Here is a 115,343-nt window from a genome sequence, read left to right as displayed (position 1 = left end):
ATTAGCATAAAAATAATACTAATCGTTAACAGCACTAAAACGTTCGTTAATAAAAAATAGAAAATTCTTTTTCCCATCGATGATGCTCCCTTTTTTTTATGAGATTAATGTTTTTGACACTTGTCACAATGCTATTATAAATTGTTTTTTTAAAGGTAACAACAAATAGTAAGTAAAACTTTTGTGTTATAGGAAAGCCACCAGCTATCGTGCGGAGTGTGAATCGCCCTCCGTTATGATAAAGCTACTAGTCCCTATGTAAGTTTTTACATAAGTATTAAATGCTTTCAGAGAACGACGACTTTTGTCATAAAGATCGTTTATTTGACAAACGTATTTGAATAGGGTATTTTAGTTACATAAAGTAACCTAGTTATAAAGTGAACCTTTAATATAGGCGAGTGTTTTCATCTTCTATCTGTTCCTTGTTTAATAGGAAGTATTTAGTAGACGTTCCGTATGTACGCTTACCATAAAAAATAGGGATACAATAACTACGTTGCTTTGTAATAAATTGCAGCAAGAATGGAAAGTTTAGAACTAGATAAGGATCATATTTCTCTATTTTGATAAAACTTCTATCCAATCTAGCAAGAAAAATAAAGGAGACAATATTATGGAAAAAGTAAAATTAGCAGTCATTTATTACAGTTCTACAGGAATTAATTATCAACTAGCAAACTGGGCAAAAGAAGCAGCAAGTGAAGCAGGTGCAGAAGTAAGACTTGTAAAGGTTCCAGAGCTTGCACCAAAAGAGGCAATTGCAGCTAATCCGGCATGGCAATCTCATGTTGAGGAAACAAAAAATATACCTGAAGCTACTTCAGACGACATTGAATGGGCAGACGCCATTATTTTCTCTACACCAACGCGGTTTGGTAATGTCGCTTCACAGATGAAGCAATTTGTAGATATGCAAGGTGGCCTTTGGGCAGCTGGTAAAACAGCTAATAAAGTCGTAAGTGCAATGGCTTCTGCTTCTAACCCGCATGGTGGGCACGAAGCGACCGTTTTATCTTTATATACATCGATGATGCACTGGGGAGCAATCATTGTACCACCCGGATATACAAATGAAGTTGCTTTTACATCAGGCGGAAATCCGTATGGTGTTAGCGTAACACAAGGACAAGACGGAAAAATGGTAGAAGATGTTGAAGAAGCTGTGAAGCATCAAGCAAGACGTACAATCGATGTAGCTAAAAAAATGAAAGCATAAGGTAAAAAAAGCCGCTGTTTAAACAGATGCTATACTCCTGTTTTTACGACTGATCCATTCTTTATTGGGTCAGTCGTTTTTTTACACTATAGGAAAGTATATGATACATTTTATAAAGTTGAATCTAGTCAGTATTATATATGCGTTTATAGCACTTATTCCCATTCAACTTATTGGAAACGTCTATCGAATAAATCGGCTTACAGGTTGGAAGATAGCGACAATAAATACAATTACTGCTGTCGTAATCATCATTGAATTTATAGTTGGTACAATTTTGATACTCACCAGCTTTTTCATCGTTATCGGTATAAATCACCTTCTTCCAAATCAGATAAACTTATTAAATTCTTTCCTTCATCATCAGTCATGAAATCCGTATCTTTTACTGGATACTTTGCAGTTTCATTAATCCCAGACTGTATGTCCGACTTTTGTTCATTTTTTTGCTTTATAATCTGTGTTTTCACGTTAAGGTCATAATCCAATTTCATCGCCTCGCCAGAATTCAATTCCATTGGTTTTGATTCACATATTTTTTCGCTTTGCTCAAAACGCAAAAACTACTACTAATTTTCCCCTTTTATTCTTAACGATAGAACAATAAATATAACACCTAAAATTCCCGATAAAATAGATATTATAATAGGTGTATTTCCAATTTCTTTTAAAGCAGTTCCAAATATACCATATTCCGAATCCCAACCAACACCCTCTGTAGTTAAGGTTTCTGAATAAATAGAAGCCGAAATTAGCATTGAACCATAAATAATAGCACTAACTAAAATTAAAATTCCACCTATATATGTTTTTTTCATCATATACCCTCCTTGTATAGTATGTTTAGGCATAACTTTCGCCTTCTCAATCTTGAGTCATTCATAAAAATTGTTCTGCTAATGCACCCGTTACTTTTCGCTACAGGCGTACGCTTTCCGCGGGCATGGCTTGAGCCCTCCACGCTCACAAAAACCGTTCGCCGTGGGGTCTCAAGACTCATGCTTTCCCCGCTGGAGTCGCCGCCTTCCGTTCCAAGTAACTTGGTTTGGAGTTCATGAATGTGTAAAGAACTTAAATAATATGTCAAATACCTTAGACGTTCCTTGATGTTCCTAGATAATGGTTTTAGGATCATTTGAGGCAATTCTTTTTCCTCCTGCGGGCATAATAACCGCATTACTAAGACTGTTTCCCAGTGTGCGTTTTGACCTTCATATTTATTTATCAAATGTTGTTATTTTTTTAATTCCTTTATTACATCGATAGGATGTATGGAATATTCCTCTTTACCTACACCTTGTTCATTTGTATAAGGCATACATAGTTTAGCAAACTTTTCTTCATCTTCTACTAAAGCAACATAAGTTGTATATCCTTCAAAATCTGATGGAAAAAGATCTGCTTCTCCAATTTTATTATTTAAAGCTTCATCAATTGCGTTTTTTAACTCGAGTAAACCTTCTTTATTCCCAATAATAAATGACTCCATGTGCCAAGAATCTTGAGCATATATATTACAAATACCCAAATGATCTGTACCAGAAGAAGACATTAAAATTCACCCCATATATTTTTATATCATAATATCAAAGATTGATAAAAAAGTAATTAAAATTTTTAAAACACTTGTTATTTTAAAAGAAAATGGTTCTCACCCAAAAAGGTCAAAAAACGCCCAAACAGATGAAAAAATCCGTTATATTTGAAATAGAACAATGATGTTGGAGGTTTTGGATTATGTTTAAGCACGGTAAGAAGGACGTACAAAAAACACTATTTGATCAGGATCAATCCTTTCCAGGCTATGTAATGGACATGTTACAAAAAAGCTGGGCAGATGACTTCTATCGTTTTATCTTCTCGCAAATTAATGAAGAGCGCTTTTCTGTTCTTTATAGCGACAAAGCGAGTCGCCCGAATAAGCCTGTAAACGTATTGGTAGGACTACTTATTCTTAAAATGGAACATGCTCTTTCTGATGAAGAACTGATTGGTTCGCTGTATTTTGATTACCGCTACCAGTATGCATTGGGGTTGGATGCAAACGATAACGATGACCGTCTTTGTGTTAATACATTATCTAATTTCAGAGCACGCCTCGTGGAATACGAGCTTCAAACAGGTGAAAGTCTTTTCCAACAAGAAATGGAAGATTTAGCTGAGAATATGGCCGTGTATCTCGGTTTAAACAAGTCCAAAGCACGAATGGACTCCAGTCTGATAAATAGTTCTTGTAAAAACATGACACGTATAGAACTCATTTATACTGTCATTCGCAATATGGTAAGAGAGATAACAAATAAAACGGATTGGGAAATCCCCGAATCCTATTTGGCATACCTTGAAAAGGGGCACCAAAATAAAACGATCTATCAAACGAAAACAACAGAAGAAAAATCCAAGCTAGAACATCTCATTCAACAAGCACATGATTTATATATGTTGGTGAAAGATTGTGCTAGTGTGGAAAATTTCCGTAGTTTTGAACATCTTACACGTCTGTTGAAAGAACAGGCGGTTGCCACAAAAGATGGTAACGTTAAGCCTGTAGAAGGTGGCAAACTCATTTCCCAGATTCTTCAAAACCCATCCGACCCAGATGCAACTTTTCGACATAAAGCTGGCGAATCCCATATTGGACATAGTTTGAATCTAAATCAAAAACAAAATGATCACTTGGTTTAATGGCTTGAATACGTTCATTCAATGTTTGGTTAACCTGTTGAAGCTGTTTCATTGTCTCCTTATCAAATTTCTGGTTCAAGCGTGACAGCGTAGGCTGGGAAGCTAATTGGTCTTTTTTAAGTATAGTGGTAAACATCGGTTCATGCTTTAATTCGTCGGCATGATCATCCGTATGATAACCCGTAATGTGTTGGTAAATCTTTTGAATAACGACCTCATCATTGGAATGCTTCCGGTGGTGAACCGAATCATTTGCCTGAAAGGTTGCTTGAATAGACTGACTTAGCCCAATCTTTTCATCAAATTCCTTATACAATAATAATCCTGCGTCTGAAGTTAGATTTCCACCATCAAAATTAACCTTGATCATTTTGTTGAAGTTAAGTGACTTTTCCGTTACACTTTTCATTATGGAGTCCTCCTTGATTAGTGTTTGTTTGGTCACTTATACAATATCAAAGGTTGGGCTCCTTTTCACTTATTTAGTGAATTACAACTTACTAATTATATATTGAATTGACGGTGTTTCTTAAGGGTTTTGGATTCAACTATGAATAATCTAGGATATGTTTTTGTAATCAATTATAATTGGATTTATGGTGTTTCATTTTCTTTGAAAGGGGAGGTATATGATACATTTTATAAAGTTGAATCTAGTCAGTATTATATATGCGTTTATAGCACTTATTCCCATTCAACTTATTGGTAACGTCTATCGAATAAATCGGCTTACAGGTTGCAAGATAGCGACAATAAATACAATTACTGCTGTCGTAATCATCATTGAATTTATAGTTGGTACAATTTTGATACTCATTCTAACAAAGAAATGGTTGAAGAATCGAAAAGCAAATTTTTGGACAATGATCCTTTGGGTTCCGTATTTTATATTATTCACTTATATCACTGCTTCTCTATTTCCAATAGTAAATGAAGGCGACTCTCCTAACCCGGTATCAGGTTTTTTTGCTATTGGACTATTAATGTTGTTTCCCTTCTATATATATAGTATCAATTTCATAAGTTTAGCTCTTAAAAACGATTGAAATTTACAATTCGCTGTTGATAAGTGACAAATCCACATAAAATAGGTAAAATGACAACAGAACATAATGGGGGGAACGTGGTAGCATATGACAGCGATACAACAAAGATGCTCGGCTCTTTCAAACAGCCCAGTATTTATGAATATCATCATTAGCTTAATTATTATAAATGCTATATTAATAGGGCTAGAAACGTATCCGCAGATTGCGAATACATACGGGCATTGGCTTATGGTCATTGATGCAATCTTGCTGTGGATATTTACCGTGGAAATTGTTATACGTTTAATTGGAAGCACTTCTATCAAAGCTTTTTTTAAAGATCCTTGGAGTGTTTTTGATTTTGTCATTGTACTAAGTGGGCATCTACTAGTAGGCTCCTATGTAACAGTACTAAGGATTTTGCGGGTTCTTCGCGTGTTACGTGCGATTTCCATTATTCCTTCATTGCGCAAAATGGTTAACGCCTTGTTATTAACCATTCCATCAATGGGAACAATTTTACTGTTATTAGGATTATTTTTCTATGTGTATGGCGTAATCGGAACATTACTCTACCATTCTATCGCGCCAGAATATTTTGGCACCTTGCATCAATCACTGTTAACTTTGTTTCAAGTTATTACTTTAGAATCTTGGGCAAGTGGGGTGATGCGACCTATTTTAGCAGAAGACCCATCTTCTTGGTGGTATTTTGTGACGTTCATTTTAATTGGTGCTTTCGTTATTGTAAACTTATTTGTCGGTGTTGTGGTAAACAATGTGGAAGAAGCAAATAGGGAAGAATCACCTTCCCCAACGGATATAAAGCTCGCAGAATTACAAAAAGAGCTGGCAGAAATTAAACAACTATTACGTAAGCAAAAGGATTAAACTAAACATAGGCTTGGGAAGAAGTGGGGGCAATTGTTCCACTTCTTTGATTTAAAAAATAACAATTTCAAAAACCTGTATGTGGTTGTTTTTATAAAAATTTAAATACTATATGTAGTGCATTAAATGATCTCTTAATCTTTTTGGGAGAGAACCATCTTATGGTTGTAGCTCAGTAAATACTTAATTCTAATTATTTAAAAAATTAAGGGGGTTACCATGTTTACTAAGACGGAAAACTTTATTGGTATGACTGTTGCCGTTATTATGTTGCTTGTCATTCTTTCGTTTATTGTTTTTTTTATTTTTATTTCTTTTGGTATTATATATTTGCTTTCATATTTACCTTTTATTGAGTTTCATTATTTTTCTAGTTTTTGGCATAATGTATGGTACTTCTTTGGCTTTTTACTTCTAAATACATTGGTTTTAGCTTTTAGTGAAATTGTTGTTTTCATAGATAGAAAAAATAAAAAAATAAATTCTTTAGAGGATATAAGTCCTTCAAATTTTATAGAATGGATAAAATTTATTATTATATTTGTTATTTATATGAACGTGTTTACCCTCGTTTCTGATAGATTAGACGCTACTATATTAGGTTCTACATTAGTTGCTTTTTCTTTTGTTTTTTTCTTTTTTGTTGTAGGTAAAATTATTGATATAATTGCTGATGATGAAAAAGAAAAAATAGTTCCAAGCTAAAGGAAAAGATATAATTGTCAATAAACAAATATGAGCTAATCTTTTTAAAGCAATTACAAAATGCCTAGCTATTCTTTTTTGCACCGTCAACAACGTAGCGAGTGGAACGAAACAACACGAAATCATGGGTTTGCAGACGCCTTATGACAAGCTCAAGTCCTTTTATTAGTCGGCTTCCCTATTTAGCACGAACTGCTGATGACTTAGCTTAGGGCGATTCGTGAAGTCTCCTAGTTGCTGGGCGATGGAGTCGGACGTGGCTATTCGGTTAAATCGGTACCCACATAGCAACCATGTTTATACTTTTTTATCTTATGGAAAGAGCGATCCAAGCATGTTGCTGGATCGCTCTTTCCGTGTCGTTAGTTATTTGCTTCGTCCATTAATTCGCTAATTATTTCAAAGGAACGCAAGCGATCCTCTAAATGATAGATTTGTGAACTAATAATCATTTCATCCGCTGCTGTTTTTTCCAAGAAATGCTCTAATCCTTGCTTCACGGTTTCTTTGCTACCAATAATGGTTGTTGTTGGATCAAGCGTTTGCTTAATAGCTTGCAATTCGAATGCAGAGAAATGTGCTTCTACGTTTTCTATTGGTGCTTTAAGTTTCGTCGGTTGCCCACGACGTAAATGCAAGAACTGTTGTTGCAACGAGGTAGCAATATAATTTGCTTTTTCATCTGTATCTGCCGCAATAACGTTTACACCTACCATGGCATGAGGCTTTTGAAGTTGTTCCGATGCTTGGAATTGCTCCCTGTATAGTCGTAAAGCTGGTATGGTATATGCAGGAGCAAAGTGACTAGCAAACGAGAAAGGCAACCCCTTTTGTGCAGCTAATCTGGCGCTAAAGTCACTGGAGCCTAATAGCCAAATAGGAATATTCAAACCTTGACCAGGCACAGCTTTCACTTTAGATATTGGTTCTTTAGCAAAATAGTCCTGTAATTCATTTACTTGCATCGGAAAATCTTCCACCCGCATGTTTAACGTTCTGCGCAAAGCATATGACGTTGCTTGGTCTGTTCCAGGGGCGCGCCCTAGACCTAGATCGATTCTACCTGGGTAAAGCGACTCTAACGTGCCAAACTGTTCAGCAATGACGAGTGTCGCATGATTCGGCAACATAACCCCGCCTGCACCCACCCGAATATGGTTCGTTTTTTCGGCAATATGTCCGATTAGGACAGAGGTTGCTGAACTCGCGATACCAGGCATATTATGATGCTCCGCTAACCAATAGCGGTTAAATCCGAGCGCTTCTACGTGCCTTGCTAATTCCACACTATGTTGAAAAGATTCCCTTGGATTACTACCTTCATTTACCGGAGCTAAATCTAACACCGATAGTGGAATGCGGTGAAAGGTTTTTTGTTTAGACAATGATACCATTCCCTTCATTCTTCTTAATAAGCAATGATAAGTTTTTTTCTGCTTACCGTCCAATGATCAGCTTATAGCACGACGATTATTGATGCTGCTTACTACTTGCTAGCAGAATTAAAGAATAGCTTTCGTAAAAAATTTTTTATATGATAGAAATCTATCATGGTATGGTGGAAAAATCGCTTAACCTCATGCATTCATCATGCATGGTAAATTTATAAAGATTGATATGACAGCGTTTTCAATAAGTAAAATTAAATCAATTTGCATGAAAATAATTTATCAGAATTTTGAGTTAAACGTTCGTTTGTGATATAGTAATACTACACTTTTTTCGCCTTAGGAAAAAGGCATATCGCCTACCGTATAAGAAACCACTGTGGTTCGTCGCATTGGGAGAACCACCACCTGCAATGAAAAGCACTTGCAGGTGTGTTATTTATACAAAAATGATAGCTTTCATTTTAAGCGAGTCTTTTAAAAAGTAGGCAACGATTGCAGGGTGATTTTTCAAAATCATCAAAAAATAAACAGACATAACAGATGTCAAGGAAGGGGATAGTTGGATGACAAAAAAGGATTTCCCGAAAGCGCAAGGATTGTATCATCCTGACTTTGAACATGAAGCCTGTGGCATTGGAATGATTGCCAATATTAACGGAAAGAAAACACATAATATTGTGCAAAATGCCATCAATCTATTGTGTAATATGGAACACAGAGGCGGTCAATCTGCCGATACGAGTACTGGTGATGGGGCGGGAATTTTAACACAAATACCAGATCGCTTCTTTCAAAAACAATGTGCCAAAGAAGGGATAGAACTCCCTGCTCAAGGGGAGTACGGTGTAGGAATGCTCTTTCTTCCTCAGGATCATGAAATTCGTTTGCAAACAAAAGCCATGTTTGAACAGATTATACGTGAAGAAGGTCAGCATTTTCTTGGTTGGAGACCTGTACCGACGAATGAATCATTTATAGGTGAATTGGCAATGCAGAAAAAGCCGACCATACGGCAAATCTTCATTCAAAAAGCAACAGATATACAAGATCAACAAGCTTTTGAACGCAAATTATATGTGATTCGTAAACGAATGGAACAAGCCGTAACGATTTATGCTGAGCTTGACGATGTGTATATTTGTAGTCTCTCAACAACGACCATTGTTTATAAGGGGATGCTTATCCCTGAACAGTTAGATGCATTTTATATTGATTTAAACCACCCAGATTTTAAATCAGCACTTGCTTTAGTACATTCCAGATTTAGCACGAATACTTTCCCAAGCTGGAAAAGATCCCACCCAAATCGATACACGATTCATAATGGCGAATTTAATACATTACGCGGCAATGTCAATTGGATGCGAGCACGAGAAAAATTATGTTCTTCTCCTTATTTTTCCGAAGTAGATATGCAAAAGATACTTCCCGTTATTGATTACGATGGCAGTGATTCATCAATATTCGATAATACATTTGAATTTTTGCATTTATCAGGAAGGTCTTTAGCACATACTGCCATGATGATGATACCTGAATCATGGGCAAATGATACGACGATGCGTGCGGAACGGCGCGATTTTTATGATTACCACAGTTCATTCATGGAGCCTTGGGATGGGCCAGCAGCGCTTGTCTTTTCCGATGGTAGACAAATAGGAGCTTGTTTAGATCGTAATGGTTTGCGCCCTGCTCGGTATTATGTTACGAAAGACGGCATGATTGTGCTTGGGTCTGAGGTAGGCGCATTAGATATTTTTGCCGATGATATTCTTTATAAACGGCGACTCGAGCCAGGTCGCATGTTATTAGTGGATTTGGAGAAAGGGATTATTGTTCCAGATGATGATATTAAGTTACAAGCTGCTACGGAACAGCCTTATAAAGCATGGTTACAAAATAAAGTAGCACTTGAAGATATCCCAGATGTTCCAGAACAATCAGGAAGAGAAGAAGCGGATTTGTTCATGCAACAGCAAGCTTTTGGTTACACAAGAGAGGATTTACAAAAAATAATAAAACCTTTGGTGAAGGACGGGAAAGACCCGATTGGCTCGATGGGATATGATTCGCCACTAGCCGTATTATCGAAAAAACCTCAATTATTATACAACTATTTTAAACAACTTTTTGCCCAAGTGACCAATCCACCAATCGACGCTATTCGAGAGAAATTAATTACTATGACAGAAACGAGTATTGGAGCTGAAGGGAATCTAGTGCGACCAACAGCAGATAGCTGTCGGCAAATACGATTACAAACCCCTATTCTAACGTGTAAGGAATTAGATAAAATACGTTATCAACAGTTAGAAGGGCTAAAGGCGACCACATTGTCTATTCATTTTCGTGTACATGCAACAGAAAATAAGCTAGAAACAGCACTACAGCAGCTGTTTGCAGTAGCTGACCAAGCAGTAGAAAACGGGGCGGTACTGATAATTTTGTCAGATCGTGGCATTAACCAGCATAAGGCAGCCATTCCTGCTCTATTAGCTGTGTCAGGATTGCATCATCATTTTATTCGCAAAGGGATGCGAACAAAGATTAGCTTATTAGTTGAAACAGGGGAAGCACGAGAAGTGCATCATTTTGCTACATTGCTTGGCTATGGTGCTGAAGCGATTACCCCTTATTTGGCCCACCAAACGATAGAAGCAATGGTTACAGCGGAGGAAATTACTGCATTTTCAGCGGAGAAGGCAATTCAAACATATAACCAATCCGTGACAAATGGAATTATTAAAGTGCTATCGAAAATGGGAATTTCAACGATTCAAAGTTATCGTGGGGCGCAAATTTTTGAAGCAATTGGCATAAATAAATCCGTTATTGACAACTATTTTACACACACAGCGTCCAGATTGGGTGGAATTGGGTTGGATATAATTGAACAAGAAACGTGTATGCGACATGAGCGAGCATTTAATCCGACGCGTGGGGGAAATAGCACTCTGGAATCAGGGGATGAATATCAATACCGCAAAGATGGGGAGGACCATCAATATAATCCTCAAACGATTCATACTTTGCAGCATGCTTGTCGTACTGGAAATTATGAATTGTTTCAGGAGTATTCAAAGCTATTGACCGACGAAAGAAAGAATTTGCAGTCGTTACGTGGGTTGTTAACCTTTAAAAAACGCAAGTCAATCCCAGTAGAAGAAGTAGAATCTGTTGCCTCCATATGTGCGAGATTTAAGACAGGCGCTATGTCATTTGGTTCGATTAGTAAAGAAGCGCATGAAACGTTAGCAATTGCTATGAACCGGATAGGAGGGCGGAGTAATAGTGGAGAAGGTGGCGAATCCCCTGATCGCTTTACCCGTGATGCCAACGGTGACTTACGACGCAGTGCAATTAAACAAGTTGCTTCAGGAAGGTTTGGTGTTAACAGCCATTATCTTGTCCATGCAGATGAAATTCAAATTAAGGTTGCACAAGGGGCAAAGCCTGGAGAAGGAGGACAACTGCCAGCAAATAAGGTATATCCATGGGTGGCTGAAGTTCGCGGATCTACTCCAGGGGTTGAACTTATTTCCCCGCCTCCACATCACGACATTTATTCCATTGAAGATTTGGCGGAACTTATTTACAATTTAAAAAATGCAAACCCAAACGCCCGTATTAGCGTGAAACTTGTTTCCGCGGTGGGGGTTGGAACAATTGCTGCTGGTGTTGCTAAAGGGCGTGCTGACCTTGTATTAATTAGTGGTTATGATGGTGGTACAGGTGCTGCTCCAAGAACGAGTATGAAGCACACTGGACTACCATGGGAAATTGGTCTAGCAGAGACGCATCAAACATTATTATTAAACGGACTAAGAGACCGAATTGTTGTCGAAACAGATGGAAAGATGATGACAGGACGAGACGTTGTCATCGCTAGTCTGTTAGGAGCAGAAGAATTTGGGTTTTCCACAGCACCCTTAGTGGCGCTTGGTTGTGTGATGATGCGGGTTTGTCACTTAGATACTTGTCCAGTCGGTATAGCAACCCAAAATCCAGAGTTACGGAAGAAATTTACGGGAGATCCTGACCACGTCGTCAATTTCATGACGTTTATTGCCCAGGAAACACGTGAAATGATGGCATCTTTAGGCTTTCGAACCATTAATGAAATGATCGGTAGAACGGATGTTTTAGAAGTCAACGAAAGTATTGCGCATTGGAAGGCAAAAGGGATTGATTTATCAGCGCTTCTTTATCAGCCAGATGTACCAGACTCCGTAGGGCGCTATGCAACAATGGACCAACAGCATGGCATTGAAAAAACATTGGATTTCCAGGAGTTAATTCCAAATTGTCGCGAGGCTTTGGAACACAAGCAGCCCGTCGAATTCACAACAGCTATTCGGAATATAAACCGAGTGACGGGTACTTTATTAGGAAGCGAAGTGACGCGGCGTTACGGAGAAGAAGGTTTACCCGAGGATACCATTAAACTGAATTTTTGTGGATCTGCTGGACAAAGCTTTGGTGCTTTTATTCCACCAGGTATGACTTTGCGGTTAATTGGAGATGCCAATGATTTTGTTGGAAAAGGGTTATCTGGCGGTAAACTAGTTGTGCATCCTGACCCAATTGTTACCTTTGCTCCCGAAAAGAACACGATTATTGGAAACGTAGCGTTTTACGGCGCATCTCGTGGAGAAGCTTTTATTCGTGGTATTGCTGGTGAACGGTTTGCTGTTAGAAATAGCGGTGCTACTTTAGTTGTTGAAGGTGTCGGTGATCATGGTTGTGAATATATGACTGGTGGAACCGTAGTCGTTCTTGGTAAGACAGGACGAAATTTTGCAGCTGGTATGTCTGGTGGAACGGCTTATGTACTAGATGAAGAAGGAACATTTCGTTCTCATATAAATGGTGAGTTAGTTGCCATACAATCGTTAACGGACGAGCGAGAGATTGGTCAGCTCGCGCAATTAATAAAACAGCATGTCACAGCAACGAATAGTAGTCATGCGGAGCGTATTTTAAACTATTGGGATAAATATGTACATCAATTTGTGAAAGTTGTTCCCATTGCTTATGTGCAAATGCAAGAAAAAATTCAAGCTTTAAAAGATCAAGGATATAGCAAATTGGATGCAGAAATGGCTGCGTTTCAAGCAAGTAAGCAAGGAGAGAAAGTGAAAAAACCAATAGGTGTGCTGCATTAAATTTTTTATCCGAAATATAAACCCCAGTTAAAAAATTGGCGTATTGCGTTGTACAAGTCAAGCGGGAGATAATACGTATAAAAACCAGTGGGGATAACTGGAATAACTCTCTCTACTGTTTATAGATCTATATGTCTAATTGCATGTGACATATTATTGAAGATCCTTACGAATGCATGAACGCCAAACCAATTAGATACTCCAGTGGGAAAGGCTTAAGTATCCACTCCACCTGCATTGGAAAGTAACAGGTGCCACTAGCACAGACCATTTTTAGGACGGAAAAGTAATGTCTAAACATACTATAGAAGGAGGGTTTTGATGGGGAAACAGACTGGATTTATGGAATATGCAAGACAAACGAGACATGGGCGAGATGCAAAAGAACGGACGAAAGACTGGTTCGATTACACTATTCCTTTAAGTGAAACAGAAGTGCAAAAGCAAGGTGCGCGCTGTATGGACTGTGGCGTGCCAACATGCCATGTAGGTATGGAAATAGAGGGCGTTACTTCCGGTTGCCCTGTATATCATTTCATTCCCGAATGGAACGAATTGGTTTATGAAGGACGATGGCAGGAAGCGTTAGCGCGTGAACATGAGCAAAATAATTTTCCTGAATTCACTGGTATTGCTTGCCCCGCCCCTTGTGAAGGAGCTTGTGTGCTAGGAATTAATGAGCCACCTGTGGCAATTCGAACAATAGAGCGTTCCATTATTGAAAAAGGTTTTGCAGAAGGATGGGTAGTGCCAAATATACCAACGAAGCGAACAGGGAAAAAAGTTGCTGTTGTAGGTTCAGGCCCAGCAGGTTTAGCTGCTGCTGCACAGTTAAATAAAGCAGGGCATCTCGTGACGGTGTTTGAACGTGATGATCGAATTGGCGGCCTGCTCACATATGGAATTCCAGAAATGAAGCTCTCGTATGATATTGTCATGCGACGTGTAAATATTTTAAAACAAGAGGGGATCACCTTTGTTACCAATACGGAGATAGGTAAAGACTTGACATATGAGGAATTAAACAGTGCATTCGATGCCATCATCCTTTGTGGGGGCGCCACAGTGCACAGGAATATTCAAGTAGAGGGAAGTAAGCTGAAAGGTATTTATCGGGCGATGGACTTTCTTCATGCGAACACAAAAAGTTTATTAGATTCCAATTTACAGGATGAAAATTACATCTCTGCACGTGACAAAGATGTCATCGTTATTGGGGGTGGTGATACAGGAACCGATTGCTTGGCAACAGCAGTGCGTCATCATTGTAAAAGTCTTACACAATTTGATATTTATGATAAAAAAGGACTTACACGTGATAGTGCCACAAATCCATGGCCACAATATCCTAAAATACATCGTGTAGAATATGGACATAAAGAAGCCGCTAATATGTTTGGTGATGATCCGAGAGCCTATGCGGTTATGACGAAAAGGTTTGTCGGCGATGACAAAGGTCATGTGAAAGAGATTCATACGGTTGGTGTGAAACTTCGCTATGATGCAGAAGGAAATAAAATTCGTGAAGAAATCCCAGGAACAGAAAAAGTTTGGCCGGCAGATTTAGTTCTTATCGCCATTGGTTTTAAAGGTCCAGAGCAAAGCTTACTTGAGCAAATAGGTGTACAAACAACAGAAAAAACCACTGTAGCCGCAGCGCATGATGATTATCGGACGAATATAGAAGGTGTGTTTGCCGCAGGAGATATGCGCCGCGGGCAGAGTCTCATTGTTTGGGCCATTAACGAAGGACGTGGTGTAGCAAGAGAATGTGATCGTTACTTAATGGGAGAAACGATGTTGCCTTAATAAAATGTAGAGGAGTTCTTCCGTTTGGTTATCTATAAAGGGGAATCTCCTTCTTCATTAAATGTGCTATTTACCCTCGTTTTCAGGAAAAGATGTTATAAACGCTAAAAGTACAAACGTAGAGATTTGCAACAAATTCTATCATGAAGTAAGATAATATGGTGAATCATTATTATGATGAAAGACGGAAGATCGGATACTCTGGAAATGAGATTATCTAGAAATGAGGGTAAATGCATGAGTAAATCATCCATTTATGGATTAACATATGAACAGCTGAAGGATTGGCTAATGGAACATGGGCAGCAACGATTTCGTGTCGATCAGGTGTGGAACTGGCTGTATAAGAAACGTATTCATCAATTTTCGGACATGAAAAATGTGAACAAACAGACGATCGCGCTGTTGGAAGAGCATTTTGTACTAGGAACGTTAGAAGAAGAAATAAAGCAGGAATCAAAAGACGGCACGATTAAATTTTTGTTTCGTTTAGCAGATGGTAACTTAATTGAAACGGTGTTAATGCGGTTTAATTATGGTTTATCTGTTTGTGTAACTACGCAGGTAGGCTGTAATATTGGCTGTAGCTTCTGTGCAAGTGGGTTATTAAGCAAAAGCCGCGACTTAACAAGTGGAGAAATCGTCGAACAGATTATGATGGTGCAAAAGCATTTAGATACGCGGGGAAAAGATGAAAGAGTAAGCCATATTGTTGTTATGGGTATCGGTGAACCGTTGGATAATTTTACGCATTTGATGGATTTCATATATGTTGTCAATGATGATAAAGGTTTAAACATTGGAGCTAGACATATTACCGTATCGACAAGCGGGCTCGCTCATAAAATTTATCAATTTGCCGATACAGGTGTGCAAGTAAATTTAGCGATTTCCCTTCATGCACCAAACAATGAATTGCGCCGCAGTATTATGAAGATTAATAAGGCGTTTCCTATTGAAAAGCTGATGAAGTCTGTTGATTACTATTTGGAAAAGACGAATCGTCGTATTACGTATGAATATATTATGCTGAAAGATGTTAATGATCATAAGGAAGAAGCGATACAGTTGGCTAATTTATTGAAGAATCACCGTAAATTAGCCTATGTGAATTTGATTCCATACAATCCAGTAGACGAGCACAGTCATTATCAACGTAGTGATTCGGAAACCATTCAAGCGTTTTTTGAAACATTAAAGGATCAAGGTATTCATTGTGGCGTACGTTGGGAAAATGGAGCGGATATTGATGCGGCTTGTGGTCAATTAAGAAGTAAACAAATCAAAAAAGAAACAGCAAAATAAACAAAGGAGCTAAGCAAAAAGCTTAGCTCCTTTGTTTTGGTCTAGAAGGTGGGTTCCGTGCCTGCCCACCTTCTTAAATATTTACGTTAACATGTTTTCTATTTCTTTCAGAAGTTCATAGGCTCCTTCTGATGTGTTGGAGCAAACTACAACAGAAGCTTTTGTGGTGGGATAATGAACAGCACGGAAATTTACTCCTGGGTCATATCCCATCTGAATATACTTAACTATTTCATTTTGATCATCTAATTCCATATAGCCACAGTAACCATAGTATATATTTTGTTCCGCACTAACGACCTCACGTGGTTTTAAAAATAATTGCGTCATCTCTTTCGACAAAAGTTGATAGTCTGTCAAAGCTTGCCAACATAAAACCATATCTTCTGCTGTTACATAAGCTCCCCCATCTGGGCCGCCTTTTGCTGGTAAGGAATAAATATTTGTTTTCCAAGTTCCTACTGGCTCCTCTATGTAGCCAAGAGCCGTGTTTTCCGGTAAGCGGTTTAATTCAAAGTATCCAGATTTTTTCATACCAGCTTTATGAAAAATCTGTTCCTCAATATAAGTAGAAAAACTACATGTAGCAATCTGTTCAACAATGAGACCGAGTAATATATAACCAGAATTGTTATATTGAAATGAACTATTAACAGTTGCTTGCATTGGTTCATGCTGAAACAAAGGTAAAAAATCTTTAGGTGAACGAATGCGGTACATCGGTCGAGAATGCCAAAGTGCTTCATAATCATCCATAGTATCTTCATCAAAATAGTCAGGAACTCCTGATGTATGCGTTAGCAAATGATGAATCGTCACTTGGTCATTTACATGTGGGAAATCAATATCAAGACAGTCCTTTAATCTAGACGTAAAGGAAATTTCACCAGTCTCCACTAATTTGCAAATGGCAATAGATGTGAATAGTTTACTGCCTGAAGCAATCGAAAACCTAGTGTTTAATTGGTTATTTATTTTTTCTGCATAATTTCGAAAGCCATTGCTTCCTTGTAAGATTTCGTTGCCTTTTCGAGCATAAAAGGACCCTGAAAATTGCAGTTCCTTTTGCACTTTTTCTAAGTGATACCCTTTGTTTTGTTTATTCATTATAAATCCTCCTGAATTCTTTTTCGTTTTTTAAGCTTTGCTATTTAAAAAGAATTCAGTTTAGGATGCTCACACCATAATATAATGCAAAAGACCCGCCTCCCCTATATTGGAACGTTACGTATATTGTAATGGAATATTCACAGGCAAGCAATGCAATTATAAATTTTCAAACTAAATACTTTGCACGTCATCCACACATGGTAGTTACATCTTGTGCAATGATCCCCTGATTTACTACAGAAATCGTTTTCTAACATGTGGTGGTGGAAGTTCGCAGCTATCTTTTTTTCCAAACCAACGATAGCGGTTATTAGCAATGCGGTCGTAAAAGAAGTCGCGAATGGGCTTAGGTAGAACAATAAATGCATATAGGAATTTCCAACCGCCTGATAACTCTTTGCAAATACGTAGTGCAGCTGTTGATTTATTGTAGTACTTATTGTTATCAATCAATATTAAACTGCTTAAATCATTAGGAATGTTATATTTTTGTACCAATTTCTGACCGGCATCACCTTGTAAGGAAGCGAATAAAAATTGTTCTTGTTTATCGCGTTGTAAAATAAATTGCACGCTTTGATCACAGAAATGACAGACACCGTCAAAGAGAATGATTTTTTTGCTCATCGTACCTCGACCTCCTTTGGTTCGGTTGTAAACAATTTGTTTCACACCTTGCTCTATTTAAGGTTACCAAATCTTTAGGCGGAAGCCGTAGTTTCTTATACGATAAACCCAAAATCAAGTTTATTGTATAAAGACTCCGTTTAAAGATTGTTGTTTCATTCTAACATTCACTGACTGTATGCGACTAGTTATGTCTAATATAACATGAAGAAGTAACATTTTTCGTTTTATTTGATTTTTATACGGGAACAGTCTCTCTACAAGCATATTGAAAAGTATACCAAACGAATGGAGGAGGGCATAAGTATGTCAGACCATAAACAAGGTCAAACAAAGCAAGAACAATTAGATGCTTACCGTGTTGATGATAAAGGGAAAAAGATGACCACGAACCAAGGATTAAACGTATCCGAGGATGAGTTCTCATTAAAAGCCGGAGTACGTGGACCGACCATTATGGAAGACTTTCATTTTCGGGAAAAAATGACCCATTTTGATCATGAGCGTATACCTGAACGGGTGGTACATGCAAGAGGATATGCAGCACATGGCGTTTTTGAAGTGTATGAATCAATGGAACAATACACAAAAGCCGATTTCTTAAAAGAAAAAGGGAAACAGACACCCGTATTTGTAAGATTTTCAACCGTTGCTGGATCAAAAGGGTCTGGAGAACTAGCTCGCGATGTAAGAGGATTTGCTACGAAATTTTATACGGAAGAAGGAAATTATGATTTAGTGGGAAATAATATGCCGGTTTTTTTTATTCAAGATGCTATTAAATTCCCTGATTTAATTCATGCTGTTAAACCCGAACCGCATAACGGCATCCCCCAAGCTGCATCCGCCCATGATACCTTCTGGGATTTTGTAGCCAATAATCAAGAAACAGCACATATGGTGATGTGGCAAATGTCAGATCGAGCCATTCCACGTAGTTTTCGCATGATGGAAGGGTTTGGTGTGCACACATTTCGGTTTGTAAATGAGATGGGAGAAGCTACGTTTGTGAAATTTCATTGGAAGCCAAAGCTAGGCGTTCATTCAACGGTTTGGGATGAAGCACAAAAAATAAATGGGAAAAATCCAGATTTTCATCGTCAAGATTTGTATGAGGCGATTGAAAGCGGAGCTTATCCTGAATTTGAGTTAGGTGTGCAACTAATTTCAGAAGAAGACGCCAATGCATTTGATTACGATATATTAGACCCAACTAAAATTTGGCCAGAAGAGGAAGTTCCAGTTAAAATCATTGGCAAAATGACCTTAAATCGAAATGTAGATAATGTTTTTGCAGAGACGGAGCAAGTAGCGTTTCACCCCGGTCATGTAGTACCTGGTATTGATTTTACGAATGATCCTTTATTACAAGGGCGATTATTCTCCTATACCGATACACAATTAATTCGACTCGGAGGACCTAATTTTCATGAGCTACCAATTAATCGCCCCGTTTGCCCGTTCCACAATAATCAACGGGATGGCTACGGTAGGCATACGATTAATGTAGGGCAAGTGAGTTATCATAAAAACGCGTTAGCGGAAAACACGCCATACCCTGTTTCCCCAGAAGAAGGCGGATATGAGCACTACCAAGAAAAAGTGGAAGGTAGAAAGATTCGTGCAAGAAGTGAAAGCTTCAAGGATCATTTTTCTCAAGCTGCTCTGTTTTGGAATAGTATGAGTGAGATAGAAAAACAACATATTATAGACGCTTTCAGCTTTGAATTAGGAAAGGTAGAAAGGAAAGAAGTGCAACAACAAGTAATAAATATGTTTGCCCATGTTAGTTTAGAGATGGTACAAGAAATTGCTGCAAACATTGGTGTTACCGCTCCAAAAGAAGGTGGTTCGCCGGTAAGTAAAGTTTCGCCTGCTCTCAGTCAAGAAAACACAACGAAAACAGCAGTAACAAGAAATGTAGCTGTTCTTTTAGATAATGGCTTTCATACCGACAGTGTAATTTCTGTTATACATGGATTGAAAAAACAAGGAATTCGTCCTTTCGTAGTTGCGAATAAGCGTGGGGCGGTTGTTGGGGAAGATGGCAACACCGTTGAAGCAAATGCTAGCTTTTTAACTGTAGATTCTGTCCTTTTTGATGCGGTTTATGTAGCTGGAAGTAAACAAATGAGTGACCGCTTCTACCAACAAGCGACGCATTTTATTCAAGAAGCATTCCACCACTTTAAGCCAATAGGTGCAGGTAGTGACGGGGTTTCTTTAATAGAAGATTGTCGTATACATCAGGCAAAAGGAGTGATTACGGCGTCTGATGTGGACAACTTTGTGGATACATTTAGCAATGCAGTGGCACAACATCGGTTCTGGGATAGAGAGGTTCAAGTATAAAGTTCATTATAATTTCGCTTGAGTTTCATGAAAATTTGCTGAAATTCACAATGACCATAAGTTGCTACATCTTCAACCAATAAAAAACAGTAGCGTTTTATCATTGCTACTGTTTTTTTAAAAGATAAGAAAGCCACGTCCGGCTCCAGCGCCCAGCAACGAGGCGACTTCCTTTATTGCCCTAAGCTAAGTCATCATCGGTTCGTCACTATGAGGAAGGCCGATTAGAAACGGCTTTCCGCCCGACGTTGGCACCCCCTGTTTTAGTGGTGTAATTCCTTTATATTTTAATAAAGCTTTCCACTCGCTATGTTGCTAAACGGGCGCTCCGAGCTTTTTGCCTTTGGTGATGACGTCATTCATCTATTCAATAACGGGGCGTCATCTACACTTATTATTTCTGCGTGTAGATGAGTTCCTCTACCCGGCTGTTGTGTGTATACACATTCATAGATCCTTTTCTAGCAAAGCCAATGACTGTAATCCCTAAGTCTTCGGCTAGCTGTAAAGCAAGTTTAGTAGGGGCGGACTTAGATATAAGGATACAAATACGCATTTTGGAAATTTTTAATAACACCTCAGAAGAGATGCGCCCACTGAATATAATAACTTTATCCGTTATTTTCAGGTGGTTCATTAAAATATGACCGTACAACTTATCAAGCGCATTATGGCGACCAATGTCTGTACGAACGAGTTCGACACCGTTAACAGAAGCTAAAGCTGCATTATGCACGCCACCTGTCTGGTGAAACTGCATGGAAGCTTGTTGTAATTGTTCCATAAGTTGTAAACATTGCTTACAAGAGATGCGTAGGTTGGACATTATCGTTTTAGCTGTTTTAACATCATTTTTAAAATAAAATTGCCGACTTTTCCCGCAACAAGAGCCAATAACACGTTTGGAATGATCGAATTGATACATATCAGGAAGTTTGTCGATTTCCAAGTAAGCAAATCCTGCTTTTACATCTACATTCATACGTTGGATGGCATGATATTGCAAAATCACTCCTTCTGAAGCAAGAAAGCCGACGATCAGTTCCTCGACGTGTTCTGGAGAGCAAACCATGGTAGCGAATTCTTCACCGTTAATCATAATCGTGATCGGATATTCCTCCGCCACGGATGTTAACTCTTTTGTAGCGGCTCCGTCATGAACACGAATAATCTCCCAATCTGCTAAATTATCAGACATATAATTTCCCCTTTATCCGAAATATGAAGTACGATATGATCTGGCTCATGGAAAAAAGGCTATCTCCAAGTCCGTATGGGGATGGAACTTGTCGTATTACAATCAAGTCTTCAAGCACGATGCTGTATTGTATAAACAAGAGAAAGGGTTTTGTTGTGGAGACTTGGCGACAAACCATATCCTTTCTAATGACTATCTATTTCCAGCTCCTCTACACGCTTTTCTGCATACTTTACATCTTTTTGCGCATAATACGTAACTGCTTTTTCTAAAATGACTGCCGTATTATATTCGGGGATACCTGCATATTGTTCATAGACTCCTTTGGGAATAAGAACATTCCCTTCTGGCCAATGCACTTCTAGATTGCCCGTTTTGACAGGGGCGAATTTAGCGCGGCCAGCATATAAGCCGTACTGGTTATAAACAACTACGTTTTCTCCATCTTGAATATCAAGTGTATCTGCATCGTGTTTATTCACTAAAATATCATCTCGGTGTGCATTGTTAAATGGATCGGTTTCACTATAAATCATCGAGTTGAACTGTTTTCCTCGACGCGTCGTCACGTAAAAATGTCCCTCTGGTTTTCTTAATTCCGGAATATCCATGGCGATAAGGTTTCCCTTGCCATCTGGAGTTGGGCAAACGCCATCTTCACAGAGCCAAGCTCCTCCCCATTGGAAAAGGTCGCCTTTGTCATTTAAATGCTGGATGCCATCATAGTTTGGGGCGGCTTTGGCAATTTCTTCACGAATCGCACGTGCATCTTTAAAATGAATAATGTCTTTTGCTTCAGGTCTTACTCGCTTTGCTACATCCATATAAACCTCCCATTCAGAACGAGCCTCTTCTATACGTGGACCTTTAATTTCTGGGGAGAAATAGACCATTCTTTCTGTAGAGGTAGATGTCCCGCCTCCAGGTTGTTCATAGCGTGTCATCGCTGGCAAAACGATGACTGCTTCCTTTGCATCTACAAGTGTAGACGTATTGAAGATAATATCTTGATGTACTCGAAGTTCAATTTGTTCTAAGCATGATTGAATATAATCAGGATTTGGCATTGTTTCAAGAAAATTTCCTCCCGACATATAGTAGAGCTTTAATTTTCGTTCATGTTCCTTTGGTAAGTGAGCGTGCTCTAGAGATTCGCCGACAATGTCTCCTTGCCAAGTGGGAATATCAAAATTCCATACTTTTTCTACACGTTCCCGTTGCTCATCATTCATGCTTCCTCCTGGTAAAGAGAAGGGGTCTGCTCCCATTTCACCAGAGCCTTGCACACCAGAATGTCCTCTTATAGGCATTAAGCCGCAATGTTCACGTCCAAGAAACCCGCGTAACAAAGCTAAATTGGCAACTTGTGAGATGTTATCGGTCCCAAAACGATGTTGGGTCAGCCCCATAGACCAGACAAACACAGCTGATTTTGAATTTGCTAGAAGCGTTGCTAATTCTATCATTCTTTGTTTAGAGATGCCGGACGATTGCTCTAATTGTTCCCACGTATGAGCTTCTACCTTTCTTTGTAAAGCGTCCAAACCATTGACATGTGCCTGAATAAAAGCGTGGTCCAACGCCGATCCGGGCTTTTCCTTCTCCATTGCAAACCAATGCTTCATCATGCCATGCATAAAGGCAATATCACCACCAATATTTACTTGATAAACATCATCGGCTATTTTCGTTCCAAATAAAGCGGACTCTCCAATAGAAGGGATCCAATATTCGTCCATGGATGGTTCGTGATAAGGGTTGATAACAATGATCTTTGTTCCGTGCTTTTTAGCGGCATACATATATTTGGTAGAAACGGGTTGGTTATTTGCTGCCACAGAACCCCAAAACAGTAAAACATCTGTACCAATCCAATCTTTATAGTTGCATGTTGAGGCGCCAACCCCTACAGAACGAGTCAATGCTGTTTTAGATGGCGAGTGGCATATCCTAGATGCATTATCAATATTATTCGTTCCAAGAAACCGAGCGACTTTTCCGAGTACATAATAGGTTTCATTCGTAATGCCACGTGAGGTGGAGTAAAAGGAAAACTGTTTTGGATGAAGGGCGCGCATTTTTTCAGCAATATAGTCTAGTGCTTCGCTCCAGGAAATACGTTGAAACTTTTGATCATCTGGCTTGCGAATAAGTGGGTAAGGGACACGGCCGAGCTGACGTAGTTCTGTGCTGTTCATTTTTCGCAATTCATCTATATCAGCATGCAAGATAGCTTTGTTTATAGCTGGCATCGTATTTAAACGAAGCACGTTTAAACGTGTCGTGCAAAGATGTGGTCCGGTTAACGTTTGATCTTTGAGGCCTTGTACGCCAAGTGCGCAACCGTCGCATACTCCTTGTGTAAGAATGCGAGTGGCATAAGGAAGTCTGTCTTTATTTTCCCAAGCAACCTTCATTGTGTCGCGAATATGATGCGGTTTTACTTTTCCTAAACCAAATGGAACCTTGCTTACCCAAAGCGATGGGTCAGGCTTTTTGGACAACTTCATTGGGCCAGTATGCTTTGTTTTCCCCATGATTTCCCCCTCCAATAATCTACAGTTGATTTTACTTGGTTTCATCCTATCATGAAAGCGGATACAATTCAATTTAGCTATCTATTTATTCATTGAAGGTCGTAGTATTGCGCATAAAATTTCTCTTTTTCTAAACACTAATCATAGAAACTAAAATGGAGGTAAAGTAGATGGAATGGTCATGGGTTTGGAAAGCTGTGCTGATTATCATTGGGGGAACCTTGCTGCTAAGGCTTGCTGGTAGAAAATCAATATCCCAAATGACATTGGCGCAAACGGTTATTATGATTGGTATAGGTTCTTTATTGATTCAGCCATTAGCTGGCAAAAATATATGGACAACACTTGGTGTAGGTACCGTTCTTGTATTGACATTAATTGTAATAGAGTTCGCACAAATTAAATCAGATTCCTTTGAAGGAATTATAACAGGGAAATCAAAAGTCCTCATTCACAATGGTGTCATTCAATATGACCAACTAAAAAAATTACGTCTAACAACAGATCAGCTAGAAATGAATTTACGACAGAAAAATATATCGCGAATAGATGATGTGGAATGGGCAACGTTAGAAGCAAACGGGCAAATTGGATTTGAACTAAAGCAGGAAGCACAACCAGCGACAAAAGGAGATGTACAACAACTTTATACAGAGATCAAAAACGTCCAACAGCAGTTAGCGCAACGCAGAACGCTGGGGGGTGGGGCTGGTGAAAAGTTTCAATCCCCGTCCAATTTATTTCAAGAAGTAGCTGATAAGCGGCATGATAGTAATGCAACTCCTCCTCATCAATTTGATTAAAAGAGATAGTGGTTAAAATAACACTTCATAGGGAATAGTCTTTATAAGTTTAGTTCAATAATGGACATTGGATTTGGACAAAAATATAAGCCACAAGTAATTTCTTCCATAATAGGGAGGTTATAATGATGCTAATCTTTCATCCCTGAATGGAGGGAAATAGCTTCTCCAGCTCTTAAAATACGTTGTCACCTCGGTTAGGAGTATTTCGCTCAGGGATACCGTTAGTGATGGAAGTTTACTTTATAGAGTGAAAAAACAGCTTTTTTTCAGCAGTATGTTGGCGATACGTTAAGTTTTAATAACTTTAATAACAAACCGTTTTATTTCGTGTTAAAAAAGTATATAATATAATTTGTGTGTTTTTGGGGAAATGAAAATAGGTCATGGAAAAAGTTCTTATATGATGATATATGGCACCAAGACACTCCTTTTCGTAAGCGTATATCTTTGGGCTATTCATCATCAGTGGCAATGATAGAAAAATTCTACTGATAGAAGATGTACTTTCTACTATTCATCTATTAACGCATTATTTCCTTGCAAATTTGTAAAATAAAATTTGGTGTTTTTCTATTTGTTTTTTACGCTGATTATCCAGCCTTTAAGAACATGTGCAAGATTTTATTTAGCAATAATAGATTGCAATATGCTAATTAATATGCTAAGCTTGTAAACACAATATATCGTAATAAACAACCTTTATACATACTATATATTGTGTTTTGTTTTGAGTTAAGGCTGTTATTATTAGAAAATTAAGACGCTTGAATGTACGATAGCACGATGAAGCATTCGCTAGTATTGTAAAGTACATAACGAGTTTTAAATGAACATATAAAAGACAAGCTTGGCATAATTGCCGAGTTTTCTAATGCCTATTTACTGTTCGTAAATAGTGATAGCCATATATTATAACCCTTCAAAGGGTTTAATTATATTGAGGGAGGATTATAAATGATCATCGACATCGCTACTACAAGAGATAGACTTGTAGAAATCATTGATCTTGCGCAACAGGGGCTAGCTGTTGAAACGAAAGCTTATAAGGAGAAGGCGTTTAAAACGATTCAGGAAGATACTCCGATCGACAAAGCTTTAGATATTCTTGTTCAAATCGCATTGGAGAATATTGATGAATCTGCTCCTGATTGGACCTATGTAGCGAGCCGAATTTATTTACAGCAGCTTTACCATCAAGCCCGCCGCAATCGCCATTACGATGATGGTAAATATGGGGATTTTTATGAATTAATTACCATGCTGACGGATGAAAATATTTATGAAAATAATTTGTTAGAAAAGTATTCAAAAGCGGAAATTGATTACTTTGCTGAACAAATCGATCCTGCAAGAGACTTGTACTTCACCTACTTAGGGCTTCATACATTAGCGACACGTTATTTAGCAACAGATCACGATAAAAAGGTGTTTGAGCTACCGCAGGAACGTTGGATGGTTATTGCCATGACGCTTATGCAATATGAAGATAAAGCAAAGCGGACAGAGCATGTGTTAGAAGCTTATTGGGCACTAAGTAACTTATATATGACAGTCGCAACACCGACCCTTGCTAATGCTGGAAAAACGCATGGTCAGCTCTCTAGTTGTTTTATTGATACCGTCGATGATAGCCTTCAATCCATTTATGATAGCAATACCGATATTGCTAAGTTGTCTAAAAATGGTGGTGGAATCGGTGTGTATATGGGGAAAATCCGTAGCCGTGGAAGTTCTATTAAAGGATTTAAAGGGATGTCAAGTGGTGTTGTACCATGGATTAAACAATTGAATAATACAGCGGTAAATGTCGATCAATTAGGAACGAGAAAAGGTGCAATTGCTGTTTATTTAGATGTTTGGCACCGGGATATAGAAGCGTTTCTTGACTTGAAATTAAATAATGGTGATGAACGTATGCGGGCACACGATATTTTCACAGGTGTTACCTTACCTGATTTATTTATGGAACAAGTAGAAAAACGTGGTAATTGGTATCTATTTGACCCCCATGAAGTGCGACAAGTGATGGGGTATTCATTAGAAGATTTCTATGACGAAGAAAAAGGGAATGGAACTTTTCGACAAAAATATATGGAGTGCGTAAACTCCGAACAATTGTCAAAACGTGAAATTCCAGCCATTGATATTATGAAGCGCGTTATGAAATCACAATTAGAATCAGGTACACCATTTATGTTTTATCGTGATGAAGTGAATCGACAAAATAGTAATAGTCACCAAGGATTGATTTATTGCTCCAACCTTTGTACGGAAATTACGCAAAATCAATCGCCTTCTGAATTTGTAGAAGAATTTTTGGAAAACGAAAATACCATTGTAAAGAAATATAAATCTGGGGATTATGTCGTCTGTAATTTAAGTTCGATCAACCTTGGAAAAGCTGTACCAGATGAAATTCTAGATCGGTTAATTAAAATTCAAGTACGCATGTTAGATAACGTTATTGATATTAACACATTGCCGATTATGCAAGCTCAACTAACGAATAAAAAGTACCGTGCTATTGGTTTAGGAACGTTTGGCTGGCATCATCTGCTAGCTCGTAACAATATGAAGTGGGAAACGGAAGAAGCGGTGGACTATGCAGACGAATTGTATGAACGCATTGCTTTTCTTACCATTCAGGCAAGTATGGAATTAAGTAAAGAAAAAGGCAGTTACCCGGCATTTGCAGGTAGTAAATGGAGTTCAGGTGAATACTTTGAGCAAAAAGGCTATGACAAAACAGATTGGCTTGCTTTAAAAGAAGACGTTAAACAGCACGGTATTCGAAACGGTTATTTAATGGCAGTGGCACCGAACTCAACAACAGCAATGATCGCTGGGTCTACAGCTAGTATTGATCCGATTTTTAAAACATTTTATTACGAAGAAAAGAAAGACTTTAAAATTCCAGTTACAGCACCAGACTTAACGCACAAGACATATGATGTATATCGTCGCTCTGCATACATTGTAGATCAACGCTGGTCTGTGAAACAAAACGCTGCTAGACAGAAGCATATTGATCAAAGTCTCTCCTTCAACTTCTATGTACCAAATACGATTCGAGCATCTATTTTGCTTGATTTACATTTGCAAGCATGGCAGGAAGGGTTAAAAACAACGTATTATGTACGCTCTACGTCCAATGAAGTCGAAGAATGTGAATGGTGTCAAAGTTGAGAACGTTGATTGCTTACTTGACCTACAGCGGTAATACTCAAGAAGTTGCAACACTTATCCAAGAAAACTTACAAATCAAAGGAGTGGAGACGGCGGTTCATCGTATTGGGATTGATCCGCCCGTCGACCCGGCTTCGTACGATATTATGTTCTTAGGTACATTTACTTGGGATCGGGGAAGCACACCGGATGAAGTAAAGGACTTTATTCTAGAAGTTGGATATAAGCCGGACAATGTTGCTATATTTGGTACAGGTGATACACAATTTGGGGGCGATGATTTATTTTGTCGCGCTGTTGATAAGTTGGTCAATTTTTATCATAGCCCTTGGCGTGGACTGAAAATAGAACAGTCGCCAAGAGGGAAGCAAGAACAATTTGTAAAGGACTGGGTGGAAGGAGTATTAGACCATGGCAAAAATCATGCTGGAAAAAGCAAAGACGTTAGAACCATTAAATCCAAATAAGTCCACAGGTGTATTTGGAGGGCAATCCAGTGGTATCTTAAATTGGAATGATATTGCTTATCCACACTGGTATAAAATGTATAAACGGTTAGTAGGAAATTATTGGCAAGCGGATGAAGTAAATATGCAAAGTGATATTAAGCAATTCCCTTCATTGACAGCAGAAGAACAGGACGCGTATTTAAAAATTATTGGTTTGTTATCTACGTTAGATGCACCGCAAACACGAACGGCTTTACTCATTTCTTTGTACGCAACAGATCCATCTGTGCAATCCATTATGGCGGTCATTGCACAGCAGGAAGCAGTGCATAATGAAAGCTATTCTTACGTGTTGTCTTCCGTTGTCTCGTTAGATGAGCAGAATAAGTCCTTTCAACTCGGAAGAACGGATGCAGTTTTGTTGAAGCGAAACGAGAATCTAACGAAGCAGTATAACGCTTTTGTGGAAGAGCCGACAATCGAAAATATTTTAAAGACATTAGTATATACAGCTCTTTTAGAAGGTATGTTCTTCTATTCTGGGTTTGCGTTTTTCTATAATTTGGCACGCCATAATAAAATGGTCGGCACGTCAACCATGATTAGTTATATTAATCGCGATGAGCTAGAGCACGGTCGCTTCATATCTGAACTATTTCGTGCTACGCTTGCGGAAAATCCAGCATACAATAATGAAACTTTTATCCAATGGGTATACGATCATTTTCAAGAATCCGTTGAATTGGAAATTGAATGGTCCAATTACGTGCTTGGCAGTGTAGAAGGAATTGACCTTGACGAAATGGCTGGATACATTAAATATCGTGCGAACAAGATGCTTCGTATGATGGGATTACATGATGTATATCCAGATTATACCGAAAATCCGATGAAGTGGATTCGCGCCTACGTAGATAACTTTGATGGCACGAAAACAGATTTCTTTGAACAGAAATCTAGACAATATACGAAAACAAGCGATTTGAATGGTTTTGATGATTTATAAGCTTGGTAACTAAATAGATAGGAATACAAGCACAGGCAGCTATAAGAGGTGGACCTTCCCTTTTTAACTGCCTGTGTTTTTGTTTTTTGTATATAACTGATTAGAAAGTTGCATGAACTCTATCGGCTCACGTTTGCCTTTGGAAAATATTATTATACTATTCCTACCTCTATTTTGACGTTTTCTATAGTATAAAAAACCCTTTACATTCACGTAACGGAAACGTTTATGATAAAAGTAGGAGGGATAAGCAATGTATATTCAAGAAGTTGCCAAGCGGCTAAACACAACTGCAAGAACCATTCGATTTTATGAGGAAAAGGGTCTCCTATCGCCTAGTAAGCAAGCGAATCAATACCGAACGTTTACAGATGAGGAAGTAGTAAGGATTAGCACGATATTAGCATTACGTGAATTTGGCGTTGGTATTAAAGAAATAAAAATACAGTAATAAGCTGCCTACATCAGAGGCAGCTTATTACTTTTAGTTGGCAAAATAATTTTTTAACCCATTCGTAATCCCGTTGGCAACTTGATGTTGAAAACTGTTAGAACGAATGGTAGCAAAATCGTTATAATTAGTAAGAAATCCTAGCTCTAATAATATAGAAGGAGCATGATTATTCCTTAATACATAATAGTTATTTGGCACCATTCCTCTATCACGCAATGTGACAGCAGAAGCAAGACCTTGGTGAACATGCTCTGCTAGTTTTTGATCTTTGGAAGAATAATAGAATGTATTTATGCCGTCTGCACTAGAGTTCGGAAATGCATTATAATGAACACTAATAAATGCATGGGTGGTATAAGCATCACTAATTCGAATACGATCACCTAAAGAAACATACGAGTCACTTGACCGAGTTAATAACACATTTGCACCAGCTGCTCGTAATTGTTCTGCAATTTGCTTGGAAGTTTCAAGTGTTAAAAATTTCTCTCGTACACCGTTTATTCCAATAGAACCAGGATCGTAACCACCGTGTCCAGGGTCTAACATGATATTGTATCCATTTAAAGAGTGACTTGCATTGCTGGTTTGAGCTTGTGGCTGCACTTGAGAAGAACTGCTTCCTTCATTGGGCGTTGCTTGTACTTGTACCTGTACAGGTTTATCGTGTTTAACAGGAATCAAGTAATGTTTAGCAACCCATGCTTCTTTTCCACCAAAGTAAGTCTGTACCCAGCCGTGTTGTTCACCGAATTCGACTAATTGGTCACCAGCTTGTAATTGCCCAACAATTTCCGAGTCTATAGATGGGCTGCTTCGCACATTTAATATAGCTTGTCCAACGTCATACACATCCCCATTAGCTGCATGGCTAGTATTAGGCAGCAAAAATAGAGAAGTTAGCACAATTGCTAAAGATGTTAGTGCATAATAGATGTTTTTCAAATTAAGCACGGCCTCCTTCAATAAGATATAATTTTGCTTTATATAAATTCGTATTGAAACAGTTGCTTTTGGGGGCAGCTGATAGAATACGAGATAAAAGCTATATTTAAAAAATAATACTGAAACGATTGGTGCTATGTTCATTGATAAGGAACAACGTAATAATAAAGGTAACAAATATAGATAGTAGAATAATAGATTAAACAAGCATTAAACATTTAGAAAGATACTTTTTTTACGTTACTTTGTGTATGGTCGGTAAGGATAATTTTCAGGGTTATAAATCAAGTTTTTTAATGTTATAGCAACGCCTCATCCATTGTACCATAGAAGGATGGTAGTAAATACCCATTTTATTGTTTCGGATACACTCTATAATAAGTATTCGGTTATACTTTTTTATCGGCACGGTTATCTTAGGTTTAAAGTAAATTTACGAGCTTTTTAATAGTATAACCAGAATAATAGATTTAAAACGATGGATTAAAAAATGATTCCTTTTTACTAGAAAGAGATAAGCTTTTAGCAGATTTAATAGGGTAGGAGAGGAAAATAGTACATACGGCTTATTTCGTTAGAAAGACTTGGCATATCGATAAGTCTTTATAGCGAAATCTTTTTTTCTGTAGTGTAAAAGAAAACAGCTGCAATTTGTGCAGCTGTTACCATTTGAGAAATTATAAGAGATACGTATAAAAGAGTCTCAGCATATACGTGCATCACCTTTTTACTTAGAGAGCGTCCTTTTCTATCAAAATTCTTATAAGTAAGTGTATACAAAGACTACAGTTGTAATATAAGTGGAGCTGTAAAATAGGATTAATAGAATAATTGAGAGGCTGCTTGAAGGGCTTGCTTATTATTAACCATTTCTCCTGGTTTGCGTGATTGACCGATTACATAGTTTTCTAAAGTCATGCCAAAAAACTGGCAAATATACTGAAATTGTTGAACGAGGGGCAATCCTTTTATATGTGGTTGATCGCCACCAACAAGAATAAGGTATACTTTTTTATCTTTTAATGTTTGGCGAAAATGCGGGTAATTGGGGTCTCGTAAAATTTGCGACCAACGATCAATGAATGTTTTTAGTGGTCCGGACATGCCATACCAATAAATAGGGGTAGCGAAAACGACGGTCTCGTGTTTTAATAGTTGGTCAATTAAAAATAAATGGTCATCCTGTATGTGGGGAAATCCTTCTGTTGCGTGTCGCTTATCTACAATCGGTTCCATGTTGTAGTCGCGCAAATAAATATGTGTTGCTGTGTCTTGAGGGATAGCGTGATGGGTTAAAAATTCTGTATTCCCATTTGTCCTTGTTGAACCATGATAGACTACTATACTCATGTTGTTCTTCCTCCTTGAATGAAAATGCCAATTTAGTAAATAGTACCTTGTAAAATTGTATTCTAAAGATGAGTGTTTAGAAGTAACTTGCTAAGATGATTTTGCATGAATATTTGTATGTCTTACTATAATAAAATAAGAGGAACCTTTTTGTGAGGTTGTTCGTATTAAACAATAGATAAATTGCCACTCTGTTTTGTGTCATGGAAAGAAAGTCGTGCATGGAAATAAGCAAGAAAATCTGGTTTGGCTTAGGTGAATACAATGAATTGTTCATAATAAACCCTAGGCGAGGTTGTGTAACATATAGAAGGCATAGGTGGAGCCATCATGAAAAAGACGGTCATTCTTTTTTTAATAGTACTTTTTATATCTGTATATACTTGTTTCCTAACATATTGGTCTGGGTCTTATGTAGTTCTAGATCCAAATTGGCAGGAACAAACTGTTTTAACCCCAGAATCTGTACAAGACTCACGTGATATTTATGTTATTGATAAATGGATATATGCGTTTAAAATGTATCCAGTTAGAAGTATTACATTTTTGTTGTCTGCATCTGGTGTAATTGGTTTTTGTACGTATTTCGTTCGCAAAATGATACGTAAGCGTAAAAATGGAAATACGTTATTTTAAAGGATATGGAGGGGGGATGTAATTGAAGAAAAAACGTCGTACATCTAAACGCCAAGAGAACGAAGGTGGGTGGTGGCTCTGGATTATTGACTTTCTACTAAGTTTTGTTGATTTATTAATTATTTTACCACTTAAATGGTTAGGTAAATTAATGGCGGGATTATTTAAATCTTGGTGGTATTAAAGTAGTAATTTGTATGAGTATGATAGGGAAATACCGGTTATGTATAAGAAACTTACTAAGCCCTCATGGGAAAATAGCTATATATTATGAAGGAGTACTTGCAGAGATTTTTTTGAAAAAACACACCCGTTTTCGTCATATATATTTGGCGAAAACGGGTGTGTTTATAAGATTAAGCTTACTAGTAAGGATGTATAGCCAACTGTCGTATATAAACATTTAAAAGTTACGTTTTTCCAACTGTGCAAGCCCCCACAACATCACTATGCTAAAATACGATTTTTGTCGCTCGTATAGTTTTGCACTTCCTACGAAGAAGAAATGCTCTTCTGCGGGACTTTCACTCATACGATTTCCCCGCAAAAGTGTACATGTTTTACAATGATCGATAGGGTCAAGTTACTTTCATTCTTTCTTGTCGAACTACTTCTCTGTTACATTCTGATCCATTTCCAAATTTCTCCTGGAGTAGCATTTTTACCGTACATTAATATGCCTACTTTGAATATTTTTCCAGCAAGTTTTACGAAAATCCAAATACTAATGATTAAAATAGCGAGTGAAATGATAATTTCGAGCCAAGGCCATTCTTCTAAGTTGCTTAAGCGAAGTAAGAGAACACCTGGCGCCGTGAAAGGAATGTACGTACCAAGTTGAGCCATAAAGCCACTTGGGTCACTAAGAACAGGTCCGATAAAGATAAACGGCAAAAACGGAAGCATCATCACCATACCTTGGAAATTCCCTGCTGTCGTCATATCGGTCATCGTTGCGCCGACGCCGACAAAAATAGAAGCAAACAATAGATAGCCGGAAATGGCAATCATGAGGTATAAAGCTAATTCTGGAACGAACAAATAATCTAAAAACGCAATGTCCAATCGCCATGATAAAACAGGAAGGACGATGACTAAAGAGACAATAGACTGCACAATGCCTAAAACAAAATAGCCAATAATTTTTCCTTGCATGAGATCATTCGGTGTAAGTGAAGATAGAATAATTTCCGCAATCTTATCTTTTTTCTCTTGTGAAGCGCTTTGAAAAATTGCCATGCCAGTAAATACGATGGATAGCATAATAAAACCAGCAAATGCCCCAGGTACAATGCGCTCTAATGAAGCTATTTCAGATTCTTCAGCTGTTTCCTTGGCATCTTTTGTATCGGTTTCATCATTAGCTGAAACGTCTGCTATCTGAATACCACGGGAGACAACCGCTAATTGATCATTGGACAAGCCAAGTTCCTTTAGTTGCCACGCTTGAATAGGGGAGGATAATATTTGGGCTTGATTCATAAAAGAAGCATCCATTTCCTCCGAAGTGTAAGCAGGGATAGTTCCTTTTGTTAAACTTTCCTCGTCGATAAATAAGTAGGCTGTCTGTTCTGTATTTTTAACTTCCTTATTGGCTTCTTCTTCCGTTACATCCGTTTGCATGACTTGCCACGATAAATTACTTGCTGCAACCGTCTGCTCTATTTCAGAAAAAACTCCTAGCTCATCATGAATAAATACGGACGTCATCTCTGTTTCTTCATCGTCACCGCCAATCAGTTCACCTAAGAACATAAATCCAATAATGAAGAGGGGCGTTAAAAACATTCCAATAATAAAGGTCTTGTTGCGGAGGTTTCGTTTGACCTCCCATTTAGCCACTTTCAATGAATTACGCATATGCTTCACCAACTTCCTGCATGAGTTGTTTACCTGTTGCAATATCGATAAAAATTTCATGTAGTGAAATGCGATCTAACCGTAGCTCTTGCACATCTAATGTATCAGGAAGCTGCTTGAGCCATTGCACTGGATCAATATCTTTATATAAGTAGACAATACTATGCGCATTTTCTTGTTCTACACGTTGTACACGTGGTAACTGTTCAAGTTCTTCTTTTTTATTTGTACCATGAATCGTGCATTTAAAGTTGGCAAACTCTTTTTTTACTTCATCCATATGTCCGTAAATTACTTTTTTCCCCCGATGTATCAAAAATAGGCGATCTGCCATTTCTTCGACAAGATTCATTTGATGAGAGGATAGTAGGATAGCTGTGCCGTTATCGGCAAGCTGACGAATTTCCTGTTTAAATAATTCTTGACTTACAGGATCTAACCCAGAAAATGGTTCATCAAGAATGAGTAATTCGGGCTCGTGAAGAATGGATGCAATAAATTGCACCTTTTGTCCCATCCCTTTCGATAGCTCATCGACATTCACTTTTTCCTTCCCTTCTAAGTCAAACTTCTTTAAATAATCTAAAGCTCGTTGTTTTGCTTGATCTAGCGGGTAGTCTTTTAATTCAGCTAAATAGAGTAGAATATCCATTACCTTGACATTTTTATATAACCCACGCTCCTCTGGTAAGTAACCGATTTTATGTCGTGGTATCGAGTTATCTGTATAATTGGAAAAGGTAATCTTTCCTGCATCAGGATATAAAATACCCATAATGTTACGAATTGTAGTTGATTTCCCAGCACCATTCGGGCCGAGAATTGCCATAATTTCACCTTGGTGTACGTCAAAAGAAATATTGTCAATGACTTGTTTGTCTTTAAAAGCTTTGTTTAAATTTTCAACGGTTAAGATTGTGCTCAAAATAGTTGTCTCCTTCCCTTTTCCTCATTGTTTGTTTTATTCTGTAAAGCTCCTGTTGCAACCATTGCAGATTTTACGATGGAGATAACAGCATCGAATGCCTGTTTTATAAAGAGCGCTTGGGTAATGGTGTGACGGAATTTTTTATGTCAGTTTGTGCTCTAAGGTAAATCCAATTTACAAGCTGTTTCATTCCTAATCATCTAGGCAACGCAATTATAGTTTAACTTATGACGTAAAGTTATAGCCAAGTACAAAAAATAGAAAGTCTTCGTAGGTGTTTTATCTCCTTTCTATAAGCTGTGTAAGAATTTCTTCCAAATCTAGAGATTCCTGTTGTGTCCAAGTAATTTGCTCTTGTTGTAAGAAAGATTCCGTTTGTTCTGGAGCGTTTGAGACAAGATAGCGTGTTGAGCGACCGATCTCCCCTGGAATACCTTCCTCTGGAAGCTGTTCGCTAATCCAATATCGGCGGTGTCTATGAATCAATGATTCTTTTTCAAATTTGTTCATCAGCTTTCCATTCCTTAATACGACTATATAATCAGAAAGTTTCATAATGTCAGCGGATTGATGACTTGTCATGAAGATAGCGCGGTCTCCTTGCTCCATCCATTCTACTAGTAAATTCATTAGCTTCTGCTTTGCCGGAATATCCAAGAAAGAAGTGGGTTCATCGAGAAGTAACAATGGTGTATTTCTTGGTAAAGCAAGTGCTAACTGGAGTTTTTGTTGGTTTCCTTGGGATAGTTTTGCAAATCGTTTATCTAATGGAATTTGCAATAAGTCTACCATCTTCTGAAATAGCGCTTCATTCCAATGCGGATATAGAGAGGAAATAAAGTCTTTTAATTTGGTTCCAGTAAAAGGTTCCCATCCAATGACAGTTTGTGCTTGGTACGTAATATGTTGTTTCCAGCTTTCATCCGAACTGTTTGTTTCTATATCCAATAGTTGAATGCTACCTGTATCGCGTTTCACTAAATTCATAATGAGTTTAAACAGTGTGCTTTTTCCAGCCCCGTTCCCTCCGACCATTGTTGTTATCGTTCCAGGTTCTATCGTTAAGTGAATCGGTCCTAGGTGTAAGGTGTCTACGTTTTTTTCTACATCCATTATTTTGAGAAGCGATGTCATGTTTGGTTTCCTCCTTTTTTATGAATGACTTCTAAGCACATTTTTTTTAGTTGTTCGGCTGTATAATCATATTTAAAGGCAATTTCAACAGCTGCTTCCATTGCTTGGTATACTTCAGCAATTTTCATTTGCTGCTTCATATCATGGTCTATGTCAGCAACAAACGTCCCTTTCCCTTGCGTTGTTTGAATAAAGCCTTGATATTCTAAATTTTGATACGCACGACGAATTGTAATAACGCTCGTTTCTAAGTCCTTTGCCAGCGCGCGAATGGATGGAAGTGGCATTCCTTTTGTAAGGTGTCCGCTAGCAATGAGCGTTTTCATTTGGTTTTCGATTTGATGATAAATTGGTTCTCGAGATGTTTTGGAAAGATAAATAGGTAATTCCACAAAACCAGCTCCTTTCTGCTAGCATTAGGGATACATCGTATAGATCGTGTGAAGACCTCTATTAGAAATAATCCCGCTTATTCATAATTTGTTTCATATATAGCTGATGCGCTTTAACAGCTGTAAAGCCAATAATGAGTGACACCGCGGAACTGAGTACCGGCCAGTTTTCAGCAATAATGATGGATAATTCCACAACACCATAGTCAAAGATGAGGTGAGATACAGATAATATAAATAGGAAAATGAAAAGCAAAATAAAAGTCATAGCTGCTGTGAACAACCAATTTGCTGGATATACTTCATTGATTGGTGTAAGTGTCCCTATATAAAGATTGACAGATAACCAAATGATTGCAAACGCGATGTAAGCAGGAATGGATAATAATTGAGCAATAGGTGATGCAACATAAAAGATAATTAGAAACGCAATTTGTACTGGAAAAGAGAAACAAAAATGAATAATGAAGCGACTTTTAATGAAGATTTCCTGTTTAATTGGGAATGGTAATTGCATCATCAAAAGAGGATGGACATTGGCTTGTTTTGAATGCCAATAATTTGGATTTCCAACATTAATACCTAAAATAAAGAAAAGAATAAAAAATAAGTCATAAATTATAACGCTATTTTCGAGATAATGCTGAAAATAGGATATGGCATAAGGAAAGAAACCAAGTATGATTAAACAACCAAATGCAATCTTCTTCGTAGAAACACTTAATTCCAACTTAGCAATGTGCCAAGCTTGCTTCCATTTTTGCATAGAAACGACCTCCTAGAAACTGACCTGTTATACTGTGTATATTTATATAAACAGTACTACAGGTCATAAGAGGATGTCAAGGGACTGCGTGAAAGGAAGGTGCAAAATATACGTGATTGTGGATGTCGGATAAATAGGTAAGATAGAAACTTTAGCTTGAACGGAAACTGTAGAGAGGGAAGTTTAGGAAATGAAAAAACGAGCAAATATTGTCAATATGCATTAATTATAAATGGAAGTATACATTCATGGAGCGAATAAAACCCATGAAGATAATACTGTTAATAGCAAAGCGGTCAGAACATAGAAGGTGTGCAGGTAATATACAACTACGATTGGCGAAGGTATCAAAAACTTGGTACACATCGTTTGATAGAATGTGACGAAAAAAAGTCAAGTAATAATGTTTCGTATAAACTAAAATATGACTATATTGTGAAATGTTGAACAATAAACCCATAAATAAAAGCATGTATGGTATACTCTAAATGTAGTAAAGAAATACTACAACAAATTGTGAAATGATGAACAAAAAGGGAGATGGTACTCATGATCATGAATTTTATCCGAAGAAGTAGTATAGCCGCAGGTATTTTAGCACTTATTCGTATTTATATTGGTTATGAATGGCTTGTTGCTGGCTATGGTAAAATTACGGGGGGTCAATTTGACGCTTCAGGATATTTGCAAGGGGCAATTGCAAGTGCTGGAGGAGAGCATCCGGCAGTACAAGGCTGGTGGGCAGTATTTTTAGAAAAAGTAGCCTTGCCATATGCAGACATATTTACTTTCCTCGTTATGTGGGGGGAATTGTTAGTAGGTATCGCACTTATATTAGGCATATTCACCAACTTTTCCGCATTGATGGGTATTACAATGAACTTTGCTTTCTTGTTTAGCGGCACAGTTAGTACGAATGCGCAAATGGTATTACTTACGGTATTCTTGTTAGTTGCTGGTTACAATGCTGGCAGATTTGGTTTAGATAGATGGGTTATTCCATATGTAAAAGGCTTTTTTACAAAAAAAGAAAGAGAAAGTCTAAAGGTTGCTTAATGGCACAACAAACTATAGCACCATCTTACAGCTTGACGATAGCTGTAAGATGGTGTTTTTTGCACGATAAAACACGGTTGATAGTAAGAGTTAAACGAATGGCTTAGCCATAAATCAGCAAGTTTTCAAAAGTTATTGTTAAAGGGGTCGCCAAAATCGTAGAAGGAAATATTTTACCGTGCTATTCTATATATAAAGCTTTTCTACATAAAGTACGGAGGGGTAAGTATGCCAAAATTTCATAAACTTGTTCGTGATAAAATTCCAGAAATAATTGAAAGCAAGGGGCAAAAGGCAATTACAACAACACTTCATACGGAAGAATACCTGGTTGAATTAAAGAAAAAAATGCTAGAAGAATGGGATGAATATTTACAGGCTGCCGATGATGCTTCAGCGCTAGAAGAATTAGCGGATCTGTTAGAAGTCATTCACGCATTAGCAAAAATGCATGGAGCTTCGCTGCAAACAGTCGAAACTTTGCGTAAGAAGAAGTGTGAAGAGAGAGGAGGTTTTGATAGGCGCGTGTTTTTACATTGTAGAAAAGATGACATTTAGAATTTTTAGTTTAAGAAAAATCATAACGAACCGATCAGGAATGTGGCGGCAGGCTAAGTTTCTCAAAGCATTTTTTATTTCACAATAGTAAGTGGGGGGAGAGTCCCCCACGCTGGAAATGTTTGCGTGATAGGAACTTCCCGACTTAAAGAATGCATTGTGTGATTCGTCAACTCGTATACATTTAGCCGACAATCTCAGCATAAATTTATTTATCTGTAGGAAACATTTATACAGATGGGAGTTTTAGAATTTTACTAGATTTGCTTTAGTTACATACATAATTAGCTAAAACGGACTGTACGTTATAAATGTTGAGTTGCTTATTGAATGTTTTTTGAATCGGTTCAGAGCTACCAGAAACCCATAGCTTAAGTTCTGCATCTAAATCAAATGTTCCAGCTGTTTCAATGGAGAAGTGCGTAATGTTTTTGTAAGGAATAGAATGGTATTCCATTTTCTTTCCAGTAACGCCTTGCTTATCAAGAAGAATTAGTCGTTTATTGGTAAATAACATCATGTCGCGGATCAGTTTGTATGCGTGCTCCACATTCTCTCCTGTAGATAATAGATCACTTATTTCTTCCTCTGCTTTTTTTGTGTCCATTTCCGATGCATTACCCATCATACCATCAAACAATCCCATTTAATATTCCTCCTTGTGAATAAATTAAAAAATCAGATATTAAAGCGTATGTTTAATCCAATGACAACAAAATATATGCATTATTCAAAAGGTGTGCATTCAAATTGAACATATATCTACATTGTACATGAGTATTTCCTATAATGGAAGGAAACACACGTTTAAAGATTTCCAGAATCGAGCAAGCTGATAAAAAATGGAAAGGGGTAGAAAGATGAATAAAAAGACCATTTTGATTTTGTTTACCATGATATGTATTATCAGTTTATCAGCTTGTAATACAACCGATGAAGACCAAACAAAAGAAAAACAACAGTCCAACGAATCAGTAGAAACAGCTGGCGATATGGAGGAAGATACTTCAAAGCAAATTTTTGTTACATTAAAGGATCGCAAACAACGGGAAGTAGCTACAGCAACATTAACGCAGGAAGAAGATGGCGTACGTATTCAATTATCAGGACAAAATTTCACACCTGGAAAGCACGGTTTTCATATCCATGAGACAGGTGCATGCGAAGGACCTGATTTTAGTTCTGCTGGTGGGCATTTCAATCCCACAAACGTGAGTCATGGAAATGTTGAGGATGGTCCGCATGCAGGTGATTTGCCTAACATTGAAGTGAAGGAAGATGGTACTGTGCAAGCTGACACATTAGCTGAAATGGTTACGCTTGAAAAAGGAAAGCCAAATTCATTACTAAAAGAGGATGGAACAGCCCTTGTCATTCATTCGGATGAAGATGATTACAAGTCACAGCCTGCAGGGAATGCAGGAGAACGCATTGCTTGTGGTGTGATTCAAGAAGGGGAATGAAAAGGACAGGCGAGCGATTATAGCTCGCTTATTTTATGGTCTAGGAAATTATAAAAAGATTTTGCAGCTGTGGATAAACTAACTAAGTTATTTAGCCACGTCCGGCGCAAGCGCCCAGCAACTAGGCGACTTCACTCCATTGCCCTACGATTAGTCACCATCGGTTCGCTCTAAATATAGGAAGGCCGACTAAAGACGGGCTTGCCGGAGGGCGCCGGCAAGGGGCATGGTTCCTAAAACTTTCGTTGCTTCGTTCCAGTCGTCACGTTGCTAACCGTGGACAATACAAGTCTTTATTCTGCATTGTTTACATGCTTGCGTTGGAAATTCGCAATATTTTCATACTCTGCTTTCAAAACTTGAGGTAGACGGGTGAAAAGCGGAAGTAGCTCTTCGTAAACAGCACTTGCAGCTTCATTTGGTTGATGGGTATGTGTAGCGCCAATCATTTCGGAAACAACTGAAAAGTCATCAATCTCACCTGTAGCGTACATGCCTAATACGATTGCGCCGAGGCAAGAACTTTCATAGCTTTCTGGTACGACAACAGGTTTATGGAAGACATCGGCCATTAGTTGACGCCACATGGCTGATCGAGCAAAGCCACCCGTCGCTTGGATTTGTTTTGGCTCTCCTGTCAATGCAGTGACTGCAAGTAAAACGGTACGTAAGTTAAACATAACACCCTCTAGTACGGCGCGTACCATATGTTGCTTTTGATGATGAATGCTTAACCCGAAGAAAGAAGCACGTGCATTAGCATCCCAAAGTGGTGCACGTTCTCCCGTCATAAATGGGTGAAATAAAAGCCCGTCAGAACCTGGTGCTACACCTTCCGCCATTTTCGTTAGTACATCATAGGGGTCCATACCTAATCGTTTGGCTGTTTCTACTTCAGAAGCTGCAAGTTCATCCCGTACCCAACGTAGAATCATTCCGCCATTATTAACAGGTCCGCCAATAACCCAATGCTTTTCTGTTAATGCATAGCAAAAAGTTCTACCCAATGGATCTGTTTTTGGTTTGTCGGTGACTGTACGTATCGCACCGCTTGTTCCAATCGTAACCGCAGTAATGCCAGATTCGATTGCGTTGACACCGAGATTGGAAAGCACACCATCACTTGCTCCGATGAGAAACGGCGTGTTTACGTCTATTCCCATTTCTTTACAAATAACTTCGTCTACACCAGTAAATGTCTTGGTAGTAGGCACGAGGGTGGACAGGTTTTCTGAGGTTATCCCTGCTACTTGTAATGCTTCCTCATCCCAATCTAATGCTTCTAGGTTCAATAAACCGGTTGCCGAAGCAATGGAGTAGTCAATTACATAGGAATGGAATAAACGAGAAAATATATATTCTTTAATCGAGATGAATTTATGCGCTCGTTGGAACAGTGCTGGTTCTTCTGTTCGTAACCATAATAGTTTGGCTAACGGCGACATGGGATGTACCGGCGTTCCTGTTCTTAAATAGATTTCATGCCCATTTTTCTTATCGTTTATCTCTTTAGCATATGGAGCACTTCTTGTGTCCGCCCAAGTAATGCTATTTGTTAATAAATTTCCTACCTCATCTACAGCTATCAAACTATGCATGGCAGAACTAAAAGCGACAAATTTTAAAGCTTTTGGGTGAATCTTACTCGTTTGCATGGCTTCTTTAATTGTTGTTACCACAGCTTGGAAAATCTCGTTAGGGTCTTGTTCGGCTACTAAAGGATTTGGTGTATGTAACGGGTAATGTACGGCACTTTTGCTAATTGCTTTTCCATTCTTTGTAAACAAAACCGCTTTTGTACTTGTAGTTCCAATATCGACGCCTAAATAATAAGCTGATGCAGTCATCCTTATTCCTCCTTGCACTACGTATACCTTTATTTTACCAGATGTTTGGTGGAAATCATGTATTTGTAAGATCTTACTCGTTTATTGTATATGCAAAAAAGGGAAGCTTGGTTTTACGGTTTATGCTTCCCTACGTAAACTAGTCGTTTTTAATCACATCGTGACCGCCAAATTCATTCCGTAGTGCTGCTACCACTTTGCCTGTAAACGTATCATCTTCAAGAGATCGATAACGCATCATTAAGGAAAGCGCAATAACTGGTGCCGCTACTTGGTAATCTAGAGCTGTTTCCACCGTCCATTTTCCTTCACCGGAAGATTGCATAATACCACGTATTTGATCCAATTGAGCATCTTTGGAGAATGCTTGTTGTGTTAGTTCCATTAACCAAGAACGAATGACCGAACCATGGTTAAATACTTTAGCCACTTTTTCGTAGTCATAGTCAAATTCACTTTTATGAAGAATATCAAATCCTTCTGCGATGGCTTGCATCATACCATATTCCATTCCATTGTGAACCATTTTTAAGAAATGACCACTGCCTGCTTCCCCAGTGTATAAGTAGCCGTTTTCTGTGGAAATATCTTTAAATAGTGGTTCAATTTGTTTAAATGCTTCAGCATCTCCACCTATCATCGTACAAGCGCCGTTTCTAGCGCCATCTGTTCCTCCACTCGTACCGCAATCAAAGAAGAAGATATCTTTATCGTCTAACATTTCTTTGCGTTTACATGTATCTTTATAGTTGGAGTTACCGCCATCAATTAAAATATCACCCTTATCAAGTAATGTTGTCATTTTTTGTACGACATTTTCTGTCACTTCTCCAGCTGGAACCATTAACCATATAATACGCGGACTAGGTAATTGTTCTACAAGATGTTCGATGGAGGATGTAGCTTCGTAATTTGCGTGTGTGATGGAAGTTCTTTGTGCTTCGTTCGTGTCAAAGCCAAGTACATTATGTTGATGGTCGAGTAAATTAAGTGTTAAATTATATCCCATTTTTCCTAAGCCAATCATACCAATATTCATTTCCGTCACCTCGAGTTGAATTAATATCATTTTGTTAAATTTTGAACATAATAATTATTGCTTGATGGGAAAGTATAAAAATCACACGATAAAATATGCACGTTCGTCTTTATAGTATAAAAGGCCATCACGGCTTGCATGAGGGAGTCCATATACAAATTTGCAAGCACGTTTTTGCTATGAAGACAACGTTCTCTCATAAGATTTGCCGATAAACCAAGTTTTTTAGCAGTAAATAATTCATCGACTTGCATTCATTATATCAAATTTTTTTTCGTTTACAACAATTATCACGGAAATTTTTTTCGTGTATAATAGTTTAAGAAAACGAAATAGTATAAAAATCTTGCTGTAAAATAATAAAAGGAGAACAAAATATGGATCAAGTCAACCAACACGGTTTAGCGCGTATTCGTAGCAATTATAGCCGGTTAAGTGAGAAAGAGAAGAAAATAGCTGATTATATTTTGCAACATCCGAAAGCAATTATTCATCATACTATTAATCAAATTGCAGATGAATTGGAGGTTGCGGATTCAACGGTGTTTCGTTTTTGTCAGCGCGTGGGTTTTAAAGGGTACCAAGCTTTAAAAATTGCACTTGCTGCTGAAATGGCGACACCCGTCACAGATATTCACGAAAAAATCCGAGCTGGCGATGACGTAGGAACGGTTAGTGAAAAAGTTTTTCGTTCAAATATGAATACACTAGAGGATACGTTAAAAGTAATGGATCAAAAAGCCTTATATGATGCTGTTGCAGCATTAATTGTAGCTGAAAAAGTAGAATTTTTTGGGATAGGTGGGTCAGCCATTGTATCCATCGACGCTTATCATAAATTTCTTCGTAGCGGCATGCAAGTGCACGCAAATTTGGATGCGCATATGCAGCTAATGGCAGCATCACAATTAAGTGCTAAAGATGTGGCTGTTATTATTTCCCACTCTGGTTCTACCAAAGATATTATGGATATACTACATGTTTTAAGGGATAAAAATGTCACGATTATTGCAATAACAAACTTTGCTAAATCCACACTGAGCAAACAAGCAGATATTTTACTTTATACCGTCTCAGATGAGACAGAATTTCGACCTGAAGCATTATCGTCACGAATCGCAGAGCTGACAATAATTGACGCATTATATACAAATGTAATGCTTGCCAAAGGAGAATCCGCTCAACAGGCACTACAAGATATGCGAAAGGCAATTGCTTTAAAACGTTTATAAGGTGACTTGTATTTCCTGATGTGAGTGACTTTAGGAAGGTAGCAGGCAAATTTTTAGCAGGTATGAGCGGGAATTTGACAAGATGGAGCGAAATTCAGGTAGAGGCGAGCGAATTTCGGAGGAGAGTGAGCGACTTTTCGAGTAGAATGAGCGATTTCCGGAAGAAAGCGGGCGAAATACGAGCAAGGGCGAGCAATTTTTCGTGGTCTAGGAAATTATCAAATTTAGCAGCTGTGGAGTTATTTATTAGCCACGTCCTGCTCCAGCTCCCAGCAACTAGGCAACTTCACCCCATTGCCCTAAGATAAGCCATCATCGGCTCGTTTTAAATAGGAAGGCCGACTAAAGACGGGCTTGCCGGAGGGCGCTGGCATACTCCTGCATGATTCTTAAAACTTCAGTTGCTTCTTTCCACTCGCTACGTTGCTAATCGGGCGCCCCGAGCCTTTGTTCCTTACAGATATGATATAAAGGTTAGTAAGGAGGGATGTACATTGATTGATATTAGTAAGTTAATTCAAGGGAAAAATGTAACAGATTTAGATATTCAATTGTTGAGCTATATTGTTGAAAATATGGATCATGTCTTGAAGCAAGGAGTTCGTCACATCGCCAAAGTGAATTATACTTCTCCAGCAACCATTATTCGTTTGTCCAAGAAGCTTGGATATACAGGATTTGTAGATATGTATTACCACCTTTTACCGCTAGTTAAAGAGGTGGATGAAAAGAAGGGAAATGTAGAAGATGATTTTCCAGAGATTACTACAAAGGAATTTATCGATTGCAACGGGGTGGAAACAATCCATCAATTTATCGATAAAGTCATGCAGATGGAACAAACCTATATCTTTTTATACGCAACTGGTTTTTCGGCTATAGCTGCTGAATATTTATACAAAAAGTTATTAGTGCTAGGTAAGAAAACGATATTAGCTAGTGGTATGGATTCAATAGGTGTATTTGAAAATAATTTGGATCATATTGGTGCACTTGTTGTGATTTCTAAATCGGGTGAAACACAGCAAGTCATTGATAAACTAGTTGCTGCTAAAGAGCATAACATATTTACTGTTTCCTTCACCAAAGAAATAGACAACCGCATCGCCAACATATCGGATTTGAACTTTAAAATCATCGATAATAATAAGCTAGATGATCGAAATATGTTGCCTAATATTTTTTTCCCTAGATTATTAATGGCTTTTGAGCTTATTTTAAAGGAATACTTAAAAACAAATGCTAGATAGGTAATACATACTTTGTGAAACGTGTTTCAATCGATGAAACACGTTTTTTCAGCTACAAAAATTATATACAAGAAACCGTTTACGGGATAAACTAATTTATGTCATCGACAATATACGACAAATTTGCTGGGGGTGTTTTAAATTGAAGCAGAAGATGATGGAAGCAATGCAACGTTTTTCCAAAGCAATGTTTATTCCAGTACTTATTTTACCCATTGCAGGTATTCTCATAGCTCTTGGTAATGTATTTACAAACCCACGATTACTTGAAATAATTCCGTTTTTAGATAATCCTGTCACAACTGGGTTTGGTTCCATTTTATCGGGTTCATTAGTTTCGATTTTAAGTAATTTAGGTTTAATTTTTGCTGTTGGTATAACTGTAGGCTTAGCAAAGAAAGAAAAGTCCGTAGCAGGATTTACCGCATTATTAGGATATTTAGTATTTGTGAATGCAATGAATAAATTTATGGAGCTAAGTGGTTTGCTTGTCGAAGCTGATTCCTTGCAAGGAACTGGACAAACATTAGTGTTAGGAGTCCAGATATTGGATATGGGAGTTTTCTTAGGAATCATGCTCGGTATTGTAACCGCATTTATTCATAATAAATTTATTGATACAGAATTTAACGGTGCTTTTCAAATATATGGTGGTTCCCGGTTTGTGTTTATCGTTTTAATTCCGGTTACCGTATTAATGGCAGTGCTTCTCACTTATATTTGGCCTATTTTTCAAAGTGGAATCAACAATCTTGGCACGTTGATTCAACACAGTGGGAATTTTGGTTTGTTTTTATACGGCATGTTGGAAAGGTTACTTATTCCAACTGGTTTACATCACTTAGTATATACGCCATTTCTGTACACCTCACTTGGTGGCGTAGCGGAAGTTGGCGGCCAGGTTTTAGAAGGGGCTCGTAATATTTACTACGCGGAAATTGCTGATCCAGCGGTCGCTCGTTTATCAGAAAGTGTTATCTGGGATGCACGTGGCATTGCGAAAATGTTTGGTTTAATTGGAGCATGTTTAGCGATGTATCATACAGCCAAACCAGAAAATAAAATAAAAGTAAAAGCAATTTTAATTCCAGCTGCATTTACTTCTTTTATTGCCGGAGTTACAGAGCCAATAGAGTTCTCCTTTATGTTTGTGGCACCAATTCTATTTGTTGTCCATGCTGCTTTAAGTGGTTTAAGCATGGTGGCTTTAAACTTATTAGATGTTCGTGCAATTGGACCAAATGGCATGATTGATTTTCTATTGTTTAATGTCCCACTTGGCTTTGAGAAAACAAGTTGGCCGATGTATATCTTCGTCGGAATCCTATTCTTTGTTATCTATTATGTAGTATTTCGTTTCTTAATTACAAAATTTAATTTCAAAACAGTAGGACGTGAAGATACAGGCAAAGAAGCGAAATTGTACTCGAAACAAGATTACAAAGAAAAGAAGCGTAAAGGTAAAGCAAAAGACGATACAAATACGGCGAACGCCGATATGGCAAGCTTGATTGTAGAGGCTCTTGGCGGGGCAGAAAATATTGATACCATAACAAATTGTTATACGAGATTGCGACTCACATTGCGCCAACCAAACTTAGTGGATGAAGAAACATTAAAAACAAAAACAGGAGCAAGTGGTGTCATTGTTAAAGATAAAAACGTTCAGGTGGTGTACGGTTTACAAGTAACGACTGTGCGTAAATCTGTGGATAATTATTTAGGTAGAGAACAAACAGAATAGATAAAAGAGAGGAAGATAACAATGAAAGAATTTTCGATTGTAATAGCAGGTGGCGGAAGCACCTACACGCCAGGAATTGTAATGATGCTTTTGGATAATTTAGATCGCTTTCCTATTCGTACATTAAAACTATATGATAATGATGCAGAGAGACAGGCGGTATTAGGAGAAGCATTGGAAATTACGTTAAAGGAAAAGGCACCAGATATGGAGTATATTTATACTACCGATCCAGAAGAAGCATTTACAGACGTCGATTTTTGTTTTGCGCATATACGAACTGGCAAATATAAAATGCGTGAATTAGATGAGAAAATCCCGTTAAAGCACGGTGTGGTTGGGCAAGAAACGTGTGGACCAGGCGGAATTGCCTATGGGATGAGAAGTATTAAAGACATGATAGAACTTATTGATCTCATGGAGCAGTATTCGCCACACTGCTGGATGTTAAATTACTCTAACCCAGCAGCAATTGTTGCAGAAGCTTGCCGTGTTTTACGTCCAAATTCCCGCGTATTAAATATTTGTGATATGCCAGTAGGAACAGTACGAAGAATGTCACAAATTATTGGTAAAACACCAAAAGACCTTGACGTTCGTTATTTTGGCTTAAATCATTTTGGTTGGTGGACGAGTATCAAAGATAAAGAAGGAAATGAGTATTTACCACAAATTAGAGATTATGTAAAAGAACATGGGTACTTGACCCAAGTCGAAGTTGATACACAGCATATGGACCCAAGCTGGCAGGAGACGCATAAGAAGGCAAAAGATTTACTCGCAGTTGATCCGAGATTTCTACCAAATACGTATTTAAAATATTATTTCTACCCTGACTATGTTGTGAACCATTCTAACCCAGCATATACGAGAGCAAATGAAGTTATGGATGGCAGGGAAAAAGAAGTCTTTTCTACGGCAAGAGAAATTATTGCAAAAGGTACATCCTCAGGAAGTGAATTTTCCATAGGTAGTCATGCTTCATTTATTGTCGATCTTGCACGGGCTATCGCATTTAATACGTATGAAAGAATGGTAATGATTGTAGAAAACAATGGAGCAATTGCCAACTTCGATAACGATGCAATGGTTGAAGTCCCATGTCTCATTGGGTCAGATGGGGTGGAACCCTTAAATCAAGGAGAGATTCCAGAATTTGAACGAGCGTTAATGTATCAACAGGTAACAGTAGAAAAATTAGTTGTCCAAGCATATATAGAAGGTAGTTATCAAAAACTATGGCAAGCACTAACACTTTCTAAAACAGTACCAAGTGCAAAAGTAGCCAAAGAAATTTTAGACGATCTTATCGAAGCTAATCAAGAATTTTGGCCAGAGTTAAAATAAGTTTTCATGAATTTTAGTTAGAGGGTACTGTCATATCATTGAATATATACACCATAAAAACAGAAGCGGAAGTGAGCACCCCTTGCTTGATAGCAGCCATTTTTGAGCTGTCTATGAAGCAAGGGGTGTTTAATGATTGCGTTTTTTAATGTGAAAATTGCTGGAGATGGTGTAAGCCAACCAAAGCCACATCCAGAAGGAATTCATAAGGCATTAGAAAAGATGCAAATCCAACCTAATGTAGCAATGTTTGTCGTAGATAGTGAAGCAGATATTCAAGCTGGTTTAGAAGCGAATGTGTATACAGTCGGAGTTAAATGGTTTCCAGCGTACCAGACGAATACATTCACTAGACAACCAGATACACAATGTCACTCTATTGCTGATTTTATGGCGTATATAAGCGAGATGCAATGATACAAAAGCGATCAGTTCTAGGTGAAAAGTAACTGGATAAAAACTTTCTAAGCGGAATAGATTGCTTTCTTTCTTTACTTCTGTATAATATATTTCGAGTATCGAAGAAAAAGGTCGGACAGCTTAGAAAGGAGAGCGATGTATGCCAGCACAACCTATGGCAGAGACAAAACAGGAAAAAATATGGACACGTGACTTTATCCTTATTTGTCTCGCTAATTTTTGTATATTTTTAGGATTTCAGATGACGCTACCTACGTTACCTTTATTTGTAAAAGAACTTGGTGGTAGTGATCAATTGATCGGTATTATTGTTGGAATATTTACATTTTCAGCATTGGTAATGCGACCCTATGCAGGGCATGCATTGGAGTCAAAAGGTAGACAATTTGTATATATGTTCGGATTACTTATCTTTGTTGTATCTGTTGGTTCGTTTGCGCTCGTTTCCAGTATTGCCCTACTACTATTACTCCGCATCGTACAAGGGGTAGGATGGGGCTTTTCAACGACAGCTACTGGAACCATTGCAACAGATCTAATACCTCCCTCGCGTCGTGGAGAAGGGATGGGCTATTTCGGATTAGCTGGTAATTTAGCATTAGCTTTTGGCCCATCTTTAGGTCTAGCGCTTGTTGGTCAAATGAGCTTTTCTAGCTTTTTTCTCATATGTGCTTCCGCTGGACTTGTTGCATTAGTTCTATCTAGTAAAATTAAATATAAAAAAGTAGAGCAATCCCACCATAAAACAGTAGCTTTGAAGTTTGATATTTTTGAGAAAACGGCTATTCATCCGTCGTTATTACTGTTTTTTGTAACATTTACGTTTGGAGGAATTGCAACCTTCCTTCCTTTACATGCTGCAGAACAGGAAGTTGCTGGGATTGAAGGCTATTTTTTAATGTATGCTGTTTTCCTCATGATTTCCCGTACATTTGCCGGGAAAATTTATGATCAGAAAGGGCATTTATTTGTTTTTCTCCCTGGGACAGTGCTTATTTTTGGTGCTATGCTTTTATTGGCTTGGCTTCCTAATACAACGATGATGCTTATTGCAGCTAGTTTATATGGGCTTGGCTTCGGAATGATTCAACCTGCCTTACAAGCATGGGCGGTTGAAAAAGCTCCCGGAAATCGAAAAGGAATGGCGAATGCCACGTTTTTCTCCTTTTTTGATTTAGGTGTTGGTATGGGAGCCATTATCTTCGGACAAATCGCCTTCTTATTTAACTATGGTGTTATTTATGTTGTAGCTGCAGGATCGGTATTACTATCCATGTTATTGTATTTGTATCTCGTATTCATTGCTGTACGCCGTAAGCAAGACGTGCGTTAGACAAAACTAATCCCCATAAGATTAATAGCCTTAAGCTTTACCTTTCGTGTATGAAACGATTCGTGTGGGTTAAATTCCCACAGATGGAAGATTTTTTTATCTTCCTATCTCAAAAAGGAACCCAGCTGGTTTGAGGCTAGGTTCCTTATTAAATTGGTCTAGGAAATTATAAAATTTAGCAGCTGTGCATAAACTTACTAAGTTATTTAACCACGTCCGGCCCAAGCGCCAGCAACTAGGCGACTTCATTCCATTGCCCTACGCTAAGTCATCATCGGTTCGTGCTAAACAGGAAGGCCGACTACAGACGGGCTTGCCGAAGGGCGCCGGCATACTCCTATTGCAGGAGCATGATTCCTAAAACTTCAGTAGATTCGTTCCACTCGCTACGTTGCTACCCGGGCGCCTCGAGCCTTTGTTCTTCATTTAATGATGTTTTGGTAAAACAATCCGTTTATATAATTGGACTGTAATCACGTAATATAAACCATAGATAACTAAGAAAATACTAATTGGTAGCCATACTTTTGTATATGGCTCTACTAAGATAAAAGAGAACATTTGCATACCGATTAAGACATGAACAAGCCCAATAATGGCTGGGAACAAAAATAGTAGAAATAATTCTCGATAAATGGATCGTTGTAATAATGACTGACGTACACCAATTTTACGTAACATGTGATAGCGCTCGATATCTGCTCCGGCACTTGATAGCAGTTTAAACATAAGCACACTCGCCATCATCATTAAAAAGGCAATTCCGAGGAAAATTCCCATAAAGACGGTGCCGCTGGAAAAACTTTTTAAACTAACGTAATTATTATATTTTCCACCCACATTATCCACAGGTTTACCTACGTAACTTTCTGCTACTTCTTGTTGTCTTTCTTCCAGTTGCTTGAATGAAGACACATGCTTGGAAAAGTCGTCTGTTTTCGTTACTATGACCTGTTTTTCTTTTGCATCTACGTTCTCATAATGACTTTGATCAACGACATAAACCGTTCTCTCGCCAAACATCGTATAGCTTGCATTTAATTCTAGAGAGATAGCGTTCAACCATTTATCTGGAAGTTCTTCCCCTTCTGTGCCATCCATTGTATACAGAGAAGCAGGTAGTTTTTCTTCTACGCGTTTTATTTGAATATCAGATATAGCTTCCATTGATCTATCGAAATGAGGAACTAGAGGTGGTTTCTCTAACAGACTGTCTTTAAGAAAGAACACCCCGTCATTCGTCAATTTATACTCGTACGTATTTTTTTCACTGACGTCCATGGCCTCGATGGTGTCTATATCTTCCTTGGTTGGTTCATAGATTGCTGCATCATTTGCTTGAAAGCTAGAGGCTTGAAGTTCTATATTATGATAGAACGAAAGTCCAGCTGTCATCGCACCTAAACCAAGTGCAATTAACATGGCTACTGTTCCTAACACTTTGGTTAAGTTAAGCATTCGAAATCGTAATTGCCCTAGTGTAAATGAGTTAATGCCTGTTTCATTTAACATGCGGTTTTGTTTTAATTTTTTCACAAAGTATGGCAAAAACGAAATAAAGATGAAGTATGTCCCTGGCACGATCGTGATGGTAGCTAGAATAACTCCGAAATGTTGAAATTTAGCAATATGAATCATGGTGTAGTAGCCAATCACCATTAAAATAATCGAAACTAACACACCAAAAAAAGTTTTCAAACCGCTTGTTTTAATAACGTCTTCTTGTTTGTTCGCTTGTAATAAATCAAGCACCTTTTTCTTGCCAATTTGCCAAGCATTGACAATGGATGTTAATAAAAACAAAATGATATAAAAGATAACAGTTGTAATGATCGAAGAAGTATAAATCGCTTTAAAACCCGTGGCTTCTGCTGAGAAATCAAGCATATCCATAAGTACATCAGCAATAACCGCTGTTAACCCCATGCCGATGATGATACCAATGACTAACGAAACGATTCCGATAAACAGCGTCTCCATAAACATGAGTTGCGTAATTTTACTTTTCTTTGCCCCTAATGTTAGATACATCGCCATTTCCTTTTGTCGCAATGTTTGAATAAACGAGGTGGCATAAAAAATATAAAAAATCGTAATAAACCCAAGAATAAATGTTCCAACATGGAATACAAACATGGTTGCACCAATCATTTTATTTGCTTCCACAAAAGCTTCATTTTGAGCTAATGTTTGAAACATATAAAAAATCGCAATGGAAATCGTTAATCCAAATAATAATACTAAATAGTCTTTAAACATTTTTCGCATACTGGATAGAGATAATTTAACTAACATGAGATCATCTTCTTTCTATTACCATTCATTTGGTTTGTTAATTTCAGAAAGGACATCAAGAATAGCTTGATGGAATTCATTCCGTTTATGAGTACGATGTATTTCTTTATATAGCTGACCATCTTGAATGAACAAGATACGCTGACAATAACTTGCGCTTAAAGGATCATGCGTTACGAGCATAATGGATGTACCGAGATTTTCATTCATATGAACGAATGTTTCCATTAAGCTTTTTGCGTTTTTCGAATCCAATGCGCCCGTAGGCTCATCTGCAAGAATGAGGGCAGGTTCATGTACAAGCGCGCGAGCTGCCGCGACCCTTTGCTTTTGCCCTCCGGATATGGTTACAGGATATTTCGGGAGAATTTCCTCAATCCCGAGATTTTTGGCCACTTTTAGTACGCTTGGTTTAATGTTTTTCACCGCAACTCCTTGTAAAGATAAAGGTAAAGCAATATTTTCATAAACAGTCAGATTTTCTAATAGATTAAAATCCTGAAAAATAAAGCCGAGCTGTTGCGAACGAAAATCGGCTAATTGATTCTGTTTCATATTCGTAATATCTGTTCCGGCAATTTTTACAGAGCCACTAGATGCTTGATCCAAAGTAGAGATTACGTTTAACAGTGTCGTTTTTCCGGCGCCAGAAGCCCCCATAATACCAACAAATTCACCCTGTTTCATGGCAAATGAAATATTCTTTAAGGCGTGATATTGTGTTTCTTTCCTTTTTCCATATACTTTATTTAAATGGTTTACTTGTAAGACAGATTGTGCCATCGTTCTACCTCCAACAATATATTTTCTATCATTAGCTTACCGTTGAATGGAAAATATAGGTATCGAACTTCCTTTCAACCAGCTTACATTTTTGTAAGTAAAGCTTCATAAACAAGAAAGATTATTTTAAAAACAGGGTGAATTTGTTTATACTATAGGAAAGTATAAGGTTTTGTGGATTATAGGATAAGAAAAACGAAGGCTTCCGTTAGGAGACTTGGCAGCAAGCCAAGTTTTTCTAACAATAGAAACATAAGAATTGGCAAAGGAAGGTATCTTTATTTTGAAAACAATTCGTGATATTAATGTGGAAAGCTTATTTCCATCCACCATATATAAACGAGGTTTGAAATATTACAAGCTAGGCCGTGTCAGTGATCCATTATTTGATAGGAATCATCAAGAATGGTCAGCGATCGTAGAAGGCACGGAGAAATATGCCGTTGAAATTCACGCGAAAAATTTTGCCAACGGCTCAATAGGTACGTATTGTAATTGTCCCGCATTTGATACGTATGGTACGTGTAAGCATATCGCTGCGGTATTAATTAAAATTGTTAATCAAAAGCATGATCCTGCAGATCAATTTTCAGCCTATAACTATCGTTTAACGCAAAACTTTATGGCTGCATTAAATAGTCTTCCGCCAACAGAGCAAATGAAAGCACCCGCACCGAGTCAAGTTGAACTCAAAGTGGAGTATATTTGCAAATTAGATAATCAGGACCAATTGCAATTGGAATTGAAAATTGGTGAAAAACGGTGTTATATCATCAAAGATGCTGCTTCTATGTTAGAACATATTATGGAAAAAAGGGAATACCCACTAACGAAGCGTTTTTCTTATGTTCCGGAACTGCATTGTTTTGCCCAAGCAGATATGGATATTCTTGTTCAGTTACATGCTATTTTGCAGAATGAGCGTATTTACCGTACGGATGATCGTTTTTTCTATAAAGATAGCAAACGGTATATCATTATCCCTCCACTAGAGGCGAAAATGTTGCTGGAGAAACTCGTATCACGATCTTTCTTTGTAGAGACGATGAAGGAAACGTACTCCACTGTAACTGTGGAAAAAGAGGTCATGCCGTTTGACTTTTCTTTGTCAGCGCATAATCGAGATGAATTATTATTGAAAATGGACCCACTACATGATGTATTCTTTCTTCCTTACTATGATCTGTTGTTTGCCGATGGCGTATTTTATATCCCTAGTGAATATCAAGCCCCTATCATGAATCAGCTTCAGCGCTTTCAAAATCATCATTGGCGGTTACCTGTTGCCAAAAATCAAGCGGATGAATTTGTGTCTACGGTTATTCCATCGTTGCAAAAGGTAGGTAACGTTTCGATAGCGGAGAATGTTGCTAAAGACATTGTGCAATATCCACTGGAAGCAAAACTTTATTTAGAAGTGAAGGAAGCTTTTATAGCCGGGAAATTGGAATACCATTATGGGTCTGAACAAATAGATCCTTTTGGCAAACGGGAAGCGAATGAAGTTATTATTATTCGTGATGTGGAAAAAGAACAGCAAATTATGCAACTCATTGAATATGCAGATTTTCACTATAACGGTAAAGAACTTTATATTCCTATAAATGATGAAGAAGCGATGTATGATTTCATTTATTATACCATTCCAAAGTTAGATGAGTATGTAGAATTGTTTTTAACATCGGATATTCGTAACTTGATCGTAGAACAGGAGCCTACAGCCTATGCGAATGTAGAAGTAGATCATGCTTCCAACTTATTAGATATTGGGTTTGATATTGAAGGTGTTGAAGAGTCGGAAATTAAGCAGATTCTATCCGCTGTTGTCGAAAAGAAACGGTATTACCGTCTAGATAGTGGAGCATTGGTCTCTTTGGAGAATGATACATTTTTATCTGTGCAACAGTTTTTTGAGGATATGGATATCGATAAAGCTGCTATCAAAGATGGAAATATGCAAGTACCCGTCTATCGTGGCGTACAAATTGATGAGCTTTTACAAACCGATAAAAATTATGATCGCTCATTCCGCAAGCTGTTGCATCATTTAAAATCACCGGAAGAGCAAGTGTATCCACTTCCCGATAAGCTTCAAGCAGAGCTGAGAAATTATCAAGAGGCTGGTTACCAATGGTTTAAGTCGTTAAGTGAATATCATCTAGGGGGAATCTTAGCAGATGATATGGGACTGGGAAAGACGCTACAAAGTATTGCATACATTGCATCAGAGCCAAGCAAACAGCCGCATCTAATTATTGCTCCATCTTCTGTCGTATATAACTGGAAAAATGAATTTGCTAAATTTGCTCCCGACTTGCAGGTGGCTATTTTAACAGGTACACCACAAGAACGGAAACAGAAGTTTGCTGATTCAAAGCAGATGGACGTTTGGATTACGTCTTATGCTACAGCTCGGCAGGATGTAGAGCTGTATAAAGAAATCCGTTTTCAAACACTCATTCTTGATGAAGCACAATATATTAAAAACTACGCAACAAAAACATCCAAGGCAATTCGCAGCCTGCAAGCAGGACGTCGTTTTGCTTTAAGTGGTACACCAATTGAAAATTCTATTGATGAATTATGGGCTATATTTCAAGTGATTCTACCGGGCTTAATGCCAAATCATAAAACGTTTAAACAGCTCCCTTATGAGAAAATCGCGCTAATGACAAGACCGTTTATTTTACGACGGTTGAAGGGGGATGTTCTGCATGAACTCCCGGAAAAAATTGAAACAGTACATAGCTCGGAATTGACAAAGCAGCAAAAGGATTTATATATTGGCTACCATCGTCAGTTGCAACAAGAAGCGGTGCAATCCATGAGTGAAAATGGCTTTCAAAAAAGTCGGATGAAAATTTTAGCTGGTCTTACGCGCTTACGACAGATTTGCTGTCATCCATCGTTGTTTATTGAAAATTATGAAGGAGACTCAGGCAAGCTAGAGCAGTTAATGGAAACGGTCCGGAATGCAAAGGAAAGCGGCAAACGGATGTTGATCTTCTCTCAGTTTACATCCATGCATGAGATTATTAAGGATGAGTTAGAGAAAGAGCAAATTGGCTATTTTTATTTACATGGACAAACACCGTCACAGGAAAGAGTAGAAATGAGTGAACGGTTTAATAATGGGGAAAACGATGTGTTTTTAATTTCCTTAAAAGCTGGCGGTACTGGTTTGAATTTAACCGGTGCAGATACGGTTATTTTGTATGATTTATGGTGGAATCCGGCAGTAGAGGATCAGGCTACTGGTCGGGCGCATCGTTTTGGGCAAAAAAATGTCGTGCAGGTGATTCGTTTAATTACGGAAGGAACCATTGAAGAGAAAATATATGAGTTACAGCAGAAAAAACGCGAATTAATTGATCAAGTCATTCAGCCAGGTGATGCCATGTTCTCTAGCTTAAATGAAGATGATGTTCGTGATCTTTTAAATATATAATCTGGTAGAGAAGATAATCTCTCTAGAAAGAAAGGTTAGAAAAACTTGGCTTGTTTGCAGAGCCAAGTTTTTCTTAAATGAATAAGAAAGCATAAAACTTGATGCTTGGGATCCGTCCGGCTCCAGCGCCCAGCAACTAGGCGACTTGACTCCATTGCCCTAAGCTAAGTCATCATCGGTTCGTACGAAATAGAAAGGCCGACTAAAGACGGGTTTGCCGGAGGGCGCCGGCATACTCCTGTTGCAGGAGTATGCTCCCTAAAGTTTTCGTTGATTCGTTCCACTCGCTACGTTGCTAAATGGGCGCCCCGAGCGTTTGTTTTAGGATAGATCATCATGTCAAAAATGGCACATCACATATGAGCATTTTTACTATCGGTGGATGTCGTTTGTTTAAACTTTCCCATTATCACGCACCCAAAAGGAAGCGCTAGACGCATCAATTTTTGGGTGCATTCCTTATTCGTTTATATGTTCAAATTGAAAAGTTTTCTTGGTCTCCCTCTTACATACGGTTTTTCCTCTCCAGCTACTTTGATCACTTTGCCTGATAAAAGTTTATTAATTGTACGCTCAGCACTTCGTTTCGTAACTTGATAATGCGAAGCGAAATCATTGGAAGAGAACGGTTCGTTATTGCGTAATGTTATGAATTGGATGAAATTATAAGAAATTTCATTGTTTAATCGCGCTTTATGAATCAGTGCTTGATATAGTTTTGATGTATCAAATGTTTTCGTCTCACCTATAGGGCCAATCATCACTTTGTTTTCATTTACTAAAAAACATTTACTCTCCTGTGTATCCAAACAAGCTTTTAAAGCTGCTTTTGCATTCTCCTTTGCGGTGTTTGCTGTCAGCCCGATACCAAACGCAATAGCGACAGGGAGTTGTGACCGTCGTTCAATGACATGGAGTAAAGGAAAGTCACGGTAATGCTGTCTTATGTACGCTAGCAAAGCATTTGTTCCGAATAACATCATATGATTATGTTTATTTGTAATGACACATGCATGATTTTCTTGGGCAAATTCATGAATAATTTTTTTTAATTGTTCGTTACTGTCAAAGGATTGTACTTTGGCTTCTTTTGACTTTAACTGGATATACCCTATGACAACTTGGGTCGTATTCGCTTGATAATCTTGAAGTTTTACTACTTGTTTTACTTCCTCCATAGCCATTTCCATATTTAATGTAGGTGTGTGCATCTTTTGAACAGGGATATTTTTTTGTTTTAACGTATCTTTTACTTCTTCAAATGATGTCACGACATAATCTATTTTTCCCTCTTCCCATAGCTTCTCGTGATAATCAATAATGGGTTGCAAATGATGTAACATGGATTCCTTCGTTTGTAATAAATAGATATCATTGTCTTGCAAATGTAATTCTGAAAACACTTTATAGACGGGTTTATCATTGCAAACATCTATAGAAATGCGCTTCCAAACTTGTTTGTTATTCTTTTTCAACAAACATAATGTTGTTAAGAGCATGTATTCATCTAGAGGAAGATGGATACAAGGAGGTTCCTTCTTTTCAACTTTACTTTTTACATACAAATAGGAAACTTGTTCCGTGAAAAAGAAAATATCACAAACATACGCCTTTTCAACTAAGTGGATCATTTCTTTCAAACTGACATAAGGAAAGAACATAAAATCAAGTTCTTTATCGACAGGTACTACTTTTTTAACTCGGTCTAGCATTGCTCTTGGGCTAAATACCGCTATTTTCATCTTCATTCTTATCGCTCCTGTTTCCGTTATAATCATCCTAATCATAGGTGTGGAACTAATTTACGCTAGTGTATTAAAGTGAATGGGTGAGGAGTTCTTATGAGCTAGTCAAAGATGGATGTGTGTTGTAAAAATAATAGGTAATAGTCATATGGTATTGAATTTTCTAATAATTGTCAAGAAAATTCCATAAATAAAATGGAATATTTTTGGAATTACCATATTTCGTGTAGGGGATTAGCTGATATATCTATGTTTAGCGTAAAAGCTAAGCAAAGCAAAGGCTATTGCCATGGATGCTTGGTGGAGATCAGTTTTTCTTACAAGGTAGAAAAGTATAAAAATGTAATGGTTTATAGTATAAGAAAAACGACAGCGTTTTTTCGCCATAAGACTTGGCTACAAGCAAAGTTTTTCTAATTGTCTAGGAAATTATAAAAGTCACGTCCGACTCCAGCGTTCAGCAACTAGGCGACTTCACTCCATTGCCCTAAGCTAAGTCATCATCGGTTCGTTCTAAATAGGAAGGACTAAAGACGGGCTTGCCGGAGGGAACCGGCATACTCCTGTTGCAGGAGCATGGTTCCTAAACCTTTCGTTGATTCGTTTCACTCGCTACGTTGCTAACCGGGCGCCCCGAGACTTTGTTGTCCATAACTATGGTGCAAGAATTGGAGCACTATAGTATGCTTGATATAGTGCAAGCCAAGTTTTCGAATAAAAAGGTATTCTAAGGGAGAGAGATAGGTGTGAATCGTTTTTTAGAAAAGACGAAAGTAAAGTTGCCGATCATACAAGCAGGAATGGCTGGCGGAATTACCATCCCTGAGCTTGTTGCAACCGTGGCTAACGAAGGTGGACTGGGGACGATAGGGGCAGGCTATATGACTCCAGTGGCATTGCAAAGGGCGATTCAGCAAGTTAAACAATTAACGAAGCAACCGTTTGCTGTCAATTTATTTGCAACGAATTTACAAGCTACATCAAATGACTTAGAGCCAATGCAATCAGCTTTAGATGTGTTTCGAAAACGTTTAGGAATAGAATCTGGAAGCAGTCAAGTTCAAGTAGATGATTACTTAGAGGAACATATGGAGGTTTTGCTTGAAGAAAAAATTCCCATGATAAGTACTGCTTTTGGTATGCTTTCAGACGAGCATATTATGAAATTGAAAACGAATCCAGTTACGTTATTGGGAATGGCAACGAATGTGGAAGAAGCAAAACAGTTAGAAGAAGCTGGATACGATATTATTGTTGCCCAAGGAAGTGAAGCTGGTGGACATCGAGGCACATTTCAAATTACCGACTATCCAGAGGGGTGTAATATTGGCTTAGTTGCTTTGCTAAGCTCTATAAAACAACACGTAAAACTCCCGGTTGTTGCTACTGGTGGAATTGTTAGTAAAGAACAAGTAGAGGGACTATTTAAAATGGGAGCGGAAGCAGTGCAGATTGGCACCCGTTTTCTTCTAGCGAAAGAAGCTGGGACAGCGCCTTCCTATAAAGCAGCTCTTCTTGCTGCTAGTGGAGAGGACACGGTGATTACTACCTTTTTCTCTGGTAGACCAGCAAGAGGAGTTGCCAACACATTTACTAGAGAGTTAAAGAAAAAACAAATGAAAGCATTGCCGTTTCCGATTCAAAATGCGTGTACAAAGGATATACGAAAAGCGGCTAAAGAACAAAATAATGCCGCTTATCAGTCATTATGGGCTGGGCAAGGCGTTGGACAATTGAACCAAGAAGAAACCGTAAAAGATATTTTAGTTTCTTTGCTCTAAAGTAAAACACACTACGGTTCATTGTATAAGAGAAACTCCGGCTTTTGTCCTAAAAGTTTGGAAAATCCGTGTTGTTTATTCAAACGAACTAGTGAAATAGAACAGAATAGATTGTCTTGCTCCCGCATTTTTAAATGTCGGGAGTTTTTATCGTTCCCATCTATTTCTTATAACGAAACTTAAAAGTTAATTTTACTTTTATTAGTTCTATTGCTAATAGTTTGACAATAAATTGTATAAAAAGTTAAAATATATTTTATACAAAAGTTTATAAGGGGGAGTATGTGTGAAACGTACAAAGTGGATTTTGTTAACGGTTACCTTATTTATCTTTGCATTATTACTAACTGCATGTGGAGGGGAAAGTGACAAAAATGATGCAAATGAAGGGGATAACGGAGGTGGAGAAAAACCAGAATTTTTAAGCTTGCTTACTGGAGGAACAAGTGGCACATATTATCCTTTAGGTGGAGAAATGGCAACAATGATAAAGGATGAGACGGGAATTCAAACAGATCCTCAATCATCCAATGCTTCTGCGGATAATGTAGCTGCTTTAAGAGACGGCGATGCTCAACTAGCATTTGTTCAGACAGATGTAATTTCGAATGCTATTGAAGGGATTAATTCATTTGAAGGCGAGCCTGTTGATAACGTACAAGCAATCGGCTCTCTTTATCCAGAAACCATTCAAATTGTAACGACCAAGGATTCAGGGATTAATTCTGTCGAGGACTTAGCCGGAAAAGCAGTATCTGTTGGTGCACCTGGATCCGGAACATTTGTCAATGCGGAGCAGATTTTAGAAGTTCATGGTATGTCAATGGATGATATTGAAGAACAAAATCTTGATTTTGGAGAGTCTACAGGTGGCATTCAAGATGGAAATATTGATGCAGCTTTTATAACAGCAGGAACGCCGACTGGGGCTGTTGAAGGGTTAAAAGCTCAAGTAGATGTGAACATTGTTCCAGTAGCTCAAGATAAAATAGATGCCTTAGTAGAAAAATATCCATACTATGCAAGTGACACGGTCAAAGCAGGAACATATGGCTTAGAAGAAGATGTTCAGACGGTAGCCGTTTTAGCAATGCTTGCTGTAACAGATAGTCTTTCTGAAGATGTGGTTTACGATGTTACAAAAGCCATTTATGAAAATACAGACAAAATCGCTCATGACAAGGGTGAGTTTATAACTAAAGAATCAGCGCTTGATGGTATTGGAATTGATTTACATCCAGGAGCTAAAAAATACTTTGATGAAGCAGGAATATCTGCTTCTGAATAGGCTTGTGTGAGATAGCACCGGCAGTAAAATGCGTTTGCCGAATTTTGCTGCCGGTTCTTCTGGTTTCTAGATGATAGAAAAGGAACAAGACAGCACTTTTTCGCTGTGAATGCGTTGAGAATAGTCAATTGATTTTTCTATTGCTATAGGAAAATGTAACAATAAAGCCTCGTAGCAATTTAAATAAAAAATAGGTGAATATCATATGAGTGCTTTAAACCGAAAACAATGGTGTTTTATAACCATTATAATTCTTAGTTTGTCCTGCTTAATTGCCTTTTTTGCCCCTTTTAAAACGGCACTTATTTTTTATAAAGAAAATACAGAGCAAATAGCCATGTTTCTTCCTTTGGATGAGGGAGATACCTTTCAACATATTTTTACGCATTCTATTCATTTAACGGATGTCGTAGAAAAATATGAAGTTACACATAAGAACACCATACAGCAAACGGAAATAATCTATGAAGAATTCGCTATTGGTATGCCAGCTAATGCGCAGGAAGGGGAAGCATTTACGTATGAAGATGGCAAATATCATATAAAAAACATAAATCAAACGTTTGATCAAATTAAACTTCGGAATGGAAAGGTTGTGTCTGAAAATAGACTCGTTTGGGGAAACAACGCACAATATCAAGTTTATTTAAATGATTATGTGCAACCAGGAGCCTGGTTTACAGTGAAAATGGATAAAGTCACGCTATGGCAATACTTGAAAGGAGTGAGAGTACATGAGTGATAAAAAAGATCAGCTAACGAAACAAGAACAAGAAGCATTACTGAAAAAATACGATACAGAGGCGAATACGCGTAAGCTTGCAGGTGTAGCTGCAGGAATTGTTTTTTTTGGCTTGCTGGCGTTTTCCATTTTTCAATTATACACAGGGGCATTTGGGCAAAAAACAGCCTACATTCAACGAACTGTTCACTTAGGGTTTGCACTCTCCTTAATATTTCTATTATTTCCAGCTAGAAGAACAGGAATCAAGTCTCGGGTTGCTTGGTATGATTATATTTTGGTCGTATTATCTATTATTGTTTGTGGATACTGGCCTGTATATTATGAAACACTTGTACAGCAAATTGGCGGTATTACAGAAGTACAAATGATTGTTGGGGGAGCTGCGATTTTACTCGTAATGGAAGCAACAAGAAGGGCAGTAGGGCTACCCATTACTGTTATAGCTAGTCTGTTTTTAATTTATGCGCTATTTGGTAGGCAAATGCCTGGTATGTTGGCGCATCAGGGGTTAAGTTTGGAACAGCTTATCGACACTATGTTTTTTACAACAGAAGGGATTTTAGGTACACCATTGCAAGTTTCCTCTACTTATATTTTCCTCTTTTTATTGTTTGGTGCTTTTTTAGTCCAAACAGGGGTTGGTAATTATTTTAACGATTTAGCTATCTCGCTTGCCGGAAAACGGACTGGAGGGCCAGCGAAGGTAGCCATTTTTTCCAGTGCCTTAAATGGAACGATATCGGGAAGTTCTGTAGCAAATACGGTTACGACGGGTTCATATACTATACCAATGATGAAAAGATTAGGGTATAAACCAAATTTTGCTGGTGCTGTTGAAGCTGCTTCGTCCACAGGTGGACAAATTATGCCTCCAATTATGGGGGCCGCAGCGTTTTTAATGATTGAATTTGCTGGGGTAGGCTATTGGCAAATTGCCCAAGCAGCGTTAATTCCTGCTATTTTATATTTTTCGGGAATTTGGATTATGACTCATTTAGAAGCAAAACGAATGGGTTTGTACGGGTTACCAAAAGATCAAATCCCACCTAAGAAAGAAGTGCTTAAAAAAATTCACTTACTTCTACCGATCATAGCAATTGTTTGGCTACTATTTGAAGGAGTTAGCATTGAGCGAACAGCGCTCTATGGCATTGGGATTACGATTGCTGTTAGTTTATTTATGAAGGAAACGCGTATAACACCACGTAAATTCATTACCGCTCTAACGTCAGGTGCTCGTACCGCTTTAGGTGTAGCTGCAGCTACAGCGTGCGCCGGGATTATTGTAGGTGTTGTGACAAAGACAGGCCTAGGATTAAAGTTAGGAAATAGTTTGGTAGATATTGCTGGTGCAATAGCTACATCGGCGGATATGCAATTATTGTTAACGTTATTTTTCACCATGATTACGTCGATCATTCTAGGGATGGGTTCGCCTACGACAGCGAATTATATTATTACATCCACAATAGCTCTACCAGCTATTTTAGCCTTAAATGATCATTTAGATGTAGCTATTCCACTACTTGCGGGGCATATGTTTGTGTTTTATTTCGGTATTGTAGCTGATATTACCCCACCAGTTGCGCTCGCTGCTTTTGCAGCTACGGGTATCTCAGGTGGTGAACCAATTCGCACGGGGATAAATGCTGCTAAACTGGCTATTGCTGCTTTTATTATTCCCTATATGTTTGTATTACAGCCAGAACTCTTAATGATTGATACATCGATTGGTGAGGTCGGTTGGATATTATTTACAGCCATTACGGGTATGATCGCAATTGGCGCCGGTTTGATTGGTTTTTGGTATGTAAAGCTTCACTGGTCTGTACGTATTTTAACAATAGCAATCGGGCTGTTATTAATTTATCCAGAAGGAAATACGGATGTATATGGATTGGCTGCCTTTATCGTTATGTTAGCTATCCAGTTGTATATGAATCGTTCCAAAGGATTGGGAGAGAAGATGGAAAAAACGGCAAGTGGGTAAGGAAAGTTGTTCTTAATGACATTCCACAAATAGTGGAGAGAGACAATAAGAAACGAGACCATATGATGTAGGAGTACGAAGAATCAAATTCGTATTTCGCATACTTGTTCCCAGTTTTTAGCCAATTTTCGAGATTTTCTTTTTGAAGATTCATAATTAATTCCTGTATTTCCTAAAATACGTGATTGTTCTCTTCTTGGCAGTTCAGATTACACTGGAGTTTGCCATATGGGATTTGGCTACAACACTAATAGCTTTAAATCTCTCTGTGAGAAAAGACAATATTATACTTTGAGCATTTGAAATGGGATAAGTAAATTAATCGAAATCTGGAATTAGAGAGTAAAAGAAGGCTATATTTACATATGGCATTTCTCCATCTTTAAGCATATTGTCTCAATGTTCTATTGGGGTAAGCATGTGCGGCAATTTTTCACAAATTTATAAGTAAAAATTTTTAAATTATTGCCTTTTTTAAGAAAAATTTTATTATACAATAAAATCAAAAAACGACAGAAGGGGATAAAATGATAGATAAAGGGTTAATTGAAAGTAAACTGAAAGAAATCTTCGAAAATCAAGGGACATATATAAATGAAGAAGATTATAATGATGAAATTCTATTAGATTCACTACAACTAATTAATATTGTAATAGAGATGGAGGAAATGTTTTTAATACGTATAACAGATGATTTTTTAGGTTTTAATAATATGAAGACTTTTACGGATTTTTATTACTGTGTCGTTAATTATTTAGAAGGTAAAGAATAATAAGGTTTGAGATATTGTTTAAAGGGGGTGATAACATGAAAAAGAAACTTGTAAAACCAGTAAAGAAAAATGAGAAGAACTTGGTTCTATATGGTGAAGGAAATCAAAGTCGTGGTAATAAGTAACTAAAATTTTAACTCACAGTACTTACATTATACTAAATGGCGGGTACTGTGAGTTGAATAAATACTTAAAATAAGTAAGGATTGATGAAAATTAAAATAGCTTTAATAGATAGTGGTATTAGTAAATCTTTATCGAAAAAAAACAAAGGAAGAATTGTGGACGCATATCGTATGCCGTCTATTAAATCTAGCAAAGATAATATCGGACATGGTACATCAATAGCGCATATATTACTTACGAATTCACCTCAATCAACAATAATATATTCAATGAAGCTATTCGATGAGGGGGGACATCCTACTGAAAATGATTTAATAGAGGCATTGCTTTTTATAGATAATCATTTAGATGTAGATATTGTTCATATCAGTAATGGTATTAACATGGTTGTCCATTTAAAAAAATTAGAACGTATTTGCAATAAATTATACTTAAAAGGTATATTTATAGTTTCTGCTTTTGATAATCAAGGTGTTGTATCCTATCCTGCTGCACTCCCTAACGTGATAGGAGTGTACTGGGACACATATAGATCGAATGTGAATGACTTTATTTATGTAGAAAACTCACCTATAAATATCCTAGGCTATGCAGGTAATCACTTCCTGCCATGGATAAATGATGAGAAAAAAGTTGTGTCAGGCTCAAGTTTTACTGCACCATATATAACAAGTTTTATAGCAAAGTACTTAAATGTTGAAACTTCAAAACACACTAGTGTTTGGGATTATTTAAAAGAAGAGGCAACTGAAATAATCAGTTATACGGATAAATCTGTTGAAACTAATGAATTAATCTCACAAAAGATTAAGAACATAAAAAAAGCAATCTTATTCCCTATAAGCAAGGAAATGCATTCATTATTAGCGAATATTGATTTATTGAATTTTGAAATAAGAGATGTTTTTGATCACCCATTAAGTAGAAATGTTGGTCGAGATGTGGATGATTTCATTTATGGGTTTAGTGTATTAGAGAAGCAAGTTAAATCTATTTCTAAAATTAATTGGGACGATGATTTTGATACTATAATACTCGGTCACACAAATACGCTTAATAAAATGTTAAATCATAGTTACATAGATTTTTTTATAAATGAAGCCAAAAAGCACAAAAAGAATCTATATTCATTTGATAATATTATTCAAAGAGAAGATGTGGATATAAACTGTATAGATAATTTTGTATTTTCACCTTATCCTTGTAAATCTGATGTTAACATGAACACATTTGGGAGTTTGTATAAAATGCCAAATCCCGTTTTGGCAATAGTTGGAACTTCACCACACCAGGGTAAATTTAATCTACAATTATCATTAAGAAGAGAACTGCTTAACAAAGGGTATAAAGTAGGGCAACTAGGGACTGAACCTAGTTCCCACTTATTTGGAATGGAAGTCGCTTTTCCGAATGGGTACGATTCTTATATAAACTTATCTCTAAATGAACAGATTTTTCACGTAAATAAAATTCTTTCAAACTTAAGGGAAAAGGAAATAATACTGATAGGAACGCAGTCCCAAACTGTTCCATACAGTTTTGGGAATTTAGGTTTTTATCCGATCGCTCCAATTCCAGTTCTTTTAGCTTCTGAACCAGATGCAGCTGTTCTATGTGTTAATCCGGAGGATGAATTTGAATACATTGCTAGGACAATTGGGTATTTGGAAAATTATATGCAAACTACTGTCATTGCTTTAAGTGTATATCCTCTTCGTTACAATATGGAATGGAATATAAGCCCTAATAATTATGAACAATTAGATATGGATACTTTAAATGAAATTAAGAAAAATATGCACCAATATTTTGATCTACCTATCTATATTAATGGGAAAGATAATAATAATTTAGTCGAAAGTTGTATTGATTTTTTTTCATTACAATAGGGATAGGATTTATACTTTTTATTTAATAGGTTAGATCGCTTTTAAACCATAAGGCAGGGAGTTTTATAAATAATGTCTAATATTTCATTAATAAACGCTGGAAAAAGAATTGGTAAAACACAAATAATTCATGGTTTGAATATGGAGATATCTATTAGCCCTTCTAAAATGTATGGCTTTATTGGCCCAAATGGATCTGGTAAAACGACTACCATGAAGTTGATAAGTGGCTTATACTTCCCAAATCAAGGGAGATTAGAATGTGAAAATACTTCTCTAGAATACGACAAATGGGCGAAAGCTAATGTAGCTTATATACCTGCGGGAGAGAGAGGATTATTTTATAAGAACTCTGTATACGATAACTCTATGTATTATGGGATTATTAAAGGTGCTTCTCCGACAGAGATCAAAAAAAATGTATCTTTGTTTTCAAAAAGGCTAAAAATAACAAATCTATTAAATAAAAGAGTGGAACAATTATCAACTGGACAAAAGAAAAAGGCTCAGTTACTTTGTGCTATTTCAACAGGAAAAAGACTTTTGTTGTTAGATGAACCATCATTAGGGTTAGATATGGATTCTTCTATTGAGCTACAAGCCATATTAACTGAAGTGTTTGAAACGTTGAATACATCCATTTTTATATCTTCTCATGATGTAAATTTTTTAAGTGGAATTGTTAATAATTATTATTTTATTTTTGATGGAACAATAAAAAGCTCCTTCTCTACTACTTATAATACGAAACAATTGGAAGAAGAATACTACAGGTTGAAGGAGGAGTCATTATATGAAGGAGGTTTATAATGCATTAAAAGTAGAAGCGCTCTTAGGGATAAAATCAGCATTTAGATATAAAGTGGGGATAATTAGTGACTTTCTAATTTTTTTCTCCATATATGTAATAGCTGTGTTTTTTGGTTCAGGGGGAGGATTTGTTTCATCTTATGATGCTACCGGCGTTGACGGGAGGGTGTTAGTGCTAATTGGGGTAATATTTTGGCAGTTAAGTATAAGTGCCTTAGGGTTTAGTTCTTCATTGGTCAGTAACTCTTATGCCATAGGAACATTAGAACTAAGACTCCAAAGTAAAATTTCGCCTATAATCTTAATGTTTGTGAATGTGATAATAAACTTATTAACTGGTGTAGCTATCCTGGGGATTGTATTAGTGGTTTCTTATTTTTATTTAGATTTGTCGTTCAATGACATATTGAATATAATGTCTTCATTTATAGTAGTATTACCAAGTATGTTAGGAATGTTTGGCATTGGATTAATGTTTGGAGGACTTACGCTAAAGGAAAAAAGCATTGGTCAATTTCTCATGATTATTCAAGGTGTCTTACTATTTGCTTCGAATTCTGTCATTCCTTTAGATAATAAGATCATTAACTTATTACCATTCCCAATTGGAACTGATATTTCACGCTTGATATATTTAGATGAACCAATTTCTTTGGGTTATATTAGCGGGTATTTATTAGTTAATATAGGGTGGTTAATTGTAGGAGTTATCATTTTTAATGTCATGTTAAGGAATGAAAGAATTAATGGAACTTTTGACACGTATTAGTATCATTTTTAAGAAGGTGTGAATTAAATTTTGAGAACTGAGGAGAAAAGAAACATAAAGGCTAATTGTTTAGGAAGCTGTATTATTGATCATTTAAATAAAGCAGGGCATCAAATCTCAGAAGCGGACTTATATTGCAATGAAAGCATGTTGACAACATATTTTTGCAATACTACTGATAGTTTAGCTACGCCAATAGAAGAGCTACTCGTAGAGGATATTAAAAAAATGGGAATGAAATTAAAAAGAGTTAAAGAAATGGATATTAATAAACTAGATACTTTAATAAAAGATGAGCACATGATAATACTGAATATAAGTAGTAGACATCTAACCTATTCAGATACGTATAAAAAAACTCCTACAACTCTAACCAACCATTTTATAAATATATACACTGGTATTAAGGGAGAATATTATATATGCGATGCGTATATCCCTACCATTCCTATATCTAGTTATGAAGGGGATTTTCTTTTAACTGAAACAATACTGAACGAATGCGAAATTTACACTTTACAATGTGATCATTTAATTTTACATGAAAATGACTATAAGCTACATAGTATAGCTTGCTCTTTGAAAAATTATAAAAATGATAAAAATGAAGAAAATCCGTTTCAACAACTAAAGACAAAGTTAAATTCAGGGGATTTAACTTACAAATGCGTGGTCTAACTCCACCGTCTTTAGACGGTATCCGCTTTTAGCCTTATCTTTTTTGTCCATACTAAGTGAAGAGGTGAAAGTATGGAAGGATATAGAAAAAATAGTCATACTGTGTATGATATCAAGTATCATGTCATATGGGTGACAAAGTATAGATATAAGGTTTTGGGCGGGCATATAGCGGTGAGAGTGCGTGATTTGATAAGACAAGGTTGTGAAGCCAGAGGAATTACCATATTGCAAGGAAGTGTTGGGAAAGACCACATTCATTTATTATTATCTTGTCCTCCAAGTATTGCTCCAAGTAAAATATTGCAGTATCTAAAAGGAAGATCATCGAGATTATTGCAGGATGAGTTTCCAGAACTTAAAAAGAAATATTGGGGGCAGCACTTGTGGGCAAGAGGATATTTTTGTGCCACCGTAGGAACGGTAACGGAAGAAATAATAAGAAATTATATAGCAAATCAATTCAATGAAGGTAAGGACGAAATATTCAGGATAGAAGAATGAGTTTAGTCTAGCTTTGAGGATGCTTTAGCTAAGGCCTTTGAGCAGGACTTTAGCCTGGGAAACGACTTTAGTCGTCGACATTTATGTCTAAATCCACCTGCTTTAGCAGGTGGTCGTTTAAGCAGTAAAATTATATTTGAAATGGCTGTAGGGCTGTTAACAGGAGGGGTATTGGCTACAAGAATTTTATTTGTTGAGAATGCAAGAAGCGTGGTTTATTTAAATGAAGAATTCAATCAAGAATATGAGGGTCTTAAAGATAATTATTTTACGCTAAGATTACACTTACTAAATTATTCGTGTACCAAAAGTGAAAGAGACTTAGATATTATTATACAAAAAATAAATACGGTAGAAACAATGGAAGTTAATCTTTTGTAAGCGTAAAATAAAATACACATAACAATCACAGGGCATCTATGTGATAATCTTCTTAGAAAATAAATTAGGAGGTTATGCGATGACCCTAAAAGACAAGCGAATAGCATGGAAAGCGCGTTATGATGCCTGGAAAGAAAGCGGACAAAGGAGTTGGTCAGGTTCCTTGCCTCAACTTGGCGTGCATGATGAACCATTAAATTTTGACACAAAATAAGGAGATGTTAAAGAAGATTTATGGCTAAGTACGGCATACGAGAGGGATTCCGCTTATATTGCTATCCATATGTATCGTGGAATGCCGTATGAAAAGTATTTTCAAGATATGGATTCTGTTTTACAGGTGTACGAGGCAAGACCACATTGGGGAAAAATGCACAATATGAATATGGATCAATTACAGAGACTATATCCTAAACTGGAGGCGTTTTCACGGCTACGCAAGCAACTAGATCCGACAGGGCTGTTTTTAAATGCCTACTTTGAAACGTTGTTCGCAATAAGTAATAAAGGTAATGTGGAGAGGCTGCAAAACAGTGTGACTTTCACATCATAGAATTTTGTTTTAGAATAATAGATAGAATATTTATCTAGCGCAATTAAAATTGGCCAGCAAAACAAATGAGAAATAAGGGTGGAACATAATTTCCAAGGGGTTTAAGCAATGAGACAAATAAAATTAATATGGATTGGGTGTATCTCTGGTGTCGTTCTAGGTGTTTTTTTAAAGCTAACGGAGCAGATGACATCCAAACGTGTGTACACTTTATTGCTCAACGTCGATTATATCCCAATACTAAAAGACTTGCCGTTAAATGAATTTGGTGAATTTATGCTGCATATGATTGTTTCGGTAATTCTAGTACCAGTGATCTATGTAGCCTTAACACAGATTGGGCACCAACAAAACCTGTTCACCTATATGTTGCTTAGTAGTTTCATAGGTGCTGTGATTTATGTAACGACAAGCTTTTCTGAACGTACACCAGACTTACTTGACGGAACCTCGTTTTTGCTTTGGGTTATCGGGCACGTAGTATTTGGATGGGTGACAGGCTTCCTAATAACAAAGATAGTAAAGGACTAGATGATGATGAACAACAGGAGATTGTCAAAAGCAGTTAAACGAACGGTGTTTGTAGGAGTCGGCTTATTCCTTTTATTTATCGGTATATCATTGTTCTTTCAACGTTTTATGTTAACACAACCTGATTCACAGGTAGGTCCGATAATTAGTGAACAAGTTTTAGATTACCGCCCTTTAGTAGTAAAGTATGCTAAAAAGTATGAAGTGGAAGAGCATGTTGATACGCTTCTCGCTATGATGATGCAAGAGTCTAGCGGGCAAGGGGATGATCCAATGCAATCATCAGAAAGTTATTGCGGAGAACGTGGATGTATTCAAGATCCGGAAGTATCTATTAAGCAAGGAGTCTATTATTTTTCACAAACATTGAAAGCAGCAGGTGGCGATGTATTAACGGCTATCCAATCGTACAATTTTGGAAAAGGATTCGTCGATTATATTCGCGAGCAAGGGGATGACTTTTCGCAAGAAGCAGCCATTCAATTTTCGCAAAAAATGTATGCAGCAGATCCTGACAAAGAGAAATACCGCTGTTTACGTGACGGGGCGCAAGAACTTGATGCTTGCTATGGCGATATTTATTATGTTAAATCTGTGATGGCATATAAAGATAAAATAAAGCAAGAGTAAATTTTTCTATGGTATGATGAAATGAAGGAGGAGATTCAAATGAATAAAGCAATTCATACAGAAAAGGCACCCGCTGCGTTAGGTCCATACTCACAGGCTATTGTAGCAGGTGATTTCCTTTATGTATCTGGGCAAATTGGTATAAATCCAGAAACAGGGGAGATGGCAGAAGGGATTCATGAGCAGACAAAACAAGTTTTAGAAAATATTCAAGCTATTTTACAAGAGGCGGGAACAGATTTAGCTAAAGCAGTTAAATTTTGCATTTATTTACAATCAATGCAAAATTTTGCTACCGTCAATGAAATATATGGAGACTATTTACAAGAGCCATATCCGGCAAGATCAACAATGGAAGTGGGCAAATTACCAAAAGACGCGCTCGTTGAAATGGATGTTATTATCCATCTAAAAGCGTAAAAGTGAACGCTGAAAACATACATATAACAATTTGACTTCTTTTTAACTATGGGAAAGAGTAACTATTAGGACGGAGAGTGTTAGCAAGACGATGGACCTTGCCATGAAGTTTTGGCGATAAGCCAAGTTTTTATGGAGTTTAGCTTTGCAGAATAAAGAAGAGCTAGCTGTTATTCATATACAGCTAGCTCTTCTTTAATGGCCGTTCTTATTTTCTCTAAGCACTCTTCTGGTGTGTTTCCGAAAATGCGTCGATTGTTAACGAGTGCATATGGTTTTACTCTGCATAATCCGCAAAAAGATAGACAATCATTCATGAGTACAGCTACTTCAGGAAATTCTTTTTCTAAGATTTCCTCTATATGGATAGAAGTGATTGCATTTCCGTCACAGACTTCGACTACGACAATACCCATTGCTATCACTTTCTTTCTTATTTTAATTTCCTCATAAGGAGGTGCTTTGTTAGTTGTAGCATAGATTCACGAAGAAATCAATGATGTGATTTCGTTTCTGATTTTACAAAACTCATGGATACCCAATTACGGTTTCGCCAACGTCTTAACATAAATAGTCCTCGCATCCATTCATCAGCAATAAAGGAAATCCAAATACCAATAAGACCCAAATTTAAATAAATAGCGAAGAACCATGCAAAAGTAACACCAATGCCCCACATCACAGCAACGCCAATATAAACTGGAAACTTTACATCGCCAGCTGCTCGTAAAGAGCTGATCATGATTAAATTAAATGCTCTTCCAGGTTCCAGTACAACTGTCATTAGCAATAATCCTGCCCCTGTTTCCAATATCGTCGTATCATCTGTAAAAATCCCTAGTAACGGACTGGAGTAAAAATATACAACCGTAGCCATTGATAAGGAAATAACAATGGATATTTTTAGGCTTTTCATGACACGCTTATATGCTGCTTCTATGTCTCCTGCGCCAACTAAATGTCCAACTAAAATTTGTGTGCCTTGACCAATAGCGATGGAAAATAAGAAAATAAACATCATAATATTTTGCGCATAAACCTTCGTCGTTATTGCAATTGTGCCAAGCTGGGCTACAAAATAAGTAATTACCATTTGGCTGGCGTTATAAGAGATTTGTTCACCTGCAGATGGAATGCCAATTTGTAATAATCGTTTTACATAGCTTTTCGGAAAACGGAAAAAGTATGCTACTTGAATTTCCCCTTGGTTTCTTTTTAAAAATAAGTAAAATAGAACAATAACACCTAAAAAACGGCTAATCGCAGTAGAGTAGGCAACCCCTTCTACTCCTAAAACAGGAAATCCGAATGGTCCAAAAATGACAAAATAATTTCCAACGACATTCAATATATTCATGCCGATGGTGACATTCATCGTATCTTTCGTATATCCGTAGCTACGTAAAATAGCACCTAGCGTCATAATTAATGCTTGTATAAAGATAAGCCCGCCCACAATTTGCATGTATCCGGATGCCTCGCTCATGATTTCTTGAGGGAGATCCATGAAGTGAAGAATATATTGTGCACCGAAAAATAACACGACGCTTAAAAATAGAGAGAATAACAGGTTTAGATTAATAGATAAAACAGAAATCTCTCCAGCTTGTTGGTTATTACTAGCCCCTAGATTTTGCGCAATTAGAATGGCTGCTCCTTGGGCTACAAAGCCAAACATGACAATGACTACCGACAGCACTTGGTTAGAGACACCAACAGCTGCAACGGCCTTGTCGGAATACTGACTTAACATTAATGTATCTGCATTTCCCATTAACATATGTAGAAAAATTTCAATAAATATCGGCCATGTTAACCCAAACAATGTGAGCCTTTTCACTTTTTCTGAAGCCATGGGATCCCAACTTTCTAATCAATCATAGAGTTAGTTTATCTCCTTTTAGGAGGAAATGGAAGCAAGAAGAAGCCTTGTTTGCGTGATTGTCAAAAACTCCTGCTTAAAAAGAATGGTAAGACTTTTAAATGGAAAAAATTCATTTTCAAATAGTAGAAAATTTTAGCTTAATCGTCCAATCTTTATGGCGAAAAACGATGTCTTTTACGATAAGCCCTAAGATTTTATCCTTTTTTATAGAGTAAAAAACCGAGAACTCATTGTTCTCGGTTACCCTCTTTTCGCAAATAAGGAGTGAGCTTGTGGATGTTTAGAAGCGTATTCGTGTTTATACCAAAAATAGAGCATGATACCTCCGCTAACTAATAGCAGTATGCTCGTGAACAGAAATACTGCAGAAAACCCGAAAAATCCAGCAATTACGCCGCCTAACGCTGGACCGATAATATTGCCTAAAAAGCGTAGGCTCGTATTGTAGCCGAGCACTTCTCCTTGCATGGATAGCGGGGCAGTTTGTCTAATATAGGCGATACGTACAGGGATAATTCCACCTATGGCAATACCAAGTAAAAAGCGTAAAATTACGAGTTGCCATATATTGGTTACCCAAGCTCCAGGTAGATAAACAATTCCGGCCATAAATAATAATGCGATGAGCACTTTAATATAACCAATTTTGTCCCCTAGTCTGCCAAGCCTTCTTGACATGAGTAGATTACCAAGTCCAGCCGCAGAGAATGCTACTCCAGAGAAAAAAGCAATACTTGCTGGCCCGTGAATTTCTTGAACAAACAAGGAAAGGATTGGTTGTACGCTAAAGTGAGCGATTTGAATTAAAGCTGAGATTAGCATGACAATGAGTAAGACTGGGCGAGAAACGATATGCTGAAGGACTTGCTTTCTTGTATATGATTTTTCGTCTCTTTCCCCATCAGCGAAATTTGCTTTTATTTCTTTCACGCCAAAGAACACAATGACGGCCGAAAAGAAAATAGTGATGGATACCCATTTAAATGTATTAGCATAGCCAAATGCATCAGCAAGTGATCCTCCTAAAAGGGGACCCATTAATGTTCCTGTAATGCTACCAGTTTGTAGTGTTCCAAGTACTTTTCCAGCGATGTGCTTTGGCGTCTGCGTGGAAATAAATGCTTGGGACATAGGAATAAAACCTGTAGCGACGCCCATCAATAGGCGGAGTAAGAATAGTTGCCATACAGAAGTAGCGAAACCCATTAAAAATATAGATAGCCCCATTCCTGTTGCAGAGAAGATAAGCAACTTTTTCCGTCCGTATTTATCACCAATCCTTCCCCAAATTGGCGAAAAGATAAACGCGGTGACAAAGGTGATCGCAAAGGTCCAGCCTGACCAATTCTGGACATAAGCGTCAGAGAAGTTTCCCATGGAGTCAATGTACAAAGAAATAAATGGGATTACCATTGTCATACTTCCAGCCACAAAAAAATTAGCAAACCACATGATTGCTAAGTTCCGTTTTATTATAGGATGATTGTCAATGATGGCAATACCCTTCTTTCCGTTAAATATTTCGTCACCCTAAATATTATCGCAAATACAGAGAAATGAAAAGGAATCTGCTCACTATAGAATGGTGATATGTTCCATTGTAGATGTTGAAGGTATATAGGTCTGTGGTAGTAAATGTAGTAAAAAGATATTCATTCTTTTGCAAAACAGGTATAATAATATTTAGTTCATAGAAGACATAAACTATAGCAAGAACAAATAAAGGGAGAAATGAAATGATGACCAAAAAAATAAGTAAACTTCTCATCATTACACTAATCGCAGTGTTCATGCTTGGGACGAACCTATCTGTTTCTGCTGACAGTGGAGCAAGTGATACGAGTAGTATTAATGAAAAATTAGGTCCACCTATCGTCGTATATGGAGCGCAACTCTCTGACAACCAGCGAGCAGAAGTGAAGAATTTATTAAATGTTAAAGACCAAGATCAAGTGGATGAATATGATGTGTCTGGACAAGACGCAGTAAAATATATTAATGGCAGTCCGAATTCAAATATGTATTCTAGTGCAAAAATTACGCGTCAGGAAGCTGGAAACGGTCTAACCATTAATATTGTCACTCCTGATAATATTACAGAAGTAACCAAAGAAATGTATGCAAATGCATTGTTAACTGCAGGCGTCGAGAATGCGACAGTGGACGTTGCTTCTCCTGTAAAGGTGAGTGGGCACTCTGCTTTGACAGGAATTTACAAAGCGTATGACGTTGAAGGAGAACAGCTTGATAAAGAACGTATGGAGTTAGCGAATGATGAGCTTGACGTAGCCACACAGTTAGCGAATAAGGAAGGCATGAATCAGGAAAAAGTTAGTCAATTACTTACAGATATTAAAAAAACAATTGCTGAACAAAACCCGGCAACGAAAGAAGAAGTGGAGCAAATTGTTCAAGAGCAAATGGATAAATTGGAAATAACGTTAAGTGATAAAGACCGTCAATTATTAATTGATTTAATTGATAAGATGCGTGACCTAAACATTAATTTTGACCAAGTAAAAAACCAATTAGACGATATTACATCTGCCATTAAAGATAAAGCAGATGAACTTGGGTTAGATGAAGGTTTTTGGGAAAAGGTCGGGAACTTCTTCCGTGAACTTTTCGAAGCAATTAGTAACTTCTTTAAAGGGTTATTTAGTTAGTAGGAATATATTAGATTGGCAAGCATACCTTTATGCATAAGGGTATGCTTTTTTGTGCTATAAGAAAGTATAAGATTTTTTTGGTTTATAGTATAAGAAAAATAAAGGCATTTGCGAAGAATATGCGCTAAGCCAAGTATTTCTAATACGATAAAATTTTAAGCTTATAGTATATGGGAAACGACATGGTTTTCACCCATATGGACTGGTGAGGAACTGGTTTTTTCTCATTCATTAAAGTATAGCCCGGACCCTGATATTTGCCTATCTGCGTGTGTTTTGCTTGTGGTTTTAAGTACAAAAAAATGACATATTGTTTATGGCATTCATAGATTTTGACTATCTTCACGCTGTAAAAGTTATATTACATAGGTGTGCTTCTATGACTATCGTAATACAATATAGTAGATTGATAGTACTTTTATATCAAATTCATTACAACTGTAATAAAACAACCCTATTTCGGTAATCCTTGTAATGGACTTTTAAACGTACTGTAACTGCACGGCTATAGCCCATGTGTTAGGATAGGCTATGTCAGATATTTAAGGAGGGAAAACGAATGAAAAAGATTGTGGCTTCATTCGCTACTGGTATGATTATTGCTGGCACTGCTGCTACTACAGTATCAGCAGAAGAGTACGACGTGAAACAAGGAGATAACCTTTGGAATATTGCAAATGAATACAACACAACTGTAGAACAGTTAGTTGATGTAAATGAATTAAAAACGACTACCATTCAACCAAAACAAACACTTATTATAAATAAACAAGCAAAAATGAAATATAAAATTCAACAAGGAGATACACTAAGCGGGATCGGTCATAAGTACGGTGTATCTGTAGAAGATATTAAGGAATGGAATAATCTTGATTCCGATTTAATTGTCGTTGGTCAGAATTTAACGTTAGAAGGCGTAACAGTTTCCAATGACAAGCCAGCAAAAGAAGAACCTCAAGCACAACCAAAACAAACACAAAAAGAACAGCAACCAGTTACAAAAACGAAAGCACCTGCAAAAGAGGAGCAAGCAACACCAGCTTCTTCTAAACCAGCAACGAGCCAAAAGGCGCCTGAGCAAACAAAGCAGGAAAGGCCTCAAGGTCAATCATTTTCTGTAACAGCAACTGCTTATACAGCAAGTTGTGATGGATGCTCTGGTGTAACAGCAACAGGTGTTAATTTAAATAATAATCCGAATGCAAAAGTCATTGCGGTTGATCCTAATGTCATTCCATTAGGCTCCAAAGTGTATGTAGAAGGCTATGGCTATGCAACTGCTGCTGATACTGGTGGTGCTATTAAAGGAAATAAAATTGACGTACATGTCCCAAATAAAGGCGATGCTATGAATTGGGGCGTCAGAACAGTTAATGTAACAGTTGTAGAATAATAGATTTCTAACACATAAATATTCCAATGCTAAATCGAGTGAGATGTTCATCTTGCTCGATTTTTTTGTGGTCTAAGGAATTACAAAATTTTTCAGCTGGATAAACTTACTAAGTTATTTAACCATGTCCGGCTCTAGCGCCCAGCAACTAGGCCACTTCACTCCATTGTCCTAAGCTAAGTCATCATCGGTTCGTTCCTCACCGTGATTTCTTTTTCTCAGTTAATTCGCTCCACTCGCTACGTTGCTAACTGGGCGCCCCGAGCCTTTGTTCATATCTGCGTAAAAATCGGCTATAAGTGATAAGTTGAATTTTTTGAAACACTTCATCAACAAATAACGCAAACTCCTATTTTACCTGTTGTTTTCCAATTAAACATAAAGAATGCTGTGTATACTGTTTAACTTATTACTGTATGGGTTTAAGATTATTTAATAAAGAGGTTGTAAAAGAAAAGTTGTAATTGTTAGATATTCATAAATAATGGTAATATTAAATAGTCTTACTAGACCTTTATTAGTTATTTGTATATGATAAAGTAACTTTGACATATTATGTCGAGTGTACGGATGTAAAGTAACCTCCGTTTTAAGTTATAATAATGCAAAAGGAAAAGGAGTGAAAATTAAAGTTTTAAGAAATCCATTTTCCAAAAAAATGTATCCTTATTGGATAAAATCACAATGATTTCATTAGAATGGGATGAAAAATGATGAAGTTTTTAAAGATGTTATTAGTAGTTATCTCCTTATCAGTTATTATATTGAGTATCAACACAATTTTTTTTAATCAAGGTCAGTCTATATCATACTTTATATATCCATTAATGGGGTTGCTATTGATAATAATTGTTATAATTATAGCAAAAAAATAAAGGATGACTCCCGTCCAACGGGTGATTTAAACAACTTTTATAATTGTAAATTATCGGTCAGCGTCTAAAGGCGCTGGCTTTATTTAGCGTTGATATATTTCCACCGTTATAGTCTTCGTACTTAGCTTAATTTCAATGCTTTTTATTTTTGTTCTACAGCAGTGTTTGTGACTGTGGTAGTTTTATTTTTGATTTAAAGAGACAATGCATGATGCAGATTTTTAACGGTAAACGATCGTTGTGACAATTGTCATGTTGCATTAATGACAACGCATACTACTTATTTTTCTATGGATACCGTAGACTAAAAAAAGAACAAGTCGTTTGTAAACCTATTCCCATATCTATGGTTCTTTAAACAAAAGATGGTCACATTTTTCCATAAAAGCTTAGCGATAAGTTACGTTTTTCTAAAAATAAGTGTATGCAAGGGGAGAGGAATATGTTTCTAGAAGCAAAATCGATCTCTAAATCATTTGGAGACAAACGAGCATTGCAAGACGTCACGATGAATATCAAGGAAAATGAAGTGCTTGGCGTAATTGGTCATAACGGAGCTGGTAAAACAACCTTGTTTAAATTATTACTATCTATGTATCAACCAAATGAAGGAGAAATCGTCGTTCACGAATCGCCCTTCCATTTAAAAAATGATGTTGGCTATTTGCCAGAAGAAAGGGGTCTCTATGCTAAAACAGATGTATATTCCCAGTTACTCGCTTTTGGGTATCTAAAAGGGAAAAAGAAGCAAGTGCTCGTTCCTCAAATTCATTTTTGGCTCGATTACTTTGAATTACAACATGATAAGCACCAACTTGTAGCGAATTTATCAAAAGGCAACCAGCAAAAAGTGCAATTTATTACTGCAGTGCTTCATCAACCGAAGTTACTTATTTTGGATGAACCGTTTAGTGGATTAGATCCCCTGCATGTAGAGCGCTTCACCGATGCAATGACGTATATGAAACAGCAAGGGAGTACGATTTTGTACTCAAGCCATTTAATAAAAGGTATGGAGCAATTGACAGATCGCATTTTATTGTTAAAGCAAGGGGAGGTAGTTTTCCAAGAATGTATAGAAGCGATTCGCGGTCGCTACGGATATCTGTGCACGATTAAAAACCCATGCTTGCAAAAAGACATGCTTATAGAACTCGGTTATCCATTTACAGCAGATAACGGAACCTATGTTATTGAATTGAAGCAGAAAAGCGATGTAAATGCGATTGTTAATCAAATACCGCTAGAACAAAACGAATGGTTTACTATAGAACCGATGAGCCTGGAAGCTATTTTTAAACGGGTGAACAGAGAGGTGCAAAAGGTTGAACAATAAGTATGTAGCTTACACGTATTTGTCAATAAAGACCCTAATTATTAATAAGTCGCTCGTATTTGGATTTTTGTTTTATCTTATTATAGCTTGTATTGCTGCATTGTATATTGTCATTTTTAAGCCCGATTTCCCTACTATCGATGTCACAAGCATAGCGAACGCCACGAAGGCATTAGGTGCGGTTCACGTTATTATTCTCGTCGTCATCTTCTTCTTGTTTTCTACCGTGTCCATTATGATGCAAAGCGTCATTGATGACCGCGATAGTAAAGTAACAGAAATTATTAACACAAGTGTTAGTGAATCCCATTATCTAGTAGGTAAGTTGCTCACTTCTTTTACATTAATGTTTGTTACGATGTTAAGTGCTTTCACTGCTATATGTATCGCCAGTGGTATTTTTTCTGTTTTTAATCCGTACGCAGTAAGTGTTTATGAAGCTTTGATTCAACCTATCATAGCGATACTTGATTGGGAAGTAGTCGGTTTTATTGTAGGTTGTATCTTCGTTGTTTTAGTTATGCTATTTACTTCCAGTTTATTAGCGCTTGGCATTTCCATTAAAGCAAAACAGGCGGTCGATGCATTTCCGGTTTCCTTAATGGTATTGACGCCTTACTTTTTGTTGTTTGGTTTGTTTGTTTTTCTCCCTAAAGACAACATGGAACTTTGGCAAACGATCGCTTCATGGATGAGTTTTATACCTATTGCATCGCCTATATTTATTTTACTTTATGTACTGTTAAACGGATTTTCACCATTTGCCTATATAGCAATACTTGTTTCGATTGGTTATTTCCTGGTTTTGTTTAAAGGAGTTGTAAATATATATCGTTATGCTTTTTACGTTAGAGAGAAATTATCGTTATTCGAATTAGTTCGTCTGTTTAGGAACAAGCATTCAAAGTATGGACATTAATCTAAAAAACATTTAAGAACATCACGGAACGTCCAAGATATTTGACCTTTTATTGAAGGTCTTTACTCATTCATGATTTTCAAACAAGTTACTTGGAACGGAGGGCGGTGACTCCAGCGGGAATAGCATGGAGTCTTTTGATACCGCAACGCTCGTTTTTTGGGAGCAAAGAGGCTCAAGCAGCCCTGAGGAAGGCGTCCGCCTCCAGTGGAAAGTAACGGATGCGCTAGCAGATACAATTCTGATGAATTAGTCAGATTGAGAAGGCGAAAAAGTAATGCCTAAACATACTATACGAGGAGGTATTTCATGGAAGACACGATTGTTTATGCACACAAGTTAAGTAAAACATTTAAGCAGAAAGAAGCGGTACGCAATGTATCGTTTTCTATCGCTAAAGGGGAAGTCGTTGCTATGCTAGGCCCAAACGGCGCGGGGAAGACGACAACACTTTCGCTTGTTTTAGGTTTATTAAAGCCGACAAAAGGAAAGGTGCAAGTTTTTCAGCAACCTCCACAAAGTATGCACGTTCGGGAGCGAATTGGTGTGATGTTACAAGAAGTAAGAATGATGGATGGCTTAAAAACGAAAGAAATGTTGCAATTATTTCGCTCCTATTATCCAAACCCTTTAGCACTTTCTGAGATGATTGCGCTAACTGGGTTAGCTGATGCAGATTTGACGGCAAAAGTAGAAAAGCTTTCTGGAGGGCAACGAAGAAGAGTGAACTTTGCTGTTTGTTTAGCAGGAGATCCAGACTTCATCGTTTTAGATGAACCGACAGCAGGGATGGATACGACTTCGAGAGCGAAATTTTGGAAAACGATTCATCAATTGGCGGAACGAGGAAAAACAATCCTATTCTCTACACATTATCTTCAGGAAGCAGATGATACGGCAAAGCGAATTATTTTGCTACATGAAGGACAGAAAATTGCTGATGGAGCTACCGAAGAGATAAAGCATCAATTATCGAGGCAATATGTCTCTTTTCGTTTAAATGGAAAATTAAATCGAGCAAAGCTTGATATGCCAGATGTGTTAGCAATAGAAGAACGAGAAGAACGAATTTATTTAGAAACAAAAAATACCGATGCGTTAATTTCCTATATTATGCAGCATTTTTCAAATGCCTATGATCTGCGAATAGATAAAGGCAGTATGGATGATGTATTTGAAACTTTAGTACAAGGGAGCAGATAAAATGAATAAAATACTATATTCATGTATTGCGGAAGTAAAACGTGCCATTCGCAACCCATATTATGTACTTTGGTCGCTCCTTATACCAGTTTGTTTTTATATTATTTTTACGAAGGTGTTTACATTTAATGACAATGCTGCAGATCAAGCATTATGGGAAGCGCATTATTTAATGTCGATGGCTGCTTTTAGTGTGATGGGCTCTAGTGTGATGACCGTAGGCATTCGTCTTGTGCAAGATAAACAGCAAGGGTTTATCACGTTTCTAAGAGTAACCCCATTACCCGAATATGTCTATATCATTAGCCAAATGATAGGGCAAAGTGTTATTCATATTTTATCCATCGTGGTTATATTTTTTGCAGGTGCCCTCCTTAACGATGTGTCGCTAACGGCTATGCAATGGGTGCTTAGTGGTGTATGGATTTTATTCGGTTCTCTCGTTTTTTTAGCTTTAGGTACTCTTGTTGGGACAATGAATAAAGTGGAAACAGCAAGTGGCGTAAGCAATATTTTATTTTTAGGACTGGCATTACTGGGTGGCATGTGGATGCCCCTAAATGCAATGCCTACGCTTCTCCAAGATATTGCTACATGGTTACCTTCTTATCATTATGCGAATGGACCATGGGAAATTATTCGTGGAAATAGTCCAGCGTGGAATAATATATTTATGCTTATCGTGTTTTTATGTTTGTTTATGGTATTATCAGTTTATATAAGACGGAAGCAAGAAGGGCTGTAATATATATGACGGCACAAACCAAATGGGAACTATTTCCAAAAAGGTATGGATTTTTCCCTTATATATTTCTCATTTATTTATTCATACCTGCAACGTTACTTATGAAAGAAGACGGAATAAAGCAAGTAGTTGGTTACTTGCTTTTACTGCTGTTTTTAATTAGTTACCGTCAACTTTATCATGAAGAAGGGACGGGCCGATTTGCTTTTTGGCTTGGTCTGCAAATGATCATCATTGGTTACCAGAGCATGGTTTACGATTATAATTTCCTATATCTTGGGTTTTTCACGGCTAATTTTATTGGTTGGTATGCGGATAAAAAACAATTTCAAGCAGCTTGGTTTGCTTTAATGGGAACGTTGTCACTTCCTATTTTGTATCACGTGATATTTACAGGTGACTTTTCGAAGGAGCAGTTTTATATGATTCCATTTTTAATTGTTATTTTAGTTTCTCCTTTTGGAATTCGGTCTATGAATAAAAATATGGAATTGGAAAAAGAGTTAGATGAAGCAAATGCAAAAATCAAGGAGTTGGTTAAACGAGAAGAAAGAACACGAATTGCGCAAGACCTTCATGATACGCTTGGCCATACGCTGTCACTGATCACATTAAAAAGCCAATTAGTGGAACGATTAATTACGAAGGATGCTAAACGTGCCATAGAGGAAGTGAGCGAAATTGAAACCACATCTAGATCAGCGCTCGATCAAGTTCGAGAATTGGTAACGGATATGAAAACGAAAACGTTAGCCGAAGAAGTAGTGCAAGCGGAGCAGCTATTAAAAGCAGCAAATATGAACGTAAAGATAAATTTTCCATTTCAAATGCATGTTGATTCATCCCTCACAGAGCATATGCTTAGTCTTTGTTTGAAAGAAGCAGTAACAAACGTTGTTAAGCATAGTCGAGCGAGTAAATGTTGGTTGCTCTGTCGAGAAGAAGAGCAAGCGATCATTATACAAGTGAAAGATAACGGCATTGGTATAGATAATCAGAGCGTGGAAGGGAATGGGCTTGTAGGGATGAAAGAAAGACTAGCCTTAGTAGATGGCTCGCTATCTGTAAGTAAGAATAGCGGAACAACGGTAGAAATGAAAGTTCCCAAGGTGGAAAAACCAGAGAAAGAAGGGGAAATCCATGCTTAAAATTGTAATAGCAGAAGATCAAAAAATGTTGTTAGGTGCAATCGGTTCTTTATTGAATTTAGAAGCGGATATGGAGGTAATCGGCCAAGCAGTGAATGGCGATGAGGTATGGACACTTATCCAAGAAAAGCAACCAGATGTTTGTTTGTTGGATATTGAAATGCCAGGGAAAAGTGGTTTAGAGGTAGCGAGGTTGTTAAATAAACTAAAGCAACGCCCACGGATCATTGTCTTAACAACATTTGCAAAACCAGGTTATTTTGAAAAAGCGGTCAAAGCTGGCGTAGATGGTTATTTATTAAAGGATCGTTCTATTGAAGAACTAACAGCAGCTATTCGTAAAGTAGTGCATGGTGAAAAAGTGTATAGTCAAGAACTCATGGTCGACTACATGTGCGATCCTAACCCTTTAAGTGATCGAGAACAAGAAATTTTGCGACTAGTAGCGGAAGGAAAAACGACCAAAGAGTTAACACATATTTTATATTTGTCTTATGGTACGATTCGTAACTATTTGTCTGAAATCATGCAAAAATTAGAAGCGAAAAATCGTTTAGAAGCGGTTGATATCGCTCGAAATAAGGGGTGGATTTGAGCGGCGTATTTCCAGCTTAAACATAATAAACGACGTTTTTCTTTTTAAAAAAGATATTTTTAAAGGGTTGTAAGCTGAACCATTTACTTTAATTATTCATTTCTCGCGGAAAGAAATTGGATCAGCTCTCTTGAACTGTTATGCTGTTAGGGTTTTCGTTCATGATCTCATTCGAATTACTGTTTATTTCTATATATCCAACTATTCCAAAAGTAATAATAAGAACGGCACATAGAACAACCAATAACTTCTTCATAATCCATCCCTCCTCGTATGTTTTCTATGACTTCTACACTCAGTATAAATAACCTACTACTGTGTAGCCATTGTTTTTGGTGACATTTTAACAGGTGAATCTTACAAAGTTGCAAGTTTTATCCTCCTTTTTTGTATCCTAAGACCAGTTTTTACAGTCCTTTTACGATTAAACATTTTGTTGTACTTATGTTAAACTGAAAAGGGAATAGTAAGATTATCGTGCGCATAAATTGCCCTAAGATTCTGCTTTATAGGAACGATAGTAGCAACATTTTACTCCATTCGTTCAACTATTGGTTTATCGTATAAGTAAAATTTTATCGCCATACAGATTTGGCGATAGCCTAGTTTTTTTAAAACAAGGTTTAGACGATGTTGCTGTAGCGGAATAAGCATTCATATGCGTATGAAATGGTAAAGTGTGGATGATGGGTTTAAGGAAGTATAAACGAACACAAACTTACATAAAAGGAGGACAAAAAGATGACGAGTAAAGCGTTAAATTCTTTTTTAAATGACAATATTGCTGATTTGAAAGAACGGGGCTTGTATAATGAAATTGATCCTGTTCAAGGTCCTAATGGCCCAGAGATAAAAATTGGTGGCAGGACGTTAATTAACCTTTCGTCAAACAACTATTTAGGATTAGCGACAGATGATAGATTGAAGCAAGTTGCCAAGCAAGCGGTTGATTCACATGGTGTTGGTGCAGGTGCGGTACGTACGATCAATGGAACACTCGATCTTCATCTTGAATTAGAGAAAAAGCTTGCAGCATTTAAAGGCACGGAAGCGGTTATTTCCTATCAATCTGGGTTTAACTGTAATATGGCAGCTATATCTGCGGTAATGGATAAACATGATGCCATTTTATCGGATGAATTAAATCATGCTTCCATCATTGATGGATGTCGTTTGTCTAGAGCAAAAATTATTCGTTTTAATCATTCCGATATGAATGATTTGCGAAAAAAGGCGAAAGAAGCTGTCGAATCTGGTCAATACAATAAAATCATGGTCATTACCGATGGTGTGTTTTCGATGGATGGGGATATTGCAAAACTTCCAGAAATTGTTGACATTGCCGAGGAATTCGACCTGATTACGTATGTGGATGATGCTCACGGTTCTGGTGTTCTTGGTAAAGGAGCAGGCACAGTTAAACATTTTGGATTGCAGGATAAAGTAGACTTCCAAATGGGTACATTGTCGAAAGCAATCGGCGTGATTGGTGGGTATGTAGCAGGCAAAGCAAATCTTATTGATTGGTTAAAAGTTCGTTCTCGTCCGTTCTTGTTCTCCACAGCTGTTTCACCTGCGGATGCGGCAGCAAGTACGAAAGCTGTTGAAATCCTTATGGAAAGCACGGAGCTAAATGAAAAGTTATGGGAAAATGGAAATTATTTAAAAGCTGGCTTAAAGCAACTAGGCTTTGATATTGGTAATAGCGAAACTCCAATTACCCCTTGTATTATTGGTGATGAGAATGCGACACAAACATTTAGCAGACGCTTAAATGAAGAAGGCGTCTACGCGAAGTCTATTGTTTTCCCAACTGTACCACGCGGAACAGGTCGTGTACGCAATATGCCAACAGCCGCACATACGAAAGAAATGCTAGATAAGGCTATTGCGATATATGAAAAAGTAGGTAAGGAACTTGGCGTTATTTAACAATATAGGAAAGATAAGAAAACGAAGGCTACCGCCATGAAATTTTGGCGGTAAGTCCAAGTTTTTCTAAGAAGAAAGAATAGCACTAGAGAGGATTTCACGGATGAAAAAAATATTAGTAACCGGAGCTTTGGGTCAAATAGGGTCAGAGCTTGTTATCAAGTTAAGAGACATTTACGGTACGGATCAAGTAATAGCGACTGATATTCGCAAGGCGGAAGGACGTGTTGCAGAAGGCCCGTTTGAAGTCGTTGATGTAACAAATGCAAAGCAGCTTTCTGACGTTACAAAGAAGTACCAAGTAGATACGATGATGCATTTGGCAGCTTTATTATCAGCTAAAGCGGAAGAAAATCCGAAGCTAGCTTGGGATATTAATATGGGCGGTTTAGTTAATGCGCTTGAAATAGCTCGGGAATTAGATTTGCAATTTTTCACCCCAAGTTCCATTGGAGCTTTTGGTCCAACAACACCGAAAGATAACACACCACAGGATACATTACAACGCCCGACGACGATGTATGGAGTGAATAAAGTATCTGGCGAGCTGTTAGCTGATTATTACCACACTCGTTTTGGAGTGGATACTCGTGGTGTACGTTTCCCTGGTTTAATTTCTCATGTTACATTACCAGGCGGTGGAACGACGGATTATGCTGTTGAAATGTATTATGAAGCTGTAGAGAAGGGGAGTTATACGTCCTATATAGGCAAGGGTACGTATATGGATATGATGTATATGCCAGATGCGATCCATGCCATTATCCAATTGATGGAATGTGATACAAATAAACTACAACATCGTAATGCCTTTAATATTTCAGCTTTCTCCGCGGCACCGGAGGACTTTGCTACATCGATCCAAAAGCATATTCCTTCTTTCTCATTAAAATACGATGTGGATCCGTTTCGACAAGCAATTGCAGACAGTTGGCCAAATAATTTAGATTCCACCTGTGCGATTGACGAATGGGGCTTTAAAGTAGAATATGATTTAGACAAGCTGACAACGGATATGTTAAGTAAAATTAAACAGAAACAAGCACATTAGAAAAAACTTGGCTTATCGCTATGCGACAAGCCAAGTTTTTCTAACCGTCTTATCGTACTACATTCTATCTACAATATTTCTTTCCTTTGGCTACTTGTTGTACATAGTAGCAATTTTCGCTTGCAATTCTTTATCTTGTACGTACTCATCATAGCTCATCTCTTTATCAATCAAACCATTCGGTGTAATTTCAATGAGGCGATTGGCAATACTTTGAATGAATTGATGGTCATGAGATGTAAATAAAATGGAACCTTTAAATTTGATAAGTCCATTATTTAAAGCAGTGATGGATTCTAAATCAAGATGGTTTGTCGGCTCATCTAAAAGGAGTACGTTGGCGTTGCTCAACATCATTTTGGATAGCATACAGCGTACTTTTTCTCCTCCAGATAAAACATTTGCTTTTTTCAACGCTTGTTCCCCGGAAAATAGCATTCTCCCTAAAAAGCCACGTAAGAAAGTTTCTGTTTCATCTTCTGGTGAATATTGTCTTAACCAGTCTACTAAAGGTAAGTCACTATTTTCGAAGTAAGCACTATTATCTTTTGGGAAGTAAGATTGGGAAGTAGTGACACCCCATTTATACGTTCCTGCATCTGGTTCCATTTCTCCTACCAAAATCTTAAATAGTGTTGTTTTTGCTACATCATCGCCACCAACAAGCGCGATTTTGTCATCTTTATTCATCGTAAAACTAACATTATTTAATACTTTTTCACCATTAATGGTTTTTGTTAATCCTTGAACAGTTAGTAAATCATTTCCAATTTCCCGTTCTGGGGTAAAAGCAATATATGGGTATTTTCTTGAAGATGGTTTTATATCATCCAGCGTAATGCTGTCTAACAATTTCTTTCTTGATGTTGCTTGTTTGGATTTGGAAGCGTTAGCGCTAAAGCGTGCAATAAATGATTGTAACTCTTTAATCTTTTCTTCTTTCTTTTTGTTTGCTTCCTGTGCCATTTTCGTTGCTAGCTGACTAGATTCATACCAAAAGTCATAGTTACCGATATAAATTTCAATTTTTCCATAATCAACATCTGCAATATGTGTACATACTTTATTTAAGAAGTGGCGATCATGGGAAACGACAATGACGGTATTCTCAAAATGAATGAGAAATTCTTCTAGCCATTGAATGGCATGAATGTCTAACCCGTTTGTAGGCTCGTCTAATAATAAAATATCCGGATTGCCAAATAGCGCTTGGGCAAGTAACACTTTCACTTTTTCGTCTGCATGTAGCTCAGCCATTTGTTTATCATGGTGTGACTCATCGATGCCAAGTCCTTTTAATAGAACAGCTGCATCCGATTCAGCTTCCCAGCCATTCATTTCAGCGAATTCGCCTTCTAGTTCAGCAGCACGCATGCCGTCTTCTTCCGTAAAATCGCCTTTCATATAAATAGCGTCTTTTTCCTGCTTCACAGCGTACAGCTTTTCATGCCCCATAAGCACCGTGTCGATAACGTTATAGTCCTCGTAAGCGAAATGATCCTGCTTTAGTACAGCAAGGCGTTCGCCTGGAGATAAGGAGACATGGCCCGTTTGTGGCTCTATTTCACCAGACAATATTTTAAGGAAAGTGGACTTACCAGCTCCATTTGCACCAATTAATCCATAACAATTACCTGGAGTAAACTTTAAGTTTACATCTTCAAATAATTTTTTATCGCCATATCGTAAACTCACATTCGATACATTAATCATTCGGTTTAATTTCCTCCAATAAAATAAAAGTAATCAACGTTAGCTTACGTTATTTCAAGCAATTCGTCAATGTTTGGTTTCACGAATAACATTAATTTATAACATATAAGGTAGAATTTAACAGGGTATTTAATTGAAAAATGAAATAAAGTTGAGCGATCTTTGTTTCATCCTGACACTTATGTATCAACTTCTTCTGAATACATAATTGCGTCTTTTCTAATGAGATTGGCAAGCTTATGTGTTCTATTGCCTAAAAACATACTTGTGCAAATACGTTTTTTTTGTAATAGTATAAGAAAGGTGGGGGATGAATTGTTCTTTAAAAGGGCCTTTTAAAAAGGATACGTTTTTACGGTGTTTGTATTCTATTTGAAAAGGTTTACTAACAATCTTACATGCTGTTTCCTTTAGAGCATCATACCAAAACCTTAATGAGTAATTAGTAGTGCAATCCCTATGTAAGAAAGTTACATTATCTATCGGACAGGAGTAATTTGTCAATACATAGGGTGCTTAACAAACAGACATGCTAACCTATTTAATTTAGCTCTTTTTACAGCATAGATGGAAGGGGATATGTGTATTGGGGGGAAAATTCATTTATCTTCTCTTCACAGATACGGGAACGAATTTAGCGAAAGCTATTCATTTCTTTACAAAACAGTCCTTGAATCACGTTTCCATTGGGTTTGATGAGGATTTGCAGAGACTGTATAGCTTTGGGCGAAAGCGACCGAAAAATCCTTTTATTGGGGGGTTTGTTCAAGAAGATATTCATAGTGATTTTTTAAAGAATGCAGCTTGTGCAGTCTATCGTTTTACCGTATCTGAAGAAGAGTGTGAGCAAATCTTGCAGCATATTAAGCGAATCGAATGTGACAAAGATCGCTACCGTTACAATTTTATCGGTTTAATTGGCATCTTGTTACAAATAGAAATTAATCGAAAGTGTGCATTCTTCTGCTCGCAATTCGTAGCAACTGTATTAAAAGATGTCGACCATTTTCAACTTAAAAAGCCTACTTGCTTTGTGACACCTGAAGATATAAGAAGTCATGAGGGGATGCAGTTAATCTACAAAGGAAGGCTCGGCGACTATCCATACCGTAATAAAACAGCAATGTGTGATTCAAAAGAAGAAGCGCAGGCTATGTCATCATATATTATTTATTCTCATATGAACGAACAATAACTCGTAGCGAGGAGGGAACTCTTATTGAGGTTATTCCCCATCCTACGAGTTTTTTAATACTATTTTCACAAGCTGATATAAGCGAAGCTAGACCATTCTAGCTTCGCTTAATTAATACCTAATGTTTGATATGGTATACGAAATTTAAACGATAAATTATTTGCTTGCAAGTCAATATGTTCGACGGCAATTTGAAAATTACTTTTTAACTCAATATCCGTCACGGCGACGTATATTTCTTCTTCTTTGGGATTAACAGTAACCCATTCTGGCATCGGGAGATATTTATCCATGTATTCCATAATTTTTTGGTTCGGTAGTTTTAATAAGCCAATAGAAATGGACTTCTGTTTCAAAATAATATCTCCATTTTCTTGTACAAAAGGCTCTAAATGAACAGATAATGGAACGGTTGAGGAAAAAACAGGTAACTCACCAATTAAGTGTACGTCATCTCCTAGTTCAATATGATATTCATGATCGGTGCCTGCAAGTAATTGGTCAATATACGTATTGGCCAAATCGTTTAAATTCTTTTTAGTCGTACGAACAATAAATTCTGAATTTGCATCTATTTGTTCCGTAGCTTTTTCTGGGTATTCGGCTTGTGGAACCGGCCAAAAAATAAGTGTGAGCAATACAAAAAGCAAGATCATATTAAAGGAAAGTAACCCGATAAATAGTCTTTTCCACTTTTTACTTTTGGTATGTTCCGTTCTATTCCCCATGCAGTTCATCCTCTTTCTTGTTCATTCTTTAACACCTCAAATATACGTTCAGCAATCCGCTCATAGCCTACCTGATTTGGATGAAAATTATCTTCTGCAAACAAGTTTTCATCTGTGTTTGAAAATAAATCACTAATTGGTATAAAGGAGCTGTTTTCATACGTAGTTACTATCTCTTTACCAGTTTTATTCCAATTGTCCGCAATGAGCTTCAGTTCTTTGATGTCCTTAAAATACTGCCCAAAGGGGTTGTAAAAACCGAGCAAGTAAATTTTCGTATCTGCATTTACCGTTCGGATGTTGGTTAAGATTTTATGAAGTCGTTTTTCATAGTCTACTCGGGCTTTTTCAAATGCCTCCATTTGGAGATTCGTAATATTTTCTTTTAACACGCGCATCACATCATTCGCGCCAATGGTTATAAATACAATGTCCGCTTGCTTTATGGAAGCAATCATATCGTCTTGCTGCAGTCTTTTAAGTAGTTGGTCTGAGCGATTGCCTCGTACACCAAAATTATCAAAAGAAGCTTCTGTGTTAGCTTGGGTCATTATTTGTTCAAGGGCTCCGACATAGCCTCCTTGTTTTGTTTCATCGCCAACACCTTGTGTCAACGAATCACCAATTGCCGTAATATGTCTTGATTGATAAAAATGCTTCGTAACCTGTTGCTCTTTATGAATAAAAAGCTTTGGCGATGGTTTTTGCTCATGCTTTTTGATGCTGGGCGTTTTTTCTGTTATTACTGCATCCTGTTGCTTTGTTTCTTTTTCAGCAAGATTTGTTTGATCTGTTTCATGGTTAAAAATATAGAGTGGGACTCCTACGATGAGTAATAGAAGGGTTACTCCGGTTATTAATTTCTTTATTTGCATCGTTATCAACACCTAAGTGGATTAGTTTTAAACATTGGGCTTGTTAAAAGTTTTATGTTAACCATACTAACTTAATGAAGACTTTGTTTGTATGATTACGTGTATGAAATATTGGTTGTTTGTAGTATACAGCATATGTATACTATAAGCATTTGCTTACACGATAGGGAAGATAATATTTTGAAGTTTATCCAGATTTTAAAATGCTGTAAAACACGCGCTGTTGTTAGCTAACAGCACCCATTAAAGGATCTATTTCTACTGCCTACTTTCTTAGCTTGCCGATTTTGGACACCGTCCATTCATTTTATCATTAGAAAAACTTGGCTTGCCATATGGCGAAAGCCTTTGTTTTTCTTATACTATAAACCAAAAAAATCTAATAGTAAAAAAGATCGCCTTCAATTGCAAGGCGATCTGAAAGGGAAGGTTAGTTATAATTTTTCCAAGTTTACAAATAAATAAACCTATTAGAACAAAGGATCGGGGCGCCCGGTTAGCAACGTCGCGAGTGGAACGAAGCAACGAAAGTTTTAGGAATCATGCTCCTGCAACTGGAGTATACCGGTGCCCTCCGGCAAGCCCGTCTTTAGTCGGCCTTCCTATTTAGAACGAACCGATGATGACTTTAGCTTAGGGCGATTGCGTGAAGTCGCCTAGTTGCTGAGCGCTGGAGCTGGACGTGGCTAAATAACTTAGTAAGTCTATCCACAGCTGCAAAATTTTATAATTTCCTAGACCATAAAAAAGATAATGGTATGTTATGCAAATACAGGTGCCTCCGTAGCGTTGTTTCGAAGCAATAACGCTTCTTCATAAGGGTTCTTTTGTGTAATAACAGTAATGCCAGCTGCATTGGCATGGTCTATTGTAGCAGCTGTTTCCTTTGTTTTTGCCACCCATAAGAGCTTACAGTCTTTATTTACGAGCTGTTCTAACAGGGTAGCTGGTAGTGTAGCTTGTAGAGACCAAGTAGCGTCCACTACTGGAATGTCCGATAATTCTTTATACTGTGGTAAGGGGAAGGTTAGGTTCGTACTTCCCACAACAGCTATATCGAATCCGAACGCTTGTAATTGGAAGACTTTATTTCGGTCTGTTTCATTTGCTGTTTCTAAACCGTAAACGGCAAGGCATTTTTTACGCGCGTTTCCACTGTCTCTTAAAAAAGGAGAATGAAGTAGCCAATGGATAGCCTGTTTTTCATCTATAGGGATGGTTGCTTGTTCCCCTGTAGCCTTTGCTATTGCGTTTTCCAAAGTAATGAGCAGGTCATGAACAGACTCTAAGCCAACCGATAAGCGAATGGTTTCTTCTGTTGTCCCACTTGCGGCTAATTCTTCCGTTGTCAGCTGTTGATGTGTGGTAGATGCTGGGTGAATAATGAGCGATTTAGCATCACCTACATTAGCTACATGCGACCATAATTCAATTTGATCAATTAATTGTCTTCCAACTTCCCTTCCACCTTGAATACCGAACGTAATAATGGAACCAGCAGTACCGTCACGAAAGTATTTTTTTGTTAATGAATAGGAAGGATGATTGGACAAACCAGGATAATTAACCCATTCAATTGCTGGATGATCTGTTAAAAAAGCAGCAATTTTTTGTGCATTGTTCGTATGTTGTTGCATGCGTAAATGTAACGTTTCTAACCCTTGAAGCAACAAAAATGCGCTATGAGGGCTTAAACAAGCTCCAATATCACGAATTAATTGTACACGTAGTTTTGTAGCAAAAGCGGCAGGCCCAACATCAGTAAAGCGCAAGTCGTTGTAACTTGCATCAGGTTGGGTGAAACCTGGGAATTTATCGTGATTCCAATCAAACCTTCCTCCGTCTACAACTACCCCGCCAATCGTTGTTCCGTGACCACCAATCCATTTCGTTGCAGAATGGACAATAATATCCGCTCCCCATGCGAATGGTTTAACGAGGTAAGGGGCAAATGTATTATCTATAATTAAAGGGATATGGTGTGCATGTGCAATTGCTGCAATCGTTTCAATATCAAAAATTTGCAGGCTCGGATTTGTGATTGTTTCCCCAAAAATAGCTTTGGTTTTCTCAGTAATTGCAGCCTCTACTTCAATTGGGTTTGATCCATCTACGAATTTTACATGAATTCCATAACGAGGAAGTATATTAGCAAATAAATTGTATGTTCCACCGTAAAGATTGCTATCGGTAATAATTTCGTCCCCAGCACTTGCTACATTTAAAATAGCGAAAGTGATTGCGGCCATTCCAGAAGATGTAGCTACTGCAGCGACACCATCTTCTAGTTGGGCAATACGTTGTTCAAACGTATCTACAGTTGGATTACCAATTCGGGAGTATATATTTCCAGGTTCTTTTAATCCGAATAAGTTCTGTGCGTGTTCTGTATCGTTAAATACATAAGAAGTCGTTTGGTAAATAGGTACTGCTCTAGCTCCTGTTGCTGAATCGGGTATTTGCCCACCGTGAAGTAATGCAGTTTCTGGATCTTGCGTAAAAAAATGACTCATTGTTTTTCCTCCTTTAATTAAATGTGGAAATGGGCCTTCTGTTCCGTTAAAAGAAACAAGCTTACAAGAATAAATAGTGTGTATTTTGTTTGGTAAAAATTTAGAAGTAAGGTAGATGGCAAGGAAGAAATGAAAACAAAAATAAAGAACCCTCTTCCTAAGAAGAGGGTTCAAATATGCATTCCGTCCTCCTCTTATCTTCCAAACCTTATAATAGGTTTGTAGGATTTAGCACCGTAAAAAGCAAAAATGTTTGCTTTTAGGTTGCCGGGCTTCACAGGGCCTATTCCCTCCGCCACTCATAATAAGAGATGTTATTTAAATTACTGAAAATTATATAAGGTTCAAACGAATTTGTCAACGGTCATTTTATTAAACGGATTAACTGATTGTTTTTAATCAAGCGTTAGTTCGCTTTTTGAAATTGCTTTTTTGTAGGCTTTTGGTAACTAGCTAACAGATAGTTAATCAGTGCTAACCATATGAATAAAAATGCGATGAAGTGAGCAGAAGTGAATGGTTCATTATATAAAAACACTCCTATTAACAACATAAGTGTTGGTGCAAGGTATTGCAAAAAGCCGACTAAGGATAAAGAAATTCGTTTTGCTCCGCTTGCAAATAGTAATAAGGGTATTGCTGTAACTACGCCAGCACCTATTAGTAGCATGTTCGTCGTTGACAGAATGGTGCCCCATTGAAAAGTGCTTTGGGGAAGAAAGCATAAGAATAGAAGAGCAATTGGAGAGATTAACATTGTTTCGATTGTCAGTCCAATCATAGGTCCAATATCTATCTTTTTCTTTAACAAACCGTACAATCCAAAGCTCGTTGCTAGCAATAAAGATATCCAAGGAAATACGCCATAACTTATTGTCAAATAAAGGACGCCAATAGCTGCCATGATAAAGGAAATGGTCTGTCTAAAGGTGAAAGATTCCTTCAGCACAAGGATACCGAGCAAAATACTGATTAAAGGGTTAATATAATATCCTAGACTTGCTTGAATAACATGATCATTGTGCACCGCCCAAATAAATGTCAGCCAATTGAGACTAATAACAGTAGTTGCCATAAAAACGCCTATGAATTTTCGTCTGTTTTGCATTAATGCCTTCCATTCGCGAAGCAATTCATGCCACTTCCCAACACTGAGTACAATAATAATCATAAAAATAGCCGACCATATAATTCGATGTGCCAGCGTTTCGCCAGGTGAAACGGTCTCTAGTAACTTCCAATAAATGGGTAGAACTCCCCATAAAGCATAAGCTCCTAAAGTATGTATGATACCCGTTTTCTCTTGTGTAACGGACATGTTCTCCCTTCTTTCATGTGAAATAATATGGAGGTAAGAGATAAAAAAAGAAAATTCACGTTTACATACTGATGAGATCACTGTGAAGTTAAGCTTCTTTATTACAAAGAATGCATGCTGCTCCCCAGATGGATGTCAATATAATATAGTTATTCTAAATCTCTTTTGTAAGAAAAGCAAGAATAGTAAGTGAAAACAAAAGAGAACGATTTCATTATAGTTCGTATTCCACTAGAATATAAGATGGGCAAAAAGTTTCATTAGATAAACTTGTACTATAAAACAAGGAGGTAATTAGATGAATAAACGAAATCATAAACTGGAAACAGAAGTCATTCATGCAGGTTATGAAGCAGGGGGGTTGTATTTATTAGGAAGGCCGACTGAAGACGGGCTTGCCAGATGGCGCCGGTATACTCCAGTTGCAGAGCATGATTCCTAAAACTTTCGTTGCTTCGTTCCACTCGCGACGTTGCTAACCGGGCGCCCCAAGCCTTTGTTTTACTTTATAAAAAAACGATAGTGTCTTTTCGCCATAGGAATTAGCGACAAGCCAAGTCTTCCGTAGAAAAACATTAAAATGAAGGTTATAAGTAAAACAAGGGCTTTGGTCGTAAAATTTTTGTAAATCTATGTTTTGCTTATACATGAAAAGGGGATTTTTAAATACAATAGATAAAAAATGAATAACATGGTATGCTATAGTATTATGGGAGAGTACAAAAAAATGAAGTAAGGTTCGAGAAAGGGGGAAAGCTATGCAAATAGATCTATTTTCTTATCTGCTAAGCTTTATTTTAATATTAAATATTGCCTTAGGAATTTCTATTATCTTTCTTGAACGAAAAGATCCAACCTCAACTTGGGCTTGGCTAATGGTGTTATTGTTTATCCCAATTGTAGGGTTCATCCTGTATTTGATTTTTGGAAAACCAATTAGCAGAAGGCGTATTTTTACTTGGGATACAAAAAGTAGATTAGGCGTAAAAGCGGCGGTGCAATCGCAGTTGCGTGCGCTTGAAGAAGGAACTTTTGAATTTAAAAACAAAGACATTGCTCAATATGAAGACCTCTATTATTTACACTTACGCAACGACGATGCAATTTTTACCCATAATAATGAAGTGAAGATTTTTACAGATGGTAAGGAGAAATTTGAAGCCTTAATCAATGATTTAGAACAGGCTAGAGATCATATTCATTTGTTGTATTATATTGTTCGTAGTGACCAGCTCGGTCAAAGAATCGCTGATGTGTTAATAAAAAAAGCAAAAGAAGGTCTAGAAGTACGTATGTTGTTTGATGATATGGGGTCACGATCTTTAAGCCGAAAGTATATAAAGAAACTTCTTAATGCCGGTGTAGAAGTAGAAGCATTTTTTCCTCCTAAGATACCTAAAATTAATTTTAAAATAAATTATCGAAATCATCGTAAATTGGCCATTATTGACGGGAAAATAGGATATATTGGTGGCTTTAATATTGGTGATGAATATTTAGGAATGAATAAAAAATTTGGGTACTGGCGTGACACGCATTTGTGTATTTTCGGAGATGCTGTACGCCAAATGCAAACACGTTTTATATTAGATTGGAACCAAGCTTCTCGTAACGACATTTTATATGAAGACCGTTATTATAGTGCTAACCCAGTCGGTAATGTTGGTGTACAAATTGTCTCCAGTGGGCCTGATTCGGATTGGGAGCAAATAAAAAATGGCTACATTAAAATGATCATGACTGCAAAAGACTATGTTTATATTCAAACGCCGTATTTTATTCCTGATGAAAGCTTACGTGATGCACTGCGAATTGCTTCATTGTCTGGGGTCAATGTTCGAATTATGATTCCTAATAAACCAGATCATCCTTTCGTATATTGGGCAACATTATCACATATAGGAGACCTTTTAGAAGCAGGTGCAGAAATATTTATTTATCAAAATGGCTTTCTACATGCGAAAACCATCGTAGTAGATGGTAAAATCGCTTCAGTTGGCACAGCGAACATTGATGTTCGTAGCTTCCGCTTAAATTTTGAAGTGAACGCTTTTTTATATGATCATGATTTGACGCAACAATTAGTATCGAAATTTGAAGAAGACATGTTGCTATCGACACAAATGACAGAAGGTTTATACCGTCAACGGTCGTTAGGAATTCGATTTAAAGAGTCTGTTTCACGACTTCTTTCGCCAGTATTATAAAGCAGGCCTTTCATCTGTAGAATCGCTAATTGTTTGTAGCCCAATGATACGGAACCCAAAGGTCTTTTACGAAAAAAGGATTTCGTGCTGTTATCTTGTACGAAGTCTTGTCCAGCTCCATATTTCAATTTTTGAAGCGAGTCAGCACCCTAAGTATCGGATAAATGATAAGAAGGAGGGGTAAAGTGGAAAAAAGAACTTGTACACATTCTTTGGCAGTCAAAACATCGTATGTGTTGCCACCAGATACGAATACGTATGGTACGTTATTTGGCGGTAAGCTCATGGCTTATATGGATGATGTTGCTGCTATAGCTGCATCACGACATGCCCGTATGCCCGTTGTTACAGCTTCTACCGATTCGGTTGACTTTTTAGCGCCAGTAAAAGAAGGACATTCTATCTGTGTGGAAGCTTTCGTTACCTGGACGCACAACACGTCGATGGAAGTGTTTGTGAAAGCAGTAACGGAAGATTTACGAACGGGACAGCGGCAGGTTTGTTCAACTGCTTTTTTAACATTTGTAGCAATAGACGAAGCAGGAAAACCTAAACCTGTGCCAAGTGTTGTTCCAGAGTCGGAACATGAACAGAAATTGCATGCATCAGCAGCAGATCGGGCCAAACATAGAAAAGAGCGGAGAAAGCAGGCAAAGGAGTTTGCTGAAATTTTTGGCACAGATTACCCATGGAATCGAACGAGAAATTAATGTAAAATAATACAATAACGCAAATGGAAGACCCTTTGGGTGGAAAAGGTTTTTTACAACTCTTTGGCTTGGTTAGGCGGAAGTATTTCATGAAAGATTTGTTTTTGGTGACTGTAATGCGATGTACAACCTTATATGTAAAATGGAATCTTTTTCAAAGACGTCCGCCTGCTAAGTCAGGCTGTTTTAATTTGCGCAGTAACCAATAATAAGGAGAGATTAGCTATATTGTCAAAAAGAGTTGGCGATAAGCGCCATTTTTCTAAAGGGGAGATGCATAGGGGAATATTTCAATTTATTTAAAAAGTTTGTTGTTTTATGATGTGTTGAAATGACATCATAAACAAGAGGAGGAATATTAATCGTGTTATTTTTGGAAAACTTGATTAGTGATGTAAACGACGTTTTATGGTGGGTTTTAATTGTTGTATTACTTGGATTAGGCTTATGGTTTACAATAAAAACAGGCTTTGTGCAATTTAGATACTTACCTGAGATGTTCCGGGTGATTGCAGATAAACGAACCATTAGTGCTGCAGGTAAAAAAGGGACTTCTTCATTTCAGGCTTTTGCCATTAGCGCGGCATCTAGAGTGGGAACTGGGAACATGGCTGGTGTAGCAGCAGCTATAGCAGCTGGAGGTCCGGGAGCAGTTTTATGGATGTGGATTATCGCCTTACTTGGTTCAGCTTCTGGTTTTGTCGAAAGTACATTAGCGCAAGTATATAAAGTTCCTCATGAAAATCAATATCGCGGTGGACCTGCATACTATATGGAAAAAGGATTAAAAAGTCGCTGGCTTGCAGTATTATTTGCGATTACAATAACGTTTACGTACGGATTGGTGTTTAACTCTGTTCAATCCAATACAATTAGTTTGGCGTTTGAAAATCAATTTGCCATCGATAGTAAAGTTATTGCCATTATTTTATTTGTTTTTACTGCAGTAGTTATTTTTGGTGGATTAAAGAGCATTGCCAATGTAACGCAAATTATTGTACCCGTAATGGCTATTTTATATATTTTATTAGCTATTATTATTTTAATTACAAATATTACTGCAATCCCAGATATGATTACGTATATCGTTTCCAATGCTTTTGGAATTCGTGAAGTAGCTGGTGGTGGTTTTGGTGCAGCTATTATGATGGGGATTAAACGTGGTTTGTTCTCTAATGAGGCAGGTATGGGTAGCGCCCCAAATGCTGCAGCGACTGCTGAAGTTACTCACCCTGCTAAGCAAGGGCTTATTCAAGCATTAGGTGTATTTTTTGATACGATTTTAATTTGTAGTGCCACTGCGTTTGTTATTATTACAGCAGGTGGTTTTGAAGGAAGTAAGGCTGACGGTATACAGTTGACGCAAAATGCGTTCACCTTCCATATAGGAGATTGGGCTGGCGGTTTTATTGCCATAGCTATTCTATTGTTCGCTTATAGTTCCATTTTAGGGAATTATTACTATGGTGAAACAAATATAACGTACATCCGGGATAGTAAGGTAGGTTTATTTTTATACCGAATCGGAGCGCTATTAATGGTGGCTTTTGGTGCAATTGCTTCGTTTGACTTTGTTTGGTCATTAGCTGATTTAACAATGGCAATTATGGCTTTAATTAACTTGTATGCGATCGCCCGATTGTTTAAAATTGCTAACCAAGTGCTTCAAGATTATCGTAGACAACGGAAAGCAGGAAAAGATCCTGTCTTTTACCGCGATGTGTTAGATAATCAAGAAGGTATTGAATATTGGGATCGAGAGGAAGCCGAGCATTCTAAATAAATACAAAAAACAAGAGCGCGTTCTATGAATAGAGGCGCTCTTGTTCATGCGTCATTATTCGAAAAATAGATCTTTGCTTAACATTCCGTACTTGTCTGATCATCGGAAACATGTTCTTCTGCCCACTTTTGAATTTCTTTAATGACTGGTGCGAGTGCTTTTCCTTTCTCGGATAAAGAATATTCAATGCGAACAGGGAATTCTGAGTAGACATCTCTTGTAACAATACCTTCTTTTTCTAACATTTTTAGTCGATCTGAAAGTAAACGCCCACTTATTGGTAAATCAGCTTCCATTTCCGAAAATCGCTTCGTACCTTTAAGTAAATCAAACAGAATGAGTCCTACCCATCTTGTGCTTATTAAGCCCATTGCTTTTTCAAAGCGCGGGCATAGATTCGTATCCATAGATTCATCACCTCAATTGGTATCCATTCCAATAGATAAACAGTTATTACGAAAAGTAACTTGTTTCTAGGGTATCATATTTTAGATGTTGCGTAAAGTTTGCTAAGAAGCACGTTTGTGTTAAGTTTTTCTCTACATAAGCATAGCCCAAATATCTACCTAACCCATTTACGTCCACTTTTACTGTTTTAAAAGATAAATACATAGCTAGTGATCGCTGCTGCGGGTCATCCCATTGGGCTTTCCCATCGAAGTCTTCGTGTTTTTCCTACGCTAACATGTTATTTTTTTTGAATAGCAATAGGCTCTCATATCCCTCCTCGTGAAATATTTTACACATACAAGAAGCACTTTCTCTTTGTAAATGTTCGACTTTGGTATTTTCATTGTATTTGTGGAATAATAAAGGATATACACTAATTATTTTTTGGAGGTTAACAATGGTTACTGAACAAGTACAAAAAAAATATGCTACATTAGCACTTCGTACAGGTGTTAATTTACAAAAAGGGCAAGCTTTAATGATTAATGCACCAATAGAAGGAGCGGACTTCACAAAAATTGTAGTCCGCAAAGCTTATGAAATGGGAGCGAAAAACGTACATATTAATTGGGTAGACGACGAACTGACGCGGCTTAAGTTCGAATATGCTCCCGACGAAGTCATTGCCCATTTCCCAGAATGGAGAGTCATGCTTCATGAAAGTTTTGCTGAGGATGGAGCAGCAGTTTTAAACATTCGTTCAACGAATCCAGACTTATTACAAGGAATTGACTCAGCTAAAGTGGCAAAAGCAAATAAAGCAGGCGCAGAAGCTATGAAAAATTTTCGCAAATATACAATGAATGATAAGATTGCGTGGTCCATTATTTCGATCCCTACAGGGGACTGGGCGCAAAAGATTTTTCCTAATAAATCAAGAGCAGCTGCTATAGAGAGCCTTTGGGAGGCGATTGTGAAAATTGTTCGTGTAGATATGGATGATCCTATAGCTGCTTGGGAGGAGCATAATGCTTCTTTACGTGTGGCAAGAGAGGTTTTAAACGATAAAAACTATAAGAAGCTTATTTTTAAAGCACCAGGTACAAATTTGGAAATGGAGCTACCAGAAGGGCATATCTGGAAAGGCGGCTCTGCCCAAACGGAGGGTGGTATAACGTTTAATCCGAATATGCCAACAGAAGAAGTGTTTAGCTTGCCGCATAAATATCGCGTGAACGGTACTGTTTCAAGTACGAAGCCGTTGAATTATGGCGGAAGCTTAATTGATCGATTCAAATTAACATTTAAAGATGGAGAAGTTGTTGATTTTACCGCTGAACAAGGTCAAGATACATTAGAGCATTTACTAAATGTTGACGAAGGCTCTAAACGTCTTGGTGAAGTGGCTCTTGTTCCTCATGAATCACCAGTATCACAGTCTGGGCTCATTTTTTACAATACGTTATTTGATGAAAATGCTTCTTGTCATATTGCATTAGGAAAAGCTTATCCAACGAACTTGGAAGGCGGAGCGCAAATGAATGAGGAGGAATTAGATCAACATGGCGTTAACGATAGCTTAAGTCACGTTGACTTTATGATTGGTTCGGATCAACTTGATATTGATGGCGTATTTGCCGATGGCACAACTGAGCCGGTGTTTCGGAACGGGACATGGGCGTGGAAAAAGAAGTAATAAACGGATTGCTTGTTGGGGAATAAGCAATAAAGCAAAACATCCATCTCGAGTGCGTAACTCGAGATGGATGTTTTGGTTTACACTATAGGAAAGTATAAAAGTTTAAAGATTTATCGTATAAGCAAAGCGACAGCGTTTTTCCGCCATATGTCTTATTGCCCTACGATAAGTCATCATCGGTTCGTTTCCTCATCGTAATCTCTTTCCGTTGAATCGTTCCATTCGCTACGTTGCTAAACGGGCTCTTGCGTCTATGCTCCCCAGCATCACTTTACCATATTGGCGGTAGCTTTAGGCCATGCCTATGGATTACTAACCATTTGGGAGGAGATGGGGGACTGCTCGCTGATTAAGATGCGCTTTATAAATGACCGTGCTTCGTTAAAACAGCCTTGATTTTTGTATACCCAAATGTGTCTGGTAAAGAATCTTTTAATGGTTTTAGTTTTGGTTCGTCCAATTGTTCGCGAGCAGCTAAAACGGCTTCTTCTTCCTGTGAGGTGAAAAATATTTCCCAAGCGATGGGATATCCGTCTTTAAAGGCTTTAAATAAATGGTTTTCGATGGTTTGTACAGATAGCTCGCGCATAGTAGCGATGTCTTGAATTGCTTTTCCCGACCGAAATAGCTGATAACTTATGATGTGACTTGGCTTGTCTTCCTGTTTAGGATTTGATTTTTTTATAGGTCTTGATTCTTGAATAGGAATTACTTTTTGAACATAAGGGTGTTCTTCGCGCCATTTTTGAATAACGGTTAGAAACGCTTCTCCATACTGGTCAAACTTTCTTTCGCCAACTCCTTTAATCAGTAACATTTCTTCTTTAGTAGTTGGAAAATACCTACTTAAATCTTTTAGTGTTGCATCGGAAAACAGAATGTAAGGTGGCACGTTTTGTTCTTCCGCTAGCTGCTTTCTTAATTGTCGTAGTGAAGTGAATAAATCTTCATGATAATCTGCTACGTCATTTGTTGGCATAGGAGCAGTAAACATCCAAACGGTTTTTTTCCCTTTTAATATATCAACGGATTGTTGGTTCAACTTTAGTGTTGGAAATTTCCCTTCTTCGGTTGCTAGCAATTGTTCAGCAATTAAAAACTGGATCCATTCAGTCAGTTCTTTTTCGGTATAGGCGGACAGGATACCGTATGTAGATAAAGTATGTAGGCGGAATTGCCTGATTTTCCTATCTTTAGACCCTTTTAACACTTTAGCTGTCATACCTACGCCAAATTTTTCGCCCATTCGTTTTACGCAGGAGAGGATTTTTTGTGCCTCTTCTGTCATATCCACTTTTTCTTGTCGTTTTACACAATTGCTACAGCGCCCGCATCTTTTTTTCAATGAAGCGTGAAAATAACCTAAAATATATTCAGTTAAGCAACTATGTGTATGACAGTAATTAATCATTGCTTGTAACTTACGGTATTCTGCTTGCTTCACAGTGTCTTCCATATTAGATTGTTCAATTAAAAATTTTTGTAGTTGAATATCCTGCGGAGAAAATAACAGGATACAATCACTTTTCTCCCCATCTCTGCCAGCTCTACCAGCTTCTTGGTAATACGATTCAATATTCATTGGCATGGCGTAATGAATCACAAAGCGAACGTTAGATTTATCAATTCCCATACCGAACGCATTCGTTGCTACCATAAGTTGTTTTTCATCATGAATAAAGGCAGCTTGGGCTCTTTTTCTATCCATTTCTGATAATCCTGCATGATACTTTGCCACAGAATACCCTTGAGCTTCAAGCTGATCACAGAGAGAATCCGTTTGTTTTCTTGTAGCTGCATAAATAATCCCAGATTCTTCTTTCCGTTCTTGTAAGAAAGATTGAATGTAAGTGCGCTTATCTCTTCCTTTAATGACATGAAAAGCTAGATTTTCTCTTTCAAAACCTGTGTTAACAACATTTTTAATATGTAGTTGCTGCTGAATATCTTCAATTACTTCTGTAGTGGCTGTTGCTGTTAGAGCCATCATCACAGGTCTTTTTGGTAACTGTTGTAATTGGGGAATAATGGAGCGATAGCTAGGTCGAAAATCATGCCCCCATTGAGATATACAGTGTGCTTCGTCAAAAGCAATTAAGGATATGCGTATGCGGTGCAATACACGCATAAAAAAGCTAGATTCAAATCGTTCTGGAGCTACATAGACAAACTTGTATCTTCCTAACGACATGTCCTGTAGACGCGTTTGCTGCTGTTCTGGAGATAAGGAACTATTGATATATGTAGCCGCAACCCCTAAAGCTTGTAAAGCATCCACTTGATCCTTCATTAAAGAAATAAGAGGGGAGATAATAATTGCTGTTCCCTCTAAGGCTAGTCCAGGTATTTGATAACATAACGACTTTCCGCCTCCTGTAGGCATAACAGCAAGAATGTTGTTTCCATTTATGATAAAGTCAATAGTTTCCTTTTGACCTGGTCGAAATTGTTGGTAACCAAAATAGGTTTGTAATAGTTTCTCTTCACGTAAACCCAATGTCATGTTCCTCCTTTACCCCATCCATCTTAACATATTTTACAGTTTACGTTACCAAGGCTGAAGAAAAAATAAAAGTGGTTCTAATCATAAAAGCTAAATAATTAAAACCACTTTTTTATTTCCCTCATAGACTAATATAAAAATTTTTCATTCAAACAGACGCTTCACGCTTTTGTATTTTGGATAGAACCCAACCAATGAACCCGCCGATGATTGCAGGAAGCAACCAACCTAATCCGATATTAGAAAACGGAAGCATAGCCATATATTCCGAGAAAAATGACATTTTTACTCCTAATTCTAGTATTCCGTCATACAAGCTGACGATAGCAGTAAAGAGGATGGCTCCTCGATAAACAGCTTGCTTATTTTTAAACAGTGGCTGCAAAAAGGTAAGTAGAATAAGCACAATAGCAATTGGATATAAGAAAACAAGTACTGGTACAGAAAAACGAATGATTGTATTTAGTCCTTGGTTGGCTATGAGATAACTTGCGAATGTAATAATGACCGCAAGCCACTTATAAGGTACTGGACTGATTTTTGCGAAAAATTGCGAAGCGGCTACAACGAGTCCTACAGATGTTGTAAAACAGGCTAATGTTACGATAATTCCTAGTAACAAGGTACCTGACGTGTTAAATATTTGCGTAGCTGCTTCTGACAATATCTCGCCGCCATTTACAAACGAGCTACCATTCGGCATTCTCGCACTAATCCAACCGAGAGAAGTGTAAACAATAGCTAGTCCAATTCCTGCTATTGTTCCGGATTTTAACGTTGCTTTTATAATATCTGCTTTTGTGGATAATCCACGCTCTTTAAAAGTTTGCACAACAATAATACCAAAGGCTAATGCAGCGATTGCATCCATTGTTAAATATCCTTCAACAAAACCTGTAAAAAATGGATTTTGGGCATAATCACCAGAAGCTGTTGGTAGTGGTTGATCAAATAAAATAAGTCCTCCAATGACTAGCGCTGCAATGGAAAGCAATAGGATTGGCGTTAGTAGCTGGCCGATGCGATCCACCATTTTGGACGGGTTTAAGCTGACGAAAAGAACAGCTAAGAAGAATATGCTCGTAAATAGCAATAAAGCTGCGGAAGAAGTATTTTGTAATAGCGGTTCAACGCTCATTTCATAACCAACAGTCGCCGCTCTTGGTATGCCAAAAAATGGTCCGATTGCTAAATAAACAAGACAGGTGAAAATAAGTCCAAACAAAGGATGAACATGATTTCCAAGTTCTCTAGCATCATTTTTTACATAAGAAATTGCTGTAACTGCTAAAATTGGTATGCCAATGCCAGTAATGATAAATCCGATAATAGCTGGAAAAAAAGACGAGCCTGAAGAAACTCCTAAAATAGGAGGATAGATTAAGTTACCAGCGCCGAAAAACAAAGCAAATAGCATAAAACCAATAATAAATGTATCACGTTTCATGATTGTTCCCTCCGTATGAAAAGGCAATGCTTTTCCAAGATGATTAACAAGTGTTGTATTTCAACTATTTAAAAAGTGTGAATTTTTAAAGTTAACAATAAAAAATAATAACTTTTACAACTAGTTAATAAGCCGATTTTTTTAGAGAATTAGAATTAACAGATAATAATAAATAGAAAAGCTCATTCATGTTTTCTAAGTAAATTGGCCTTATAATCTGAAAATTTTGCCTTTTAATGTCGTTTTTTTGAAAATAGTACAAAGCAGTCATTATAGTAACAGGTAATTGTTTTCTATGTCAATAAAACAGTATAAAACCTTGTCTTATCCTCACACCCCTATGATGAAAGCCTTCGTTTTATGCTTATTTTAACTTGAAACTTTTAATGCTCAACCCCATGAAAATGAAGGAGTAACTATGGAAGTAGTAAATTTATACATACTTCTTTCATACAAAAAATGTAAAAGAAAAAAAGTTTGCAATAATTTATTTTAAATCTTATTTGATAAAAATTGTTTACATTATTGCTTTTCACCTTTAAAATGTTTTTATCTTGTGTTTAACTTATAACGTAGGTTCCACGAAAGATAGGTATCTTCTTTATACTATTAGGAAAATATAATAGTTTACAGGTTTATAGTAGAAGCAAAACGCTAGCTTCACAAGCCAAGTTTTTCTGATGCTATGATGGTTTATCTAGAATGAGTTTAGTTCTAACCGTTTCTTTAAAGGAAATGAATTTACAAATCAATTTTAAAGCAGTTTATTCTTCTGCTCCTTCAATTTGAACAGTATTTATTATAGTCATTACAATTGGAGGGGCAGTTCTATACCTCCAAGAAAAGGAGTCATACCAATTTTATTTTAACCGAGGAGGTATAACATGGTACCATCTTTACTATTTGAAATCATGCTAATCGGTCTTTTAGGGATCGGATCACAATGGGTCGCTTGGCGTTATCGAATGCCTGCGATTGTCGTTATGTCCATAACAGGGTTGTTGGCAGGCCCTATATTTGGTTTTTTGAATCCTGAAGAAGACTTTGGCAGTTTATATAGTCCGATTATTTCTGTAGCTGTAGCCATTATTTTATTTGAAGGAAGCTTAAATTTAAGTTTTAAAGAATTACGAGGGCTAGGTAAACCAGTCTTTCGTATTTCAACGGTCGGTGCATTTATCGCCTGGATTCTGGGCTCGTTAACAGCACACTATATTGCAGGACTCTCATGGGCAGTAGCTTTTGTAATTGGTGGTTTGTTTATCGTTACTGGTCCAACGGTTATTATGCCGCTTTTACGCCAATCGAAGTTAAAAGCACGACCTGCAAAAATTTTAAAATGGGAAGGGATTATTGTCGATCCAATCGGCGCTTTGCTTGCCGTATTCGCTTTTGAAATTATTACCTTCCTAACTGCATCAGAGCCTGATGTAGCTCAACTCCTTCTATTCTTTGCCGCCTCTATCTTTGCTGCGATTTTTGGTTGGGCTTGTGGAAGGGGTATTGGCTGGATGTTTGAAACCGGTCATATACCAGAATTTTTAAAGTCACCCGCTGTCGTCATTGTCGTTATTATGTGTTTTACAGTAGCTGATGAAATTGTCCATGAAACAGGGTTATTATCTGTTACCGCGATGGGGATAACACTGGCGAATATGGGGATTAGCTCGATTTCTGATATGCGTCACTTCAAGGAGAATATATCGATTCTGCTTATTTCAACGATCTTCATTATGTTAACAGCTTCTTTGCAATTAGAAACGCTGTTGCACATATTTAGCCCAAATATCATCGGCTATGTTCTGCTTATGATGTTTCTTGTCCGACCATTATCGATTTTTCTTTCCACAATAGGAACGAGCTTAACGTTTAATGAAAAAGCGCTCGTTGGTTGGATTGCTCCAAGAGGGATAGTAGCATTAACAGTGTCTGGTTATTTTGCTGGTGTTTTATCAGAACAAGGATATGAAGATGCGCAAATCTTAACGACGTTAACCTTTGGTCTTGTGTTCTTTACCGTTGTGGCGCACGGATTTTCTATTGGCTGGTTGTCGAAAAAACTACATTTGTCCATGGAAGGAAGACCAGGAGCAATGATTGTTGGGGCAAATCGATTTACGGTGGAACTAGCTAAATCTCTTTCAAAAGCAGATTTTCCAGTTATTATTGTAGACTCTTCATGGGAGAAGTTAAGACCTGTAAGAGAAGCAGGAATTAACTTTTATCATGGTAATATCCTATCTGAACAAACAGAATATAATTTAGATACGATTCCATATGAATATTTACTAGCAGCAACAGATGATCATGCTTTTAATTCATTAGTATGTACGACATTTATGCCAGAGTATGGAAGGACAAATGTGTTTAAAATTAGTCCATTCGACCAATTTAGTGGTGATTCTGTTAATGTTGTGTCAAGAGTGGGCGGAAGAATATTGTTTGATAAGAAATTTACAATGGAAGACCTGCTTGATAAATTAGATCATCATTATGTATTTAGACAGACAACGTTAACTAGTCAATATAATTACAAGCAATATTTAGCCGATAAAGATGATGCAACAGTGTTCCTATATCTAATCAAACCTTCTGGGCAACTAAAGTTCTATTCTGAAGAAATGAGGACGGTGCCTGCTGTAGGAGACCGGATTGTTAGCTTAACCCCACCAAATAAAGAAAAAGCAAAAATACAAGCAAAGCTGGAAACACAGCGCAATGGTCAACCCAAAGAAAACAGGTAATCAAATACTCGAAGGCTTTAAAAAGTGAGAACGAACTACTCATGTGCCAAGCAAGTAATGATATCTGAAAACATATTCTAAAGAAAACGATAGCTTGTCGCCTATGAACGGCGAGTGTTATCGTTTTTCTTATTTGCACAATAGGAGAGTATAGATTCTTAAGAGTTTATAGTATAAAAAACACAGCTATCGTCACAAAGACTTTGATGATAGCTGCGTTTTTAAAAAATTACATCTATTGCATAAACCGTATACAAAGTTTGCCGTTATCTATTAAATGCGTCCAACTGTCGATGTACTTCGGCAATTTCTCCTTCTAAACGAATTAATTGTTCCTCGGCAGAAGATACTCTGCCACGCACATACTCTAGTTTATCTAAATCCCCTTGAATTCGCACATAGTCCGATTTTAATTCATCCAGCTTATCTTGTAATTGTTTTTCATTCATTTCCCTATCCCTCCTTACTATGAGTGTAACGAAAAAAGCCTTTACAAAACAGTATAAACTATGTATCGTTTAAAAAAAGCAAAGGGGGAGGCAAGGTGAAAGTCCAGTTCGCAAAATCAGTAGAGGCTTATGTAGAATTAGTGGAGAAGAAACTTTTAAAAAAAGAAGCATGCAATAATTTAATCCTTGGTATATTAGAGCGTCTAAAACAGAATAATGAAGGTGCCTATTATTTAGGGTGGGTAGAAAAGGATAAAGAGCTTCTTTTTCCTTTTATGCAAACAGCCCCAAATAATTGGGTGCTCCCAGATTTGGGGCAATTTGTTGGAGAAGAGGTGATCCGTGTTGCTGTAAAGCAGATTTGGGATCAAGGTATGGAAGTGCCAGGGGTGATAGGACCAGAACAGTACGCTACTATTTTTGCAAAAGAATGGGAAGATATTACAGGTAATCAACCCGTAGTTCATATGCAAGAGTGGATTTACCAGTTAGATGCGGTTAATCAAGTGCAGCAGGATGGTGAATTGGTAATCGCTCAAGAGAAAGATTTGTCATTACTAATTCATTGGTTACAACAATTTGGAGAGGAAGCTGGTGAGAAAATTACAGAAAAACAGGCAGAAGCAATTGCACGACGTAATATAAATCAACATTCCGCTTTCTTATGGCAAGTCGGAAAACATTACGTATCCATGGCAAACCGATCAAGAACAACAAAGAACGGAGCCACAATTAATGCTGTGTTTACTCCAGATCAACATAAAGAAAAAGGGTATGCTACCAGTTTAGTTGCCGCATTGAGTCAACAATTACTTGATAGTGGCTATCAGTTTTGTAGCTTATACACCGATACATCCAACCCTATCTCCAATCATGTATATCAAAAAATTGGTTATTATAAAGTTGGCTCCGCAATCGTTTATAGTTTTTGAAATGGGATAAATTTGTAAAGTCGCTGAACTTCTTCCCATTTCGCTTGAGTTTCATGAAAAGTCGCTGAAGTTCTCAAGATAGTTACTCAAAGTTCACAATAAAGTCACTGAAGTTCACAATGTTAGCCGAGTTGCTACACCTTAAACCAATAAAAAACAGTAGCGCTTGAAAGTTGCTACTGTTTTTTATACATTTGTTTATTTTTACTCCAGATGAGATTTTGCCAAAAAACTGCGCGATAGTCGGTTTAAATGAGCGCGTCGTCTTTGTTCTTTTTGGAGTCCACATACGTTTGATAAAAATGGACAAAAATTGTTTTAATGAGCGCATAGAAAGGAACAGCGAACAGGATACCTAAGAAGCCAGCTATGCTCCCAGCAGCTAGGATAACAGTAATAACGGTTAACGGATGTAAGTCTAATGCCCGCCCCATCACATTTGGCGATATTAAATTACTTTCAATTTGCTGAGCGGCAATCATCACGAGTGATACCCAAACGACCATAAATGGTTCTTGAAAAGCGCCGACAATCAATGCTGGAATAACAGCAATAAACGGACCAGCAAATGGGATAACGTTCATGACCATGGCAAATAAGGCGAGCGTTAATGAGTAATTTAATCCAATAATTAAGTAACCAATAAACAATAATACTCCTACAGAGAAACTAACAATTAATTGACCCTGAATGAAAGAAGTTAACGTAGCATCAAGTTTAGATAGCAGTGCGCGAATGTTGGCAGCTTTTTTCTTGGAAAAAATTTGCGTTATGAATGGTATTAATTTCTCCCCATCCTTAAGCATAAAGAAGAGAAAAAATGGAACAAGCACAATTGATGTAACAAAGCCGATAATTTGCCCAATAAAGCCAAATAAATAATTGATAACACTATCAATATGTGATTGTAAATTATTGGTGAAATCATTAATGGCTTTATCTATTTGCTCTGGAATAGCCGTTTGGTTGGCTTGCCATAAGGAAATCATATCTTGTGCCCAGTTTACCATCTTCGGAACATTATCAATTAAATTACGGAATTGCTGCTGGGCGATTGGCGCAATATACATATATACAAATACACCGAGAAGGATGATTACAACAAAGACAAGAACGATAGAAATAATCCGATTCATCTTCAAACGCTCAAAAAAATACATTAACGGTTTTGTTAAATAGTAAAGGATACCCGCACCGATAATAGGCACTGCCACAGCGCCAACTATTTTTACAAAGGGAAAGAAGATAAATTTTGTTACTGAGATTAATAGAATGAGTGTAAAAGCTAAAATAAAAAACATAAAAAATTGAAACCAGCGTTTGTTTACCACATACATCCCTACTTTCGAGTGTTCATAGATCTTATTTTTTATTTTACTGGTTTATGTTAAAAATAGAAAGAATATATATCAACGATATCTTATATTCTACTAAAACCTATTACTAAGTTTATCCATTTTACAACCGATGTAAACAAAAAAGGGTAGGCATAGTATAATTAGAGAAAATATGCTAAAATTCGTGTAGTATGAAAGTAGCAAATAAATAGTGCTAATGTTTTAATATCCGATTATTATGATAGTAAACGAGGAAGTCCAATGTTCGCAAAATGGTAAGGGAGCGCCCTCGTATAGAAAAAACTTGGAGGATAAGCAAATGATGAGCTGGAAGCATATCTTTGAAAAGTGGGATTCGTTTGAAGACTTAGAACCTAATTTAATACAGGAATTGAAGGAATTAAAATCAGACCCTGTTGCATTGGAGGATGCTTTTTATAAAGAACTGACCTTTGGTACTGGTGGCATGCGTGGAGTTATTGGAGCAGGAATAAATCGAATGAACGTCTATACTATCCGAAAAGCTGTGAATGGCTTAGCGAAGTATTTGCTCGACCATACAGTAAATGTGAAAGATCGTGGCGTTGTCATCGCTTATGATTCGAGACATATGTCGAAAGAATTTGCTTTAGAAACTGCTAAAGTATTAGGGTCGTTTGGGATAACATCCTATGTGTTTTCGTCTTTAAGACCTACGCCTTTACTTTCATTTGCTGTACGCTATTTAGGTACAGTTTCAGGTGTTATGATTACGGCTAGTCACAATCCGCCTGAATATAATGGTTTTAAAGTTTATAATGAAGATGGTGGGCAGATTACTCCAAACCAAGCTTCAGAAATTGTTACTTATATTAATAAGGTAGAGGATGAATTATCTGTTCCTTATTTGGAAAAAAAGGAACTAGAAGAAAAAGAACTCTTAAACTGGATAAAAGATGAAATCGATAATGCTTATTTAGATAAATTGCAAGGAATATCGAAAATGCCTGCAGATAAAATAGAGATAGAAAAGGAAATGCCAATTGTTTTCACTCCTTTGCACGGAACAGCCGCTGAGCTTGTACCTAAAGGGTTGAAACAGTTGAATTTCACGCATGTTCATATGGTAAAGGAACAGGCTGTTGCTGATCCTGAATTTTCTACGGTTGCATCACCAAACCCAGAGGAACATCAAGCATTTACGATGGCCATAGAACAAGGGAAGCAAACCGATGCTACTCTACTACTTGCTACGGATCCTGATGCAGATCGTTTAGGTGTGGCGGTAAAAAATAGTGCGGGAAATTATCAGGTTTTGACCGGAAACCAGCTAGGTGCATTAATGTTAGATTATATTCTAGCCCATAGTGATGCAGCGTTATTAAGAAGCGGGCGAATGATTAAAACCGTTGTCACATCAGAGTTAGGCAGGGCTGTTGCCGATTATTACGGTATTCAGACATTGAATACATTAACAGGATTCAAGTTTATCGGTGAGAAAATTAGACAGTTTGATCGTACAGGTGAAACGTTTGTGTTTGGTTATGAAGAGAGCTATGGGTATTTAATTAGCAGTTTTGCTAGGGACAAAGACGCAGTGCAAGCTTCAGTAATGGCTTGTGAAATGGCGTATTATTGGCAACAACAAGGTAAAACATTATTAGATGCTTTATACGACCTATTTGCTCGTCATGGTTACTACTTTGAA

At 37.4% G+C, this 115,343-nt stretch carries 97 protein-coding genes, 1 pseudogene and 1 riboswitch (2 of these 99 running past the window's edge); of the genes and pseudogenes, 61 read left to right on the top strand and 37 right to left on the bottom strand.

The genetic code is table 11. The features are described 5' to 3' along the window. A protein-coding gene (gene htpX / locus D9780_RS16605; RefSeq protein ID WP_121640863.1) for a protease HtpX crosses the window boundary here: on the bottom strand, window positions 1–77 show its beginning. It extends 799 nt beyond the left edge of the window; the window shows 77 of its 876 coding nt (coding positions 1–77); its start codon is at window positions 75–77; its stop codon lies beyond the left edge, outside the window. A 539-nt stretch (window positions 78–616) separates the two neighbouring features. On the opposite strand from htpX, the gene wrbA reads away from it, so the two are divergent. Next, entirely contained in the window at window positions 617–1,219 is a 603-nt protein-coding gene (wrbA, locus tag D9780_RS16600; RefSeq protein ID WP_116277924.1) for an NAD(P)H:quinone oxidoreductase, read from the top strand. 302 nt (window positions 1,220–1,521) lie between these two features. Here wrbA and D9780_RS16595 read toward each other — a convergent pair whose 3' ends face one another. The 3 genes from D9780_RS16595 to D9780_RS16580 form a co-directional block, all read right to left on the bottom strand. Then, on the bottom strand, window positions 1,522–1,779 hold the full coding sequence (locus D9780_RS16595; protein WP_240458715.1) for a rep family protein: 258 nt from the start codon (window positions 1,777–1,779) through the stop codon (window positions 1,522–1,524). 9 nt (window positions 1,780–1,788) lie between these two features. Next, window positions 1,789–2,040, bottom strand: coding sequence for a phosphatase (locus D9780_RS16590; protein ID WP_162985911.1), 252 nt, complete (start codon window positions 2,038–2,040; stop codon window positions 1,789–1,791). 413 nt (window positions 2,041–2,453) lie between these two features. Next, on the bottom strand, window positions 2,454–2,771 hold the full coding sequence (locus D9780_RS16580) for a hypothetical protein (protein ID WP_121640861.1): 318 nt from the start codon (window positions 2,769–2,771) through the stop codon (window positions 2,454–2,456). A gap of 185 nt (window positions 2,772–2,956) precedes the next feature. Here D9780_RS16580 and D9780_RS21695 point away from each other — a divergent pair. Then, window positions 2,957–3,301: pseudogene (locus tag D9780_RS21695) on the top strand (transposase); the annotation flags it as partial. A 481-nt stretch (window positions 3,302–3,782) separates the two neighbouring features. On the opposite strand, the gene D9780_RS21465 reads toward D9780_RS21695, so the two are convergent. Further along, a complete protein-coding gene (locus tag D9780_RS21465) occupies window positions 3,783–4,313 on the bottom strand; it encodes a transposase (RefSeq protein WP_073006762.1) in 531 nt (176 codons plus the stop codon). 220 nt (window positions 4,314–4,533) lie between these two features. Between D9780_RS21465 and D9780_RS16565 the strand changes: the two genes are divergently transcribed. The 3 genes from D9780_RS16565 to D9780_RS16555 all read left to right on the top strand — a co-directional run bounded on the left by D9780_RS16565 (window position 4,534) and on the right by D9780_RS16555 (window position 6,528). Then, a complete protein-coding gene (locus D9780_RS16565) occupies window positions 4,534–4,950 on the top strand; it encodes a hypothetical protein (RefSeq protein ID WP_121640859.1) in 417 nt (138 codons plus the stop codon). A gap of 87 nt (window positions 4,951–5,037) precedes the next feature. Next, complete coding sequence (locus D9780_RS16560) at window positions 5,038–5,823, top strand: ion transporter (protein ID WP_073006766.1); 786 nt, start codon at window positions 5,038–5,040, stop codon at window positions 5,821–5,823. A gap of 219 nt (window positions 5,824–6,042) precedes the next feature. Then, window positions 6,043–6,528: a hypothetical protein gene (locus tag D9780_RS16555; RefSeq protein ID WP_121640858.1), complete on the top strand. Its 486-nt coding sequence runs from the start codon at window positions 6,043–6,045 to the stop codon at window positions 6,526–6,528. Window positions 6,529–6,890: 362 nt separating this feature from the next. Here the strand turns inward: D9780_RS16555 and D9780_RS16550 are convergent, their stop codons facing one another. Next, window positions 6,891–7,922 (bottom strand): LLM class flavin-dependent oxidoreductase, encoded by a 1,032-nt coding sequence (locus tag D9780_RS16550; protein ID WP_121640857.1) that lies wholly within the window; start codon window positions 7,920–7,922, stop codon window positions 6,891–6,893. Between the two features lie 560 nt (window positions 7,923–8,482). On the opposite strand from D9780_RS16550, the gene gltB reads away from it, so the two are divergent. The 3 genes from gltB to rlmN all read left to right on the top strand — a co-directional run bounded on the left by gltB (window position 8,483) and on the right by rlmN (window position 16,198). After that, complete coding sequence (gltB, locus tag D9780_RS16545) at window positions 8,483–13,084, top strand: glutamate synthase large subunit (protein ID WP_121640856.1); 4,602 nt, start codon at window positions 8,483–8,485, stop codon at window positions 13,082–13,084. A 321-nt stretch (window positions 13,085–13,405) separates the two neighbouring features. Beyond that, window positions 13,406–14,893 (top strand): glutamate synthase subunit beta, encoded by a 1,488-nt coding sequence (locus D9780_RS16540; protein WP_121640855.1) that lies wholly within the window; start codon window positions 13,406–13,408, stop codon window positions 14,891–14,893. Between the two features lie 237 nt (window positions 14,894–15,130). Next, complete coding sequence (rlmN, locus tag D9780_RS16535; protein WP_121640854.1) at window positions 15,131–16,198, top strand: dual-specificity RNA methyltransferase RlmN; 1,068 nt, start codon at window positions 15,131–15,133, stop codon at window positions 16,196–16,198. An 81-nt stretch (window positions 16,199–16,279) separates the two neighbouring features. On the opposite strand, the gene D9780_RS16530 is transcribed toward rlmN, so the two are convergent. Beyond that, on the bottom strand, window positions 16,280–17,305 hold the full coding sequence (locus D9780_RS16530; protein WP_121640853.1) for a serine hydrolase domain-containing protein: 1,026 nt from the start codon (window positions 17,303–17,305) through the stop codon (window positions 16,280–16,282). Window positions 17,306–17,542: 237 nt separating this feature from the next. Then, window positions 17,543–17,935 carry a thiol-disulfide oxidoreductase DCC family protein gene (locus D9780_RS16525; RefSeq protein WP_116278539.1) on the bottom strand — a complete coding sequence of 131 codons (393 nt, stop codon included), beginning with the start codon at window positions 17,933–17,935 and terminating at the stop codon, window positions 17,543–17,545. A gap of 306 nt (window positions 17,936–18,241) precedes the next feature. Between D9780_RS16525 and D9780_RS16520 the strand changes: the two genes are divergently transcribed. Further along, window positions 18,242–20,287 (top strand): catalase, encoded by a 2,046-nt coding sequence (locus D9780_RS16520; protein ID WP_121640852.1) that lies wholly within the window; start codon window positions 18,242–18,244, stop codon window positions 20,285–20,287. A 394-nt stretch (window positions 20,288–20,681) separates the two neighbouring features. Here D9780_RS16520 and fdhD read toward each other — a convergent pair whose 3' ends face one another. Further along, window positions 20,682–21,485 (bottom strand): formate dehydrogenase accessory sulfurtransferase FdhD, encoded by an 804-nt coding sequence (gene fdhD / locus D9780_RS16515; RefSeq protein ID WP_121640851.1) that lies wholly within the window; start codon window positions 21,483–21,485, stop codon window positions 20,682–20,684. 185 nt (window positions 21,486–21,670) lie between these two features. Then, window positions 21,671–24,022, bottom strand: a complete 2,352-nt coding sequence (locus D9780_RS16510) for an FdhF/YdeP family oxidoreductase (protein WP_121640850.1) — start codon at window positions 24,020–24,022, stop codon at window positions 21,671–21,673. 170 nt (window positions 24,023–24,192) lie between these two features. On the opposite strand from D9780_RS16510, the gene D9780_RS16505 reads away from it, so the two are divergent. From D9780_RS16505 to D9780_RS16485, 5 genes are all read left to right on the top strand, one after another. Next, window positions 24,193–24,825: a DUF421 domain-containing protein gene (locus D9780_RS16505; protein WP_121640849.1), complete on the top strand. Its 633-nt coding sequence runs from the start codon at window positions 24,193–24,195 to the stop codon at window positions 24,823–24,825. 957 nt (window positions 24,826–25,782) lie between these two features. After that, the gene (locus tag D9780_RS16500; RefSeq protein WP_121640848.1) at window positions 25,783–28,014 is read left to right on the top strand and encodes a ribonucleoside-diphosphate reductase subunit alpha; all 2,232 of its coding nucleotides are present in this window, start codon (window positions 25,783–25,785) and stop codon (window positions 28,012–28,014) included. Beyond that, a complete protein-coding gene (locus tag D9780_RS16495) occupies window positions 27,999–28,481 on the top strand; it encodes a flavodoxin (protein ID WP_116278544.1) in 483 nt (160 codons plus the stop codon). Before D9780_RS16500 ends, D9780_RS16495 begins: the two co-directional genes overlap by 16 nt. Further along, window positions 28,426–29,469, top strand: coding sequence for a ribonucleotide-diphosphate reductase subunit beta (locus tag D9780_RS16490; protein WP_121640847.1), 1,044 nt, complete (start codon window positions 28,426–28,428; stop codon window positions 29,467–29,469). The genes D9780_RS16495 and D9780_RS16490 overlap by 56 nt, the downstream gene beginning before the upstream one ends. A 253-nt stretch (window positions 29,470–29,722) precedes the next feature. Next, the gene (locus tag D9780_RS16485; protein WP_121640846.1) at window positions 29,723–29,920 is read left to right on the top strand and encodes a MerR family transcriptional regulator; all 198 of its coding nucleotides are present in this window, start codon (window positions 29,723–29,725) and stop codon (window positions 29,918–29,920) included. Window positions 29,921–29,953: 33 nt separating this feature from the next. Here the strand turns inward: D9780_RS16485 and D9780_RS16480 are convergent, their stop codons facing one another. Together D9780_RS16480 and D9780_RS16475 are read right to left on the bottom strand one after the other, a co-directional pair. Then, window positions 29,954–30,868 (bottom strand): N-acetylmuramoyl-L-alanine amidase family protein, encoded by a 915-nt coding sequence (locus tag D9780_RS16480; RefSeq protein ID WP_073006795.1) that lies wholly within the window; start codon window positions 30,866–30,868, stop codon window positions 29,954–29,956. A gap of 819 nt (window positions 30,869–31,687) precedes the next feature. Further along, on the bottom strand, window positions 31,688–32,218 hold the full coding sequence (locus D9780_RS16475) for a flavodoxin family protein (protein ID WP_121640844.1): 531 nt from the start codon (window positions 32,216–32,218) through the stop codon (window positions 31,688–31,690). A 330-nt stretch (window positions 32,219–32,548) separates the two neighbouring features. Between D9780_RS16475 and D9780_RS16470 the strand changes: the two genes are divergently transcribed. Further along, window positions 32,549–32,854, top strand: a complete 306-nt coding sequence (locus D9780_RS16470; RefSeq protein WP_121640843.1) for a DUF4306 domain-containing protein — start codon at window positions 32,549–32,551, stop codon at window positions 32,852–32,854. Window positions 32,855–32,876: 22 nt separating this feature from the next. Next, the gene (locus D9780_RS21220; RefSeq protein WP_162985910.1) at window positions 32,877–33,038 is read left to right on the top strand and encodes a hypothetical protein; all 162 of its coding nucleotides are present in this window, start codon (window positions 32,877–32,879) and stop codon (window positions 33,036–33,038) included. Window positions 33,039–33,472: 434 nt separating this feature from the next. Here D9780_RS21220 and D9780_RS16465 read toward each other — a convergent pair whose 3' ends face one another. The 5 genes from D9780_RS16465 to D9780_RS16445 all read right to left on the bottom strand — a co-directional run bounded on the left by D9780_RS16465 (window position 33,473) and on the right by D9780_RS16445 (window position 37,934). Then, complete coding sequence (locus D9780_RS16465; RefSeq protein WP_121640842.1) at window positions 33,473–34,714, bottom strand: ABC transporter permease; 1,242 nt, start codon at window positions 34,712–34,714, stop codon at window positions 33,473–33,475. Further along, window positions 34,707–35,639 (bottom strand): ABC transporter ATP-binding protein, encoded by a 933-nt coding sequence (locus D9780_RS16460; RefSeq protein WP_116278551.1) that lies wholly within the window; start codon window positions 35,637–35,639, stop codon window positions 34,707–34,709. Before D9780_RS16460 ends, D9780_RS16465 begins: the two co-directional genes overlap by 8 nt. Window positions 35,640–35,921: 282 nt before the next feature. After that, window positions 35,922–36,776: an ATP-binding cassette domain-containing protein gene (locus D9780_RS16455; RefSeq protein WP_121640841.1), complete on the bottom strand. Its 855-nt coding sequence runs from the start codon at window positions 36,774–36,776 to the stop codon at window positions 35,922–35,924. Further along, window positions 36,773–37,168, bottom strand: coding sequence for a GntR family transcriptional regulator (locus D9780_RS16450; protein ID WP_116278553.1), 396 nt, complete (start codon window positions 37,166–37,168; stop codon window positions 36,773–36,775). The genes D9780_RS16455 and D9780_RS16450 overlap by 4 nt, the downstream gene beginning before the upstream one ends. 61 nt (window positions 37,169–37,229) lie before the next feature. After that, on the bottom strand, window positions 37,230–37,934 hold the full coding sequence (locus tag D9780_RS16445; RefSeq protein WP_121640840.1) for a hypothetical protein: 705 nt from the start codon (window positions 37,932–37,934) through the stop codon (window positions 37,230–37,232). Window positions 37,935–38,483: 549 nt separating this feature from the next. On the opposite strand from D9780_RS16445, the gene D9780_RS16440 reads away from it, so the two are divergent. Together D9780_RS16440 and D9780_RS16435 are read left to right on the top strand one after the other, a co-directional pair. After that, entirely contained in the window at window positions 38,484–38,990 is a 507-nt protein-coding gene (locus D9780_RS16440) for a DoxX family protein (RefSeq protein WP_121640839.1), read from the top strand. Between the two features lie 228 nt (window positions 38,991–39,218). Then, the gene (locus tag D9780_RS16435; protein ID WP_121640838.1) at window positions 39,219–39,548 is read left to right on the top strand and encodes a nucleoside triphosphate pyrophosphohydrolase; all 330 of its coding nucleotides are present in this window, start codon (window positions 39,219–39,221) and stop codon (window positions 39,546–39,548) included. 268 nt (window positions 39,549–39,816) lie between these two features. On the opposite strand, the gene D9780_RS16430 is transcribed toward D9780_RS16435, so the two are convergent. Next, a complete protein-coding gene (locus D9780_RS16430; RefSeq protein WP_073006819.1) occupies window positions 39,817–40,194 on the bottom strand; it encodes a PH domain-containing protein in 378 nt (125 codons plus the stop codon). A 214-nt stretch (window positions 40,195–40,408) separates the two neighbouring features. Between D9780_RS16430 and D9780_RS16425 the strand changes: the two genes are divergently transcribed. After that, window positions 40,409–41,011, top strand: coding sequence for a superoxide dismutase family protein (locus tag D9780_RS16425; RefSeq protein ID WP_121640837.1), 603 nt, complete (start codon window positions 40,409–40,411; stop codon window positions 41,009–41,011). 293 nt (window positions 41,012–41,304) lie between these two features. Here D9780_RS16425 and gntK read toward each other — a convergent pair whose 3' ends face one another. Next, entirely contained in the window at window positions 41,305–42,858 is a 1,554-nt protein-coding gene (gene gntK / locus D9780_RS16420) for a gluconokinase (protein WP_121640836.1), read from the bottom strand. Window positions 42,859–42,997: 139 nt separating this feature from the next. Further along, complete coding sequence (gene gnd, locus D9780_RS16415) at window positions 42,998–43,897, bottom strand: phosphogluconate dehydrogenase (NAD(+)-dependent, decarboxylating) (protein WP_121640835.1); 900 nt, start codon at window positions 43,895–43,897, stop codon at window positions 42,998–43,000. Window positions 43,898–44,274: 377 nt separating this feature from the next. Between gnd and D9780_RS16410 the strand changes: the two genes are divergently transcribed. The 6 genes from D9780_RS16410 to D9780_RS16380 all read left to right on the top strand — a co-directional run bounded on the left by D9780_RS16410 (window position 44,275) and on the right by D9780_RS16380 (window position 51,223). Next, on the top strand, window positions 44,275–45,129 hold the full coding sequence (locus D9780_RS16410; RefSeq protein WP_073006835.1) for a MurR/RpiR family transcriptional regulator: 855 nt from the start codon (window positions 44,275–44,277) through the stop codon (window positions 45,127–45,129). Window positions 45,130–45,623: 494 nt separating this feature from the next. Then, window positions 45,624–46,379 carry a MurR/RpiR family transcriptional regulator gene (locus D9780_RS16400; RefSeq protein WP_121640833.1) on the top strand — a complete coding sequence of 252 codons (756 nt, stop codon included), beginning with the start codon at window positions 45,624–45,626 and terminating at the stop codon, window positions 46,377–46,379. A 142-nt stretch (window positions 46,380–46,521) separates the two neighbouring features. Then, window positions 46,522–48,123 (top strand): PTS transporter subunit EIIC, encoded by a 1,602-nt coding sequence (locus D9780_RS16395; protein ID WP_121640832.1) that lies wholly within the window; start codon window positions 46,522–46,524, stop codon window positions 48,121–48,123. A 21-nt stretch (window positions 48,124–48,144) separates the two neighbouring features. Continuing rightward, on the top strand, window positions 48,145–49,470 hold the full coding sequence (locus tag D9780_RS16390) for a 6-phospho-alpha-glucosidase (protein WP_121640831.1): 1,326 nt from the start codon (window positions 48,145–48,147) through the stop codon (window positions 49,468–49,470). Window positions 49,471–49,602: 132 nt separating this feature from the next. Further along, entirely contained in the window at window positions 49,603–49,887 is a 285-nt protein-coding gene (locus D9780_RS16385) for an HAD-IA family hydrolase (RefSeq protein ID WP_121640830.1), read from the top strand. Between the two features lie 142 nt (window positions 49,888–50,029). Continuing rightward, window positions 50,030–51,223, top strand: a complete 1,194-nt coding sequence (locus D9780_RS16380) for an MFS transporter (RefSeq protein ID WP_240458714.1) — start codon at window positions 50,030–50,032, stop codon at window positions 51,221–51,223. Between the two features lie 426 nt (window positions 51,224–51,649). On the opposite strand, the gene D9780_RS16375 is transcribed toward D9780_RS16380, so the two are convergent. Together D9780_RS16375 and D9780_RS16370 are read right to left on the bottom strand one after the other, a co-directional pair. Beyond that, entirely contained in the window at window positions 51,650–53,518 is a 1,869-nt protein-coding gene (locus D9780_RS16375; protein ID WP_121640829.1) for an FtsX-like permease family protein, read from the bottom strand. A gap of 18 nt (window positions 53,519–53,536) precedes the next feature. Beyond that, on the bottom strand, window positions 53,537–54,301 hold the full coding sequence (locus tag D9780_RS16370) for an ABC transporter ATP-binding protein (RefSeq protein ID WP_073006849.1): 765 nt from the start codon (window positions 54,299–54,301) through the stop codon (window positions 53,537–53,539). Window positions 54,302–54,584: 283 nt separating this feature from the next. On the opposite strand from D9780_RS16370, the gene D9780_RS16365 reads away from it, so the two are divergent. Next, complete coding sequence (locus D9780_RS16365) at window positions 54,585–57,749, top strand: DEAD/DEAH box helicase (protein ID WP_121640828.1); 3,165 nt, start codon at window positions 54,585–54,587, stop codon at window positions 57,747–57,749. Window positions 57,750–58,216: 467 nt separating this feature from the next. Here D9780_RS16365 and D9780_RS16360 read toward each other — a convergent pair whose 3' ends face one another. Next, window positions 58,217–59,497: a hypothetical protein gene (locus tag D9780_RS16360; RefSeq protein WP_121640827.1), complete on the bottom strand. Its 1,281-nt coding sequence runs from the start codon at window positions 59,495–59,497 to the stop codon at window positions 58,217–58,219. 743 nt (window positions 59,498–60,240) lie between these two features. On the opposite strand from D9780_RS16360, the gene D9780_RS16355 reads away from it, so the two are divergent. The 16 genes from D9780_RS16355 (at window position 60,241) to D9780_RS16280 (ending at window position 73,362) form a co-directional block, all read left to right on the top strand. Beyond that, a complete protein-coding gene (locus tag D9780_RS16355; RefSeq protein WP_121640826.1) occupies window positions 60,241–61,275 on the top strand; it encodes an NAD(P)H-dependent flavin oxidoreductase in 1,035 nt (344 codons plus the stop codon). A 286-nt stretch (window positions 61,276–61,561) separates the two neighbouring features. Continuing rightward, a complete protein-coding gene (locus D9780_RS16350; protein ID WP_073006855.1) occupies window positions 61,562–62,563 on the top strand; it encodes a TAXI family TRAP transporter solute-binding subunit in 1,002 nt (333 codons plus the stop codon). 205 nt (window positions 62,564–62,768) lie between these two features. Then, window positions 62,769–63,305 (top strand): DUF1850 domain-containing protein, encoded by a 537-nt coding sequence (locus tag D9780_RS16345; protein ID WP_121640825.1) that lies wholly within the window; start codon window positions 62,769–62,771, stop codon window positions 63,303–63,305. Next, complete coding sequence (locus tag D9780_RS16340) at window positions 63,298–65,298, top strand: TRAP transporter permease (RefSeq protein WP_121640824.1); 2,001 nt, start codon at window positions 63,298–63,300, stop codon at window positions 65,296–65,298. Before D9780_RS16345 ends, D9780_RS16340 begins: the two co-directional genes overlap by 8 nt. A 527-nt stretch (window positions 65,299–65,825) precedes the next feature. After that, window positions 65,826–66,071 carry a hypothetical protein gene (locus D9780_RS16335; RefSeq protein ID WP_116277537.1) on the top strand — a complete coding sequence of 82 codons (246 nt, stop codon included), beginning with the start codon at window positions 65,826–65,828 and terminating at the stop codon, window positions 66,069–66,071. A 209-nt stretch (window positions 66,072–66,280) separates the two neighbouring features. Further along, window positions 66,281–68,086, top strand: a complete 1,806-nt coding sequence (locus D9780_RS16330; RefSeq protein ID WP_121640823.1) for a DUF1611 domain-containing protein — start codon at window positions 66,281–66,283, stop codon at window positions 68,084–68,086. A gap of 72 nt (window positions 68,087–68,158) precedes the next feature. After that, a complete protein-coding gene (locus D9780_RS16325) occupies window positions 68,159–68,896 on the top strand; it encodes an ATP-binding cassette domain-containing protein (RefSeq protein ID WP_116277539.1) in 738 nt (245 codons plus the stop codon). Next, the gene (locus D9780_RS16320) at window positions 68,880–69,665 is read left to right on the top strand and encodes an ABC transporter permease (RefSeq protein ID WP_116277540.1); all 786 of its coding nucleotides are present in this window, start codon (window positions 68,880–68,882) and stop codon (window positions 69,663–69,665) included. Before D9780_RS16325 ends, D9780_RS16320 begins: the two co-directional genes overlap by 17 nt. A 30-nt stretch (window positions 69,666–69,695) precedes the next feature. After that, window positions 69,696–70,343 carry a hypothetical protein gene (locus D9780_RS16315; RefSeq protein ID WP_121640822.1) on the top strand — a complete coding sequence of 216 codons (648 nt, stop codon included), beginning with the start codon at window positions 69,696–69,698 and terminating at the stop codon, window positions 70,341–70,343. 72 nt (window positions 70,344–70,415) lie between these two features. Continuing rightward, window positions 70,416–70,847: an IS200/IS605 family transposase gene (gene tnpA, locus D9780_RS16310; RefSeq protein ID WP_121640821.1), complete on the top strand. Its 432-nt coding sequence runs from the start codon at window positions 70,416–70,418 to the stop codon at window positions 70,845–70,847. A gap of 171 nt (window positions 70,848–71,018) precedes the next feature. Then, window positions 71,019–71,228, top strand: a complete 210-nt coding sequence (locus tag D9780_RS16305; RefSeq protein ID WP_162985909.1) for a hypothetical protein — start codon at window positions 71,019–71,021, stop codon at window positions 71,226–71,228. Between the two features lie 79 nt (window positions 71,229–71,307). Next, complete coding sequence (locus tag D9780_RS21515) at window positions 71,308–71,442, top strand: hypothetical protein (protein WP_256359876.1); 135 nt, start codon at window positions 71,308–71,310, stop codon at window positions 71,440–71,442. Between the two features lie 69 nt (window positions 71,443–71,511). Beyond that, a complete protein-coding gene (locus D9780_RS16295) occupies window positions 71,512–71,781 on the top strand; it encodes a D-arabinono-1,4-lactone oxidase (RefSeq protein WP_240458713.1) in 270 nt (89 codons plus the stop codon). A gap of 108 nt (window positions 71,782–71,889) precedes the next feature. After that, complete coding sequence (locus D9780_RS16290) at window positions 71,890–72,312, top strand: hypothetical protein (RefSeq protein WP_073006861.1); 423 nt, start codon at window positions 71,890–71,892, stop codon at window positions 72,310–72,312. A 21-nt stretch (window positions 72,313–72,333) separates the two neighbouring features. Beyond that, complete coding sequence (locus D9780_RS16285; protein WP_240458712.1) at window positions 72,334–72,942, top strand: lysozyme family protein; 609 nt, start codon at window positions 72,334–72,336, stop codon at window positions 72,940–72,942. Window positions 72,943–72,981: 39 nt separating this feature from the next. Continuing rightward, a complete protein-coding gene (locus D9780_RS16280) occupies window positions 72,982–73,362 on the top strand; it encodes a RidA family protein (protein ID WP_116277543.1) in 381 nt (126 codons plus the stop codon). Window positions 73,363–73,532: 170 nt separating this feature from the next. Here the strand turns inward: D9780_RS16280 and D9780_RS16275 are convergent, their stop codons facing one another. From D9780_RS16275 to D9780_RS16265, 3 genes are all read right to left on the bottom strand, one after another. Next, window positions 73,533–73,778, bottom strand: coding sequence for a YuzB family protein (locus tag D9780_RS16275; RefSeq protein WP_073006865.1), 246 nt, complete (start codon window positions 73,776–73,778; stop codon window positions 73,533–73,535). 77 nt (window positions 73,779–73,855) lie between these two features. Next, the gene (locus D9780_RS16270) at window positions 73,856–75,217 is read right to left on the bottom strand and encodes an MATE family efflux transporter (protein WP_121640817.1); all 1,362 of its coding nucleotides are present in this window, start codon (window positions 75,215–75,217) and stop codon (window positions 73,856–73,858) included. 270 nt (window positions 75,218–75,487) lie between these two features. Beyond that, window positions 75,488–76,699, bottom strand: coding sequence for an MFS transporter (locus tag D9780_RS16265; protein ID WP_121640816.1), 1,212 nt, complete (start codon window positions 76,697–76,699; stop codon window positions 75,488–75,490). 287 nt (window positions 76,700–76,986) lie between these two features. On the opposite strand from D9780_RS16265, the gene D9780_RS16260 reads away from it, so the two are divergent. The 8 genes from D9780_RS16260 (at window position 76,987) to D9780_RS16225 (ending at window position 86,130) form a co-directional block, all read left to right on the top strand. Beyond that, a complete protein-coding gene (locus D9780_RS16260) occupies window positions 76,987–77,913 on the top strand; it encodes a DUF1002 domain-containing protein (protein ID WP_073006870.1) in 927 nt (308 codons plus the stop codon). A 562-nt stretch (window positions 77,914–78,475) separates the two neighbouring features. Beyond that, entirely contained in the window at window positions 78,476–79,309 is an 834-nt protein-coding gene (locus D9780_RS16255; protein ID WP_121640815.1) for a 3D domain-containing protein, read from the top strand. 1,317 nt (window positions 79,310–80,626) lie between these two features. After that, window positions 80,627–81,520: an ABC transporter ATP-binding protein gene (locus tag D9780_RS16250; protein ID WP_162985908.1), complete on the top strand. Its 894-nt coding sequence runs from the start codon at window positions 80,627–80,629 to the stop codon at window positions 81,518–81,520. After that, window positions 81,510–82,439: an ABC transporter permease gene (locus D9780_RS16245; protein WP_121640813.1), complete on the top strand. Its 930-nt coding sequence runs from the start codon at window positions 81,510–81,512 to the stop codon at window positions 82,437–82,439. Before D9780_RS16250 ends, D9780_RS16245 begins: the two co-directional genes overlap by 11 nt. 309 nt (window positions 82,440–82,748) lie before the next feature. Next, entirely contained in the window at window positions 82,749–83,642 is an 894-nt protein-coding gene (locus D9780_RS16240) for an ABC transporter ATP-binding protein (RefSeq protein WP_121640812.1), read from the top strand. 1 nt (window position 83,643) lies between these two features. Further along, window positions 83,644–84,387: an ABC transporter permease gene (locus D9780_RS16235; RefSeq protein WP_121640811.1), complete on the top strand. Its 744-nt coding sequence runs from the start codon at window positions 83,644–83,646 to the stop codon at window positions 84,385–84,387. Between the two features lie 5 nt (window positions 84,388–84,392). Then, window positions 84,393–85,535, top strand: a complete 1,143-nt coding sequence (locus D9780_RS16230) for a sensor histidine kinase (RefSeq protein WP_121640810.1) — start codon at window positions 84,393–84,395, stop codon at window positions 85,533–85,535. Further along, the gene (locus D9780_RS16225; RefSeq protein ID WP_121640809.1) at window positions 85,528–86,130 is read left to right on the top strand and encodes a response regulator transcription factor; all 603 of its coding nucleotides are present in this window, start codon (window positions 85,528–85,530) and stop codon (window positions 86,128–86,130) included. Before D9780_RS16230 ends, D9780_RS16225 begins: the two co-directional genes overlap by 8 nt. Before the next feature lie 121 nt (window positions 86,131–86,251). On the opposite strand, the gene D9780_RS21510 is transcribed toward D9780_RS16225, so the two are convergent. Continuing rightward, the gene (locus D9780_RS21510) at window positions 86,252–86,386 is read right to left on the bottom strand and encodes a hypothetical protein (RefSeq protein WP_256359875.1); all 135 of its coding nucleotides are present in this window, start codon (window positions 86,384–86,386) and stop codon (window positions 86,252–86,254) included. A 485-nt stretch (window positions 86,387–86,871) separates the two neighbouring features. Between D9780_RS21510 and D9780_RS16220 the strand changes: the two genes are divergently transcribed. Both D9780_RS16220 and D9780_RS16215 read left to right on the top strand, forming a co-directional pair. Next, the gene (locus tag D9780_RS16220; RefSeq protein ID WP_121640808.1) at window positions 86,872–88,062 is read left to right on the top strand and encodes a glycine C-acetyltransferase; all 1,191 of its coding nucleotides are present in this window, start codon (window positions 86,872–86,874) and stop codon (window positions 88,060–88,062) included. A gap of 103 nt (window positions 88,063–88,165) precedes the next feature. After that, window positions 88,166–89,113 carry an L-threonine 3-dehydrogenase gene (locus tag D9780_RS16215; RefSeq protein ID WP_073006884.1) on the top strand — a complete coding sequence of 316 codons (948 nt, stop codon included), beginning with the start codon at window positions 88,166–88,168 and terminating at the stop codon, window positions 89,111–89,113. A gap of 90 nt (window positions 89,114–89,203) precedes the next feature. Here the strand turns inward: D9780_RS16215 and D9780_RS16210 are convergent, their stop codons facing one another. Beyond that, entirely contained in the window at window positions 89,204–90,826 is a 1,623-nt protein-coding gene (locus tag D9780_RS16210; RefSeq protein WP_073006886.1) for an ABC-F family ATP-binding cassette domain-containing protein, read from the bottom strand. Between the two features lie 586 nt (window positions 90,827–91,412). Here D9780_RS16210 and D9780_RS16205 point away from each other — a divergent pair. Further along, window positions 91,413–92,021, top strand: coding sequence for a hypothetical protein (locus D9780_RS16205; protein ID WP_205601095.1), 609 nt, complete (start codon window positions 91,413–91,415; stop codon window positions 92,019–92,021). 107 nt (window positions 92,022–92,128) lie between these two features. Here the strand turns inward: D9780_RS16205 and D9780_RS16200 are convergent, their stop codons facing one another. From D9780_RS16200 to rarD, 4 genes are all read right to left on the bottom strand, one after another. Further along, window positions 92,129–92,749, bottom strand: coding sequence for a YpmS family protein (locus tag D9780_RS16200; protein ID WP_073006889.1), 621 nt, complete (start codon window positions 92,747–92,749; stop codon window positions 92,129–92,131). A gap of 5 nt (window positions 92,750–92,754) precedes the next feature. Next, the gene (locus tag D9780_RS16195) at window positions 92,755–93,624 is read right to left on the bottom strand and encodes an SGNH/GDSL hydrolase family protein (protein WP_121640807.1); all 870 of its coding nucleotides are present in this window, start codon (window positions 93,622–93,624) and stop codon (window positions 92,755–92,757) included. 761 nt (window positions 93,625–94,385) lie between these two features. Beyond that, window positions 94,386–96,137: an O-acetylhomoserine aminocarboxypropyltransferase/cysteine synthase family protein gene (locus D9780_RS16190; RefSeq protein ID WP_121640806.1), complete on the bottom strand. Its 1,752-nt coding sequence runs from the start codon at window positions 96,135–96,137 to the stop codon at window positions 94,386–94,388. Between the two features lie 191 nt (window positions 96,138–96,328). Then, window positions 96,329–96,448: riboswitch (SAM riboswitch) on the bottom strand. A 95-nt stretch (window positions 96,449–96,543) separates the two neighbouring features. Continuing rightward, the gene (gene rarD, locus D9780_RS16185; protein WP_073006894.1) at window positions 96,544–97,455 is read right to left on the bottom strand and encodes an EamA family transporter RarD; all 912 of its coding nucleotides are present in this window, start codon (window positions 97,453–97,455) and stop codon (window positions 96,544–96,546) included. A 298-nt stretch (window positions 97,456–97,753) separates the two neighbouring features. Between rarD and D9780_RS21215 the strand changes: the two genes are divergently transcribed. The 4 genes from D9780_RS21215 (at window position 97,754) to D9780_RS16170 (ending at window position 102,155) form a co-directional block, all read left to right on the top strand. Continuing rightward, entirely contained in the window at window positions 97,754–97,897 is a 144-nt protein-coding gene (locus D9780_RS21215; protein WP_162985907.1) for a hypothetical protein, read from the top strand. Between the two features lie 322 nt (window positions 97,898–98,219). Continuing rightward, window positions 98,220–99,662: a cardiolipin synthase gene (cls, locus tag D9780_RS16180; protein WP_205601137.1), complete on the top strand. Its 1,443-nt coding sequence runs from the start codon at window positions 98,220–98,222 to the stop codon at window positions 99,660–99,662. A 185-nt stretch (window positions 99,663–99,847) separates the two neighbouring features. After that, window positions 99,848–100,372: an acyl-CoA thioesterase gene (locus tag D9780_RS16175; protein ID WP_205601094.1), complete on the top strand. Its 525-nt coding sequence runs from the start codon at window positions 99,848–99,850 to the stop codon at window positions 100,370–100,372. Window positions 100,373–100,736: 364 nt separating this feature from the next. Further along, window positions 100,737–102,155 carry an alanine/glycine:cation symporter family protein gene (locus D9780_RS16170; protein WP_121640803.1) on the top strand — a complete coding sequence of 473 codons (1,419 nt, stop codon included), beginning with the start codon at window positions 100,737–100,739 and terminating at the stop codon, window positions 102,153–102,155. Between the two features lie 77 nt (window positions 102,156–102,232). On the opposite strand, the gene D9780_RS16165 is transcribed toward D9780_RS16170, so the two are convergent. Further along, window positions 102,233–102,562 (bottom strand): winged helix-turn-helix transcriptional regulator, encoded by a 330-nt coding sequence (locus tag D9780_RS16165; RefSeq protein WP_073006901.1) that lies wholly within the window; start codon window positions 102,560–102,562, stop codon window positions 102,233–102,235. Between the two features lie 440 nt (window positions 102,563–103,002). Here D9780_RS16165 and D9780_RS16160 point away from each other — a divergent pair, with 440 nt between their 5' ends. Beyond that, complete coding sequence (locus tag D9780_RS16160) at window positions 103,003–104,241, top strand: aminopeptidase (RefSeq protein ID WP_073006903.1); 1,239 nt, start codon at window positions 103,003–103,005, stop codon at window positions 104,239–104,241. 364 nt (window positions 104,242–104,605) lie between these two features. On the opposite strand, the gene recQ is transcribed toward D9780_RS16160, so the two are convergent. Both recQ and brnQ read right to left on the bottom strand, forming a co-directional pair. Further along, window positions 104,606–106,741 (bottom strand): DNA helicase RecQ, encoded by a 2,136-nt coding sequence (gene recQ, locus D9780_RS16155; RefSeq protein WP_121640802.1) that lies wholly within the window; start codon window positions 106,739–106,741, stop codon window positions 104,606–104,608. A gap of 154 nt (window positions 106,742–106,895) precedes the next feature. Then, the gene (gene brnQ, locus D9780_RS16150; protein ID WP_121640801.1) at window positions 106,896–108,194 is read right to left on the bottom strand and encodes a branched-chain amino acid transport system II carrier protein; all 1,299 of its coding nucleotides are present in this window, start codon (window positions 108,192–108,194) and stop codon (window positions 106,896–106,898) included. A gap of 884 nt (window positions 108,195–109,078) precedes the next feature. Here brnQ and D9780_RS16145 point away from each other — a divergent pair. Beyond that, complete coding sequence (locus D9780_RS16145) at window positions 109,079–110,938, top strand: cation:proton antiporter (protein WP_121640800.1); 1,860 nt, start codon at window positions 109,079–109,081, stop codon at window positions 110,936–110,938. A 266-nt stretch (window positions 110,939–111,204) separates the two neighbouring features. Here the strand turns inward: D9780_RS16145 and D9780_RS16140 are convergent, their stop codons facing one another. Then, a complete protein-coding gene (locus D9780_RS16140) occupies window positions 111,205–111,387 on the bottom strand; it encodes an SE1832 family protein (RefSeq protein ID WP_073006917.1) in 183 nt (60 codons plus the stop codon). A gap of 95 nt (window positions 111,388–111,482) precedes the next feature. On the opposite strand from D9780_RS16140, the gene D9780_RS16135 reads away from it, so the two are divergent. Continuing rightward, on the top strand, window positions 111,483–112,319 hold the full coding sequence (locus tag D9780_RS16135) for a GNAT family N-acetyltransferase (protein ID WP_121640799.1): 837 nt from the start codon (window positions 111,483–111,485) through the stop codon (window positions 112,317–112,319). 248 nt (window positions 112,320–112,567) lie between these two features. Here D9780_RS16135 and D9780_RS16130 read toward each other — a convergent pair whose 3' ends face one another. Further along, a complete protein-coding gene (locus D9780_RS16130; RefSeq protein WP_371413668.1) occupies window positions 112,568–113,656 on the bottom strand; it encodes an AI-2E family transporter in 1,089 nt (362 codons plus the stop codon). A gap of 319 nt (window positions 113,657–113,975) precedes the next feature. Between D9780_RS16130 and D9780_RS16125 the strand changes: the two genes are divergently transcribed. Then, window positions 113,976–115,343, top strand: partial view of a phospho-sugar mutase gene (locus tag D9780_RS16125; RefSeq protein ID WP_121640797.1) — the 5' portion only. It continues 366 nt past the right edge of the window; 1,368 of the gene's 1,734 nt are visible here — the first part of the coding sequence; the start codon lies at window positions 113,976–113,978; its stop codon lies beyond the right edge, outside the window.

It is taken from the genome of Virgibacillus sp. Bac330 (assembly GCF_003667845.1).
GTDB lineage: Bacteria > Bacillota > Bacilli > Bacillales > Amphibacillaceae > Virgibacillus > Virgibacillus chiguensis.
Note: the sequence above shows the minus strand (reverse complement) of the source record. Positions and strands in the feature narration are given on the sequence as shown.

What these genes read in the sequence shown, in the direction of transcription:
- wrbA (WP_116277924.1), top strand. Translation starts at nt 617, where the DNA reads ATGGAAAAAGTAAAATTAGCAGTCATTTATTACAGTTCTACAGGAATT.
- D9780_RS16590 (WP_162985911.1), bottom strand. Translation starts at nt 2,040, where the DNA reads ATGATGAAAAAAACATATATAGGTGGAATTTTAATTTTAGTTAGTGCT.
- D9780_RS16580 (WP_121640861.1), bottom strand. Translation starts at nt 2,771, where the DNA reads ATGTCTTCTTCTGGTACAGATCATTTGGGTATTTGTAATATATATGCT.
- D9780_RS21465 (WP_073006762.1), bottom strand. Translation starts at nt 4,313, where the DNA reads ATGAAAAGTGTAACGGAAAAGTCACTTAACTTCAACAAAATGATCAAG.
- D9780_RS16565 (WP_121640859.1), top strand. Translation starts at nt 4,534, where the DNA reads ATGATACATTTTATAAAGTTGAATCTAGTCAGTATTATATATGCGTTT.
- D9780_RS16560 (WP_073006766.1), top strand. Translation starts at nt 5,038, where the DNA reads ATGACAGCGATACAACAAAGATGCTCGGCTCTTTCAAACAGCCCAGTA.
- D9780_RS16555 (WP_121640858.1), top strand. Translation starts at nt 6,043, where the DNA reads ATGTTTACTAAGACGGAAAACTTTATTGGTATGACTGTTGCCGTTATT.
- D9780_RS16550 (WP_121640857.1), bottom strand. Translation starts at nt 7,922, where the DNA reads ATGGTATCATTGTCTAAACAAAAAACCTTTCACCGCATTCCACTATCG.
- gltB (WP_121640856.1), top strand. Translation starts at nt 8,483, where the DNA reads ATGACAAAAAAGGATTTCCCGAAAGCGCAAGGATTGTATCATCCTGAC.
- D9780_RS16540 (WP_121640855.1), top strand. Translation starts at nt 13,406, where the DNA reads ATGGGGAAACAGACTGGATTTATGGAATATGCAAGACAAACGAGACAT.
- rlmN (WP_121640854.1), top strand. Translation starts at nt 15,131, where the DNA reads ATGAGTAAATCATCCATTTATGGATTAACATATGAACAGCTGAAGGAT.
- D9780_RS16530 (WP_121640853.1), bottom strand. Translation starts at nt 17,305, where the DNA reads ATGAATAAACAAAACAAAGGGTATCACTTAGAAAAAGTGCAAAAGGAA.
- D9780_RS16525 (WP_116278539.1), bottom strand. Translation starts at nt 17,935, where the DNA reads ATGAGCAAAAAAATCATTCTCTTTGACGGTGTCTGTCATTTCTGTGAT.
- D9780_RS16520 (WP_121640852.1), top strand. Translation starts at nt 18,242, where the DNA reads ATGTCAGACCATAAACAAGGTCAAACAAAGCAAGAACAATTAGATGCT.
- fdhD (WP_121640851.1), bottom strand. Translation starts at nt 21,485, where the DNA reads ATGTCTGATAATTTAGCAGATTGGGAGATTATTCGTGTTCATGACGGA.
- D9780_RS16510 (WP_121640850.1), bottom strand. Translation starts at nt 24,022, where the DNA reads ATGGGGAAAACAAAGCATACTGGCCCAATGAAGTTGTCCAAAAAGCCT.
- D9780_RS16505 (WP_121640849.1), top strand. Translation starts at nt 24,193, where the DNA reads ATGGAATGGTCATGGGTTTGGAAAGCTGTGCTGATTATCATTGGGGGA.
- D9780_RS16500 (WP_121640848.1), top strand. Translation starts at nt 25,783, where the DNA reads ATGATCATCGACATCGCTACTACAAGAGATAGACTTGTAGAAATCATT.
- D9780_RS16495 (WP_116278544.1), top strand. Translation starts at nt 27,999, where the DNA reads ATGGTGTCAAAGTTGAGAACGTTGATTGCTTACTTGACCTACAGCGGT.
- D9780_RS16490 (WP_121640847.1), top strand. Translation starts at nt 28,426, where the DNA reads ATGGCAAAAATCATGCTGGAAAAAGCAAAGACGTTAGAACCATTAAAT.
- D9780_RS16485 (WP_121640846.1), top strand. Translation starts at nt 29,723, where the DNA reads ATGTATATTCAAGAAGTTGCCAAGCGGCTAAACACAACTGCAAGAACC.
- D9780_RS16475 (WP_121640844.1), bottom strand. Translation starts at nt 32,218, where the DNA reads ATGAGTATAGTAGTCTATCATGGTTCAACAAGGACAAATGGGAATACA.
- D9780_RS16470 (WP_121640843.1), top strand. Translation starts at nt 32,549, where the DNA reads ATGAAAAAGACGGTCATTCTTTTTTTAATAGTACTTTTTATATCTGTA.
- D9780_RS16465 (WP_121640842.1), bottom strand. Translation starts at nt 34,714, where the DNA reads ATGCGTAATTCATTGAAAGTGGCTAAATGGGAGGTCAAACGAAACCTC.
- D9780_RS16455 (WP_121640841.1), bottom strand. Translation starts at nt 36,776, where the DNA reads ATGACATCGCTTCTCAAAATAATGGATGTAGAAAAAAACGTAGACACC.
- D9780_RS16445 (WP_121640840.1), bottom strand. Translation starts at nt 37,934, where the DNA reads ATGCAAAAATGGAAGCAAGCTTGGCACATTGCTAAGTTGGAATTAAGT.
- D9780_RS16440 (WP_121640839.1), top strand. Translation starts at nt 38,484, where the DNA reads ATGATCATGAATTTTATCCGAAGAAGTAGTATAGCCGCAGGTATTTTA.
- D9780_RS16435 (WP_121640838.1), top strand. Translation starts at nt 39,219, where the DNA reads ATGCCAAAATTTCATAAACTTGTTCGTGATAAAATTCCAGAAATAATT.
- D9780_RS16430 (WP_073006819.1), bottom strand. Translation starts at nt 40,194, where the DNA reads ATGGGATTGTTTGATGGTATGATGGGTAATGCATCGGAAATGGACACA.
- D9780_RS16425 (WP_121640837.1), top strand. Translation starts at nt 40,409, where the DNA reads ATGAATAAAAAGACCATTTTGATTTTGTTTACCATGATATGTATTATC.
- gntK (WP_121640836.1), bottom strand. Translation starts at nt 42,858, where the DNA reads ATGACTGCATCAGCTTATTATTTAGGCGTCGATATTGGAACTACAAGT.
- gnd (WP_121640835.1), bottom strand. Translation starts at nt 43,897, where the DNA reads ATGAATATTGGTATGATTGGCTTAGGAAAAATGGGATATAATTTAACA.
- D9780_RS16410 (WP_073006835.1), top strand. Translation starts at nt 44,275, where the DNA reads ATGGATCAAGTCAACCAACACGGTTTAGCGCGTATTCGTAGCAATTAT.
- D9780_RS16390 (WP_121640831.1), top strand. Translation starts at nt 48,145, where the DNA reads ATGAAAGAATTTTCGATTGTAATAGCAGGTGGCGGAAGCACCTACACG.
- D9780_RS16385 (WP_121640830.1), top strand. Translation starts at nt 49,603, where the DNA reads ATGATTGCGTTTTTTAATGTGAAAATTGCTGGAGATGGTGTAAGCCAA.
- D9780_RS16380 (WP_240458714.1), top strand. Translation starts at nt 50,030, where the DNA reads ATGCCAGCACAACCTATGGCAGAGACAAAACAGGAAAAAATATGGACA.
- D9780_RS16375 (WP_121640829.1), bottom strand. Translation starts at nt 53,518, where the DNA reads ATGTTAGTTAAATTATCTCTATCCAGTATGCGAAAAATGTTTAAAGAC.
- D9780_RS16370 (WP_073006849.1), bottom strand. Translation starts at nt 54,301, where the DNA reads ATGGCACAATCTGTCTTACAAGTAAACCATTTAAATAAAGTATATGGA.
- D9780_RS16360 (WP_121640827.1), bottom strand. Translation starts at nt 59,497, where the DNA reads ATGAAGATGAAAATAGCGGTATTTAGCCCAAGAGCAATGCTAGACCGA.
- D9780_RS16345 (WP_121640825.1), top strand. Translation starts at nt 62,769, where the DNA reads ATGAGTGCTTTAAACCGAAAACAATGGTGTTTTATAACCATTATAATT.
- D9780_RS16340 (WP_121640824.1), top strand. Translation starts at nt 63,298, where the DNA reads ATGAGTGATAAAAAAGATCAGCTAACGAAACAAGAACAAGAAGCATTA.
- D9780_RS16335 (WP_116277537.1), top strand. Translation starts at nt 65,826, where the DNA reads ATGATAGATAAAGGGTTAATTGAAAGTAAACTGAAAGAAATCTTCGAA.
- D9780_RS16330 (WP_121640823.1), top strand. Translation starts at nt 66,281, where the DNA reads ATGAAAATTAAAATAGCTTTAATAGATAGTGGTATTAGTAAATCTTTA.
- D9780_RS16325 (WP_116277539.1), top strand. Translation starts at nt 68,159, where the DNA reads ATGTCTAATATTTCATTAATAAACGCTGGAAAAAGAATTGGTAAAACA.
- D9780_RS16320 (WP_116277540.1), top strand. Translation starts at nt 68,880, where the DNA reads ATGAAGGAGGTTTATAATGCATTAAAAGTAGAAGCGCTCTTAGGGATA.
- tnpA (WP_121640821.1), top strand. Translation starts at nt 70,416, where the DNA reads ATGGAAGGATATAGAAAAAATAGTCATACTGTGTATGATATCAAGTAT.
- D9780_RS21515 (WP_256359876.1), top strand. Translation starts at nt 71,308, where the DNA reads ATGACCCTAAAAGACAAGCGAATAGCATGGAAAGCGCGTTATGATGCC.
- D9780_RS16295 (WP_240458713.1), top strand. Translation starts at nt 71,512, where the DNA reads ATGTATCGTGGAATGCCGTATGAAAAGTATTTTCAAGATATGGATTCT.
- D9780_RS16290 (WP_073006861.1), top strand. Translation starts at nt 71,890, where the DNA reads ATGAGACAAATAAAATTAATATGGATTGGGTGTATCTCTGGTGTCGTT.
- D9780_RS16280 (WP_116277543.1), top strand. Translation starts at nt 72,982, where the DNA reads ATGAATAAAGCAATTCATACAGAAAAGGCACCCGCTGCGTTAGGTCCA.
- D9780_RS16275 (WP_073006865.1), bottom strand. Translation starts at nt 73,778, where the DNA reads ATGGGTATTGTCGTAGTCGAAGTCTGTGACGGAAATGCAATCACTTCT.
- D9780_RS16270 (WP_121640817.1), bottom strand. Translation starts at nt 75,217, where the DNA reads ATGGCTTCAGAAAAAGTGAAAAGGCTCACATTGTTTGGGTTAACATGG.
- D9780_RS16265 (WP_121640816.1), bottom strand. Translation starts at nt 76,699, where the DNA reads ATGTGGTTTGCTAATTTTTTTGTGGCTGGAAGTATGACAATGGTAATC.
- D9780_RS16260 (WP_073006870.1), top strand. Translation starts at nt 76,987, where the DNA reads ATGACCAAAAAAATAAGTAAACTTCTCATCATTACACTAATCGCAGTG.
- D9780_RS16255 (WP_121640815.1), top strand. Translation starts at nt 78,476, where the DNA reads ATGAAAAAGATTGTGGCTTCATTCGCTACTGGTATGATTATTGCTGGC.
- D9780_RS16250 (WP_162985908.1), top strand. Translation starts at nt 80,627, where the DNA reads ATGTTTCTAGAAGCAAAATCGATCTCTAAATCATTTGGAGACAAACGA.
- D9780_RS16240 (WP_121640812.1), top strand. Translation starts at nt 82,749, where the DNA reads ATGGAAGACACGATTGTTTATGCACACAAGTTAAGTAAAACATTTAAG.
- D9780_RS16235 (WP_121640811.1), top strand. Translation starts at nt 83,644, where the DNA reads ATGAATAAAATACTATATTCATGTATTGCGGAAGTAAAACGTGCCATT.
- D9780_RS16230 (WP_121640810.1), top strand. Translation starts at nt 84,393, where the DNA reads ATGACGGCACAAACCAAATGGGAACTATTTCCAAAAAGGTATGGATTT.
- D9780_RS16225 (WP_121640809.1), top strand. Translation starts at nt 85,528, where the DNA reads ATGCTTAAAATTGTAATAGCAGAAGATCAAAAAATGTTGTTAGGTGCA.
- D9780_RS21510 (WP_256359875.1), bottom strand. Translation starts at nt 86,386, where the DNA reads ATGAAGAAGTTATTGGTTGTTCTATGTGCCGTTCTTATTATTACTTTT.
- D9780_RS16220 (WP_121640808.1), top strand. Translation starts at nt 86,872, where the DNA reads ATGACGAGTAAAGCGTTAAATTCTTTTTTAAATGACAATATTGCTGAT.
- D9780_RS16215 (WP_073006884.1), top strand. Translation starts at nt 88,166, where the DNA reads ATGAAAAAAATATTAGTAACCGGAGCTTTGGGTCAAATAGGGTCAGAG.
- D9780_RS16210 (WP_073006886.1), bottom strand. Translation starts at nt 90,826, where the DNA reads ATGATTAATGTATCGAATGTGAGTTTACGATATGGCGATAAAAAATTA.
- D9780_RS16200 (WP_073006889.1), bottom strand. Translation starts at nt 92,749, where the DNA reads ATGGGGAATAGAACGGAACATACCAAAAGTAAAAAGTGGAAAAGACTA.
- D9780_RS16195 (WP_121640807.1), bottom strand. Translation starts at nt 93,624, where the DNA reads ATGCAAATAAAGAAATTAATAACCGGAGTAACCCTTCTATTACTCATC.
- D9780_RS16190 (WP_121640806.1), bottom strand. Translation starts at nt 96,137, where the DNA reads ATGAGTCATTTTTTTACGCAAGATCCAGAAACTGCATTACTTCACGGT.
- rarD (WP_073006894.1), bottom strand. Translation starts at nt 97,455, where the DNA reads ATGTCCGTTACACAAGAGAAAACGGGTATCATACATACTTTAGGAGCT.
- D9780_RS21215 (WP_162985907.1), top strand. Translation starts at nt 97,754, where the DNA reads ATGAATAAACGAAATCATAAACTGGAAACAGAAGTCATTCATGCAGGT.
- D9780_RS16165 (WP_073006901.1), bottom strand. Translation starts at nt 102,562, where the DNA reads ATGGATACGAATCTATGCCCGCGCTTTGAAAAAGCAATGGGCTTAATA.
- D9780_RS16160 (WP_073006903.1), top strand. Translation starts at nt 103,003, where the DNA reads ATGGTTACTGAACAAGTACAAAAAAAATATGCTACATTAGCACTTCGT.
- brnQ (WP_121640801.1), bottom strand. Translation starts at nt 108,194, where the DNA reads ATGAAACGTGATACATTTATTATTGGTTTTATGCTATTTGCTTTGTTT.
- D9780_RS16145 (WP_121640800.1), top strand. Translation starts at nt 109,079, where the DNA reads ATGGTACCATCTTTACTATTTGAAATCATGCTAATCGGTCTTTTAGGG.
- D9780_RS16140 (WP_073006917.1), bottom strand. Translation starts at nt 111,387, where the DNA reads ATGAATGAAAAACAATTACAAGATAAGCTGGATGAATTAAAATCGGAC.
- D9780_RS16130 (WP_371413668.1), bottom strand. Translation starts at nt 113,656, where the DNA reads ATGTATGTGGTAAACAAACGCTGGTTTCAATTTTTTATGTTTTTTATT.